87 protein-coding genes, 2 tRNA genes and 3 pseudogenes (2 of these 92 running past the window's edge) are annotated in these 115,343 nt (G+C 54.6%); 32 read left to right on the top strand and 60 right to left on the bottom strand.

The window, feature by feature from the left end; genetic code table 11:
• The 7 genes from ABVF61_RS19195 to ABVF61_RS19165 form a co-directional block, all read left to right on the top strand.
• On the top strand, positions 1-5,295 hold the 3' portion of the coding sequence (locus tag ABVF61_RS19195; RefSeq protein ID WP_353995134.1) for a pectate lyase-fold domain-containing protein. The gene continues 1,683 nt to the left of window position 1, outside the view; 5,295 of the gene's 6,978 nt are visible here — the last part of the coding sequence; its start codon lies off the left edge, out of view; it ends in the stop codon at positions 5,293-5,295.
• 38 nt (positions 5,296-5,333) lie between these two features.
• Positions 5,334-5,957, top strand: coding sequence for a hypothetical protein (locus ABVF61_RS19190; protein WP_353995133.1), 624 nt, complete (start codon positions 5,334-5,336; stop codon positions 5,955-5,957).
• A 616-nt stretch (positions 5,958-6,573) separates the two neighbouring features.
• Positions 6,574-7,074, top strand: coding sequence for a tyrosine-type recombinase/integrase (locus ABVF61_RS19185; protein ID WP_353995132.1), 501 nt, complete (start codon positions 6,574-6,576; stop codon positions 7,072-7,074).
• 170 nt (positions 7,075-7,244) lie between these two features.
• Positions 7,245-7,691 carry a hypothetical protein gene (locus ABVF61_RS19180; RefSeq protein ID WP_353995131.1) on the top strand — a complete coding sequence of 149 codons (447 nt, stop codon included), beginning with the start codon at positions 7,245-7,247 and terminating at the stop codon, positions 7,689-7,691.
• On the top strand, positions 7,688-10,219 hold the full coding sequence (gene traA, locus ABVF61_RS19175) for a Ti-type conjugative transfer relaxase TraA (RefSeq protein ID WP_353995130.1): 2,532 nt from the start codon (positions 7,688-7,690) through the stop codon (positions 10,217-10,219). Before ABVF61_RS19180 ends, traA begins: the two co-directional genes overlap by 4 nt.
• 79 nt (positions 10,220-10,298) lie before the next feature.
• Positions 10,299-10,676 (top strand): hypothetical protein, encoded by a 378-nt coding sequence (locus tag ABVF61_RS19170; RefSeq protein WP_353995129.1) that lies wholly within the window; start codon positions 10,299-10,301, stop codon positions 10,674-10,676.
• A gap of 43 nt (positions 10,677-10,719) precedes the next feature.
• The gene (locus ABVF61_RS19165) at positions 10,720-11,034 is read left to right on the top strand and encodes a hypothetical protein (protein ID WP_353995128.1); all 315 of its coding nucleotides are present in this window, start codon (positions 10,720-10,722) and stop codon (positions 11,032-11,034) included.
• Between the two features lie 12 nt (positions 11,035-11,046).
• On the opposite strand, the gene ABVF61_RS19160 is transcribed toward ABVF61_RS19165, so the two are convergent.
• From ABVF61_RS19160 to ABVF61_RS19105, 12 genes are all read right to left on the bottom strand, one after another.
• Positions 11,047-11,511 carry a hypothetical protein gene (locus ABVF61_RS19160; RefSeq protein WP_353995127.1) on the bottom strand — a complete coding sequence of 155 codons (465 nt, stop codon included), beginning with the start codon at positions 11,509-11,511 and terminating at the stop codon, positions 11,047-11,049.
• 49 nt (positions 11,512-11,560) lie between these two features.
• Entirely contained in the window at positions 11,561-14,299 is a 2,739-nt protein-coding gene (locus ABVF61_RS19155) for a helix-hairpin-helix domain-containing protein (protein WP_353995126.1), read from the bottom strand.
• Positions 14,196-15,044: a PP2C family serine/threonine-protein phosphatase gene (locus ABVF61_RS19150; RefSeq protein WP_353995125.1), complete on the bottom strand. Its 849-nt coding sequence runs from the start codon at positions 15,042-15,044 to the stop codon at positions 14,196-14,198. Before ABVF61_RS19150 ends, ABVF61_RS19155 begins: the two co-directional genes overlap by 104 nt.
• A 5-nt stretch (positions 15,045-15,049) precedes the next feature.
• The gene (locus ABVF61_RS19145) at positions 15,050-15,736 is read right to left on the bottom strand and encodes a vWA domain-containing protein (RefSeq protein ID WP_353995124.1); all 687 of its coding nucleotides are present in this window, start codon (positions 15,734-15,736) and stop codon (positions 15,050-15,052) included.
• A 23-nt stretch (positions 15,737-15,759) separates the two neighbouring features.
• Positions 15,760-17,670, bottom strand: coding sequence for a type IV secretory system conjugative DNA transfer family protein (locus tag ABVF61_RS19140; RefSeq protein ID WP_353995123.1), 1,911 nt, complete (start codon positions 17,668-17,670; stop codon positions 15,760-15,762).
• A 142-nt stretch (positions 17,671-17,812) separates the two neighbouring features.
• Positions 17,813-18,385 carry a hypothetical protein gene (locus ABVF61_RS19135; protein WP_353995122.1) on the bottom strand — a complete coding sequence of 191 codons (573 nt, stop codon included), beginning with the start codon at positions 18,383-18,385 and terminating at the stop codon, positions 17,813-17,815.
• Positions 18,378-18,872 (bottom strand): J domain-containing protein, encoded by a 495-nt coding sequence (locus ABVF61_RS19130; RefSeq protein WP_353995121.1) that lies wholly within the window; start codon positions 18,870-18,872, stop codon positions 18,378-18,380. Before ABVF61_RS19130 ends, ABVF61_RS19135 begins: the two co-directional genes overlap by 8 nt.
• A 503-nt stretch (positions 18,873-19,375) precedes the next feature.
• On the bottom strand, positions 19,376-21,070 hold the full coding sequence (locus ABVF61_RS19125) for a hypothetical protein (protein WP_353995120.1): 1,695 nt from the start codon (positions 21,068-21,070) through the stop codon (positions 19,376-19,378).
• 78 nt (positions 21,071-21,148) lie between these two features.
• Positions 21,149-22,402, bottom strand: a complete 1,254-nt coding sequence (locus tag ABVF61_RS19120) for a type II restriction endonuclease (RefSeq protein WP_353995119.1) — start codon at positions 22,400-22,402, stop codon at positions 21,149-21,151.
• Positions 22,359-22,829: a very short patch repair endonuclease gene (locus ABVF61_RS19115; RefSeq protein ID WP_353995118.1), complete on the bottom strand. Its 471-nt coding sequence runs from the start codon at positions 22,827-22,829 to the stop codon at positions 22,359-22,361. The genes ABVF61_RS19120 and ABVF61_RS19115 overlap by 44 nt, the downstream gene beginning before the upstream one ends.
• Before the next feature lie 6 nt (positions 22,830-22,835).
• On the bottom strand, positions 22,836-23,912 hold the full coding sequence (dcm, locus tag ABVF61_RS19110; RefSeq protein WP_353995117.1) for a DNA (cytosine-5-)-methyltransferase: 1,077 nt from the start codon (positions 23,910-23,912) through the stop codon (positions 22,836-22,838).
• A gap of 1,538 nt (positions 23,913-25,450) precedes the next feature.
• Positions 25,451-25,762, bottom strand: a complete 312-nt coding sequence (locus ABVF61_RS19105; protein WP_353995116.1) for a hypothetical protein — start codon at positions 25,760-25,762, stop codon at positions 25,451-25,453.
• A 595-nt stretch (positions 25,763-26,357) separates the two neighbouring features.
• Here ABVF61_RS19105 and ABVF61_RS32130 point away from each other — a divergent pair.
• A complete protein-coding gene (locus ABVF61_RS32130) occupies positions 26,358-28,724 on the top strand; it encodes a caspase family protein (protein WP_502949981.1) in 2,367 nt (788 codons plus the stop codon).
• Positions 28,725-28,772: 48 nt separating this feature from the next.
• A pseudogene (locus ABVF61_RS19095) lies at positions 28,773-29,347 on the top strand (integrase core domain-containing protein); the annotation flags it as partial.
• A gap of 738 nt (positions 29,348-30,085) precedes the next feature.
• Here the strand turns inward: ABVF61_RS19095 and ABVF61_RS19090 are convergent.
• Complete coding sequence (locus ABVF61_RS19090) at positions 30,086-30,658, bottom strand: recombinase family protein (protein WP_353995115.1); 573 nt, start codon at positions 30,656-30,658, stop codon at positions 30,086-30,088.
• 215 nt (positions 30,659-30,873) lie between these two features.
• Between ABVF61_RS19090 and ABVF61_RS19085 the strand changes: the two genes are divergently transcribed.
• A complete protein-coding gene (locus ABVF61_RS19085; protein WP_353995114.1) occupies positions 30,874-31,203 on the top strand; it encodes a hypothetical protein in 330 nt (109 codons plus the stop codon).
• Here ABVF61_RS19085 and ABVF61_RS19080 read toward each other — a convergent pair.
• Positions 31,196-32,014, bottom strand: coding sequence for a hypothetical protein (locus ABVF61_RS19080; protein ID WP_353995113.1), 819 nt, complete (start codon positions 32,012-32,014; stop codon positions 31,196-31,198). The two genes, ABVF61_RS19085 and ABVF61_RS19080, sit on opposite strands and share 8 nt — an antisense overlap.
• Positions 32,015-32,327: 313 nt before the next feature.
• Here ABVF61_RS19080 and ABVF61_RS19075 point away from each other — a divergent pair, with 313 nt between their 5' ends.
• The 3 genes and pseudogenes from ABVF61_RS19075 to ABVF61_RS19065 form a co-directional block, all read left to right on the top strand.
• Positions 32,328-32,681: a hypothetical protein gene (locus ABVF61_RS19075; protein ID WP_353995112.1), complete on the top strand. Its 354-nt coding sequence runs from the start codon at positions 32,328-32,330 to the stop codon at positions 32,679-32,681.
• A 140-nt stretch (positions 32,682-32,821) separates the two neighbouring features.
• Positions 32,822-33,124 (top strand): hypothetical protein, encoded by a 303-nt coding sequence (locus ABVF61_RS19070; RefSeq protein ID WP_353995111.1) that lies wholly within the window; start codon positions 32,822-32,824, stop codon positions 33,122-33,124.
• Positions 33,121-34,179, top strand: a pseudogene (locus tag ABVF61_RS19065) (recombinase family protein); the annotation flags it as partial. The gene ABVF61_RS19070 and the pseudogene ABVF61_RS19065, both read left to right, overlap by 4 nt.
• Before the next feature lie 502 nt (positions 34,180-34,681).
• Here the strand turns inward: ABVF61_RS19065 and ABVF61_RS19060 are convergent.
• From ABVF61_RS19060 to ABVF61_RS19010, 11 genes are all read right to left on the bottom strand, one after another.
• Positions 34,682-34,757, bottom strand: a tRNA-Phe gene (locus tag ABVF61_RS19060).
• Between the two features lie 445 nt (positions 34,758-35,202).
• Positions 35,203-36,810, bottom strand: coding sequence for a bifunctional metallophosphatase/5'-nucleotidase (locus tag ABVF61_RS19055; protein WP_353996460.1), 1,608 nt, complete (start codon positions 36,808-36,810; stop codon positions 35,203-35,205).
• A 317-nt stretch (positions 36,811-37,127) separates the two neighbouring features.
• Positions 37,128-37,328 carry a DNA gyrase inhibitor YacG gene (yacG, locus tag ABVF61_RS19050; protein ID WP_353995110.1) on the bottom strand — a complete coding sequence of 67 codons (201 nt, stop codon included), beginning with the start codon at positions 37,326-37,328 and terminating at the stop codon, positions 37,128-37,130.
• Between the two features lie 39 nt (positions 37,329-37,367).
• Positions 37,368-37,994 carry a Maf-like protein gene (locus ABVF61_RS19045; RefSeq protein ID WP_299479277.1) on the bottom strand — a complete coding sequence of 209 codons (627 nt, stop codon included), beginning with the start codon at positions 37,992-37,994 and terminating at the stop codon, positions 37,368-37,370.
• Between the two features lie 43 nt (positions 37,995-38,037).
• Positions 38,038-38,256 (bottom strand): translation initiation factor IF-1, encoded by a 219-nt coding sequence (gene infA / locus ABVF61_RS19040; protein ID WP_006939340.1) that lies wholly within the window; start codon positions 38,254-38,256, stop codon positions 38,038-38,040.
• 104 nt (positions 38,257-38,360) lie between these two features.
• Positions 38,361-38,813 (bottom strand): arsenate-mycothiol transferase ArsC, encoded by a 453-nt coding sequence (locus tag ABVF61_RS19035; protein WP_353995109.1) that lies wholly within the window; start codon positions 38,811-38,813, stop codon positions 38,361-38,363.
• Positions 38,814-38,818: 5 nt separating this feature from the next.
• Positions 38,819-39,322, bottom strand: coding sequence for a UPF0262 family protein (locus tag ABVF61_RS19030; RefSeq protein ID WP_353995108.1), 504 nt, complete (start codon positions 39,320-39,322; stop codon positions 38,819-38,821).
• Positions 39,323-39,347: 25 nt separating this feature from the next.
• A complete protein-coding gene (gene hisD / locus ABVF61_RS19025) occupies positions 39,348-40,643 on the bottom strand; it encodes a histidinol dehydrogenase (protein WP_502949980.1) in 1,296 nt (431 codons plus the stop codon).
• A gap of 54 nt (positions 40,644-40,697) precedes the next feature.
• Positions 40,698-41,135, bottom strand: a complete 438-nt coding sequence (locus tag ABVF61_RS19020) for a DUF2948 family protein (RefSeq protein ID WP_353995106.1) — start codon at positions 41,133-41,135, stop codon at positions 40,698-40,700.
• A 185-nt stretch (positions 41,136-41,320) separates the two neighbouring features.
• Entirely contained in the window at positions 41,321-43,369 is a 2,049-nt protein-coding gene (locus tag ABVF61_RS19015) for a methyl-accepting chemotaxis protein (protein WP_353995105.1), read from the bottom strand.
• Positions 43,370-43,662: 293 nt separating this feature from the next.
• Positions 43,663-43,839 (bottom strand): hypothetical protein, encoded by a 177-nt coding sequence (locus ABVF61_RS19010; RefSeq protein ID WP_353995104.1) that lies wholly within the window; start codon positions 43,837-43,839, stop codon positions 43,663-43,665.
• 121 nt (positions 43,840-43,960) lie between these two features.
• Here ABVF61_RS19010 and ABVF61_RS19005 point away from each other — a divergent pair, with 121 nt between their 5' ends.
• The gene (locus tag ABVF61_RS19005) at positions 43,961-44,434 is read left to right on the top strand and encodes a DUF3124 domain-containing protein (protein WP_353995103.1); all 474 of its coding nucleotides are present in this window, start codon (positions 43,961-43,963) and stop codon (positions 44,432-44,434) included.
• An 85-nt stretch (positions 44,435-44,519) separates the two neighbouring features.
• Here ABVF61_RS19005 and murA read toward each other — a convergent pair whose 3' ends face one another.
• Positions 44,520-45,809, bottom strand: coding sequence for a UDP-N-acetylglucosamine 1-carboxyvinyltransferase (gene murA, locus ABVF61_RS19000; RefSeq protein WP_353995102.1), 1,290 nt, complete (start codon positions 45,807-45,809; stop codon positions 44,520-44,522).
• 167 nt (positions 45,810-45,976) lie between these two features.
• Positions 45,977-46,156: a hypothetical protein gene (locus tag ABVF61_RS18995; protein ID WP_353995101.1), complete on the bottom strand. Its 180-nt coding sequence runs from the start codon at positions 46,154-46,156 to the stop codon at positions 45,977-45,979.
• Positions 46,157-46,589: 433 nt separating this feature from the next.
• Here ABVF61_RS18995 and ABVF61_RS18990 point away from each other — a divergent pair.
• Positions 46,590-46,664 (top strand) — tRNA-Thr (locus ABVF61_RS18990).
• A 125-nt stretch (positions 46,665-46,789) separates the two neighbouring features.
• Here the strand turns inward: ABVF61_RS18990 and ABVF61_RS18985 are convergent.
• The 6 genes from ABVF61_RS18985 to ABVF61_RS18960 all read right to left on the bottom strand — a co-directional run bounded on the left by ABVF61_RS18985 (position 46,790) and on the right by ABVF61_RS18960 (position 55,670).
• Positions 46,790-47,362, bottom strand: coding sequence for a recombinase family protein (locus ABVF61_RS18985; RefSeq protein ID WP_353995100.1), 573 nt, complete (start codon positions 47,360-47,362; stop codon positions 46,790-46,792).
• A 97-nt stretch (positions 47,363-47,459) separates the two neighbouring features.
• Complete coding sequence (locus tag ABVF61_RS18980; RefSeq protein WP_353995099.1) at positions 47,460-50,024, bottom strand: toll/interleukin-1 receptor domain-containing protein; 2,565 nt, start codon at positions 50,022-50,024, stop codon at positions 47,460-47,462.
• 401 nt (positions 50,025-50,425) lie between these two features.
• The gene (locus tag ABVF61_RS18975) at positions 50,426-51,283 is read right to left on the bottom strand and encodes a DNA adenine methylase (RefSeq protein WP_353995098.1); all 858 of its coding nucleotides are present in this window, start codon (positions 51,281-51,283) and stop codon (positions 50,426-50,428) included.
• Positions 51,284-52,651 (bottom strand): hypothetical protein, encoded by a 1,368-nt coding sequence (locus ABVF61_RS18970; protein WP_353995097.1) that lies wholly within the window; start codon positions 52,649-52,651, stop codon positions 51,284-51,286.
• 536 nt (positions 52,652-53,187) lie between these two features.
• Positions 53,188-54,609, bottom strand: a complete 1,422-nt coding sequence (locus ABVF61_RS18965; RefSeq protein ID WP_353995096.1) for an amidase family protein — start codon at positions 54,607-54,609, stop codon at positions 53,188-53,190.
• A gap of 206 nt (positions 54,610-54,815) precedes the next feature.
• Positions 54,816-55,670: a carbohydrate kinase family protein gene (locus ABVF61_RS18960; RefSeq protein WP_353995095.1), complete on the bottom strand. Its 855-nt coding sequence runs from the start codon at positions 55,668-55,670 to the stop codon at positions 54,816-54,818.
• Between the two features lie 90 nt (positions 55,671-55,760).
• Here ABVF61_RS18960 and ABVF61_RS18955 point away from each other — a divergent pair, with 90 nt between their 5' ends.
• From ABVF61_RS18955 to ABVF61_RS18925, 7 genes are all read left to right on the top strand, one after another.
• Positions 55,761-56,627 carry a dihydrodipicolinate synthase family protein gene (locus tag ABVF61_RS18955; protein WP_353995094.1) on the top strand — a complete coding sequence of 289 codons (867 nt, stop codon included), beginning with the start codon at positions 55,761-55,763 and terminating at the stop codon, positions 56,625-56,627.
• Positions 56,624-57,277 (top strand): GntR family transcriptional regulator, encoded by a 654-nt coding sequence (locus ABVF61_RS18950; RefSeq protein ID WP_353995093.1) that lies wholly within the window; start codon positions 56,624-56,626, stop codon positions 57,275-57,277. The genes ABVF61_RS18955 and ABVF61_RS18950 overlap by 4 nt, the downstream gene beginning before the upstream one ends.
• Before the next feature lie 44 nt (positions 57,278-57,321).
• Positions 57,322-58,317, top strand: coding sequence for a TRAP transporter substrate-binding protein DctP (gene dctP, locus ABVF61_RS18945; RefSeq protein WP_353995092.1), 996 nt, complete (start codon positions 57,322-57,324; stop codon positions 58,315-58,317).
• Between the two features lie 54 nt (positions 58,318-58,371).
• On the top strand, positions 58,372-58,935 hold the full coding sequence (locus ABVF61_RS18940) for a TRAP transporter small permease subunit (protein ID WP_353995091.1): 564 nt from the start codon (positions 58,372-58,374) through the stop codon (positions 58,933-58,935).
• The gene (locus ABVF61_RS18935; RefSeq protein WP_353995090.1) at positions 58,932-60,227 is read left to right on the top strand and encodes a TRAP transporter large permease; all 1,296 of its coding nucleotides are present in this window, start codon (positions 58,932-58,934) and stop codon (positions 60,225-60,227) included. The genes ABVF61_RS18940 and ABVF61_RS18935 overlap by 4 nt, the downstream gene beginning before the upstream one ends.
• 231 nt (positions 60,228-60,458) lie before the next feature.
• Complete coding sequence (locus ABVF61_RS18930; protein WP_353995089.1) at positions 60,459-60,872, top strand: hypothetical protein; 414 nt, start codon at positions 60,459-60,461, stop codon at positions 60,870-60,872.
• A gap of 308 nt (positions 60,873-61,180) precedes the next feature.
• Positions 61,181-61,675 (top strand): VPLPA-CTERM sorting domain-containing protein, encoded by a 495-nt coding sequence (locus tag ABVF61_RS18925; protein ID WP_353995088.1) that lies wholly within the window; start codon positions 61,181-61,183, stop codon positions 61,673-61,675.
• A gap of 51 nt (positions 61,676-61,726) precedes the next feature.
• Here ABVF61_RS18925 and ABVF61_RS18920 read toward each other — a convergent pair whose 3' ends face one another.
• Entirely contained in the window at positions 61,727-62,695 is a 969-nt protein-coding gene (locus ABVF61_RS18920) for a murein L,D-transpeptidase catalytic domain-containing protein (RefSeq protein ID WP_502949979.1), read from the bottom strand.
• 366 nt (positions 62,696-63,061) lie between these two features.
• Positions 63,062-64,672, bottom strand: coding sequence for an FAD-dependent oxidoreductase (locus ABVF61_RS18915; RefSeq protein WP_353995087.1), 1,611 nt, complete (start codon positions 64,670-64,672; stop codon positions 63,062-63,064).
• Between the two features lie 332 nt (positions 64,673-65,004).
• Between ABVF61_RS18915 and ABVF61_RS18910 the strand changes: the two genes are divergently transcribed.
• The 3 genes from ABVF61_RS18910 to ABVF61_RS18900 all read left to right on the top strand — a co-directional run bounded on the left by ABVF61_RS18910 (position 65,005) and on the right by ABVF61_RS18900 (position 70,448).
• On the top strand, positions 65,005-65,916 hold the full coding sequence (locus tag ABVF61_RS18910) for a LysR family transcriptional regulator (protein WP_353995086.1): 912 nt from the start codon (positions 65,005-65,007) through the stop codon (positions 65,914-65,916).
• 138 nt (positions 65,917-66,054) lie between these two features.
• Positions 66,055-67,251 carry an efflux RND transporter periplasmic adaptor subunit gene (locus tag ABVF61_RS18905; RefSeq protein WP_353995085.1) on the top strand — a complete coding sequence of 399 codons (1,197 nt, stop codon included), beginning with the start codon at positions 66,055-66,057 and terminating at the stop codon, positions 67,249-67,251.
• Between the two features lie 32 nt (positions 67,252-67,283).
• A complete protein-coding gene (locus tag ABVF61_RS18900; protein WP_353995084.1) occupies positions 67,284-70,448 on the top strand; it encodes an efflux RND transporter permease subunit in 3,165 nt (1,054 codons plus the stop codon).
• 352 nt (positions 70,449-70,800) lie between these two features.
• Here the strand turns inward: ABVF61_RS18900 and ABVF61_RS18895 are convergent, their stop codons facing one another.
• Complete coding sequence (locus ABVF61_RS18895; protein WP_353995083.1) at positions 70,801-72,210, bottom strand: nucleotide sugar dehydrogenase; 1,410 nt, start codon at positions 72,208-72,210, stop codon at positions 70,801-70,803.
• 461 nt (positions 72,211-72,671) lie between these two features.
• On the opposite strand from ABVF61_RS18895, the gene ABVF61_RS18890 reads away from it, so the two are divergent.
• Both ABVF61_RS18890 and ABVF61_RS18885 read left to right on the top strand, forming a co-directional pair.
• Entirely contained in the window at positions 72,672-73,514 is an 843-nt protein-coding gene (locus tag ABVF61_RS18890; RefSeq protein ID WP_353995082.1) for a hypothetical protein, read from the top strand.
• Between the two features lies 1 nt (position 73,515).
• On the top strand, positions 73,516-74,094 hold the full coding sequence (locus ABVF61_RS18885; protein WP_353995081.1) for an NUDIX hydrolase: 579 nt from the start codon (positions 73,516-73,518) through the stop codon (positions 74,092-74,094).
• 30 nt (positions 74,095-74,124) lie between these two features.
• Here the strand turns inward: ABVF61_RS18885 and ABVF61_RS18880 are convergent, their stop codons facing one another.
• The 17 genes and pseudogenes from ABVF61_RS18880 to ABVF61_RS18795 all read right to left on the bottom strand — a co-directional run bounded on the left by ABVF61_RS18880 (position 74,125) and on the right by ABVF61_RS18795 (position 98,602).
• Entirely contained in the window at positions 74,125-75,597 is a 1,473-nt protein-coding gene (locus tag ABVF61_RS18880; RefSeq protein WP_353995080.1) for a sigma-54-dependent transcriptional regulator, read from the bottom strand.
• Between the two features lie 31 nt (positions 75,598-75,628).
• Entirely contained in the window at positions 75,629-79,129 is a 3,501-nt protein-coding gene (locus tag ABVF61_RS18875; RefSeq protein WP_353995079.1) for a PAS domain S-box protein, read from the bottom strand.
• 68 nt (positions 79,130-79,197) lie between these two features.
• Positions 79,198-81,162 carry a hypothetical protein gene (locus ABVF61_RS18870; protein WP_353995078.1) on the bottom strand — a complete coding sequence of 655 codons (1,965 nt, stop codon included), beginning with the start codon at positions 81,160-81,162 and terminating at the stop codon, positions 79,198-79,200.
• A 13-nt stretch (positions 81,163-81,175) separates the two neighbouring features.
• Positions 81,176-82,684, bottom strand: a complete 1,509-nt coding sequence (locus ABVF61_RS18865; RefSeq protein ID WP_353995077.1) for an MBOAT family O-acyltransferase — start codon at positions 82,682-82,684, stop codon at positions 81,176-81,178.
• Positions 82,685-82,687: 3 nt separating this feature from the next.
• Positions 82,688-83,914: an SEL1-like repeat protein gene (locus tag ABVF61_RS18860; RefSeq protein WP_353995076.1), complete on the bottom strand. Its 1,227-nt coding sequence runs from the start codon at positions 83,912-83,914 to the stop codon at positions 82,688-82,690.
• Positions 83,911-84,126 (bottom strand): hypothetical protein, encoded by a 216-nt coding sequence (locus ABVF61_RS18855; protein WP_353995075.1) that lies wholly within the window; start codon positions 84,124-84,126, stop codon positions 83,911-83,913. Before ABVF61_RS18855 ends, ABVF61_RS18860 begins: the two co-directional genes overlap by 4 nt.
• Positions 84,119-85,387, bottom strand: a complete 1,269-nt coding sequence (locus ABVF61_RS18850; protein ID WP_353995074.1) for a hypothetical protein — start codon at positions 85,385-85,387, stop codon at positions 84,119-84,121. Before ABVF61_RS18850 ends, ABVF61_RS18855 begins: the two co-directional genes overlap by 8 nt.
• Positions 85,388-85,563: 176 nt before the next feature.
• On the bottom strand, positions 85,564-87,165 hold the full coding sequence (locus ABVF61_RS18845; protein WP_353995073.1) for a glycosyltransferase: 1,602 nt from the start codon (positions 87,163-87,165) through the stop codon (positions 85,564-85,566).
• Positions 87,165-88,739, bottom strand: a complete 1,575-nt coding sequence (locus ABVF61_RS18840) for an HlyD family secretion protein (protein WP_353995072.1) — start codon at positions 88,737-88,739, stop codon at positions 87,165-87,167. Before ABVF61_RS18840 ends, ABVF61_RS18845 begins: the two co-directional genes overlap by 1 nt.
• A 280-nt stretch (positions 88,740-89,019) precedes the next feature.
• Positions 89,020-91,023 carry a DUF4114 domain-containing protein gene (locus ABVF61_RS18835; RefSeq protein WP_353995071.1) on the bottom strand — a complete coding sequence of 668 codons (2,004 nt, stop codon included), beginning with the start codon at positions 91,021-91,023 and terminating at the stop codon, positions 89,020-89,022.
• 361 nt (positions 91,024-91,384) lie between these two features.
• A pseudogene (locus ABVF61_RS18825) lies at positions 91,385-92,783 on the bottom strand (FGGY-family carbohydrate kinase).
• 3 nt (positions 92,784-92,786) lie between these two features.
• A complete protein-coding gene (gene rhaM, locus ABVF61_RS18820) occupies positions 92,787-93,101 on the bottom strand; it encodes an L-rhamnose mutarotase (protein ID WP_353995068.1) in 315 nt (104 codons plus the stop codon).
• A gap of 4 nt (positions 93,102-93,105) precedes the next feature.
• Positions 93,106-94,122, bottom strand: a complete 1,017-nt coding sequence (locus ABVF61_RS18815; RefSeq protein ID WP_353995067.1) for an ABC transporter permease — start codon at positions 94,120-94,122, stop codon at positions 93,106-93,108.
• Positions 94,119-95,102: an ABC transporter permease gene (locus ABVF61_RS18810; RefSeq protein ID WP_353995066.1), complete on the bottom strand. Its 984-nt coding sequence runs from the start codon at positions 95,100-95,102 to the stop codon at positions 94,119-94,121. Before ABVF61_RS18810 ends, ABVF61_RS18815 begins: the two co-directional genes overlap by 4 nt.
• Positions 95,099-96,652, bottom strand: coding sequence for a sugar ABC transporter ATP-binding protein (locus tag ABVF61_RS18805; protein WP_353995065.1), 1,554 nt, complete (start codon positions 96,650-96,652; stop codon positions 95,099-95,101). Before ABVF61_RS18805 ends, ABVF61_RS18810 begins: the two co-directional genes overlap by 4 nt.
• A gap of 98 nt (positions 96,653-96,750) precedes the next feature.
• The gene (rhaS, locus tag ABVF61_RS18800; RefSeq protein WP_353995064.1) at positions 96,751-97,743 is read right to left on the bottom strand and encodes a rhamnose ABC transporter substrate-binding protein; all 993 of its coding nucleotides are present in this window, start codon (positions 97,741-97,743) and stop codon (positions 96,751-96,753) included.
• A gap of 52 nt (positions 97,744-97,795) precedes the next feature.
• Positions 97,796-98,602: a DeoR/GlpR family DNA-binding transcription regulator gene (locus tag ABVF61_RS18795; RefSeq protein WP_353995063.1), complete on the bottom strand. Its 807-nt coding sequence runs from the start codon at positions 98,600-98,602 to the stop codon at positions 97,796-97,798.
• Between the two features lie 184 nt (positions 98,603-98,786).
• Here ABVF61_RS18795 and ABVF61_RS18790 point away from each other — a divergent pair, with 184 nt between their 5' ends.
• From ABVF61_RS18790 to ABVF61_RS18770, 5 genes are all read left to right on the top strand, one after another.
• Positions 98,787-100,889 (top strand): bifunctional rhamnulose-1-phosphate aldolase/short-chain dehydrogenase, encoded by a 2,103-nt coding sequence (locus tag ABVF61_RS18790; RefSeq protein WP_353995062.1) that lies wholly within the window; start codon positions 98,787-98,789, stop codon positions 100,887-100,889.
• Positions 100,890-100,898: 9 nt separating this feature from the next.
• Positions 100,899-102,137, top strand: coding sequence for an L-rhamnose isomerase (locus ABVF61_RS18785; RefSeq protein WP_353995061.1), 1,239 nt, complete (start codon positions 100,899-100,901; stop codon positions 102,135-102,137).
• A gap of 333 nt (positions 102,138-102,470) precedes the next feature.
• Positions 102,471-103,847, top strand: coding sequence for a peptidoglycan-binding domain-containing protein (locus tag ABVF61_RS18780; protein ID WP_353995060.1), 1,377 nt, complete (start codon positions 102,471-102,473; stop codon positions 103,845-103,847).
• A gap of 198 nt (positions 103,848-104,045) precedes the next feature.
• A complete protein-coding gene (locus ABVF61_RS18775; protein WP_353995059.1) occupies positions 104,046-104,660 on the top strand; it encodes a glutathione S-transferase family protein in 615 nt (204 codons plus the stop codon).
• Between the two features lie 345 nt (positions 104,661-105,005).
• Entirely contained in the window at positions 105,006-108,983 is a 3,978-nt protein-coding gene (locus tag ABVF61_RS18770) for a G8 domain-containing protein (protein ID WP_353995058.1), read from the top strand.
• Between the two features lie 150 nt (positions 108,984-109,133).
• On the opposite strand, the gene ABVF61_RS18765 is transcribed toward ABVF61_RS18770, so the two are convergent.
• The 7 genes in view from ABVF61_RS18765 to ABVF61_RS18735 are tightly spaced (at most 57 nt apart) and all read right to left on the bottom strand, a layout consistent with a single transcriptional unit that may run on beyond the window.
• A complete protein-coding gene (locus ABVF61_RS18765; protein WP_353995057.1) occupies positions 109,134-109,856 on the bottom strand; it encodes an SDR family NAD(P)-dependent oxidoreductase in 723 nt (240 codons plus the stop codon).
• 13 nt (positions 109,857-109,869) lie between these two features.
• Positions 109,870-111,477: an isochorismatase family protein gene (locus tag ABVF61_RS18760; RefSeq protein ID WP_502949978.1), complete on the bottom strand. Its 1,608-nt coding sequence runs from the start codon at positions 111,475-111,477 to the stop codon at positions 109,870-109,872.
• A gap of 57 nt (positions 111,478-111,534) precedes the next feature.
• Positions 111,535-112,383, bottom strand: coding sequence for an N-acyl homoserine lactonase family protein (locus ABVF61_RS18755; protein WP_353995056.1), 849 nt, complete (start codon positions 112,381-112,383; stop codon positions 111,535-111,537).
• Between the two features lie 31 nt (positions 112,384-112,414).
• Complete coding sequence (locus tag ABVF61_RS18750; protein WP_353995055.1) at positions 112,415-113,290, bottom strand: amidohydrolase family protein; 876 nt, start codon at positions 113,288-113,290, stop codon at positions 112,415-112,417.
• A complete protein-coding gene (locus ABVF61_RS18745) occupies positions 113,287-114,390 on the bottom strand; it encodes a vWA domain-containing protein (protein ID WP_353995054.1) in 1,104 nt (367 codons plus the stop codon). The genes ABVF61_RS18750 and ABVF61_RS18745 overlap by 4 nt, the downstream gene beginning before the upstream one ends.
• Complete coding sequence (locus ABVF61_RS18740; RefSeq protein ID WP_353995053.1) at positions 114,387-115,268, bottom strand: AAA family ATPase; 882 nt, start codon at positions 115,266-115,268, stop codon at positions 114,387-114,389. Before ABVF61_RS18740 ends, ABVF61_RS18745 begins: the two co-directional genes overlap by 4 nt.
• Positions 115,269-115,271: 3 nt before the next feature.
• A protein-coding gene (locus tag ABVF61_RS18735) for a xanthine dehydrogenase family protein molybdopterin-binding subunit (protein WP_353995052.1) crosses the window boundary here: on the bottom strand, positions 115,272-115,343 show its 3' end. 951 nt of this gene lie beyond the right edge of the window; the window shows 72 of its 1,023 coding nt (coding positions 952-1,023); its start codon lies off the right edge, out of view — the gene reads right to left on this strand; its stop codon occupies positions 115,272-115,274.

Here is a 115,343-nt window from a genome sequence, read left to right as displayed (position 1 = left end):
AGCGTCATCCCGTTTGGCGGCACACCCGTCTTCACGTCGGATGAGTACTTCTCCTTTCCCAACCCGCCCAGACCTGCGGTGATTTTGTATGAACAAGATATCGGGCTCGGCGCGACGGTGCTACGCGGCGGAAGCTTTCAGATTACCAGCGGTTTCTCGTTCAGCGGGTTCGCCGCCACCGGTGTGTTTGCCAACGGGTCGAACACGATCGAAAACGCCTCTACAATCAACATCGATGGCGCGTTCAGTGTCGGCGTCTTCATCGCAGGCCCGGGTGAGGCGCACAACGCGGGGACCATCAACGGAACCGGCCTGGAAACAGGCGGCCTCGGCATCTCTGGCAACGCGGTTCTTTCGAACGAAGGGCTGATCACCATCTCGGGGCGCGAGGCCGCCGGGCTGTTCTTCGACGGCTCGGGGACGGCGATCAACGTCGCCGGTGGCGTGATCGAAGTCGAAGGCGAAGAAGCGGCGGGCATCTTTGGCGACGGTTCGGGCATCCTCGTCAACGAAGGGCTCATTGTTGTTGGCGGCGACGCGCCCGCCGCAACCGGGATCAGCGGTGATGGCGACTTTTCGGCGCGCAACAGCGGGCAGATCGACGTGCTTGCCCCGGCCAGCGTCGCCGTCGCGCTTGGCGGGGATAACCCCACGGTGCTCAACGAAGGTGAGATCACCACGTCCGGCTCCTTCGGCATCGGCGTCGCGGCCATTGGCAACAACATGGAGGTTGCGAACACCGGCACCATCATTGGCTCCGGCCCCGGGTCCGTGGGCATGGTCGCCTCGGGCTTCAACGAGCAGTCACTGTCGCTCGCCATCGGCAACGTCGCGAGCGTGTTGCAGGATGGCGGGGTGCGCCAGAACGGGCCGGAATCCTTCGGCATCGTGACCGTCGCAAACGCCACCGAGGTCGCCGTCAACGGAAACCTCGAAATCAACGGCCCAGACAGCTATGCCATAGCCTCTTTCGGCGATGGCATCCGCGTGGACGTGAACCAGGCGGTCGAGGCGCGCGGCCTTGGCACGACGATTTTCAAGTTCGGCGACGCAGGCATGCCCGCCTCCGAAGGCGGGATCAGTGACGCGGGCGGCCCAGTACTCCGCGACCTCGGCGGGTTGCAGGCTCGCGACGTTGTGCTGACACTGGATGCGGGCGTGAACCCGAACGTGGCGGATTTCTCGGAAGGCAGCATTCTATATGACGCCTTTGGTGGCGGGCACAGCGTCGTGAACCGGGGCCAGACCATAGCCGGGCTGGAAAGCGGCTTCATCGTCGAAGACGTCATCAACGCGCCCTTCAACTTCTCGAACGACACCGGCGGCGACATGTCGTTCTCCGGCACGGTGTTCCGGATCGAAAGCGCGGGCGGCGAAGTCGGCATCGGCAACCAGGCCAACGCGTCAATCCGGGGCCTCGACCTGGGCGAGGTGACCGGCGTCTCGCGCTTCACCATGGTCAACGACGGCGAAATAACCGCCGCCCGCGCCGACGACAACTCCGACATTCTGGCCAGCGGCCTCTTCGTCCAGTCCGATGAGGCGAACGCCGTGATTGAGTTCGAGAACACTGGCAACGTGGCGGTTGCCGATGCCGCCGCGCTGGACCTTGAGGGGAACGGAGACGGAACCGGGATCGCGGTCGATAACTCCGGCGCGATTGCCGCAACCATGAAGACCCCCGATCAGGTGTTGGAAACCGATGCCATCGCGGGCCTCCGGGCGCTCGCGAATGGCGAAAATGGGACGCTTGACGTCACGAATACCGGCACAATTGACGGCAGCGACTATGGCCTGCAACTCGGCGGCGGCTCGGGCACGACGATCACCGTCGTCAACGGCGCCGGCGCACGCATCAGCGCGACGCGGGAGACGGTGGCCGATATCCGGCCCGACGACGACCAGACAGAGCTGCGCGGCACTGTGCGCGAGGCAACGGGGGTCGCCATCGACTCTGACGGAGAGGTCACGCTCAACAACAGCGGACGCATCGAGGGTCCGAACCACGCCGTGGACATCCGCGCCGACGACGTGACGCTGAACAACCTGTCGGGTGGTGAGATCGTCGGGGCCAGCTTCCCCTTCGCCGATGCGGACGGGATCGAAGACAATCAGGACCAGAACGCGTTCCCCCGCGCGACCTCCGGTTTTCCTCCCTCCGCTGTGACGATCCGTGGCGAGGGCGCGCGGCTAGCCAACAGTGGACTGATCGAGGCCGCCACCGAAGGCGCGGAAGGCAGATCGATTCATGCCGTGCTTCTTCTCGGCCCTGATGCTCAATTGCTCAACGGTGCCACCGCGAAAATCACCGGCAATATCAGCTTCGCGGAAACCGGCCTGGGCGGCACCGTCAGTCTCCTTCAGAACGCAGGCACAATCGAAGGCTCGATCGTCCATGGCATCCCGACACAGCAGATCTTGGGCCTTTCGAACAACGCCGATCCCGACACCGAGACGTTCGAACTCCGCAACCTCGCCGATGCCGAGATCAAGTCGGCAAGCCAACTGATCGAAAGCATCGGTGGCCAACTCAACATCGTGAACGCCGGGCTGATGGAGACGAGCTTCGACGGGTCCGCCATTGTCTTGGGCGGCGACGACCTGCGGCTGTTCAACCAGGCGGGCGGGGTCATCAAGGCCGAAAACGGCAGCGGCATTGACGTTGAGGATATCCTCGCCCTCGAAAAAGTGACGCTGCTGAACGCGGGTGAAATAACGACCCTCGGTACAGCCATGGCCGTTGATCTTGTCCTCAGCGACAACGCGGCGCCCGAGCTGTTGATGGCCAACGGCGGCACGATCAGCGTCAGCGGCAACGACGCGGCGGGTATGAACCTGACCTTCGGGCAAGGTTTCAACGGCGCTCAACTGAAAGCGCCGACGCGAGATGGCGATACCATTGCCGCTCTGCCGATCCCTGGACAGACGGGGGTGATCCAGAACACCGGGCAAATAAATCTGGGCGGCACCCACGCCATCGGCGTGAAGGTCGTCGGCACGAACGCCTCGCTCATCTCGAACGAGGGCGATATTCAGGGCATCGGTGACGGGCAAAAAGGCATGTCAGTACTCAGCGGCGACTTCGCTGTGGGGGCGGAGTTCTCTGGTTCGAACTACGTCCTGAACGCCGGGGATATCGAGTTGTCCGGGCGCGGCGTCATCGGGATGGAGGTTGGCGATCACGGCGAAGCGAATGTGCGCGTCGGTCAGGGCGAACTGGTTTATGCCATCGGTGACAATGTCTTCCGCGTTGAATCACTTGAGATTTTTCAGGAAACCACCAACAACGACATTCAAAGATTCCCTCGCGGCCGGATCGAGGTTACTGGCGAAAACGCTGTCGGGGTTTCGACCGATGGCTCGGGGGTCCGCCTCGGCCTCGCATCCGCCAACCCGGTCCTGAACTCGCCTGACATCGGTGAAATCATCGCCACAGGCAGCGGCGCCGTGGGCGTCAAGCTGGGCGGAAGCGACAGCCTGTTCATCAACAACGGCTACGTCTTCGGCACCGCCGCGGCCATTTCCGGTGACGGACTTGGCCAAAGCGTCTTCAATCTCGCCTTTATCGAAGGCCTAGTCGATCTTGCGGGGGGCAACGACACGTTCCGCCAAAGCTTTGGCGCCGAAGTCTCGGGTACTATTCAGGGCGGCGATGGCGTTGACCGGTTCGAACTGTTCTCGGCCGTCGTGTTCGACAATAACGTGAACCCGAACACCGTCGCCGCCTTCGACCTCGGTAAAGCTCAGGGGTTTGAGACTATCCAACTCGCGGGCGGCGGTGGATTTTCCGCAACCGGCACGTATTTCGGCCCCGAGATCCTGGTCAGCAACGGCGTGCTTTTCCTCGACAGCGCCGCAGAGGTGGGCGCAACCGACTTCAGGGTCGGTGAACAGGGCGCACTTGAAGTAGCGGGGGTCGTCGAAGGCGACCTGACTGTGGAAGACGGCGGCGCGTTGTTCGGCTCCGGCACGGTGACCGGCAACGTGAACGCCGCCCCTCTCGCAACCATTGGCCCGGGGTTCAGCCCGGGCACGTTGACCATCGGTGGGGACCTTGTCCTTGAGGGCCTCCTTGAGCTCGAAGTCGGCGGAAGCGATACGGCACTGAACGACGCTTTGGTCGTTCTCGGGCAGGCCGATCTGTCCAACTCTACGATCCGGATCGTGTTTGTCGATGGATACACCCCGCAATCGGGGGAGACGTTCGACCTAATACAGTCCTCCTCCCCGCTAATCGGGCTGAGTTCAGCACAGATCGAGGTTGTCGGCGCCCCAAGCTCCTTCGGACTCACCGAAGACGGGAGGTTCATGGAAGACGGCCCAGCGATGCTCGACGCACTTGATGACGGCGGGATCGGCTTTGCGACGGATGAAGACGCTGCCTTCACAACTGACAGCGTTCTGGCAAACGACACGGGCGCTCTGGGCGTCTCTGGGCTCGACACGACGGGCACGCTGGGCCTCATAACGCTCAACGGGGACGGCACGGTCAACTACAACCCGAACGGCGCGTTCGACGGCCTGGACACTGGCGAAACCGCCACCGACACGTTCCTCTACACCGTGTCGGGCGATGGCGGCACAAGCGACACGGCTGAAGTCACCGTGACCATCACGGGCGTCAACGACGCCCCGACAGTCGGCACTCTGTCACGCACGGCATCGGAGGACGACGCACCTGTCACCCTCGATCTTCTGAGCCTCGGCTCAGATGCCGAGGGCGACGCCCTTAGCCTGTCCGTCCTCTCCGTCACGTCCTCCGATGGCCGCGCAGTCAGCTTCGACGCCGACGCAAACGGGATCACCATCGACCCCTCCCAATTCGGCGACCTCAACACGGGCGAGAGCCTTGACCTGTCCATCGGCTTCGACATCGGCGATGGCGACCTTTCGACAGGCGGGCAAGCGACCCTCCGCATCGACGGCGCCGACGACACGGTTGCCCGCAACGAGGTCAGAGGAACCGAAGGGTCAGACCGCCTTTCGGGCACAGAGGCGGACGAGTTCATCTTCTCATTCGGCGGTCGCCTCGACCGTATGGAGGGCGGCGGCGGTGCCGACACCTTCGTCTTCGGCGACGAGTTGACGAACGGTGCGCGTGAGCGTGACGTGATCACCGATTTCGGCCTGGATGACCTGATCCTCCTCGCCAGCGACACGTTCCACTTCCGCGATCTTCCGGGCGGTGTGCTGATCACGCACGGCGGGGATCAGGATCGAATCTACGTGATTGGAGACGATCTCGACACGGACAATATCCAGATCGAAATCGGTTCGCCGGATTTCTTCATCTAGACTGGCGCAAGTAGTTGGTGACAAAAGGAAACTATGACATGAAACAGCTTTTCTTGACTCTGGCCCTTGGTGCAGCGCTGGCTTTCAGCGCAAGCACGGCCACGTCCGCCACCCTAAGCGAGGTGACCATCGGCGCCTCGCTTTTCTCTGCCGACGGGCTTGAAGTGATCGCAGACAACACCTCGATTGAAGCAGCAGACTTCTTCGGCGACGTCTTCGTCTTCGCCCCAATTGATGGCGGCGACGTGGACGCGTCGGCCGCGGCCAGCACCGACCTATCCCTCTTCGATACAACCTTCACCGAGATCCTCGGCGGCACCGCGCTTGATATCGGCGTGACGGACGACAAGATCTCCATCCTTTATGAACTGGTCATAAATGAGGAAAGCAGCGACCCTTTCGCGGTGGCGACCCTGTCGTTCGGGTTTAGCCTGCCCGACAACGTCCTCAGCTTCCTGGGCGACGTGGACGGTGAAATCGTCGATCTCGAAGTCTTCGGTGTCACGCCGAATTCGCCAGTGGCGGTGATACCCCTCCCAGGCGGTGCGACCCTGTTGCTCGGGGCGTTGTGCGCGCTGGCCATTGCCCGCAGACGCACGGCCTGCATCGACTGGCGCGTACTCCCGCAGGTCCGGCAACGGGCGGATCAGGACGTTGCCTAGCACCTGTTCCAGGCACTGGGTGATCCAGCCGCAACGAAGCTATCATCAAAGGACTCATAGGCCTCCTCGAAGTAAGTTTTCATACAGCCCCGCTCAACCCGCCGGTCGCGCAAGCGGGTCATGGACGACATAACGGCAGAAGACGTCGAAGATCTACGAGGTAATTCTTTAAGTCGGAGACCAAGTTTTTTTCCAATCAACGTCAGGTTTGACCCGCCGACTGTGAGTTCGATCATCTCCAAGCCTTGCACGTGCAGCGAAAGTCCGGTCTGTCGGGCCGCGCCGCAGCATTGCCCGGAAAGGGTCAAGGTCCGCAATGGGCCGTTAATGTCCGCATCCGGGCGCAGCTGACCTGGCACGCTTCACATCACCTTTTGTCGTGAAACTGCGCGACAAGGCCGAGAAGCAGAAATATTCCCGTTTCGCCACCTATGTGAAACAGGTCCTGTCGGCAGTCTTCTCATGAGGCAAAGAACGCGGTTATGTAACGGACAATCCAGCAAAGGGCGTACGACACGTACGCCGCAAACGTGGCACAACTGATGCCAATCGTCCATGGAGTGACAAAGAGCGGGAAACCGTGCTTGATGCCCTGCCAGCGCACATGATCCCCGCCATGACCCTGATGATATACACCGGGCTCGGACCTTTAGACGCTTTGACGCTGCCTAAGGCTTTTTTTAAGGATAGCGCCATAGCAACGGTTCGGTCCAAGACCGGCACGCCTGTTTACTGGCGTGTAATTGAACCTCTCAAGTCCATTCTAGACGCTGCACAGGCACACGAGGCTATGACGCTTTGTGCAAACTCTCGCGGCAGACCTTGGACCGTATCGGGTTTTCGCGCTTCTTGGCGCAAGGTGCGTGTGGAGTTGGAAAACAAAGACCAGGTTCAATCTGGTCTAACGCTTTATGGCCTCCGGCATACCGTTGCGACGATCCTCCGCGAGGCTGGGTTGGATGAGCGCACGATCGCAGACGCACTTGGTCAAAAGACCGAAGCCATTGTACGCCACTACTCAAGAACCGCAAATCTCAAGCGCAAAATGATCGGCGTCGGGACCGTTTTCGAGAGCGAAGTGAACAACCGGCGCACAAGAACTGTCAAACCCGGCTAGAAAAACCGTCAAACCAAAAGGCACGACTGATGCGGACAAAAAAATTCAATAATTTCAAAAAGATGAGTGGTGCCCCTCGATAGAGAAACCTCGAACAAATTGTTCGAGGTTTTCGAGGAATGGGAACACCTTCTCAAACAAGCTCATATTGATCTGGAGGAGCCAAAATCATGACTCCTCTTTCAAGCAAGTCGGTTCCTGAATTAGGACCCGACTTTAAAATTGCAGTTTCCAGCCGAAAGCAAAAAAAGAAACGCATCGCTCCCCTCTCCGTCCGTCTGTCAAAAGAGCAGCGGGCACAATTGGAACAGGAAGCGGCAGGCATTGCATTGAATGCCTATGTGCTGAGTAAGCTGTTTGACGATGCAAAGCCCAAACGCAGACGCAGACGCAAGAAGGCAACGAAACAGGATAAGGCGATTGCACGCGCTTTGCGGCGGCTCGGTCATTGCGGGATTGCTACTTATCTCGTTAGTCAAATAGTTGCCGTTGAAGAAGGCCGTTTGTTGCTGACGGACAAAGAAGAGAAAGACCTTCGCGCTGCGCATGCGGAACTTGACCGTATTCGCCGTGATCTGGTTGAGGCCATGGGATTGGAGAGTGAAGAACGCTCATGATCCTTGTCGGCAATCAGCGCGGCAACAGTAAGGACATGGCCAATCACCTTCTGAAAGCCGATAACGAAAAGGTCATCATTCATGAGCTTAGGGGCTTTTTGGGCAATGATCTGCATACTGCGTTTCAGGAATCCTATGCGATCAGCCGCGCGACGGATTGCAAGCAACATCTCTATTCATTGAGCCTGAACCCGCCTAAAGGCGCGGATGTTGATGCTGCGCAATTTGAGGAAACGATAGAACGTGCTGAAAAACGTCTCGGCCTTACAGGGCAACCCCGCGCGATAGTCTTTCATCATAAGCGTGGGCGGGATGGCGAAATGCGGGTACATGCCCATGCTGTCTGGTGCCGCATCGATACTGACAAGATGAAGGCCATTCATCATTCCTATGACCATAAGAAACTCGAAAAACTCAGCCTTGAGATATTTCAGCAGAACGGCTGGGAAATCCCGCGCGGCTTCTTCAATAAGGCTGAGCGCGACCCGCTGAACTATACCCACGCTGAACACCAGCAAGCCCGCCGCAGGAACAAGTACGCCGATGATATCAAGCGAAGCTTCCAAAGTGCTTGGGTAGCATCGGACTCTAAAGAAGCGTTTGCCGCTGCTCTCAAAGATCAAGGGTACATTCTTGCGCGTGGTGATCGTCGTGATTTTGTAGCGGTTGATGCCAATGGAGAGGTTTATTCCATCGCTCGCGCAACAGGTATTTACACAAAAGACCTAAGGGCGAAGCTTGGTGAAGCTGAAGGATTGCCGTTCGTGGGACAAGCCACGCAGCTTGCAGAGCAGTTACCGCGTCAGCAATCAATTTCACAAGACGCGGCGCAACAGCCTCAAAACTCGCGCATTGAAAGTCCGATTGAAAGACAGGTTCGCCATGATCCTGAGCATATTCTTTCGATGATGACTGAGCGTGAAAGTGTGTTTAGCCGCCACGATATTGCAAAGGCGCTCAACACTTACATTCACGATCCTGACGAGTATCAAGCAGCCTATCAAAAAGTCATGACCTGCGAAGAATTGAAGCCTCTCAATGCTGATCCATCAACGCCGGACAAAGATATTCGCTTTTCTACCAGCAATATTATCAGGGTTGAAAAAGACCTGATGCAAAACGCTCGGCAAATGGCAGCACGGTCAACGCATAAAATTCCTGACATTAAAGTTGAGGCGGCAATATGGAACCACGACGCCGCGCTCAAAAATGAGATTGGTGTCGGTCTGAGCGCTGAGCAAAAGCGAGCGATCCAGCACATGACGGATGATAGGCAGCTATCCTGCGTTGTCGGCGCTGCGGGAACTGGCAAAAGCACAATCCTTGCCGCCGCGCGTGAAGCCTGGGAAGCCTCGGGACATCGCGTATTTGGTGCGGCACTGGCTGGCAAGGCTGCGAAAGGGCTTGAGCAGTGTTCTGGTATTCAATCGCGCACGCTCGCCTCGTTCGAGCTTTCTTGGGAGAATGACCGCAACCAATTGCAGCGCGGTGACGTGCTGGTGATTGATGAAGCGGGTATGATCGGCTCAAAGCAAATGTCACGCTTTATCAATGAAGCCAAAGACAAAGGCGTTAAGGTGGTGCTGGTCGGTGATGCGGAACAGTTACAGCCTATTGAAGCTGGTGCGCCATTCCGAGTCATGACAGAGAGACTGGACAAAGCCGAACTCCAAAACGTCCATAGACAGCGGCAGGATTGGCAAAAGTCAGCCTCTCAGAGTTTTGCGCTCGGTAAAACACAAGCTGCAATCAATGCCTATCAGGAAAACAATCGGATAGAATTTGCTGAGTCACAGGATGAAGCGGTACAAGGTTTGGTCGCTGACTACCTCAATGATTATTGGTCGAGCAACAGTAAGCCTTCTCAACTGGCTCTTGCACATCGAAAAAAGGACGTGAAGGCAATTAATGAAACCATCCGTGAAGCCCGAAAAGAGGCTGGTGAATTACAGGATAACATAACCTTCCAAACTTCGCATGGTCGCCGTGAATTTGCGTCTGGTGATCGACTTCTCTTTACGCGCAATGATCGAGAAGTTGGCGTTCAAAACGGGATGCTTGGAACGGTCATTCAAACAAACGATGACAGCCTGACAATCGAACTCGATGACAAAGCCGAAGATGGCACACCAAATCTGCTCACAATATCAGCGAGCAAATACAATGATATCGAGCATGGTTATGCCACGACCATACATAAGTCACAGGGGGCAACTGTTGATCGCTCTTATGTGCTTGCCTCTCACACCATGGACAGGCATTTGACCTACGTCGCTATGACGCGGCACAAGTACGAAACCAAGCTCTATGCGAGCAACGAGGAAATTGGAAATTTTGATCGCTTGATTAGCAAGCTAAGTCGCGCAAGGCCAAAACAATCGACGCTTGATCTGACACAGCCTGTTTCTCTCGATAGAGAGCAAAACAACCAAGTGCCTCTGACAAAACATTTCAGAAAATCAGCGGAAAACAGCATGCCGGATTTTGAACACTTCAATCGCGATTGGGATAACACCCCAGAGATATAGCGCCTGCCACTGTAGCGATTGTTGTGAAACCAACATATATTACGAAAATTATTTGATTTCGCACTTTGAGGTTTTGCCAATGCCTTTAGACGATCAAAATCCAGCTTCGCCCGAATTTAAAAAGAGCGCTCAAGAGTGGACTGCAAAGCAAACTCCAGACAAATGGCAAGTCAAAGAGCAAGATTACGGGTTTGAAAAAGACAACTACCCCAACATCACGACCCAAGCGGAAATGGAGAACCTTCAAAAATCCCGCGAAGCTCCAAAGTTCGCAGAAGAATACACAATCGGCGGAACTATCCAAAATAAAGTTCATTCCGATTTGTCCGAACAAAACGAGCAGCGCATTGAATATCTACATGACAGCCTAGAAGCTGCTGCTAAAGAGTTTGAGGACAGTTTTGAAAAATCGGCTTTCGAAGGTTTTTCACGGAACGATAACGAGCCAGAGCTCTGACGTAAATTTGCGCCGAAGAAACCAAAAGTGGTAGTCTTCACATATGCAACTTTATCACGATAGAGAAGAAGCAGAAAAACAACTCGCCATGGAAATGCGCGTTATCACTCCACCATGCGGTGAAGAACGTGCAATTCGGCTCGAAAAATACGTTTGGGACGAATACGACTTTATTACTGGACGCATTTACGGTCACCCATACAGAACCGATGCGGGCATGATCGAGTGGGCTGAACAAAGTGCGGCTGAAATTAACATGCCGTTTGATTACGCATTGGATCAGCTTGTGAAATACAGCATTTTTATACTAACAGGAAAACGCTTGCCGAAAGAAACTGGTTTGTTTGCAGAGGCTTGATAGGCCAATTGGTCAACTCATGGGTGGTTTACAAACATGTTCTATGACTGGCTTTATCTCTATATTGTTTAGTTGGCTTACTTCACCCGGACTGTGCTGCATGTAAAACTTGTTGGCTCTTTCAGAGAGCAGTTCAAGTGCTTGCTGACTCTGTCGTAAGTTGTCAATTTCCAACTCGAGCATGGAAACCAGACTGTCCGGTTTAATCACATCGGTCGATCTAAATCGATAAGAGCCTGAGGGAGTGTTTCTGAAACTGAACTCCTGAGTCGTGCCAATTTCCCCGCTTGTGTTAAAGTCCGCTAACGGTTCGATGGCGGCTTTGTAAACGGCAAGCACCATCTCTTTTGCTACCATCGCATCTTCGGTGGATAGGTTGTGAGGCACAGAAAGGATTGTGCCGTTCGGCTTGTCAGTCTCTCCATCAAACAATGTCGTCGCAGCAATATTGCAACGCAGATCAGAAAGTATTTCCATAATTTCCGATGTATTACTCCAATTAAAAGCCATAAATTATTATAACACATTACCTGAATTTCGAAAAATGCTCTTTCAGCGTAGTGTTGATGTCATTGTTGCCTTCGAACTTAAGTACTTGAATAATTTGATTGGAGCCATATCTAAGGTGTTCTACGGCCCAGAACCCACGGCTGGATGAATACGTAGACGGTTCTTTGCTGAAATCCGTAGAACCAAGCCTTTTGAATGAAAAGTCAAGCGGGTTGAAAATCCAAGAGGTTGGGTTCCGGCGTTCATCATGAAAGCTTGGAATAAATGTTTCTACGTAATAGTTTGGGAAACTCTCCGCTACCCGAAATAACCGTCGTCCCTGACGCTCATGGCTTCCGGGCGTATTCTGAGCCTTACCGAAATATTTTACGCGAGCTGCAGGAATGCTCTCGGATAAGTCCACCTTTGCATAGAACATTTGGTCAAGAATGTTTCCTTTATCGCCATATGATCTCGTTCCAAAAACTTCGACATCGCCATCGACGTTCACGAATATTTTGCTTGGCAATATGGCTTCGTTCTTTTTGTTTTCACCAACCAATTTGATCGTGTCTGATATTTTACCGTCATGATCGAAAAGTATGAGTGAATACTCACCAAATCCTTGCGTAAGTTCTACAAATCTTGAGCCGTTTGTAGGGACAATTGCTACAAATTTCCCATTTTGGAGCTGCTTGGACTCGATATATGGAGAACCTTTTCCATCCTGAGGTCGCCGCCACACCACCGTTTTTTTACTAGACAGTATTTTTCCAGTATCGACGTCGTGTTCTTGCAGAATAACGCCGTACGCTGTACCGACATTTTTCGAAAGTCCTTCTGAAATTTCTATTCTTTTGCTGTCTACGTGCAGTCCTGAACTCACTATTTTTTTTGCGTTTTTGTCCAAAATATAATTTAACCGCCGCAAATTTCCCTCAAGCTTAACCGCCTCCCCGTTCCTGTAATTGTAAATATAGCTTTGCTGCAGCCCACCGGGCGCAGTAATGTTTATTAAATATAAATAAGTATTTAGTTTCGAACAGCTATAAATCAAACCTTTCAAGTCGGGAAATTCCATCTCCCAAGCAAAGGTTCCGTCCTCTCGATACTTAGACAAAGAGAGGCTAACTGCTTGGCTTGTATACAAGCCGTTTTCATCTTCAGCTTGGTATTCGTATGCGTCTGAGCAGAACAGCATTTCGCCTTGATTGGTGACAGACATTCTTGTTCTCGCGTTCGAGAAAAATTCTCTGGCCGTCACGTTTCCTATTTTTCGGGATTTCCCACGTGCCAACCTCACATGATGCCATGTCTCATTTAATTGTTTTGTTCGTTCTAATCTCGCTTCTTCGAGCCGTTGGTTTTCAGTTCTAATCCTATCCAATTCGATTTGTTCAGGTGTTTTTCGCTTTGGTTCTGTGGTCTTAGATTCCACCGTTGTTTTTGCTTTCGGACCAGTACTAGCCTGCGGTGTGGATGATGAGGCAGTTTCGCTGCTTGAAAACTTATCGAACTGGAGAAGCAGATATCCGCCAACTGCAACAACCGCAATTCCTGCCATGGCGGTTCCGAACAATCGTGCAAGAACTCCTCGCCGCCCGGTGTTACTCTGAGAATTTGGAATTTGTGTTGCGTATGATCCTGGATTTGGATGGGGTTGAGGTTGCTGAGCGTGACGGGGCTGATGGTTATAGGCAGACTGAGGCGCAAAAAATTGGGTACTCAGCTTATTCTCAAGCCCACAAAGCGGACATGTCGAAAAAATCGAAAGATACTGATGAGAAGGATTGATCGTGCAACCCACTAGGTCGTGATCAAAACTTTGCAGCATTGCGGACCAATCTGCTGCAGTTGGTCTACCGTTTGGCCCCTGACCACCAAATGCTGTTTCGAATGCGGAAATAATCGGGTCAGGAAGGGTATTGATGTCCAGTGCATGCGGTGGGGGCGCGTAGTTCTTTCCTTTGAGGTTTCTCTCGTAAACATACTCGAAGTTTTTTATTCGGGAGCCGACTGTTGGGGCATCACCAGTCCCTTTGTACTGAGCTGTAAATGGATGCTGCCCAAGCATGAGCAACCTGAATATCATCACCGCTAGAGCAAAGTTGTCGTGATTGGGTGTGCGCTTTATTTTGGAAAGCTGCACCCCATGGAGTTCGGCGGGTGTGTACTGGGGAACTTTGACAAGACAAGGGTAAGACTTGTTGCCAAGTTCTGCTTGGAAAGAGTCGCAGTCAATCAGCTTCACCCAGCCGCCGGTTGAATAAAAAATACCGCTTTCATTCACATCACCGACCATGAGGTTTTCGTAGTGAAGATGCATAAAAGCTTGTGCTAGATTGTGCGCGGCCCGAACCATGAACCGATAGTCGGCGTCGGGGAAATACTGGACGCGATTATCACGATTGTAGAGCTGGTGGATTGGAAATGCTTGCTGCACGCGTTGCATCGTAAACCCGGCGAACTGGCCATTATCGTCGACAACCAGTTGCTGTGGCATTGCCGCGAAACTCAGTTTTGAGTGAAGCCCAGATGCAACCATCGCAGCGACTTTTTCGTGCCGATCCGCTGCTTTGCCAGAGTGATAAATCTTAACAAGCGTCTGGGGGTCGCCGATAATTTGAAAGGCGGCCCCCTCTCCTCCTTTGGTGCCGACCTGACTTCCTATGTCAATCTTTCGGCTTTGCTTCAGAGGATTTCGAGTCAACGTTAGAAACTGCTGGTCGAAGTTTCCTGTCGCTTCGCTGAGCCAATATGAGTGATTTGTCATCATCTGTTCTCTCGCAAATCGCTTCTGAAGCGAGCCAACTCCTTAGAAACTTTGAAAATTCCCTATTTCTTCCGTTTGACTGAAAGTTTTCAAAAGGCTGGAAGAGCGAATGAAAGAATTCTTCATCTGCGCTCATGCGGTCTGGTAAGATGGCGAGTTTTTCAATTCCATCCGTTAACACTGCAATTTGCTGAACCGCTTCATTCACAATTACCCGTTCAAACCGCACCGTATTCATATCTGTGATGAAGTAGGTGCTCGAAGCATATTCTCCATGCATGGGAACTATCGGGACACCGAAATGACCATTGCATTTGGTCTTAAAGACACACGCGCCATCTCCAATTTGGATAAAGCAGGTATCGTTTTCACCAACGATTGCCATGACAAGAGTCGCAGCAAACTCGCGCATTTTACTTTCACGTGTTTTTGCGGCCTTAGAAATTCGGTACCGCGTAACCTCAACCCACTCTTTTACTAACTCATCTGAAAGTGAAGAGATTGTTTGTCCGCTTAAGAGATAGTCTTTGGCAAGCCGAGCAAATGTTCTGCAGGTTATCGCGGAACCGATGCCGCCAAATTTTGTACTGCCCGCTCCATCAGAAACAATCGCTATAAAGGCGGAGTCGTCATCAGATATCCGAACTTCAAACGCAGTCGCACTGTCCTGACATGCTTCATTCTTCTTCAAATGACGAATGCCGGTCGAAGTTGCTCCAACCCACATCCATGTTTGGTTGGGTGTCATATCTTTTAGTCGCGTCCCGGCGCCTCGCCCCAAGCAGAATAATCCTCAAGAACAACGCTGTCCCCTGGTTGTGATCCAGAAATTGACGCCATAGAAACAGAGAGCCATTTGAATAACTCGCGAAACATCAAGCCTTTCAATTTCAATGGTGGAGTAACACACAACTCTTTCAGTGGCCTGAATTCAGCATCGTCAACACCAACGGCAAAAAAAGAAAAGGCTTTTTTGCTTTCGCCTTCTCGAACCCGATCAACTGCTTCATTCCATGTGTCCGTCCCATAGTCTGTCGGCCCCCCATCGGTAATGAGGAAAATCCATGGGCGGAAATATTCCACTCCATTTTGTTTGTATACTTCCTTCCGATCCTTGAGCATATCCGTAGCGGTAAGAACCGCTTGCCCCATTTGCGTGTTTCCGCGCTCTTTAAGCTCAAGAGGCCTAAAATCGCGTGCCTGTGTAAAATCCGCCTCGACCCTGACGTCACTACCGAACGACACGATGGCAGCTTCAACGCGTTTTGCGGACAATGGGTCGGAAGCCACTTCGGTTGCAAATATCTTTAGGGCACGGTTAAGACTCTCGAGTCTCTCTCCTTTCATCGAAAAAGAAACGTCAAGCAGCAAAATACAGGCGCAACGTGGTTCCTCTGGATCTCTCAGAGGAGCGAGGGCAAACGGGTTAGTATCAGTCATTCTTTTTGGTGCTCCAGACTAGACTAGGTTGTGGCTTTTGACTTCAGTAAGTCGTAAGCATCACTAATGTGATGGCTTCCAGCATTGCTTGATTTCGCGGTGCTCATCAGCATCGCTTTACGCTTGTCTAATTCGAAAATAGTGAAAGGCTCAACGAGGCCGAAAATGTTCAGGGCGTCATTGTAGGCAATAGAGGTGGCTTGTGCTGTATTCGATTGATGTCCCTTTTGTTGAGGAGCATGCGGTACCGCGCCTTTATGTTGCTTCTTAGACCGAGAGGATGAATACGCGATCAGCCTAGAGCGTGTGGCTGCCCGACCAGAAGTTTCTCTGTGGTCTGTGTCATGTTCGTAGAAAGCAACTGGCAACTCTCGATAGTATGGCATAGTTCCTACGCGCAAAGCCCGTTTGCCAAATCGAGTTACAATCATCATTTGCTTACGAGGATCAAGAAAACGCCGAACTTGGTCGGGTGTCAGAACATTCTCGGTTTTGGTGCCGACTTTCTTTTTGAAAAACGGAATCCAGCCGGATTTCTCAGTTCGTGTTTTTTCACCGATTTTGTTCGCGAGATAGGTCGCTGTGTCATTTTCATTTGTCGCCATCCAGTAAACAGCGTCTGCATTGCCGATGAAGCCTTTCCAGCCTTGCGGGTAAGCCTTTTGCATTTTTTCCAAATCCTGCGAAATTGCGAGCAACCGGACACCATATGAACGCATGACTGGTGCCGATGTTTCTATGGCTTCGATATAGCCAAGGCTTGGCATTTCATCGACAGCGAACAGACAAGCATGTTCGAGATTGCCTGGTATCTTTTCAAAGAGATCAAGGCTTGTGACGGTCAGAAGTCTGAACCAGTTTGACAGTTCTTCACGGATTGCATTTGTTGGAGCGCAGACAAAGAGGTTCAGGTCACCGAGCTTCAAATCTTCAAGCGAAAAATCTGAATGGCGCGATATATCCCTCACTTCTGGAATATCCAAAAATTTTAGGGCCGCACGCATTGTGGAGAGAACGTCCCCCAAGGACTTACCAGTTCCCGCGAGCGTAGCAGCAGCATTGGAAATCGTCCCGTCATAGGCGTTATTTTGCTGCATTTGGTGTACCAAAAAAGCGAAAGGATCGGCTTTATTGGGATCAATGTGTTCGTGATAGCCGCGCGTAGCCAATTCCCGAACACGGACAAGATTGCGCTTTATGGGCGGTTCTGTGGTGTAAACATGTAGTATCAATGACTGTAAAAATTGACGGGCAGTCTGCGGGAAATATGGCTTTGAACCTTCCATCGGCACAATGGCTTCAGCCATTTTCATAGAGTATTTGACGACTGCGTGTTTACCCTCGCGCCTCTCTACGCGCATTAGCTCATCAAGGGCATTCCATGATGCCGTTTTATGGTTTGGGACTGTGTTGTATGGGTCAAGCACCGCAACTTGCTTTCCCAGTCCACGAATGCCGTTTCCGCCTAATCCTCGTCGGTTGGCAATAACTTTTGTGATCTGTCCTTTGGGATCAATAACAAATGCATTGCCTTTGTGAAGGCCGAGTATTGTTATGAGAAAGGTGGTTTTGCCTGCGCCTGTTCCGGCAATCATCGCAAGATGGCGTTCGGCCTTAAACCCCAATGGTTGCAGCAAATTGAAGCCGAGAAAACGCAAACGGCCTAGGAGCGCATAGTCGGGTTTGAAGACGAAGGTTACGCGAGCCAAAAAACCCGCAAAGCCAGCCGTCGCACCGCTGCCAGTCCGAAAAACTTCTTCCTGCCATTCGGTAAAGCGCACCCAACCTTGCAACAGTTGCCGCCACGGGAACCAAATAAGACGGTGAAAATAATCAGGATTCCAAACGCCATATTTGCGAGCGATAACAATCCCGATGGTTCTCAAAAATGTAATAGCAGCTATCAGAGTGACAGCCCAAAGAATAAACGCCACGATTGCTCCAACCCGCACTCATGAACTTATCAGTGTAAAAAGTTGTTAACAAAATTAAACCGAGTTTGCAGCTAAAATTGTCCAACTGGTGCACTACAATTCAGGCATGCCTAGAATTTACCCGAGGATGTAACTTTCTGCTTCAACACTCGTCCACCTGAGCAGGGCTGAGAAACAATGCCGCCAAAATGCTGATACCTTGTTCAGCACTTAATGAATGGAGTGTCAGGTTGATGCATTGACCCGCTGTTACTTCCGCGCTGCCGCCTAAAAAATGAACCATTCGGCGGCTTGTGCAGCAATGATGACCGCTTTCATGACCGCCTGTCACCTTCATGATTGCATCAGCAATGATCTTGAGTTCAGAATCGGACGCACATTCCTCACTCTTGGCTTGTTTGGACTGCTCAAATCTTTCGAGGTATGTCGGAAGAAACCGCCGCTTGATATCGACGGCGATGTCTTTGGCGGGGCGCTCTGGATTGAAACCAATTGATTTACAGGCGCGGTGGTAACGGCTGGTCAGCCTGTCAGGAAATTGACCAATGACCTTGAAGCGAGGCTTGTTCCAATCTCTGACAATAGACAAGCCGCGCCCTGAACCGTCTATGATTTCATAGCGTTCGATACAAGACTGCTCCTTAAGGCGGCTGAGTTTCCAAGGCACGCACAAATAGAGCGCAGCTTGTTCGATACGGGCTTGATACTCAAGCATGATTTGTGCCCCCAAGCCTTGTGAAACCCGGTCCTTGAGGGCGTTTTGAGCCGTATTTTTCTCGGATTTCTTCCAGTGTCGCATTGCCGCGTGAAAAGCTTCGGAACTGTTCGGGGCGGAAATACCAAGCCTTTTTGTTTTTCGACCATTTGAAGCCGGATTTTTTCAAGGTTTCCTTATGGGTGCGCGTATCACCAGTAATCCAAATCCAGGCTCCGCATACTTCAACAATTACCCCGTGGATAGGTAAAACGGCTTTCAGCGCATTGTTGAACAGTTCCCCATAATTGGATTGTTCGTCTTTAATTGTCCCTGAAAAGTTCTTGAGAGCGTCATAGGCTGTATTGATGACTTTCATCATCTCTTCACCTGCGGAGTTAATGTCAGGATGGTACGTGCGGCACGCTGCACGATAGGCAGCTTTGAATTGGTCGGGGGTGACATCACCGGAAAGGCCAAGAATTTTGGATGCATCATAGATATTCATAGGGAACACTCACTTTTCAGGGTTTCGACATCGGAGAAACCTCTTCCCCCTGTCGCTTGAACCCTTGCCAAGCGGCGAGCGCCCCAAATCATGAAAAACAAAAAAGCCGGCATCGAATTTCGATGCCGACCTTCAAGGGCGTTCGTTCAAGTTCTGCGGATTTAAAAGGGACCGGAATGTTAGCTCTGCCCGCCAGCTTTACTGGCGTTGGCAGCGCTTATGTTTCGAAGCCCTTCTTAAATTCTCAGGTTTTGAAACAAGCTGGACTTGGGGTTCCGAGCACAGATTTCCTGTGCGCCCACTGAATTTTTATACTTCTATCGTGTCTTTCCTATCATCGGTCAAATGCGACAGAAACTGAACTATGCGAGAATTTGACGGAGTTTGGCGCAAGCAACGGATGGACGCTCACCGCTCAACGGCATCGACTTGTGAAGATGACCACGTCGCGGTTACTGACAAAAATCAAGTCATCCGTTTTGATTTGAAACTATGAATTAAATTTAATTTGTATTTTTATTGCATTTTAGAGATAGCTCATTGTTGAGCGACGTCTCAAATAATGGCTCAAAAATCCTTTTATCAATATAGTAATACTTATCGGGATCTTCGATTATTTTCCTGTATTCGTTCTTTATTTCCACAACGGTTTCGTCATAAAGTTCACAAACCTTGTGCACTCGCAGCGCTCTTGCAATACTAATTTTTTCTAAAAAGTGCAGTGATTCCATTTTTTGAATAATGATCCTATACAAGTCACTCGCGCTCTCGACGCCTTCTGCATAGAGAGAATAGAGTGCCTCCCGAGTCTTGTATTCTCTTACGGACTCGCTCCAATTTTTGCGTTCAACTTTTTGAAGTAATTCTCTTTGCTTCTTTAACGCTTTTTCAAATTTTCCTTGCCTGTAGTATAGTAATGCAACCGTATCCATCGTACCATTATTATTGGAATCAAGAAAAGGTTGTAAAGCACTATTTGCAAGTCGTATGTCACCCGTCGTAGGTTTATCCCAAAGAAGTCGCCACGCAAGGTCGTTAGCTATTCGTTCTTGTCCTGGTGCTAAATCGTAAATTGTTCGAAGTATCGTCTCTTGCTGCCTATAGAGTCCGGCTCTTCCGAACTGACTGGCAATCGAATAGCAAACGTCAACTCTGTTGATCGCCGCTGGCTCGAGCCTAATCGCGCTGTAGTCGACACCTGGTCCACAGGCTAGAGACAAGAAACTATTTTGCTCTCCTACTTCCTGCGCTAAAACCGCAGCGCGAATACAGGCAGAAGAAGGCGCAGCTTGACAAAGCGCCTGATCCCAACGGCGTATTTCACCTACTACGCCTTGTGCAAGCCATTGGACCGGCCACAGTAAAAGAAGCGATAAAGCAAATACAAAAGTTGAAAGAAACCTACCAGGTCTCTCATCAGGATCAAATAACCAATAAATAAATTTGTTGGAGAACATGCTCACAACTGAAGAAGTCGAGACAAAGAGCCAAATCCAAACACTAGTGAAAAATGTTGTTACAAAAACAATGGAAAAATAGGAATAAAATCCAAACGCTTCAAAAAAGATGTCCCACCAAGAAACATATACGTGCTCTCGCATAGATTTCTGGAGGTTGTACCAAAAACCATTTCCCTCCAAGAAATTAATAGCGCCTTGCCAAGTAACAAACTCAAGTTCACGCACAGGGGTGTTTCGAAAAACCCAAATCACAGTTATTACTATCAATGCTGATAATAAAAAGTCACCAACGATAACAAAAAACTGACCTAGAGGCGTTTTTGGCATGTACATTATACAATATCTCGATTCTGCCAAAGAGATGTAATCGGCAATTATGTTGATCGCAGCAACTATTATCATAAACCGCCAAAACGAAATCTCCATTGACATTCGCCCAGAAAGAACGCCGTACGAGTGAAGAAAGAAGTAAATTAACGCTGCCCCAAAAACTGAGACAAATGAGGAACTCAGAAAACAACGGAGTGACAAGTGGTGTTTTCCAAACGCTGCACAAAACAAAGCATAAAATTGTTTACGCCAGTCAGAATGCTTGACAGCGCCAACCATCCAAAGCCCCAAATCATCTCTGCGCTCTTGCCGAATATATGAAATGGTCGAATAAGTGATAACAGAGAATATACTGGCAATAGTCAAAGACCATCCTACGTATTCGGCAAAGATCTTTTCAAAAGACATCTGATTACCTTATTTTCTTGCAGAAGGATGCAATTCAAACAATTCATATTGCCGCTTCAAAATCATTGATATTTTGAATTAGATATTTTCGTTACTAGAATATTTTTGTCTATGCAGAATAACATCGATAAATTTGGCAATTGTCCAAATATTTTCCTGTTGCAGATTTGAATAGCTGCCTCTGATACTGTCCGGAACGATGAGTTGAACTCCAGATTCTTGCATCAAGCTTGTTTGGGGTAGCGAAATAGCGGGTTCAAGGGTGATAAGATGTTTCGTCTCGATTCGCTCTGCCTCTGGCAATATCTGGGGCCAGCGATCTTTGCAGGTAGATTTCGCAGCAAGCATTGTCAGACGAGATGTGTTGAACTCAGGATCAAAATACTCGTCCTTGCCGGGGAAAATGAAATCAGGCTTTTTTCCCTTTTCCGTTATGACTTGCGAGTCATAACGCAGCTTAAATGCATCGAACACCGCCTTGAGCTGGTTCTCAAATGAGTGTCCCATACGAGATTTTCTGCGATTTTGAACACTGAGAGAATACTTGATGAAGCCGTCAACATCCACATCGTCTTCATTGACAAATCCTTCCTGAATTCGCTCCGCAACAACCTTCTTCTCCAACCTTCGAAACAGAGCCTCTTCGTGATCCAGCCAAGCGGTGAGTGCAAAATCGGGATCGTCGAGGGCATTGACCTCCGGCAAGGTCAATCTGGCCAACTCCGATAACTCGGCCGTTTTCGGGAACTCAAGGCCAAACCGATCAATAATCGTATCAAGAGAGTTCGCATCCGGGTCTTCAAACTCGATACCAATCTCGTCGAGTATGAACCTCGATATAAAATCGACCTTGCTATCGTCGCCTGAAAACTCTGCAAACTTGAATTTCTTCTGTGGTTCATCGTCTAGTCCAAAGAGCCAGAGTAACTGGCTTTGGATGGTGCTGTCCGACGGCACAACAATAAAAAGGATTGTTTCGTCAGGCCGGATCGCGAGGAAAAGGGTATCGCCCGCAGACATAATATCTGTCACTGCGTTTGACGTATAGTAGAGTCTATATTCGGGTGGACGCGGTTTACCTTCACGACAGTTATAGTGTGTCGCAAACCCGTGATCGGTTATGGTTTCCTGCTCGTCGTTAAGCCAGATATATGTGACATCAAACTCGGACTTGTCAGTACCGAGAAACTTTCTCATCGGCACCGTGGTGCCGATTTCGTGCTGATTGGAACTCTTGGGTTCGGCATCTACTGGCGACAGTATCTTTACGCCTGCGCCGTCAAAATATTCAGATAGATGCCCCTGATTCATTGCCCCTGACTTCCAGTTCATTCGCTCCATTCCTCAACCAGAAAGAGCATAAATCAATAACTGAATCCAGTTCTAGTCGAGCTTTTCCCTTCAATGCACATTCCCAAACAACAGCGACGCGCCAACCAGCATTCTTTATGGTGGCTATATTGGTTATATCGCGAGCTTTATTGGAAGAAATCTTGTTCTTCCAGAAGTCTTCTCTGGTCTTGGGCCATTTGAACAAATGACAATCATGACCATGCCAGAAGCAGCCATTCACAAATATCACTGCACCGTGTCGCGGGAATACCAGATCGGGTTTGCCGGGCAATTTCCTGTCATGCAAACGGAAACGAAAACCCTTCTTGTGCAGGCCCGAACGAATAACAATCTCCGGCTTTGTGTTTCCGGACTTTATGCCAGCCATCATCCGGCTACGGGTTTTTGGTGATACGATATCTGCCATTGAAGATTACAAAGGCATTTCCTTTTGCACGGGACGCCCGGTCTGTTTGGCAACGGCTTCCAGGATATGAGGTTTCATCAACTCGGCTACTACGCGAACAACCGGAACAACAACGGCATTCCCGAATTGCCGATAAGCTTGAGTATCTGAAACAGGGATAATGAAGTTGCTCTCACCCGGTTTATCAAATCCCATAAGCCGGGAGCATTCTCGTGGCGTGAGGCGTCTTGGGCGATCATCTTTTTGCGCGACAAGAATTTCCGAGCCGTCTTTGTAATATCTGGCGGACAGAGTGCGCGCGACGTCCTCAGGACCGAACAGCGAATAACCAAATCCGTTACCGGCTTTCCGGTGTTTTTCCTTATACCCCTGGAGATAGTCCCAAAGCTTTGGGGTCAGTGTGTATTTGGATTCAACACTGTCATCCAGAATTGTGCCAAGTCCTGGCTGTGCATCTGGTATTTTGAGGTCATCAAAACTGAATTCTTTAGTCTCATCCCGAAACCCGACAATGAATATGCGCTCACGCTTCTGGGGCACCCATGGGTCTGAACTGATAACCTTAGTCTGAACTTGGTAACCCAGCTCTTTTTGCAACACGTGCATGATGGTCGCAAATGTCTTGCCACCGTCATGCCGCTCAAGGTTCTTGACGTTTTCAAGCAGGAATACCGACGGACGATGGTGCTTGATGATTTTGGCCAGATCATAGAACAGCGTGCCTTGTGTATCGCACAAGAAACCATGCGGTCTTCCAAGGGAGTTCTTTTTGGAAACGCCTGCAATCGAGAATGGCTGGCATGGGAACCCTGCCAGCAAGACATCATGGTGCGGGATCAATTCCGGCTCGTCTGCATATGGTCTTATATCACCTGCAAATTCATGATCCTCATCGTCCGGAAAATTGGCTGCGTAGGTTTGACGGGAAAATCGGTCCCACTCTGCTGTGAAAACACACTTTCCGTTCAGTTCTTCAAATGGAATTCTGAGGCCACCTACACCAGCAAACAGGTCGATAAATCGAAAAGCCTTACCGTCTTTTGCAGAACTTTCGCATCGCTTGTGTACATGCTGTTTCAACACATCGATGACAAGAGCTGGCGGTGTAATTGCAGCCTTGCCTTTTGCCTCGTACCGCCTGACAGTCCTGTCAGACTTGCCAACCAGAGCAGCGACTTCCGGAATTGAAAGTCCGGCTTTTTCTCTCAGAGCTCCAAAATCTTCGGCAAAGGATGCTTCTGTCATACTGTAATTTCCGGGTTAAATTTTGACATTGTGTCATTATTTTTCCCAGCGCATCACAGTCAGTCGCGAACATAAAGTGAACAATTTTGCGATTGCGCATTCATCGACGTTCCGGAGTCAACGAAACGATGGCGAACCGAGCCTCCAGCAAGGAATTCAGCGTTAAATCAGATAACCTCAGCTGAGGACAATAAAATGGGGACAAAACTTCTGGTCGGGTATCGAACACGGAACGATGTGAACATCACGACAGGGCAAGGGGATGCAACGGGGGCTATGCCCCCTTGCCGAACGAAGTGAGCACGCAGCGTGGTAGTACCACGCACATCTTGCGTATATTGCGTATATTGAAACGCAACGCTTGCGAGTGACGTGGAACGCATCCTAAACTTTGGGAATCTAATTCAATATATCGAAGAATGTTTACATAAGCATATTAAGCATATAATGAATCTGCAAGCGAGTGGGGCTTGAGTGTGAGGGGATGAGTGGGCTTCGCATCTCACCCTATGTAGAGACGGGCTACTGCGAGATGTGGCTGCACGTTTTCAGTGCATATGGGGCGCATTTCGCACTGCAATTTTTCACTATTCAAAAGTTATGAATTTTGCTCTGATTTCTATGTATCCGAGCATATGAAAAGTGGCGCATGTGCATATTGTTGCGTGCGCTCGTCTATATTGAGCCCATAAATCTATTTGTTCTTTTTAAGTCAAACATCTTACGATTTCGTTCGAGCTTTATTTAAACGCGAGAAGCACTTTGGGTTAGAGGACATAAACTCGTTCAATTTAATTCGAATAACTTCGGACTGCGAACGGTTGATATCTTTAGATGCATGTTGGACCCACACAGCCACATCTTCATCTTAAGTCACGGTGACCCTCTTATTCATCGCTTCCGCCTCTCCACAAATGAATGATTGTTGAAGTGGCAACTGCAAAACCAAGGACTATCCCCATCTGGGAGATCGAGCTTCCACCTATCGACAAAAACCACATAAGTTGGGGTATTGCAGCTTCCGCGACAGTCAAAAGTGTTAGGACGGCACCACCAAGCAGCACGAGTGCATATGAGCCTCCTATTTTAGGACGCCCTTGGTGATAGCTGGATTTGATTAACAGCCGTTTGAGGCTGCATCACATCAAACTTAAGTCTTGCATATCTCCAAGACCAAATCTCCGCGCAACACGAATTCTAATTGTGTTAAATAGTCTTGACGGCTACGACTTCGAACACAACTCTAAGCGCCGCCCGACTGTAGTGATGTTAAATTCCAGTATCGTATTTTTCGGAAATCTCTTTTCCTTTTCCAATTACTCAAATGCCTCAAACAGCAAACAAAGGCTAACCAAATTCGCTGCAACCAAAGGCGTTTATTTGCAGCATATCAATTGCTCTATGAAATCGACAATAAGCTTAGTGTCTTCAGGGTTATTAATTGTTGCAAGAGTGACTGTATCTCTATTCTCGAAAGAAAGTTTTATCTGATATTCAGATCTTGCTTTACCAAAAGCATTTTTGTCTTGATGGATTGATACACCGTTGACTGAGTGGAGCGGATAAACCTCTCTAGTATTGACAACCAGATGCTTCGACACTGTAAGCCCGTGGCCCGAATAGACAATGTCTTTTTCTGGTATTTGGTCTCCGACCAGCTGTTCCCAACCGATAGGCTTATGATCCATCGAATTTCTCCTTTGGATAAAGCATAGCCCTTCGGCGTCATCAATCAAGTTTTGCGCTTTAGTTCCATTAAACCCACTAACAAATTTTGCAGTATGGAAAATCAGCTATAGCCGACACTCTAGAAACCACAGCACGTCACATTGAGCACGATCACTTAACCATTTTTCAAGCCTCCCGTTGCAAAAAAGCTGATTTCTCTATCGCTGACGTCTCTTGGAGTCACTCATGGGGATTAGGATGCTGCAGCTCTGAGCTCAATCAAGTAGGATGGGTCGCAAATACATTCCTACCGTCAGGTATGAAAATCCGATCAACACTTGACTTACTGCCCCAACATGAGACATTTTTAGCGAGAAATAGTTGGCGGGAGGAAGTTGTGACTATTCGATCACAAGTATTTCTAGGCTTTGGATTTATTTTTTTCGGCGTAATTCTCGTTGTATTCTGGACAAATTTTGTCCCTTCTTTGTTTAGCGATGTCGTTGAAAAGAGCCCATCCGAAGTAACAGAATGGATTAAACTCGCTGTTGCGATTGTTAGTTTGATATTAGGAATTGTAAACCTCAGAATTGCACTTACAAAGAAAGAGAAGTCATGAGGAACGACTTTTCGATTTACCTGTCTTTATTACTGTACTTCTGCCTAATTAGCGCTCCGTATTCGCAATCTGTATCGTGCCCTGACAACATCTCACCTAGTGAGCCGCTAAATTGCCTCTACGAGAAGCCTGGATCACAGAAAACTTGGGGGGAACAGTTTTTCGATTTTATCGGCGTAGCTGGCGCTAAACGCAGGCACGCTTTTCTCGTCGGAGTTAGCGATTACAGCGCAGGAGGCGGATGGCTTGAAGATTTGGAAGTAACCCAAGGTGACGTAGCGCGCGTAGCAAACTTCCTCATTCACAGGCACGGATTTGATAGTGTTAGAATCCTCACCGAGGATCATGTGACGTATATGAGTGTACGAACTGTATTCCTCAATGAACTAAGGAATAGAGTCAACGAGGATGACGAGTTTCTTTTTTATTGGTCTGGTCACGGTATAGATGTCCCAGATACAGACGGTTTTTCAACTGGATACTTGCCCGTTTCAATTGCTACTAACGCTAATGATATCAACAACATGGTTGAAATGAGCGAGCTAACCGGGTGGCAAAAGAAGCTAAAGGCGAAAAAGGTTTTGTATCTTCTTGATGCATGCTTTTCAGGGTTGGCGATTTCTACTAAATCCGACGTGCTTAGGCTTAATTCTGATCAAGCGCGAGAAGTAAACTTGAGACAGCTTGCAGGCAAGAGCGCACATATTTTAACTGCGGGCCGGTGGAAAGAAAAAGCTATAGCGAGTGAAAGATGGGGCGGCTCGTTGTTTACTTGGGCTGTATTGCAGGGCCTGAGCGGACGCGCAGACTCTAAGAACCATGATTTCCCAAAGGATGGACTAGTGCACCTGAGTGAGTTGACGTCTTATGTTTCAATTTTGATGGGAAACGAGGCGACTAATGCAGGGTACAATGGAAGTACTACACCTTCATTGGACGACATAGGATCCAATGACGGCGAATTTTATTTCGTGACATCGAACGAAAAATTACAAGTCGCAACGCAGGGCGTGGGAGCGGCAGAAGCTGAATTCCGCTTTGGTGAAGTCATTATCAAGAGCGCTACGAGCTTTAGTGCACCTGAGTCAATTAACCGTGAACAAGCAGAGCGCCTTGAGGCAGTGGCTGTACTTGCAGAGCTTGGTTACAAGGTAGGATATGACAACGATAAACTTTCGATAACAACAAGAGCTAGTGTAATTGCCTTTCAAGATGCTGCCGGGTTACCGAAAACGGGTAATTTGGATACTGAGACGATCACCGCACTTGCATTCGCGTTAGCGGGCTCATTTTCGGAAACGAGAAATAAACGAAGCGCAAGCGTAGATGACGTCATAACTGACTTTGCTGCGCGCGGAGATGCAACACTTCTCGCAAGAGCACTTATTAACGTTTTGCGACAGGAAAAAGATCCAATTCCATTAGAAATGGACGAGCTTGACAAGAACACGCGCCAGGAACTAATCGAGCAATTTGCAAAAAACGCCAAAACACTCGTAGATCAGCTAGGAGGAGACGCGCTCAGGTTTTTTGCTCGTTCGGACCTCCAAATAACATCTGGCATGTTAACTCGCGTCTACGACGACTACGTAAATAGCTATTTGTCAGAAGTAGTGCAAACTTCAGATACGGAAAGACCGGTTGTTTTCCAACCACCGCGGCTAAAGTATATTGATGTCGGACAAGAAGTTAATGAAGAATCAAATACTAATCTATGTAGACACGAAGGAAAAACCGTTAGGTACCTGCGAACTAAAGCTGAAGTGAATCTACTATATCAATCTCTATGGCAATTTGCTCAAGGTGAACGCGGCAGATGGCTAAGTTCCAATTGGGTGTCGTTAGACTTGTCTGAAACAACTCAATACAGTGTTGGTCTTGATGGTGACACTGGTTTAGGCATTGACTATATTGCGAACATAGGCGGCCTAGACCTAGCCTACCCTTGGATTGAGAAATTTATCTTAAGTACTGACGAGCGTTGGAGAAACAGGATTTCTGAGTATTCAGGAGTTATGCTGGATTCGCTAAAGGAATATGAGCGTATTTCCGTAGACAAAAAGAATTCGCTTTCAGATACTGTCGATTACATCGAGAAAGCGATCCAAACAAACGAATTGACTCCGCCGCTGTCCAATAAATGCTTAAAAATACGTTGGGCGGCAGTGAATTTTGAGAATTCGACAGAAGAGATTAATAATAATTTCGTGTCTTTGCATGGTGAACCCTTGGCTTTCTGGGCTCGTAGAGACTTTGGAGGATCTATCCCAGAACTCTCGTCTTTCTTTGCATCAATAGAAGCGCTCGGAAATAAAAATTTCGATTTTGGAGATGCAGAACTTGACTTAATTAAAACGCATTAGGGGAAGCGCTATTTGACGATGACACTCCGGTCAAGCTTCAAGCGCTAGGTGAAGGCAAAGCTATGCGAAGACCGGCAGGAAGCGGTCGGTCCGAACGATGTCTGGGCTATGCGCTGCCCAGGAGGCGAATGCTTGCTTTCGCTGAAAGGGATTTTGTACATGACCAGCTCGCAACCGGTAGGACGATCCGCATTCTGACGGTGATCGACACGTTCTCCCGCTATGTGCCGGCGCTTGATCCGCGCTTCAGCTACCGGGGCGAGGATGTGGTGAGAACCCTGGAAACCGTCTGCGCCCGTATCGGCTATCCGAAGACGATCCGGGTTGATCAGGGCTCCGAGTTCATCTCCCGAGACCTCGATCTATGGGCTTACCAGAAAGGCGTCACGCTTGACCTTTCCCGCCCGGGGAAGCCGACCGACAACGCCTTCATCGAGGCATTCAATGCGCGGTTCAGGGCGGAATGCCAGAACGCGCATTGGTTCCTGAGCCTTGCAGATGCTGCTGAAAAGTTGGAGGATTGGCGCGAGGACTACAACGAACACAGACCTCATGGCGCCATCGGCAACAAGGTGCCGATGGACTTGATGAAATCAGAACACGCAGCCAGCCTGTGTTGCTGATTTGGTCCGGAAAACTCTAGCCCGTCCCGGGGGCACGTTGGGTAGCACTCCAGCAGCAAGGTGCCGGTGGACCTGATGAAATCAGAACACCCAGCCAGCCCGTGTTCCTGATTTGGTCCGGAAAACTCTAGCCCACCCCGAAGGCGCGTTGGGTAGCACCTCACTACACTGCGAGATGACCTGCAAAACACAAGTTTTTGGGTTTCAAGTTATTACGTTGCGAGACAAGCGACGCTGAGACAGTTTGTACTGACCTCGCAGCTAGTTGAAAATACTCGTGTCTGTGGTTTGATTCCGCCCCTGGCGCTAACCGCTCTCACTAACCACTGTTCGATACAGGTCATTTGCAACGCAAAGTGTTCTTTTGCATCTATTATATCTGTCGTTCATGCGTCTTGTAGTATCGATCAAAATGGGTTTAATCCAGACCTCTCACATTTTCTATGACTTCACTTAGCACACCGATTGGAAACACTTAACACGATTACGTTCAGAGCAAAGTGTTGCTTACTCCTTCCTCCCAAAAAAAGTAAAAAAGTGGGACATTCAAATTCTTTGCAATCAATTTCAATTCACACCGGATAATAGACTATTAACACTTTCTAAATTACGGTACTTCTTTATTGAAATATTGCAATTAGTTTCTATTTTATTTTTAAAATATAAGTAAATTTGGGCAAATTTCTAACCTCTTTACGATTTGCCTCTCCGTCAATGTGAGCAGGGTCTTCATAAGCCTTAGTTTGCCTCCAACCCGAAACGCTCAAACGCGCGCTTTAAGGTGATAGGCGCAACGCTGTAGGTCTTGGCCACTTTATCAATGTCACAGCCTTTTTCTGTCACAAGCATGTGGGCGCGGTGGATAAGGCGCTCACTGAGCTTGAAGGGTCGCCCCAAGTGCTGCCCTCGCGCTTTCGCCGCTGCCATCTTTTCCTTTGTGCGGCGGGAGATAACGGCCAGTTCGTATTCGGCGTCAGCCAGTTGATAGGCAAACCATTTGCGGCCTTCGGGTGTTCCAGTGTCAATCTGCTGGTAGATCGAATGAAAGGTAATGCCTTCCTCGTCCAGCCCTTCGAGGAACTTTAACCCCTCAAGTGATGAGCGGAATGCGCGGTCAATCGCGGCAACCACAAACACGTCACCTTGTCTGAGCGCTGCTCTTGCCTTCAAAAGCCCTTCACGTTTCTTTGCCGTGGCCTTGGTGGCATCGTCGTAGTAGATATCCCGCTCTTTGCATCCGGCTCGTCTCAACGCGTCATGATATTGGTAGAGTGTTTGTTCATCGGTCGAGACGCGGGCATAGCCAACCATGCGGCGTTTTGCCGAAAATTGTGATGAGGTCATATGTGATCCCTCCTTGTTTCGACATAAGGGAACCCATCTGCAAGCACCTCTTTTGGTTGTGTCTGAACGATTTGAATCCACAAAAAACGGCAGAATTCTGCCGTTTTTTTATTCCATAATTTACAGGATTTTAGTGTTCTGTATCTCTTCATAACGGTTCCCTTATGATAGCCGGAAACCGGATGGGGATTTCAACGATCTTGTTGATTTTTATGCTATTTTATCCACATGCGACGTATGCTGAAACATTCAAAAGTGCTGAATTCCTGAAATGGAAACGAGAGTCACAAAACTTCTATATCGACGCAAATATCGGTATGGCGGGGCTCATTGCAGCGCAAAATGACAAGAAACATGCCGAATGTTTGGAGGGCTGGTACTGGGACGACAAGGTGAAGTCCATTGACTTTATCCTGAAATCAATGCGCGATTTCCCAGACTATCATCCACGCGGGGTCATTCTAGGCGTCTTGGAAGCGCAGTGCGGTAAATTCGAATACCGGATCAATTAGACGAACCAATCTTGGGAACAGAAACGCTTGCCGTGTTCGTCGCATCGATTGCTTTAACATCCGAACTTGCTGGCTCGGGTGTTATGTCTTGCGGCTTGCGCTCTTCAATCTCACGCTCAATTTCGCCCAGCCTTTTCTTGGATGGTGGGTTGTCCTGATCTTCAAGCTCGTTGCGGAAATCACCTAATGTGACTTGGTAATTGTACCATTCTTCAAGGCGGCTTATCGCAGCATCCATTTTCTGTCTCGCGGCAACATAGTCCGCAAAGATCGGCTCATTGCCTGTAAATTCGATTTGCGACGCGGCAGCTTCATCAAGAACTTCTCCGTCCTCGGTAAAGACCTGTCTCGTTTGTGGATCAAAATACACTCGCCGTCCGTCTGGCAATTCTTTTGCTTTGGATTGAAGTTCCTCAAGTTCGGCAGTTGAAGCGGCAAGAGCTTCCTTGGCGAATTCAATCTGCGTCTCCGCATCCGTTTCCGCATCGCCAAGTGCTTTGCTGGCTGACTGGTAAGCAGCGGCGTATTCAGGATCGAGGAGTAATTCATCGAGCAGCGTTTGAAATCTGCGCCTGGCTTCCTTCTTTTCTTTGCTGCCGCCACGAGCCGAATTCTCTAATGAAAGAAAGCGGTGAGCGCGCCCGATATCTACGTTGGCTATCTTATGGTTGAGGTCGGCAGCGTCCTCTAGTGCCTTTTTCGCTGCAGCTGCGTTCGAGATTTCATTAAACTGGTCGAAATACCGTTCCACCGTACACACCATTCTTCTTGTTTTTCTTGTCGGCATTTTTAGCCGAACAACGCCGTCCATACGCGTTCAAAATCCGCGCACTTATTGGGATTGACGATCTTTTCAGACGAAATTCCATCTGAATCTCAACTGCTTACATTATAACACAAAATCGAAGTTGAATACAAAATCAAGAACCGTCGACGTCTTCTCGCGGCTGTTTTTTGTTTTCTGGTCAGAAAATACAACCGCCGCCATAAATTCGTCACAGCGGCTTTTGTATAATTATATATATAATTATTTTTTCAAAATCTTCCGAAAAATCAGTGCGTTGCACTTCACAACTGCGATGGCGTCGCACGCCTAAAATCCAGCCAGAGAAGGGAAATAGAAGATGAACGGAGAACCGCCCGCGAGTGTCATAAGAGACGGTGATTTGAAAGCCAGCATTTGGGAGAATGAAGGCAGGAACGGCACGTACTTCACAACAACATTTGCCAAAACGTATCGAGACTCGAACGATAAGCCGCGCGATACGAGTGTCTTCAACAACTCCGATTTGCTGCGCGTCTCAGAGCTAGCCCGCCAGGCATACGGCAAAACAAATGAATTACGGCAGGAAATGCTCAACACACAGCGGCAAGACCACTCAATCAAAGACATCACGCAAGAAGCGGCTGAGTGGGAAAAGCAGCACTCAAATTCGCTTTCAAATGTTCACGCTCAAGACAACACAACAGACGTTTGACCTTTACTCATTCGGGTACTGAATCTTCTTGAACAAGATCAAAATAAGAGTTATGTTCTTTTTTTGTTCTTTTTTTGTTCTTGTTTCAGGAAGAGGAGAAACAAATGAATTCAACCTAATTGATTGTAAGGAAAAACCGCGTGGAAAAGGAAGATAAGACTGCTGGCAGCGAATACAAGACACTGACACTAGATGTCGATTACTACCAATCGTTTTTAGACGATGTGGATATCTCAGACGCGCAAAAGCGTGAATTGATTGAAACGCTTTGGAACATTGTGGTTCAATTTGTTGATCTGGGTTTTGGAATACACCCCTTGCAACAGGCAAACCCTACAAAGGGTAGTGAGAGCCAAGAGGCTTTAGCGAAATTCATCAAGGACTTTGCCGATGAAGAATTATCAGCCGAAAAGGAGAGCATTTTAGAAGGAGTAGACGAATGAATTTTTCGAACAAAGATATTGATTTTACAGACACCACCATAACTTACATGTCCGTCCTTTACACACGCGTGTCAGACCGCAGTCAGGTGGATGGAGCTAGTGGTTTGGACTCTCAGGAAACCAGAGGCAGGGAGTATTCCCGTTATCTCGGAATTCCCGTAGCCAAGGTGTTTTCCGATGAAGCTATCTCGGGGAGCATAATGGATAGAGATGGCATCACAGACCTTCTAGCCTTTCTTAAACAATGCCCTGATGGCGTTCGATATGTGGTGATTGTTGATGATATCAGCCGACTTGCCCGAGACGTTCGGATATTTCTAGACCTGCGTGATGCTATCCATGAAACAGGGGCATTGCTTGAATCCCCGACCATGAAGTTTAAACACACCCGAGACGCTGACGGTAACTTCTTCGAGGGTATTCAGGCTCTTGGGGCACAGCACTACCGTGAGAAAGTTGCGGAAACTACGAAACATCGGTCATGGGCAAGGCTCATGAAAGGCTATTGGGTGTTCCACGCGCCCATTGGTTACAAATATATTCGCTCCAAGACCGAGGGCGGTATTCTTGTTAAAGATGAACCCGTGGACTCCATTGTAACGGAAGCACTTGAAGGATACGCAACGGGTCGTTTTTCCAGTCAAGCGGAAGTTCAACGTTTTCTTGAGAGTCAGCCCGATTTCAGACGACGAAAACCGAATGGTAAAGTCCGGCCTCAAGTCGTGTCCGACCTCTTGTCCCAACCACTTTATGCTGGATACCTTGAGTCAAGAATCCGGGACGTGCCCTTTAGGAAAGCGTTGCACGAACCACTAATTTCTTTGGCCACATTTCAGAAAATCAAAAAACGCCGTCAGAGTGCTGCCTATGCGCCTGCACGAAAAGATATCCATGCCGACTTCCCCCTGCGGGGCTTTGTCACTTGTGGTGATTGCGAAAAACCTCTTAGGGGGAGTTGGTCAAAAAGCGGATCAGGCAAGAAATACGGCTATTACGCCTGCCACACAAAAGGTTGCAGCAGCTACGGCAAATCAATCCCGAAGGCCAAAGTCGAAGATGAGTTTGCTGCAATTGTGAAAGACATGCGTCCATCATCTTCACTGTTCATTTTGCTCAAAGAAATGCTAACGACTGCATGGAGCCTTCGAGCTTCACAAGCAGATGAGCTTCGAAAAAGCCTTCGTCACAACGTTCTCGGTTTGGAAAAGCAGATTGATTCTTTGCTAGATCGCTTGGCAGACACTTCCAGCAAGACAGCGGAAAAAGCATTTGAACGGAAAATTGAAAGACTTGAAAAAGAAAGGTTGCTTGCTGCCGACCAGCTTGAGAATTTGGCGCAAACTAAGGTGACCTCAGAGCAAACCATAGAACTGGGCATGCTTTTTTTGTCAAACCCTTGCAAACTCTGGGACTCTGGCGACATCACCCTTCAAAGACTACTGCTGAGAATGGCGTTTTTGGAGCCTTTGCCATACGACAGACAAAACGGGTATAGAACAGCAAAAACCACTTTACCATTCAGTACTTTAGCGGAAATTTCGACCAAAAAGTGTAAAATGGTGCCCAGAGGCGGAATCGAACCACCGACACGCGGATTTTCAATCCGCTGCTCTACCAACTGAGCTATCTGGGCGTGCTGTTCAAACCACGAGGTCGGAGCCCCGTTCGCTGAAAGCCCGGTTCTTATAGAGGCTCACTCAGACCTTGTCCAGCATTCCGGCAAAGTTTTTTGCAATCTGGTGGCACGGCACTTGGGGAAAACTCGAGCCCGCCTCAACGCGCTGATAAACATACGTTTTTAACCAGGATGAGGCTCTTGCAGCGGAAGGCAAATTAGGGCGTGTGCGGCGGAGGGAAATCAGCCCAGTCGTGCCGACTTACCACCCCGGCTTCGATACGGGTACGAGATCCAATGAGACCGCTGCACCAGGCTCAAATCGGGTCCGGGATGGCGGATGACAAGCAGTTGTTTATCGTTTTCTCTCAGGGAGAACTGCTGTTTTTGGATCCACTTTTTTTATGAAAAAAAAAGCGCGCCAATGACCGGCGCGCTTTCATTGTGCTGGAAAAGCCTGGCCCTACTGCTCGGTGATCCTACCGTCTGTGTAAGGTGCGTAAGCCCCTTTTTCGGCAAGGTAATCAGCTACGACCGCTTCCAGGCCCGGCCCGTAGTCATAGGCATTCATGCCGCTGTCGGCAAAGACCTTGTAGCCGTCTCCACCGCCACGCATGTAGTTGTTGGAGACAACGCCGTAGATCTTCTCCGGATCGATGGCGACCCAGGCACCGTCTTCCATGACTTCCACCAGCGTGATGCGGCTACCCGGATCCTTCTTGGGGGTCCAGCTGTATTTCAGTCCGGCGACCTGTGGGAACCGGCCAGCACCTTCCTCAACCTGAGAGACACCGTTTTCCAGTGCCGCGATCACATCCGCACCCTTGAGCTGGAAGGTGGACAAGGTGTTCTGGAAGGGCAGAACCGTCAGCACCTCGCCCATCGTGACTTCGCCGCCATCGATCGAAGACCGCAGCCCACCGCCATTCTGGATTGCGATCTGGACGCCCTGGTCCTTGACGCGGTCAAGCATCGCGTCAGCGACAAGATTGCCCATCTGGCATTCTCCGGCCCGGCACGATGCCCGGTCGCCGTCGATGGCCGCTTCGCTGGAGCCGATTACCTTCGCCTTGAGTTCCTCGATTGGCGCAGCAAGTTCGGCAACACGCGCTGCATAGCCTTCGTCGGGTGTCACGGACGCATCCAGCAGAATAGGCTCGCCTTCGGCTTTCAGTAGGTTGCCGTCGTCATCCCAGGTGACATCGAGTTCGCCCAGAAACTTGCCGTAAGCGTAGGCCTGAACGATCGGGACGTCCTTGCCTTCGGGGTTGGTCACCAGAACCGGATAAGGGCCGGACGCGCCTTCCTGCGTGTTTGACAGGAGCGTGTGGGAGTGGCCGCCGACAATGACATCAATTCCAGAGACAGATGCCGCGATTTCCATGTCGCGTGACAGGCCCATATGGGTAACGGCGATGATCTTGTTGACACCGGCCGCTTCAAGACCGTCAACGGCGCCTTTCAGATAGTCTTCCGCCTGAATGAAACGCACACTGTCGCCGGGCGACGACGTCTCGCTGGTGTCTTCCGCCAAGGCCGACACGATACCAACTTTTTCACCGCCCTTTTCCAAGATCATGATGCCCGGTACCTTGCCCTTCAGTGCAGGGTCGGTACTCACGTCGATATTTCCGGAAATGATCGGGAACTCTGTCTTGCCGATAAAATTCGCAAGCGCTTCAGGGCCATCGTCAAATTCATGATTGCCGACCGCCATGACATCAATGCCGATCCCGTTCAAAAATTCTGCAGCCGCGTCGCCCTTGTAGGTGGTGTAGAAAAGCGAGCCTTGAAACTGGTCCCCGGCATCAACAACGATCACATTTCTGCCTTCCGCCTCAAGCTCGGAGCGGCGCTGGTCGATCATCGTCTTCATGCGCGCAATACCGCCGAAACACTTGCCTTCTGCCTCGTCTTCGGCATCACACGTGGAATCGTACTTGTTGATCGACTCGATACGTGAATGCAGGTCGTTCAAATGCAAAATCGACAATGAATAATCAGCGTAGACGACCGTCGGCAGCGCAACTGTGACAGACACCACCGCAGCGGTCAGAAAACGTTTTCTCATCGGACCCTCGCCCTTGATTCTGGTTTTGATTGAGGGCTGCCGCATCGGCGCATAGCCCTTGCCGTCAACCGGTTTCAGCTGGAAATGCTCCATGCCTTTAGCCCAGGCGGGCAGGCAAGGACGCTTCTCCAGACAGCCAACGGCCCAAAATCTTTGAACAGAAATCCTTCAACCGCAAGTGATATCAGGGAAATAAAGAATAATTAATTTAGCCGGTAAACTTCAGCCAGAACCAGCCTTCTCTAAAGCTGATCGAGCCCTGGTTATGAGAGGTGCAGAACAACCCTCTTCGCGGCCTCTGATTGCAAGCCAGTCCGCTAGTCTTCCGGAAAGTTGCTTTCGTCGATGTCGTCGGTCTCGACGACCGGGATCGTGTAGCCTTCGGAAAACCAGCGATTCAGGTCGATTTTGGCACAACGATCCGAGCAGAACGGATAGTCTTCCCGGGTCGAAAGTTTCGAGCAGATAGGACAGGGCCGCATGCGCCTGCCTGAACTATTTTTGTTCGTATCAGTCATGTCACCTCACGCGTTGATCCGGCTCGCGATGCGCCGTCATCAGGCTGCTGCGGTCGCCCAACCCTGGTGCACCGGGTACCCTGCTGCACTGAGGAGGTTGACCGTCTCGGCAAGCGGAAGCCCGACAACGGAGGGATACGAGCCGACAAGCTTGACGACGAAACTCCCCGCCAGTCCTTGAATCGCGTAGCCGCCCGCCTTCCCGCGCCACTCACCTGAGGCAATATAGTCGTCGACATCCTTACGGGACAGGCGCTTGAAGCGAACCCGTGTCTCGACCAGCTTGGAGCGCACCTTGCCGTTCGCTTCCGCGACCGCGATTCCTGTGAAAACGCGATGCCCCCGTCCGGAGAGCATCGAGAGGCACATTAGCGCCTGCTCGGTTAGCTCGGCCTTGGGCAGAGCCCGGCGCCCGACAGCCACTACGGTGTCCGCAGCCAGAACAAGGCCGCCCTGCATTTCTTGCAGAGCATCAGCCGATTGTCGAACAGCTTCCGCCTTGGTGCGGGCCAGCCGCAGCGCAAGGCTGCGCGGCGTTTCATGCTTTTTGGGCGTCTCGTCGATATCTGCCGGCATAAGATGATCAGGGTCGAGCCCGATCTGCTGCAGCAGTGCGAGACGTCGCGGCGAAGCGGAAGCCAGAATGAGGTGGGGAGCGTCGGTCATGAGGGAAAGAGCCTTGCAGCCGGCATCACCATGGAAGGTACCGCTATTTGAAGCGGTAGGTGATCCGCCCCTTGGTGAGATCATAAGGGGTCATTTCAACGAGAACCTTGTCGCCCGCCAGAACGCGGATACGGTTCTTACGCATACGCCCAGCCGTGTGCGCGATAATTTCGTGATCATTTTCCAGTTTTACGCGGAACGTCGCATTCGGCAACAGTTCTGTTACGACGCCCGGAAACTCCAGAGCTTCTTCTTTGGCCATTTGATATCCTGAATGAAGCGGGCCCTGCCCGCGGGTGCCGGGGAAACTAACGGATAAGCGCGAGAAAGTGAACCTTTCTTTCCATTCCTTACAAAAAAGAAAAGTCAGTCTGCCGCGGTCGGCGTCCAGTCAAAGCGCTTCTTGATGCGCATCAGCAGCAAATCGCGAACGGTGCGGTATTCGTTCAGGATCTGTTCACGGCTGCCAGTGGCAATCGTCGGATCCAGGGTGGGCCAGTATTCCACGTCAACCGCGTCCGTTCGCGTCATCTCCAGCGCCTTGTGGTGCGCTTCCGGCGCCAGCGTCACGATCAGGTCGAACCCGGATTCCTCCAAGTCTTCGAATGTCTTTGGCTGGTGCCTGCTCATGTCTATGCCCATTTCGGACATTACCGCGTCCACGAAGGGATCGATCTTGCCGTGGCGGACACCGGCCGAGCGCACGTAGATGCGTCCGGGAAACAGCTTGTGGGTCAGGGCTTCAGCCATCGGCGAGCGCACGGAGTTCATTCCGCAGGCAAACAGAACCGCAGTCGGACGAAGGCCCGGCCCGGACATACCGGTCAGCCCTTCCAGTGCAAGGCATAAACAAGGGTAAACAGACGCCTGGCCGTCTGCATGTCGACCTCGATCTTCCCTTCCAGGCGTTCCATCAGGATCGTCGACCCTTCATTGTGTACACCACGGCGGCCCATATCGATTGCCTCGATCTGGCTGGGCGTCGCATGGCGTATCGCCTCATAGTAGCTTTCGCAGATGAGATCGTAGTCCTTGACGATCCTGCGCAGCGGCGACAGCGACAGAACATGAGTTACCACTTCCTGATCACTATCGGTCCTGATCCGAAAAACCAGTCTCTTTTCAACAACGGCGAGGTTGAGAACATAGTTCACCGGGGGATGGCCGACCGGCTGAAAACTGTTTTCCTCGATCAGATCGTAGATGGCAACGGCACGGTCATGCTCCACTTCCGGCGTGGAGCGCGCGATAGAGGCTTCATCAAGGACGACGTCCACAAGGCGTCCGCCTGAGGATTGTGCACTAGGGTCCGGTTGCGTTTCGCTCATCTGCGAAAACCTCTTTGAGCCTCTGTTACATGTTCAACCTGATGGAAACAGAGCGCGCGTGCGCCGACAACCCCTCAGATTCACCCAGTGCGATGGCGGCCGGACCGAGCGCCCGCAGATTATCCGCATTGCACTTCAGGATCGAGGTGCGCTTTACGAATTCCAAAACGGACAAACCCGACGAAAACCGAGCCGAGCGTGCGGTCGGCAGAACGTGGTTAGAGCCGCCGACATAGTCTCCGATCGCCTCAGGCGTGTAGTGACCAAGGAATACGGCGCCGGCGTTTCGAACCTTCGTCAAGAGGGCTTCAGGGTCGGCGACGGCCAGTTCAAGGTGCTCCGGTGCGATTCGGTTTGCCAGCGGCATGGCCGCATCCAGATCGTCCACCAGGATGATAGCCCCAAAATCCTGCCAGCTTGCCCTTGCGACATCTTCTCTTGGAAGGGTTTTGAGTTGACTTTCGACGGCGATTTCCACCTGGTCGGCAAGATCCTCACTGTCGGTGATCAACAAGGACTGTGCCGCCGTATCGTGCTCAGCCTGGGCCAGTAGATCGGCGGCAACCCAGTCCGCGTTGTTGTCTCCATCGGCAATGACAAGGACTTCGGAGGGTCCGGCAATCATGTCGATACCGACCGTGCCGAAAACGCGGCGCTTTGCAGCTGCGACATAGGCATTGCCCGGACCGACAATTTTGGCCACCGGCGCAATTGTCTCGGTCCCGTAGGCAAGCGCAGCGACCGCCTGTGCTCCGCCGATCCGGTAGATTTCGGTCACACCAGCGACCTTGGCCGCTGCGAGCACCAAAGGGTTGAGGACGCCGTCCGGGCTCGGAACGACCATGACAATACGCTCAACACCGGCGACCTTGGCCGGCACCACATTCATGAGAACGGAGCTCGGATAGCTCGCAAGTCCACCCGGCACATAAACGCCAACGGCTTCAACCGCGGTCCACAGAGACCCGAGTTCCACACCAATCTCGTCGGTATAGCGGTCGTTTTGAGGCTTCTGACGCCGGTGGTGCGCAGCAATGCGGTCATGGGCGAGCTTCAGAGCCTCCAGAGTATCGGCCGGCACGGAGTTGAGCGCGGTATCAATCTCCGCCTCCGTTACAGACAGCTCCGCCATGCTTGCCGCATCAAGGCGATCAAATCTGGACGTATATTCCAGAACCGCTTCATCGCCCTTCAGGCGCACATTGTCGATGATGTCGCGGACAACCTGGTCAACGTCTTCCGACACTTCCCGCTTGGATGCCAGGAGTTCTTCGAACTGAGCTTCAAACCCTTTGCCGGTGCTGTTCAGGCGCAAAACCACGCGCGTCTCCATCGTGTTCGGTGCGATGCACCTGAAGAATTCTCAAGTCGCTCGTCAGCTGAGATCGTGTTGTGGCAGGTTCGGGGTCGCCCATGCAGCTCCGAGGTCCGCGAGTTGCGCCTCGATGCATTCCACTGTCAGCGCAACACTTGCGCCACCCGCAAAGGCAAGCTGAATTGTCCCGGAGGGTTCCTCGCCCGCCTCGAATGTGACAGCCAGAAGCTCCAGCACCATTCCCTTTGCATTTTGGCGAATGCCCTGTGCCTTCATGTTCAACACCCGGCCAATAGCAAGTGCGGACCTGCGGCGCTCATGCTCTTTGGTGCGTTTGTCCGCCTCCTTGTCCCAGACGAAGCGGTTGACCACGAACACTGCCTTTTGCTCTTTCGGCAAGTATCGAATGTCGGCGACCGTCATCACGGCATCTTGAAGATGTGCAGACAATACCTGGAGATCTTCCTGGTCAAGGGCGGCAAGTTTCAGCTGATCCATAGCGGTCAAATTCTGATCCGTGTTTTCATTTTCTGACAGGCAGCAGGGAACGGGGCCTTTAGGGGCCTCGAGAATGTTGACCTAATGCGGATTGAACCAATTTGCAACGCGCGAATGGAAACAGCCGCCCTCGCGGGCGGCTGTGGGGCTGTAAGCGGTTTCTTGCTTGCAAGCAGCGTTGTGCCTCAGCCGGCGCGCAGCCTGCCCATGAAAGCATCGATTTCCTTTTGCAAGACGCCGGCACGATCGTTCAGATTGTTCGCGACCAGCATGACCTGCGCACTGGTTTCATCTGTCTTCGTGCTTGCGTTGCTGACCGCCTCGGCGCTGCCGCTGACATCCTGCGTGGCGGATGACGCCATCGTCGCGTTTTCGGCGATTTCCTGCGTCGCGATCCGCTGCTGCGATGCCGCAGCCGCAATCGCCGACGCATTGTCACTGATCTCCTGCACCTGTGCCGTCATTTTCTCGACCGCATCGACGGACACTTTGGAGGCGTTCTGGATGCTTTCGATCTGCGTGTTGATTTCCTCCGTGGCGCGCGACGTCTGCTCGGCAAGCTGCTTGACTTCCGAAGCAACAACCGCGAAACCGCGCCCGGCGTCTCCCGCTCGTGCGGCTTCAATCGTCGCGTTGAGCGCCAGCAGGTTGGTCTGTTCGGCGATTGCCTGAATGAGGCTTGTGACTTCAGCAACCTTGGAGACAACGTCGCTGAGTTCTCGCGCCGATTCGGCTGCCTTGCCCGCTTCGTTGACGGTTGCCTGGGTCAGGTCGGATGTTCCGGCAATCTGCTCGGCAACATCGGCAATGCTGGAGGACAGTTCTTCGACCGCTGCGGCAACGGTCTGCACATTGGTGTTGGCGTTGCCCGCCGACTGCTTTACGCCGTCCGCCTGACCATTGGTCTCCTGAGCCAGCACCTTCATGTCGGATGCATTGGTTTTCAGGTTCTGCGCTTCTGAAAGAACATTATCAACGATACCGACGACGCTTTTTTCAAAATCCTCGACGACGCGTTTCAGGTCTTCTTCCCGCTGCTGCCGGTTCTCGCGTTCAGACGCCAGGTTCTGTTCCTCAAGGGCGCGATTGTCGATCAGGTTGGACTTGAAAATATCCACGGCCCTGGCAACCGAGCCCAATTCATCGGTGCGCTCGCGGAACGGAACATCAACTTCCTCGTTTCCGGCCGCCAGATCGGTCATCACGTCCGTAAGCCTGGAAAGCGGTCTCAAGATCCGGAAGAAAACCACATACGCCACAGCAGAGCCGATCAGGACCAGCAGGACGAACATGGTGGCGCCGAAGACAGGTCCCTGGTCAGCCAGTTCCCCTACGTCGTCCAAAATCTGGCGCTGGCTGGCGTAAGCCGCTTCACCGAAACTGGTTAGCATATGTTGCAGACCGGCCAACGCAGGACCGTCGCTGATCTTGACGATCTTGTCGATTTCGGTTGCGCTCTTTCCTTCACTTGCGAGACGCTCGACGGTTTTGGTTGCCTCGGTGTAGCTGTCTATCATGTCTTCAATGTCGTTCAGCGCGGCCATCTGCTCACCTGACAGAGGCTGCTTTCGAAACGAGGCAATCGCTTCTCTTGAGGCATCCGCTGCGCTGAAGATCTTTTCCTGCCTGGCGTGGTCCTTTCGCAGGACATAATTCTTGAACTGATGGATCATGCCGCCGTAGCCGAGATGATCGCGCAGGGCGACGAGGCTGGTCGCCGCATCATCGCCCGTCCTGTTTTCGCGCAGCGCCGTGAAGAGCACATCAATGGCGGCGAGAGCCGGGCCGTCGTCGATCTTCACCTGCTTGTCTATCTCTTCCGGCGTCAGCCCGGACCTGTGAAGAGCCACGGCCTGCTCGGTCGCGTCACTATACTGGTCGATCACACGCTCGAGATCGCTGAGCGCAGTGATTTCGCGCGGCGAAAGACTGGTCTCGCGAATGACGTCGAGTGCCAGCTTAGCGCCGCCGACTGCGATCCGGATCTTGGCGACCCGTTGATCGTCTCCCCGCAGGACATAGTTCTTGAAGTGGTGGATAACCCCGCCGTAGCCAAGCTTCACGACGGCAAGTTCAAGCCCCCGCGCACGCCTTGAATTTTGCTCCGTCGACGTAATCCACGCCTGTTCAATCTGCTTCAGCTGCGTTGACCCTGTGAACAGGATCCCAACCAGCAACGCACTTAGCAGAAAGACCGCCCCGACGAGGATCACAGCGATGTTTTTCAAGGACATTTGTCTCACCCAACAATTACAGGTTTAAAGTGGGTCCAAATTTCCGGCAAAGACATAACAAAAACTAAACAAATTCCACGATTTAACCATTCAAAAGCCAAATAGGTAGCATCCCTTACATGACTTCTTGTAGTTTTGATTTAACGAATTGTAGTTAATTTCAAGAGCAGTCAGTATTATTTACAAGAAACGGAATATTACCACTTAATTACTGTCCGGCACGGCCAATCTGACGGGACTGGATCCAGCACTCTCCCCCCCCCCAAGATCGCCACCGCGCTGTACCGGCCCGATCAAAAACGGTCCCGGCTCTCCAGCCGCAGAAACACGCGGCGGCCCATCCAAAGTCCGAAAACGAGAAGGAAAAACGCCAAGGTCGGCCCGAAAGGTGCAGCGACAAAAGCGACTGCGAGAATACCGGCAATGGCGAATGATGCCTGGATGAGAAAGCGGATCATATGTGCCCGCATTGCGTGTTTCCCTGGTCAGCGTTCCCAACGGCCCGGACATGCCGTGGACATGTCCTTGCAATACCGCAGTGTATTTAGGACAGTGCCCGTAGTTCAACATGTCACCTTATGCGAGATGATCATGCTTCTGAAACCATCCGGTCTTTTCCTGCTCGTGTGTGCGCTTCTGGCACCATCCGCCTTTGCACAGGATGCTATTCAGAAAGGATTGGGTGAGACAATCTACGTTCCGGCCTATTCACGGATCTTTTCGCATCCCAACCGCTCTGATCTGCTTGCCGCAACGCTCGCCGTTCACAATGTCGATCCGGAGGCGCCGCTCACACTCACACAGGTCGACTATCACGACGAGAACGGAACACTTCTGCGCAGCCTTCTGGAAAGTCCGCTGGAACTCGCCCCGTTGCAATCCAAAACCGTTCTTATTCCAATCAACGACACAACCGGCGGCGTCGGAGCCAATTTTATCGTGGTCTGGACAGCAAATGCACCGGTCCTGAGCCCGATCGCGGAAGCGATCATGACCAGCGGCAGCGGCGGCCCGGGCCCGTCCTTTGTCTCAAGGGGCCGGGTGATCAAGCGGCAATCGCTGTAAACGCTGGTAGCATTCAGCCGAGGCTGGGCACTTCATCACCCTCGTCTGCGCCCACTCAAAAAGACACAAGCACTGCCAGACCGTCTTAGCTTGAAATGCGTTCGATATTCGCGCCGCAGCGTGTCAGCTTGTCTTCCAGCCGTTCGAACCCGCGGTCGAGGTGATAGACCCTGTTGACCGTCGTCTCGCCCTCGGCAACCAGGCCGGCAATCACCAGAGAAACAGACGCCCTGAGGTCTGTCGCCATGACAGGTGCGCCGCGCAGTGTCGGGACGCCCTCGATTGTCGCGGTCCGGCCATCCACCTGGATCTGCGCCCCGAGCCGGGCCAGTTCCTGGACGTGCATGAAGCGGTTTTCAAAAATCGTCTCGGTGATCCGGCTTGTCCCGCTGGCCTTGGTCATCAGCGCCATGAACTGGGCCTGAAGATCGGTCGGGAAACCGGGAAACGGTTCTGTAGAAACATCCACAGCCTGAATGCCATTGCCGTTTCGGTAAACCTTCAGTCCTTCGGCAGTCTGGGTGATATCCGCCCCTGTCTGGCGGAGCGTATCCAGCGCTGTTTCCAGGAGGTCCGAACGTCCGCCCTGCAAGAGGACGTCACCGCCCGTCATGGCAACGGCCATCGCGTAGGTGCCGGTCTCGATCCGGTCCGGAACAACGGCATGGTGTGCACCGTGCAGCCGCGGCACGCCCTGGATCCGGATGGTCGAGGTGCCCTCGCCTTCGATCCTGGCGCCCATGGCCTTGAGGCAAAGGGCAAGATCCACCACTTCGGGTTCACGCGCGGCGTTGACAAGCTCCGTTTCACCGTCTGCAAGCGTGGCTGCCATCATGATCGTGTGTGTTGCGCCGACCGACACCTTCGGGAATTCGACACGTGCGCCCTTCAGACCACCAGGAGCCCTGACCACAACGTAACCGCCCTCGATTTCGATATCGGCGCCGAGCGCCGCAAGCCCGTCGATGAAGAAATCGACCGGACGCGTGCCGATGGCGCAGCCACCTGGCAGAGACACGCGGGCTTCGTGCATGCGTGCGACCAGAGGCCCGATGACCCAGAAACTGGCACGCATCTTGGACACCAGCTCATAGGGCGCTGTCGTATCGACAATTTCCCGTGCGGTGAGGTTCAGCGTCTGGCCGGCAAGCTGATCCTGACCGTTGCGTTTGCCGTTCACGGAATAATCAACGCCATGGTTGGACAGGATCTGCATCAGCTGCGCAACGTCGCGCAGGCGCGGGACATTCGAGAGCGTCAGGGTCTCATCGGTCAGCAGCGAGGCAATCATCAGCGGGAGAGTCGCGTTCTTAGCGCCCGAAATCGGAATGACACCCTTGAGTTCGGCGCCGCCGACGACCTTGATACTGTCCATATGTAAACCCCAAACCCGGGGCCGCGTCCTTGCGGCCGTCCCATCGAAGAAATGCACATCAAACTTGCGGTCTACACACAAGTTGTGACCCATGCAAGGCAAGGCGATGCCACTCAGACGGCGATTTCAGGGCACCGCGCTTGCCCGCGAAGCCTGTCCCTGCTTTCTCAGTCCTTCTGACGGGTCTTCGCAGCACTCTTGCGGCGGCGCAGATTTGCCCTCAAGGCCTCGGCCAGCCGGTCTTCCCTTGACGGCGCCGATGCCTTTTGACCGCCATTGCGCTGATTGTTGTCCGCGCACTCGTCATCCTTGCGAAGCTCCTGGCTTTTATGTTCTTTTTCGCTCATCATCGCGCCGTAGGCCTTGTCGAAAGTCTCGCCGTTTTACCAAGCACGTGCCCGGCTGAAAAGCCGGTCGTGCCTCGTTGCGCAAGAAACCGGTGCCGGCCGCGATGCCGGCCCTGAAACCTGACACTAGCAAACGCGCACCGCCGCCGTTTCTGCGCCACTGGTTCCCGCAACCGAGACACGCTATCCACAGCCCCCTTTTTTCCGGGAAATGCCCGCTAAAATCGTGCCCGATCATGCGACGAAAATTCCACGTCCCGTTCATGGGGAAGCATGCCAAAAAAACCGATTCACCGCTTGCGTCCCAATGGCTCTTGTGGCACAAGCCCCCTCATTCCGGTCGGCGACGCTGATCGGCACCGCGCACACGTCTCAAAAACAGCTTGTAAAATAGCCGGTTCGACGTCAGATGCGCCTCGGGTAACACCCGCTCGCTGCCGTAGCTCAGGGGTAGAGCACTCCCTTGGTAAGGGAGAGGTCGAGAGTTCAAATCTCTCCGGCAGCACCATCGTTTCCCAGTGGAAGCAACAAAAAAATAGTCTCTCCGCTCATCAAAAGAAGAGCTAACCATCGTCGGCGAGCACGACTCTTTGGCGATTGACCTGATGAGCCAAACACCTCTCCACGGGATCCCTATGAGTCCCTGTGGGCCTCCCGTGTTGCGAGCGCTCGATAGACTGTCGCTTTGGATAACCCGGTCTTGGTCATAATCTCTGGCACCGTGCGCTCATCCTTCTCACGCATCGCTCTGATGTCAGCGATCACCTCGGGTGTAAGCGCGGCCTTCCGTCCAAACTTTGTCCCTTTGGCCTTAGCCTTGGCGATGCCGTCCATCTGACGTTCCTTGCGGATGTTGCTCTCGAACTCCGCAAACACAGCCAACATACCGAGGAAGGCCTTCCCGGCTGCATCCCGAGTGTCGATTGACTGATCGAGCACTCTGATGGACACTCCCTTGTCCTCAAGCTCCCTGACAATCCTCAGGAGGTCTTCAGCACTACGTGCAAGCCGGTCGATCCGCGAATTCACCATGGTGTCGCCCTCACGCAGGTACTCAAGGCACTGCTTTAGTGCAAGACGGTTCGCATCGACACCCGAACGCTTCTCCTCGAAAAGCTTGTCGACGCCGATACACTCAAGCTTCTCCTTCTGTACATCCAATGACTGGCCCAGAGTGGAAACTCGTGCATACCCTACCAACGCCATTCTCATAACTCTTCAGATAAATCGAGAATATCTTTATGAGACATGTCAATAGTTAGTCTCAGAACCTATCCTTTGTGAGTATGTTTGAGAGTGCGTTTTACGCGTCTCGAAAGCCCTCAGGCGAGGTAGCACTTTGCACTGCAACTTCGTCAAGTCTTCTCTTGCACTCATCCAACGCTGCAGCATCTCTCACGATAGTTACATCTGCCATTTTTTGTTCTAGACAGCGTTTCTCAATTTGCAGATCGAAATAGTCTTTGCGCTCAATCTTCGCCAAGAATTTTTCTGCGTCCGCCCATCGACCTTGGACAACTGCGTGTCTGGCTTGTAGTTGTAGAGCGTCGTAGCCTCGGCTTACTGAGTTTGCATACTCGACGGTTGCGGGTAAAAGAGAAGGGTCGCCATCTTCAATTCGTATGGCGCATTCCATAAGCTGGCAGCTAAATAAGTTTACTTTAGGCGCCTTTTTCGCGTCAGCCACTTGTTCCATAGCTAGTGTTAATCTCATTTCTCGAAGAAATTTTCCTGCATTGAACAAAGGTATTTCACCGTATTCATCTTTGCGGGATTCCAACATCTCTTCAATCGCGGAAGCTTCATCAAAAAGCCGCAGCCCTCTTAGTGCCCGGATTTTCAGAATGAGAAGGCCACTTTCTCGTTGTAACTGATGGCTTGTTAAATCACCTAGTACATCCAGTGCATAAGAAAACTTCCGTTCTCTGATGTAAGCTCGAACCAACAACCTTGTATTGCGGAGTTTGAAATGTTTAGAGGAAAGGGCAGTTTTCAGGTTTTGGATAGCCTTTTCATTGTTCTTTTCTACGTGGAATGCGTAACTGCCTTTCAGGTAGTAAACTGCAGGTAAAGCATTGCTTTCCATGTATGCAATTATGTCTTCTGGGTAGATTCCTGCGCGTATCGCGCTATCCCCGCCTGTAAACAGAATTTGCTCGACTGCGTCGTCCGAAACACGCATCTCCATAGCCAACTTGGCCATTTTGTATATTGCCTCAAACCCTTCACGATTTTTCTGTAAATTAGATCTCAGTCTGTCAAACTGAGTAGCAACGATGGCTAAGAGCGATGAGCTAGTTAGCAGTACGATTAATTCATTTGGGATTTCACCTGCCTCTTCGACAGTAGCAATCAACAGAGCTGTGATGAGTTGAGAGTCCGCTTCACCTGCCTCGATGTCTTCCTCAATTTGCCTTTTCACTTTACTTAACAATGGTGCACTCACTGATTGGAGGTCACGGCGAGAGTGCGTTCCAACAATATCGGGACAACCAAAAAATTCTGCATCGACTGTTTGAACCAAAGAGAAATCAATTAGTTCCATAACTTCTTGCGAGAGTGTTTTCTTATCTACTTTCAAGACACTCTCAAGTGTTCTAAAAGACAGCTTTGGGAAGACCCCAAGTAGTGCGAGTACTTGAAGCTGCGTTTCGCTTACTAATGACCCACTGAAAATGTTGCGAAGAGCTCTGCTTTGGAACGCAACTATTGGGTCCGGATTAGCGACTAATAGATCTGTATTTCTGCCTGAATTAATCAGAAAAGCTGTGTAGTGCGCGGTTGCGGCATGCCCATTAATCAAAGATGAGACACCCGAGGCTTTCTGCGCATCGTAGTATCTTGACTCGATAAGCTCATGCAGAATTATCTGTACATCCGTCTCACTAAGCTCTTCGACCTGAAATTGTTCGACATTCGGTCGAGATGCGATCTCTTCATCAGGCAGCCGGCGATTTGAAACAAAAACTGTGCGGAGACCCGATTGCTTTTTCGTAAATTCGAAGAAGTGGTCAAGCCACGGCTTTAGATGCCTGCTCCTATCTCTGAGACCCCAACGTGTTTTAAATACAATAGGTTGGTTCAATTCAGACCAGTGAGCAACTTGATTTGCGATTATCTCTGCTTGCTCATTTGGACTGAGAGGTGAGAATGCTTCAATTTGTCTTGATAGTTCGCCTTTGTCCATCAAGCCATCAATGTCTTGCTTCAATGCGATATAGAAATCTACCGCCTCCGCCATGTCGGGAAGATCAAAAATGGGTCCTGCACTCCGCATGTTTGAGAAGGACTTTTTGATAATTTCTTTGGCAATTGTCGTCCTTCCCATCCCAACGATACCCGACAGGACAATGTGCTGTATTGGGTGGCCAGTTTTGGGAATAGCTTGGATAGTTGCGAGATGTACTTTGTTGAGTATCTCTTCCCGACCAACTACTTTTGTTTTCAGTTTTAGAGAAGAGTCAACAGCGTTTTGCTGCAAGTAAATGATGGTTCGCGCAATATCTGACGCACTGTGTGCTTCAGATGTCGTCATGAATGATTTCAACCAATCGGGCAATGAGTGATAGGTTGCTCCACCGATAGGGCACACTAGAACTCTGCTGTTATAAGTAGATGCGTTGTGGAATTCGGCTAGTTTTGTCTCAAATTCGACCCAAGTGTTTCTTGTATTGGGGGAATGGAATAGTACAAACAAGCTGCTTAAGCCCACGCCTGATTTCATTGCGTCAATAAAATCTTGACCTGGGTTTATCGTTTTGATGTCGTAAAATGCACTTGATGCATCAAGTTTCTTGTAAATTGTTTCAACAAAGGCCTTATCTGCGCTGGCATGAGATAAGAATATGGTCCCGGAGAAATTTGACATGTTTTTACTGCTCAATTCGTGGGTGCCGAGTATTGACAACAACGAATAGTTGCTGGGAAATCAGGCAACTGCAACACAAAAAGGTGCTACAGTCCAATGACTGCAAACACTGAACACAGTTTGTAGATTTCATTGCCAAGGCTTCCCAAGCTATGTCCTCGAACCTTAGTTGTCTATCAAATTCAGTTTCAGCTTTTCTAGCCAAGTTTTCCAGAATGAAACTTCGAAAGCGGCAGGGAGTTGAAGGTGGCAGCCGAAGTACAAGATCGCTTCATCAAGAGGTCACAAATTACGATCAGCGCCTTGAGAAACCTGAGCAGTAGGGAAGACGCCTTTGTATCCCCAGCTGTAACAGAGAGCCTACGAAGCCCCTCGCGACAGGGATCAGATTTGGAAGCGTTTCATGCGGCTAGGGTTGGCTCGAAACCCTCCACCAATGGCGGAACTAGTTTATCACTGAAATATATGATCTCTCGACCAGTAGTTTTCTTGCCTGCGCTGTAGTGCAGTGAATAGCTAACTGGGCTAAATTCTCCGTAAATTTCACGAATCTGCGGAACGTCATCATATGAAACGACCCACAATCCGTTTCGGGAATTAAGAAGCATATCATGTATGTTCTCATGATCCTGATGATTGTAGAAATTCCTGTATAATTTACTACCTTTTACATAGTATGGAGGATCTAAATACAAAAAAGTATCCTTAGATTCCAGTTTCTTCTTTGTGAAGTTCAAAGCATCAGAATTTGTTACATCAATCTTATAACTAAAACACTTTAAATTCTCGATATTTTTTATCTGCTGGTCCTTATTCAACCTTACATCTAGTTTCCAAGCCCCGGCTTGCTCATATCCACCGATTGGACCTGCACCCTCAATTATTCCTGATCTGTTCGTACGATTCAAAAAAAACGCAGCAAAACCAAGCGACAATGGACATGAGAGATCTCGCGACTCCCAAACTGACTTTTGGCGATACCACTCTTCAATTGTTATAGGTGTCCGTTGGATTAATTCACAAAAGTCGTCTGGACGACGAAGAACCGAGTGCCAAAAAGCAAAAATGCTTTCGTCGATATCATTGAGTGCGACACTGTCGATGAAACCTGAGGATAGCAGTTTTAGCGCCAGCCCAGCGCCTCCTGCATAGGGTTCACAATAAGTCTTTGAAAACAACGAATTACACTTAATCGTCTCTGTGAAGAAATGAAAAAGTTTCGCCTTCCCACCTGGATACCTTAGTGGAGAGGTAAGCATTCAAATGTTCCTCATTACAAACTGGTCAACACAATCGCGAGCGGCCATTAAACGCAACGCATTTGGCACCACTGTAGCGTGGGCACCCAGATTAACATAGTCGAGATGATTCTTCTTGAATTCCTTCAATATCTTTCGGTCATCTACACCAAGCTGCACAGTATTACCCAAGCAAATATCCAGAGCCGTCTCGAGACTTAGAAGATTTCTCTTTGGATTAGCCCCTTGATCCTCGATGATTGTTTTCAATATCGCCTCAATAGTGCTTCGCAATAATGCGGTTGCGGAAGCTGGAAGCTTGTTAGCATTGATTGCCTTACACTCTTTCATCAGTTGTTTTAGTAGAAGATTATTCGCTGTGACGGGATAGTTGAAAAGGGCACCTGCTGTCAGCTTTGGTGCTTTTGGCTTTTCTGAACTTTTGTCACCCGGTTTTTGGTTGTTTTCCGATTGGCTCTTATCGTCCGCGCCAGGACTTCCATTAGACCCGTCAGCACCGCTCTGAGCTGTATCGTCGGATTCCGGTTTGGCACCCGGATAGTCAGAAAACACATCCTTATAAGACGAAGTAGCTCCAAAACCTTTTTCAGAGCTAATTACAAGCTTTTTCACTAGATGCCTGAACTTCGCCTTTGCTTCTTCGTCTTCAAAATTAATCGCATGATTCACACGGTCCAGTTCTATCCCTATTGCCGATCTGTGACCGGTGCCTTGGAGGAATCGGACGGGTGGGTTAAACTCGACTGCAGGATCAGTGAGGATTTGCTTTTCCGCCGGCGTCCAGTCGAACTTGAGAGCTGCAAGGTAGAGCTTGTATTCAAGAATGAGATCGTTTATTTGACCCTTCTTTCGATCAAATGCAGTTGCGAGCTGCGCGATGCTCTTTCCTCCCTTCCATTCGTCATAGACCGCTTTTCTGCTACCCAAATAACCCCACTTACTCTTATCCCCCAGACCAAAATGCGCAGCAGCCATTATCGGGAGAAGAGCATCGCGCGAGGGCGCTATGGTGCAATCAACGCTTAGCAATTCGTCCCGTATCGGCCCGGGTAAATGCGGCACCGCGCTAGCATAATGCTCAGGTGGCTTCAGTTGTCCGGTTAGGAGCTTGTATGCTGCGATCCGCGTATTACCCTCGACAACCACATACTCTTTGCCAGATTTTACAATGTAAGGCCGCTCTGCTCCTTGGTTCCTACCTTCGGTAGCAATTTTTTTGAGGAATGCGGAAAGCGCCTCATGCTCAAACAAATATTCGACAATTGCTTCTTGGGACTTCAAGTGCTCAAGAGTGACAATTCTGGGGTTCTTCTCGTCCAATTTGATAAGTGATAGAGCTATACGCTCATATTTGAACTTTGCGAACAACTTGCGCCTCCCGAACCTTACGCTCGTCACTAGACATCAAAAGACATTTAGTTGCAAGACGGTTGCATTCATGCGCAGTGCGCCTTCTGGTTAATTTGGGTTTTGAAATAGTACTCCAAGCGGCAAAGCTCTTGCGAACAGCATTGGCATGATTGAAAGGCGAAACTGCTAGCTTCACATCGACATACAAATCTGCAAGACTAAGTGACTTAGCTGGTCCCCAGTGGTGGTACACAGGGCAATCAGGACAAAGAAAAAAACTGTTTGAAATCAAGTCGGTATGACTGCCAAATCCTGAGTTCAAATCTCTCCGGCCGCACCATAAAATCCCGCATGAATTTCTTTCTTGGGCGCGCGCAATGAATTTGCGCTTCTTTCAAGAGTTGCGAGGAAACCGCTCCCCCAAGCGACAATTTCTTTGAATGTCGCAGACAGGTTCATCGCGGCTTAATCCAAGCACTTGAACCGGGATGCAAATTCGGAAGCGTTCGTCATCTCCTCCGGATTATTCAACGGAGCTTTGGCTTCGCGGAAGCTTACAGTGTTTCCCGCTCGAACAGCTTTTGAGCCATGACGCCAACGCGGGTCTCCACGGCTTCCAGCGCGTCGAGGATCAGGTCTTCGCGGAAGCGGCGTCCGACGATCTGGACGGCGACCGGGAGTCCGTCGTGTATGCGGGGGGAGACGATGCCTGCCGGAAGGCCCATGTAGTTCATGGCGAAGGACCAGATCCCGCATCCGAGCACTTCCATGATGCCGTCCTTTCCTTCCGCATCCCGGTTCCAGGAGTAGGTCGGAGATGGCAGAAACGGGGTCAAAACAATCGGATAGTGTTCCAGGAGAAGGTTCCACTGGCGTATGAAAAAGGACCGCCTTGCCATCTGGCGCAGCAGTTCCTCTTTCTCAAAGGGCGGAAAGAGTTCAAAATACTCGTCGAACATCCGATTGATTTCGCTGCTGCCATGCCTGCGAATATCGTCCAGCATCAGGACGCTGACCTCACCCATCAAGGCGCGGTAGCCCGTTTCGCCAATCTCGCTGATGTCGGGCGTCTCGACTTCAACGACCTCATATCCGGCATCCACCAGGCAATCGCGTGCTGTTTCAAGGGCCTGAACAATCGCCGGATGGACATCAAACTGATAGGTGTTTTTGGTGAAGCCGACCCTTATCGGTTTTTCCAATGCAGGGCCCTCAAACAGCACCGGGGCCTGCCAGGGATCGTTCGGGTCATAGGCTATCACGGACTTCATCGCGAGACGGACGTCGCGCACCTCGCGGCAAATGACGCCCTGTACCGACATCAGCTGTGCGAGCAGGCCGCGCTCCGCACTCTGCGAAGGGTTCCATGCAGGCGTACGTCCAAGCCCCGGCTTGACGGTGACCGCACCTGTTGCCGCAGAGGGAAAGCGCAAGGATCCGCCAATGTCATTGCCATGTGCGATCGGGCCCATCCCGCTCATTACGGCGGTCGACGCGCCTCCGGACGAACCGCCGGAGGAAGCCCAGTCATTCCAGGGATTGAAGGTGCGCCCGTGCAATTCGTTGGTCGTCGTCGCACGGAAGGAGAATTCGGGTGTGTTCGTCCGGCCGATGACCACGGCACCGGCGTCGGTCAGGTTTTTGACAAACGGCGCATCTGCAGGCGCGACAATGTCGTTGAATGCCTTGACGCCGTTCGAGGTTGATTTGCCCTTCTGGTCGACATTGATCTTGATGGTAACCGGCACACCGTGGAGTGGTCCGACCGGACCGGATTCCTTGAGCACAGCGTCAAGACCGCTTGCACGCTCAATCGCCTCGTCCCCCAGATCGTCGACCACGGCGTTGAGATGCCCGTTCACCTCACGCATGCGGGCCACCGTCGCGGTCACGGCGACCTCGGCCGTGACATCGTGATTTGCAACCCGATCCGCGAGTTCGCTCGCGCTCCATTGCCAGATTGGTTTTTCTGCCATGTGTCAGGGGTCCTTTTGCATGCAAACAGCATGCTCAGTGGTCAGCGAGAAATCATGAACGCTATCCTTTTGGTCTTATAGCAGTCGACCGGCAACAACAATGCGGATGGTGCTGTGGTGCATCACTCCTGCCGCGAACGGCAGCGTCTTTCCTTTGAATTTTCCCTTTTCGTCAAAGCGAATCCAGACCGGTCGCGCCTCCGCTTTCATCTCTGTGTTTGCAACACATCTTCAACTTCTCGGCTGGTCGGAAATCGCGCGTCCCCGGTTCGTGACACGAACAGTGCCGCGGCCGCGTTTGAAAACTCAACGGCCTCCGGCTCGTTGAGCCCCTTCGCCAATGCAAAGGCAAAGGCACCGTGCCAGACATCCCCGGCTCCCAACGTATCCAGGGGTGTCACGCGCGGTGGGGTAAACCGGCTTCCATCGTGAAGCTCCACGTCTTCCGCCCCGCGTGTCACGCACACCCAGAATTGGTTTTGCGCTGCAATCTCGGCCAGCGATGTGCCCTCAAAATCAGCCAACCCCTGCTCGGAAAGTGCAAGATGGCTGACCAACGGCAACAGATCGCGCGGCACGGGAGCCTCGCCGTCCAGGACCGAGGGCTTCCCCTCCCTTTGCGCCTGCTGAAAGAGCCTTCTCACCAGATTTTGGCAGCGGGTGTCCACCAGGACCGCGTCATAATCCGGGAGATCGGCCATCAACTCTATTTCGAGCAATCGATCCGACCTTTGATTGACGATGGTGCGCTCTCCGTCCGCGGTGACGAACACCGCTGAGTGAGCTGTGGTCTCTCCCTTAAGAGTTTGAACAAGCGTGTCATCAATCCCACGAAGTGCCATTTGGCCGCGAAGAAACTGACCAAACAGATCGTCTCCAATCGCTCCTGCCAAACGTGCCGTGCCGCCCAGTTTTGAAACTGTCGTTGCTGCCAGCAATGCGCCGCCACCGGGCTGGAGCCGTGCGGTGCGCGCCCTCACTTTGCTGCCTTCCTCCGGAAAGGCCTCCAGGTCGTATACCGCGTCCACAGTTATCAATCCCGCACAGATGACGGCTGGCATCAAGGATCCTCCAAGTCCAATCTGTAACATGTTAGTCTATACATAATTAAAATGTCATGTATTATAGGAAAATTCACGCTAGGGAAACCAATGACACAATTCGGCATTCTGACAGCCTTGCTGACTCCGTTCGCGGCTGATGGCTCGATCGACGGGGACCGGCTTGCCGCCCATGCTGCTTCGGTCATCGACCGGGGCGTGTCCGGCGTAACCTTGTTTGGCACGACGGGTGAAGGTGCTTCGATTTCCCTCCGTGAGCGGCCTGCCGGTATCAGCGCCCTTGTCGAGACCGGCGTCTCCGGCAGCCGTATCGTGTTGGGGGTCTATGGATCGGCAACAGCGGATGTTGCCGCTCAAATCGATGAAGGGCTCCGCGCGGGCATCACCCGTTTTCTGGTGCCTCCACCCTACTATTTCAGCGATGCCGAGGAAGATGGCGTCTTTCAATGGTTTTCCGAGCTTCTCGCCATGAGCGATCCGAAAGCCGGGATCATTCTCTACAATATTCCGCAGGTTACAGGCGTCGGCGTTTCTCCATCCCTCGCCTGGCGTCTCAAGGAAACCCATCCTGAACGGATCATTGCCATCAAGGACAGTTCCGGGGACTGGGCAAACGCGGAAAAGCTGTTGGCCGGAAAGTCCGTGCCGGTTTTGGTTGGCGACGAGCGCTTGTTGCACAAGGCCGTTGCCATGGGCTGTGTCGGATCCATAACGGGCGTTGCCAATCTCTATCCGGAAAGGCTTTGCAACGTCGTTGACACGGCCACCGAAGACACGACGCTTTCACAATCAGTCGAGCGTATCGTCGCCCTGCCGATCATCCCGACACTGAAGGTGCTGCTGGCTTACGCATTGGACGATCCGGTCTGGGAAAACATGCGAGCGCCCTTGACCCGGCTAACGGCGGAACAGAAATCCAAAATCCTATCAGCGGCCGGAAGGGGCTTGGCCGCATGAGCAGGTCCGAACGCCGCCTCCGCGATGATGCTTACTCCAGCTTCACCGAAAAGCTCCTTTCGCGTGACATTCAGCCCGGTCAGATCGTGTCCCAACGCGAACTTGTCGAATTGACGGGCATGCCTCTGGGCGCAATACGCGAAATGATCCCCCGGCTTGAGGCCGATGGTCTGATCCGCACTGTGCCCAAACGGGGTCTTCAGGTTCTCAATATCGATCTTGAACTGATCCGCAACGCTTTCCAGTTGCGCAGGATTATCGAAAGCGAGGCTTTCGCGGTTTTTTGTAGAAATGCGCCCGACGCCGAGATCGCGCGTATCGCGAGCGAACATCGCAAGACATTGAGGGAAGCCGAGCGGGGTGTGACGCCGGAGCTGCTGGCGCGCGCTCAGCACATGGACTGGGCCTTCCATGATTTTGTCATCGATTTTCTGGGCAACCGGATCATCTCCGACATTCACCGCGTGAACGCAATCAAGATACGCCTGATCAGAAACTCCGACACGCGCATGCTGCCGGAGCTGGTGGGCTCGGTGATGAGCGAGCACCTGGTGATCATCAACGCGCTTGAAAATCGCGACGTGGAGAAAACGGTTGAAGCTGTTCATGCACATGTGGACAGCGCAAAACGCCGGGCCCTTGGGGTTTGACGAAGAATGCGGGAAACACCGCAAATGACTGAGGAGGAAGTAAAATGAAATCGTCTTTTCTACTAAATGGCTTAGCTGCATTGACGGCTTTGGCATTGACTGCATCCGCGGTTGCTGACGACAAGGTTACGCTGCGCATGTCGACGCCGGCATCGGAAACCGACCAGCGTTCCGTGGCCCTGGCTGAAGTCTTCGCACCGGAAGTCGCAGAGTTTGCGACATACGAACCGCACTACAACGCGTCGCTGATCAAGCAGAACTCGGAGCTTGAAGCCATCGCTTCAGGTGATCTGGAAATGTCGATCGCGTCCGCCCAGGAGCTCGCACAGTACTTCCCCGAATTCTCGATTTTCGCGACCGGCTATGTGCATCAGGATGCCGACCATCAGGTGCGAGTCTTCAACGATCCGCTGATGGACCCGTTCAAGCAGAAGGTGGAAGACGAACTGGGCATCAAGCTGCTCGCCGTCATGTATCTGGGCCGCCGTCACGTCAACCTGCGGCAGAGCAAGGATGAGCTGACGGTCATGACGCCGGCTGACCTGGCGGGTGTGAACCTGCGCATGCCGGGCACGGATGCCTGGCAGTTCCTGGGTAAGGCTTTGGGCGCAAACCCGACTCCCATGGCCTTCACAGAGGTTTATACCGCCTTGCAAACCGGTTCCGTCGACGGACAGGACAACCCGCTTCCAACCGTGGTGGATGCCAAGTTTTTCGAAGTCACCAACCAGATTGCGCTGACGTCGCATCTGGTGGACCTGAACTATGTGGCCTTCTCAAAGGCCGTCTGGGATGGTCTCACCCCTGAACAGCAGGCGAAAGTTCAGGCTGCTGCAGAAGCTGCCGCTGATAGTGGCCGCAATGCCCAGCTGCAAAAAGAAGCCGAGCTGGTATCGTTCCTGGAAGAAAAGGGTCTTGCGATCTATGAGCCGGATCTGAAAGCCTTCCGAGACCACGTGCAGTCTCAATACGTCGGTTCGGAATTCGCGGCGTCCTGGCCCGACGGCGTTCTGGAACAGATCAACGCACTCGGCAAATGATCCATGAAGGGCAAGGGTGGATTTCACCCTTGCCCAAGTTGGCGAACAGCACACATGAAGCAGTTTGTAAACGGTCTCAAACATACGGCCCAGGCCGTCGCGGCTGCCATGATGGCGGTCATGTTCCTGACTTTCGTCCTACAGATTTTCATCCGTTATTCGGCGCGCCTGGAATGGCTTCCTGACTATCTTCCGTTTTTGGAACCGACACGCTTCGGCTGGACCCTGGAACTTTGCCTGGTCTTATGGCTTTGGCTGGTTTTCTGGGGCAATGCCTTTGTGGTCCGCGAAAGCGACCATGTGCGCTTCGATATCCTCTACAGCCGGGTGAGCCGGCAGACACGTCGGCTCTTCGTGATTGTCTTCGGTTTGTGCATTGCCATTGGCCTTGCTGTTTCGATCGAGCCCACCTGGGCCAAGTTCTACATCTTAAGGCTCAAGAAGACTGCGACGCTGTCCTCACTGTTCGGCGATTGGATCAGGATGCGCGACCTTTATGTGGTCTACATGCTGTTTCTTGCCGCTGTTTCGGCGCGTTACTTCTGGCTTGTCTGGCAAGCCTTCCGCCATGGCGTACCGGAAACCCCCGACCCGGATGGCGAAAGGCAGAGCGAATGAGTTTTCAGTTTCTGCTGTGCCTTGCGACGCTGTTTCTGCTGGCAGGCATCGGCGCACCGATCGCCTATGCCATTCTGGTGTCCTCGCTTGTCTATCTGTTTGCGGCAGGACAGGACATTGGTCTTGCCGGAAAAGTGCTCATGGACGGGCTTTATTCCAGCTTTGTCTTGCTGGCTGTTCCCTTGTTCATCGTCGCCGCGAACATCATGAATGCAGGGACGATCAGCGATCGGCTTCTGCAGTTTTGTATCGCCCTTGTCGGCCGCTTCCGCGGCGGGCTCGGCCACGTCAACATCGTTGCATCTCTTATCTTTTCCGGAATGTCGGGATCCGCCGTGGCTGATGCGGCGGGGATTGGCAAGATCATTATCGAGATGATGACCAAAAGCGGTCATTACACCCGAGGCTATGCCGCAGCGATTACCGCTGCTTCCGCCACCATCGGACCCATTATTCCCCCTTCGATCCCGATGGTGCTCTACGCGCTCGTTTCCAACACCTCGATCGGCTATCTGTTTCTTGGAGGCATTGTTCCGGGCCTCCTGATGGGCGCTGTTCTCATGGCGCTCAATATCTGGCTCTCGCATCGCAGAGGTTTCGCGCTGGAACCTGCGGTGCCCCTTGTCGAGCTGCCGCGGCTGACGGTCAACGCGTTCCCTGCCCTGCTGATGCCCGCGATCCTCCTCTATGGCATATACGGCGGGGTCACGACGCCGACCGAAGCGGCCGCGGTTGCCGCTTTTTACGCGCTTCTCCTCGCAGGGCTGTTCTATCGAGCCCTGTCGCTGCGAAAGCTCTACGAGATCCTGGTGGAGAGTGCACGTTCCTCCGCGGCGGTGGGCATCGTGATCGGTGGCGCGCTGATCCTGAACTATGTCGTTGCTTCTGAGAACATTCCGACACTCCTGGCGGCGCAGCTGGTGGGTTTGGACATCCACCCGCTGATGTTCCTGGTCATGGTCAACATCCTGCTTCTGCTTCTGGGATGCGTCCTGGATGCGACGACGATCATCCTCGTGATCATTCCGCTGTTCATACCGACATGCCGTGAGCTCGGCATCGACCTGGTTCATTTCGGTGTGGTGGCGGTCGTCAACTGCATGATCGGATTGATCACACCGCCCTATGGGATCCTGTTGTTCGTCATCAACGCGGTGACCCGCATCCCGCTCAACGAAATCATCCGGGAAATCTGGCCATTCCTGGCAGTTTTGCTGGCGGCGCTCTCCGCGCTGATCCTGTTTCCGGGACTTGTGCTTTGGCTACCGCGAACATTTGGGTATGCGGGCTGAAACGTGTTTCATATTGAAAGTCTCGGCTGCAAAAAACCGAAACGCCCCCGTCACATCGGGGTTCTTTCGCACGCTGTACACGTCAGGAGACAGCCCAAGGCAGGCCTCGATACAAATTAATTTCCGATTGATACAAGGCGGACACGTTCCGCACAAACTGCCGAAAAGAACACCTCCTAAACACAGCACTCAAGGAAGGAGAAATTTGCCCTTTCGATTTAGGAGTAACGGATGGCGGATGCAGACCTCAGAGTACTAAGTATTCATAGTTGGAACCGTGCGAGCATTGGTGAAAAGGATATTTTCAGCGAAGCCAGTCAAAATTCAAAAGTTTATGCAGGTATCGAAACAGGCGTTATCCAAACCGGCGCAGGTCGCGACTTTGATGCAGACCCTGGATTTGATTTCATTTTTGACACTCGCCTGAACGACAATATTGCCGATATTGAAACGGATCTATTTCATTTAGCGTACGCTTCGTCGGGACACTCTGCCTCAATGTTCGAGGGGCTGGAAGATGAGCAACCCGCTTTGCTGGCGATGCCTGCTTCAGACGACTTTGAAACCGAGGCCGACCCGGATCCCGTTTCATCCAATCATTTTTCCGGCTCGGCCACTGTTACAGATTTCGACTTCCTGATGTGAGCCTGCCAGGCGCTCCTGTTCAATAGGCAAAAGCGGCCCATTGAACCCGGAACACCAAAGATATCCAGAGGGCGCGTGACACATCAAAACTCCGGACCGGAATACTGCCGGTACGTGTTCTCGTTCTAACCCAGCACCGTCGCCCGACGCTTGGTTGCACATGCATTTCCGTCTTTCTGCTCGACTGAACCGATGGAGATCCAACACGCGTCCTCATTGTGCTGAGACGAGGCCGGCGCTTCGCAAACTTCGCTTCTGCGGTGCGCATTGAATTCGACAAAAACAGCAAACCTGAAGGGGTTCTTCGCATGAAAATCGTAAAGCTTTACCTGATCGCCGCGCTCGCGAGCTTTCTTTCCATCACCGTGTCGTCGGCCGCACCTGTCGACTTCTCGTTTTCATTTTCGAATGATTTTTTTGATGTATCCGGCGTGATCTACGGGTTGGAAGACGACACCATTGACCAGGCCGCCCAAAGCGTCATTGTTGAGAGCAATACCCGCGGCTTCGGGCTCGGCGACTATGTGAACGACGCGGCCGCATTAGTAATCGACAATCGTTTCAGTGTTTCTGGCGGCGAGATTATTTTTGCCGACTTTGCATCGGCTCTGTTGCCGGACTCATTGCTTGTGTTTTCGACAGTTGACGACACAGCATTTCTTATGGGGTTGCCTGGGGCCGTCGACGGTTCCCCGGAGTTCAACAAGCTGCCGACACCGGTCCCGTTGCCTTACTCATTTCCGCTTCTTGCGGCAGGAATGTTTGGCCTGGCCTGTTTGAAGCGTCGCCGCAGTTTCAAGTGAATTTGACTCAACGCGCCCAAGTCTTCCCTGCCATCAGGCGTGCAAGAAAGCCTATTTGCAGATCGGCAACACCAGCGGCTTCTGTTTTGGCAGGGAACGGCGCCATTCGTTGATGATTGGCTGTAATTGTCTTTTCGGCCAGAACTTCGGAGCACCAATCGACTTCAAACAGGTGGCGTTCCAGTAGAGCCCGGCTTTGGAGAGCGACTTTCCGCTCTTGACTGCCTTCGCAACCGCATTGATGTCACGTCCTTCGGGATAAATATAAAGCGTTGTCGGGTTGCCTTTCACCAGCGACAGGATGTCCCGAGAAGCTGAAGGCGACCAGGTTGTACATCCGTTGCTGCGCCCACCTGTGTAGTTCACCAGCTTGCCGTAAGGAACATAGCCATCCTTGTCGGCATGAGGGCTTTTGGGATTTTTGAAGCGGCACTGCCACTTCAGATAAACCGCCTGGTGTCCGCCGATCGCGCGCTCTCTGGCATTGGACGTATCGCCCTCCCCGTCAAACAGCAGGAACGTGCGATGAAAAGGCTTCCTTTTGCCGGACTGGCGATAATAGCCTTTGAAGGACGTTCTTGTTTCGGCCGTCACGTAGGATCCGCCTGCGGTCAGTTTCGAGCCTTCTGCGTTACTGAAATTCCTGGCGCACTGGCGTCCGTTGGAAAAGTTCGCGCGCTGAAGTTTTCGTCCGTTGCCATAGCCCGATGAAATCGCCCGGAACAGCTTTCTTTGCTCACAGATGACGTAAAACCGGCGCCCCGGCTTGCCGCTGCGGGACGTGCTCGGACGCGTTGCGTCCATGGCAAGATAACAAGGATTTCTGACTTTGCCCTGACGCCGTTTGCGTTCGTAATGCGCTCGCGCGCGCTGCAGAACGATGGGTGCAATTTGTCCATCTTTGGTTCCGACATGTTTTTGCAGCCAGGCGGGAATTTTGGTGCTTTGCTGCGCCATCGCTCCCGGTGCTGTAAATACGAGGGCGATCGCAATCGCCAGATGCGTCCAAAATCTGGGCAACGGTCACTTCTCCCCAGAACCACGTCCAGCAAATGCCGGACTGAAAGGTTTAGGCGATATTGGCGCTGCTCTTCAGACACACAGCGCCAGGTTCAAAAAACAAACCCTAATTCAGAACCGGCAGATCAACACCAAATGAGCAAAAATGCTCTCAAGCGGCATCGCAACGCAAATCTTCACCGGCCACGTTTCAAGAAGAACAGTTTTGAGGCCCTAGTGCAAGTTGGGAAGCAATAGCAACGATGGTCGGTTGCCGAGGAGCGTCAGAAATGGCGGTCCCGGTCTTGCACCAGATCGCAACATGCGTTGAGAGTTCAGGCTTCTGGATCTCAAAAATCCCGCACCACCCCATCGATAAGCCACCCTTTATCCTTGAAGATGATCCCAGACCTGGGAGATCACCACAGAGCCCTCGCCCACCGCTGAAGCGACGCGTTTAACCGACCCGGCACGGACATCGCCGACTGCAAACAGCCCCGGACATGTGGTCGCAAACGGAGACGTCTTGCGGGCATCGTTGCCCGTCAAGACGAAGCCCCTTGGATCCAGCTCGCAGGACTTGCTCAACCAGGCCGTATTGGGCGCTGCACCAACCATGACGAACGCTGCCGGACAATCCAGATGCCAATCCATGCCATCACGATCGATAATGACGCTTGCCAAAGCGGCGCCGCCTTCCAGCGCCCGGATTTGAGACTTGTAATGAATCGTAATGGACTGATCGGCTTCCAGTCGCGACAGCAGATAGTCGGACATTGAAGCAGCAAGGCTTCCCCCTCGTACCAGAACATGCACATGGCGGGCCGTGCGCGACAGATACATCGCCGCCTGCCCCGCAGAATTACCGCCACCGACGACAACGACGTCCGCACCGCGGCAATAGCGCGCCTCCATGTCCGTCGCGGCATAGTAGACGCCAGCACCCTCGAAATCAGCAAGGCGGTCCAGAGGCAGGCGGCGGTATTGAACGCCCGTGGCAACGACAACCGCCCTGGCGCAAATCTCCTTGTTGTTGTCAAGCGTTACACAGAAGATCCCGTCTGATCGATGTTCCAGACTGGTTGCGCGGCGCGGTCTCAGGAAACGTGTTCCGAACTTCATCGCCTGGATTTCGCCGCGCCATACAAGATCGGCACCGGAGATCCCCGTTGGAAAACCCATGTAGTTTTCAATGCGGCTGGAGGTTCCCGCCTGTCCGCCGACCGCCAGATCTTCAACCAACACCGCGGACAGGCCCTCCGCGCCTGCATAAACGGCAGCTGAGACCCCTGCCGGCCCGCCCCCGACGATGAGAACATCGACCGTCTCGTTGCATTCGAAATTTTGCGCCAAACCCAACAGGTGAGCGACTTTTGCAGGTGTCGGCTCGTCGACGACACGGTTGCTGCCAAACACGACTGCGGGTTTGCGTCCACTCAGCCTGCAGCTCTGCCTGATTTCCTCAGCGTCCTCAGACCCCAGGTCGATCAGTTGAAAAGGGATCTTGTTCCGCGCCGCGAATTCGGCAATCCGTCTGACGTTGCGATCCTGGTCGACACCAATCAGTTTCAGCGAGGAATCGTTTTCTTCTATCTGGCGCCGCCTGCGCGCGGCAAACACGGAAATCACGATGTCGGACATTTCCGGAATGCGCGCCATTGCATCGAGCATCTTTTCCCGTGGAACCGCGATCGCAACGGTCTCTTCCCTGGCGCGCAGCGGCAGCGTGAAAGCGCCCCTGTTCAAAAACGCGATCTCGCCGAGGAACTGCGTCGGACCGAGCGAGGCAGGCAAATAGGCTTCACGTGTATCGGGATCGATGACTTCGACGCGGCCTTCGAGGATGTAATAAAATACATCCATCGGATCACCGATCTCCGCGATGATTTCACCCTGGTCAAAGCGCACCAGATCGCCAATTGCTTTCAGTTCCTCAACGTGGCTTTCATGCAAAGGTGTTCTTGTCATTTCCCGCAAGTTGGCAGCGAAACTTTCCATTGCGAACATCCTCGTTGTAGTTGAGAGCCGGATTGAAACTGGCGTACGCGCTTTCGATTTGAACCCGGACCTCTCCACCCGGGCTGCTTTATTGTTGTGGTGCGCTGCAGCCATTTGGGAAGATGCAAATAGAGCGATCATTTGCTCCGTTCGCAAAGACCGGCCACGCCAGCACAAGCTTCGGTCGTGGACGTTTCGGCAATGTCTTTGAGGACCATGGCTGCGCCCAAGCCGTATTGGGCTTGCCTCCCACTTCAAACAGCTGACCATTGCAACGAACAGGGTCTTCACTAAAGTCATTGCGACGTCGCAAAAATCCACCAAGGGCCTCGATGAACAATCTCAACGAACTGCGTGTCTTTATCCAGGTTGCACAAACAGAAAACTTCGCCGGAGCAGCCAGAGTGCTTGGCATGACGACATCGGCGGTTTCAAAGGCGGTCCAGCGGCTGGAAACGGAGATTGGTGCCAAGCTCTTCACCAGGACCACAAGATCGGTCTCGCTGACCGTTGAAGGCACACGTTTTCTCGACGGTGCGCGGCGCTTGTTGAGCGATGCCGATGCGCTCAAGGAAGAATTTGCGGACAGCATTTCTGAGCCAAGGGGCAGACTGGTGATCTCCGCGCCTGCGGTGTTCGGCCGGGTCTGGCTGACTGAGCGCGTGCTTGCCTTCATGTGCCGCTATGAGGAAGTCGACGTCGAACTCAAGTTCGAAGACCGGCAGGTCGATCTCGGCACGGAGGGCATCGACATCGCCATCCGGATCGGCGCACTTGGCGACAGCGCCAACCTGATGGCGCGAAAACTTTTTGACGATCGCGCCTATTCCTGTGTTTCACCCGCCTATATCGAGCGCTATGGCAAACCGGAAACGCTCGATGACCTTGAGCACCATCGCGGCATCCACTACCGGGTTCAAAACACCGGGCTTTTGTTTCCATTCCTCTTTGAAGAGAAAGGAGAGGTCGTGCGCCGAACCTTGAATCCGGTCCTTATAGGAAACAGTGTCGACGCCTTGCGCCAGGCGGCCGAAAAGGGGATCGGCATTGCCCAACTGCCAAGCTTTCTTGCGCATGAAGCTTTCGAGGCAGGGCGTCTTGTCGAGGTTTTAGAGGACAAGAGACTGAATAATTTCCCTTATTCGATAATCTATCTGAACCGGCAGCTTGTTGCGCCCCGCGTTCGGGCGTTCGTTGATTTTCTGGTCGCGGACCCGCCCAGCTTTGTTCAGACGGTGTCCTGATACGCGATCACGCGCTCGATTGATTACGTCCTGTCAGGAAACACTGAGCGTCCCGCCGTCCCGCTAATCAGGACGCCGGTCCATTCCCATTTCCTTCTCCATGCGTGGGGCATCGCCCCGCAACGAAAGGAGATCGGAATGCCAAAGTCCAGCAAACTCTTCGCAGGTGTCGCGTTGGCCGTCTTTTACGGCGCCGGTGCCTGGTACGCAGGAGAACGCATCAGCGACATGCAATTCGTCGCGTCCGTCGAAGCGTCAGCTCCGGCGCAAGAAGCCCCGCTTCCGGTCGTGGATGTGGTGGCGGCAAAGGTACGTTCCATCACGGAATGGGATGAATTCACCGGACGGTTCGAGGCAGTCGACGAAGTGTCGATCAGGGCGCGTGTGTCGGGTTATCTCGATGAGGTTCACTTCGAACCGGGCGATGTCGTCGAAAAGGGCGACCTCCTGTTCACGATTGACGCACGTCCGTTCGAGACGGCGCTCGCAGAAGCCGAAGCCCGGCTGAGCGAAGCAAGGGCTGCGGCACGCCTTGCTGAAAAGGAACTGGAACGTGCCGAGCAACTCATCGAAAACGGGCATACAAGCCGCTCCGTTCTGGACGAGCGTATCCACGAGGCGGAAATAGCAGCGGCAAGCATTGCAGCAGCCGAAGCCGCCGTATCAAGAGCAAAACTCGACCTCGGGTTCACGAAGATCCACGCACCGGTCACCGGACGGATCTCGGACGATTTCGTCAGCCCGGGCAACCTGATAGCCGCAGGTGCCGGATCCGTTGCACTGACGACGATCGTCTCCCTCGATCCGATCCATTTTGTTTTCGACGCCAGCGAACAGCAATATCTTGAATATATGCGGGCTTCTGCATCTTCGGGGCTCAGGGAAACCGCCGGAAAGACGCCGGTTGACGTGCGTCTCATCGACGAAGGCGACTTCGCCCATGCCGGCACCATCGACTTCATCGACAACCGAATCGACCGTTCGACCGGAACCATTCGCGGCCGTGCCGTCTTTGAAAACACGGACGGTGTTCTGACACCCGGCATGTTCGGCCGTCTGCGCCTTGCAACGGCTGAGGACGCAAGCCGGGTTCTGATCCCGGAGCGTGCCATCGGCTCCGACCAGACCACGAAGTTCGTCTGGGTTGTCGACGAAACCGGTGCCGTCGCGCGCAGGACGGTCACGCTCGGCGACCAATACGCAGACGAGCGGGTCGTTGAAGGGCTTTCGGAAGGCGAACAGGTGGTTGTCACCGGTCTGCACATGGTTGGACCGGGCGCACAAGTGACCGCCCGTTTGATTGACGCGCCGACTGTGCGGCTGGCGAAGCGCTAGGCACGCTTCGCATCCAAGGTGAGGACAAGACGATGAAACTTCCGCAATTTTTCATAGACAGACCTATTTTCGCAGTCGTGCTTTCGGCGTTTATCACGATCGTCGGCGCGCTCAGCTATTTCACGCTGCCAATCGCGCAGTATCCTGAGGTGGCACCACCGACCGTCCAGGTCCGGGCACAGTATCCGGGCGCTTCCGCCGAAACGATCGCGCAGACAGTGGCAACCCCGCTCGAACAACAGATCAATGGTGTCGAAGGCATGCTGTATCTGTCTTCGCAGGCAACCGGCGACGGTAACCTGACTGTCACCGTGACGTTTGAACTCGGTACCGATCTCGATGCGGCTCAGGTCCTGGTGCAAAACCGGGTCGCCATTGCCGAACCGCGCCTGCCGGAGGAAGTTCAGCGGCTTGGTGTAATTACCCAGAAGGCATCGCCGGATCTGTTGCTGGTGGTACACATGTTCTCGCCGGACGGCTCCAAAGACGACCTTTACATCACCAACGCCGCTCAGCGCGTGCGCGATGAACTGACACGTCTTGGCGGCGTTGGCGACATCACCATCTTTGGGGCGCGCGATTACGCCATGCGGATCTGGCTCGATCCGGAGCGCATCGCAGCGCTTGAGATGACACCGGGCGAGGTCCTCTCAGCCCTTCGCAGCCAGAACGCGCAGATTGCCTCCGGACTGTTGAACCAGCAGCCGACCCCGACCGCCTCTGCCTTCGAGCTTTCCGTTCAAACGGCAGGCCGCCTGGCGTCACCCGAGGAGTTCGAACGGGTCATCGTCAAAAGGGGCGATGACGGGCGTATTGTTCGATTGAGCGATGTCGGCCGCGTCGAACTTGGTGCTGCCGACTACACGACGCGCGCCTATCTTGACCGCAATCCTGCCGTCGCGATGGTCGTGAACCAACGTCCGGGAACCAATGCGCTTGCAACCGCTGAAGAGGTTCTGAGCACGGTTGAACGGCTGAGCCAAGACTTCCCCGAAGGTCTGGCCTACGACGTCATCTACAATCCGACCGAGTTCATTCAGGCTTCGATTGACGCAGTCGTTGCCACAATGATCGAGGCAGTGCTGCTGGTCGTTGCCGTGGTCCTGTTGTTCCTCGGCACATGGCGTGCCGCCGTGACGCCCATTCTCGCGATCCCGGTCTCCCTCGTCGGTACGTTCGCAGTGATGTCCGCGCTCGGATACTCGATCAATAACCTGTCCCTGTTCGGACTCGTGCTGGCCGTCGGCATCGTGGTCGATGATGCAATCATCGTCGTGGAAGGCATCGAAAAGCACATTCGCGATGGCCTGAAGCCGCGCGAAGCGGCCCGCAAGACAATGACAGAGGTTTCGGGTGCATTGATCGCAACGTCACTGGTGCTGGCGGCAGTCTTCATCCCGACGGCGGCAGTTGCCGGTATCTCGGGAGAATTCTATCGCCAGTTCGCGGTGACCATCACAGTTGCAACGGCTATCTCGCTGTTCGTCTCCCTGACCCTGTCGCCAGCATTGGCAAGCCTGCTGCTCAGGCCGCATGGCACTCAGAAACCCGGTCTTGTGATGAGACCGGTGGTCTGGGCCCTGGCGAAGTTTGACAGCGGTTTTGACCGTCTTTCGTCCGGCTACGCGACAACGACCAAGCGTCTGGTTCGTGCGCCGCTGATCATGCTGAGCCTCTTTGGCGGGCTGCTGCTCCTGACGGACCATCAGTTCTCCAAGGTTCCGTCCGGCTTTATCCCGGAGCAGGACCAAGGCTACTACATCACCGTCGTGCAGTTGCCCCCTGGCGCCTCGCTTGATCGCACAGACGCTGTTGTCCGCACTGCTGTCGATGAACTGCTGGACATCGAAGGTGTCGAACATGCGGCTGTGTTTGCAGGCTTCAATGGTGCCACCTTTACAACGGAATCGAATACAGGCGTGATCTTCTTCACCACGACGCCCTTCGCCGAACGTGAAGAGAAAGGTATCGTGGCCGAAGCGGTTCTGTCTGAAGCGCGCCAGCGGATGGCCGCACTCAACGAGGCTGCAATCTTCGTCATCGCACCTCCGCCCGTGCGCGGCATCGGCACCGGTGGCGGCTTCAAGATGATGCTCCAGGACACGGGCAATGTGGGTCCGGCCGCGCTGGAACAGGCCGCAAGAGCGCTGTCGGCCGAAGCCAACGCTGATCCTGGTCTTGTTGCGGTCTTCTCGCTCTATTCGACCGGTACGCCGCGCGTCTGGGCCGAGATAGACCGTGAGCGTGCCGAGATGCTGAACGTGCCCGTGGCTGCCGTCAACGAAGCGCTGGAGGTCTATCTCGGATCGGCCTACGTCAACGACTTCAACCTGTTCGGCCGCACGTACCGCGTGATCGCACAAGCTGACGCTTCGTTCCGTGAAACCGCCGAGGACGTTGCCCGGCTGCGGACACGCTCCGATGACGGTGCAATGGTTCCGCTGGGGGCCGTTGCGACGTTCGAAAACACCACGGGCCCCTTGCGGCAGCCGCGATACAATCTTTATCCGGCTGCGGCAGTCCAGGGTCAGACAATGCCCGGAGTATCTTCGGCAGAAGCCCTGGACAAGATGGAAGCCATCGCCGAACGGGTGCTTCCGGCAGGCGTCTCCTACGAGTGGACGGAACTGAGTTATCAGGAAAAGAACACTGACGACACAGCACTTCTGGTGTTCGGCTTCGCTGTCCTGTTCGTCTTCCTGGTGCTCGCCGCCCAGTATGAGAGCCTGGCCTTGCCGCTGGCGGTCATCCTGATCGTACCGATGGTGCTCCTGTCTGCGATCACCGGCATCTGGCTTGCCGGCCTCGACAACAACATCCTGGTCCAGATCGGGTTTGTCGTTCTCGTCGCCCTTGCCTCGAAAAACGCGATCCTGATCGTGGAGTTCGCACGGCAGGCGGAAACAGAAGGTCTGAACCGTTGGGATGCGGCGGTGCGCGCCGCGCGGACCCGGCTGCGGCCCATCGTTATGACCTCGCTCGCGTTCATCCTCGGGGTCGTTCCGCTGATGCTGGCGACGGGTGCGGGAGCTGAAATGCGGCAAGCGCTCGGCACTTCGGTCTTCTCCGGAATGCTCGGCGTGACGCTCTTCGGCCTCCTGTTCACACCGGTGTTTTATGTGGTGGTGCGCGCAGTGGAAGACCGGATTGCGGGAATGCGGAGCCCGGCCTCTGAAGCAGACATACAAGAAGCTTAGATCTACGGCGCCTGACATCCTCACCTAAGGCGTCCCGGAAGAGCGCGGTCCAAAGGCCGCGCTCTTCATTTTTTTGGCGGCAGATTTCCGTCCTGCCTATTGCGACACCGAGAACCTCACCGGTCTTCATCTCGGTCGATGAACATCATTTCAACGCGTTCGCGTGAGCGCATAGCTGACGCGACCTGGTCAATGCCCGCGCTTCCCTCAAAGCGCTCTCTCGGACTGAAAAGAAGAGAACCCACGCCTGGAAGAAACGTCGGCATGAGTTCACGGCATAACGCCATTTGAGATGTCCGCTCCCTCCCATAGGTACGATGGGGCAGAGAGGGAGCGGACGGGAGTGTGGGTCCTACCAGCCGATGCCAGTGTAGCGGGGCGAGATGGGGGCTTCAGCCGAAATGCGGACAAGATCCACGATCACCGACTCCTCCCGTTTGGACCTGAGCACACTCCGAAGCTCCGGCAGTTTTTGCGTTACGACAATGACATCGGCCTCACGAATGGCCTCATCAGGTGTTTCCTTCATGAACTGCCCCAGGCCATCGACCACCTTTTTCAGGTGTGGCGCCGCGTGCTGCATGTATTCGAACTGCTTTGAGATATGCGGGCCGGGCTGAATGGCCGGGTCGTAGGCAATCACTTCCGTGCCGTCTTCCTGAAGTTCGGCGATCAGCTCCAAGGCCGGGCTCTCGCGCAGGTCATCCGTGCCGGGCTTGAAGGCCACGCCGAGAACGGCGACTTTCTTTGCATCGGTCTTGCGCACCAGATCCACGGCCTGTTCGATCTGCTTCTGATTGGACGGTGTCAGTGCGTCGATCATCGGCGTCGCAACGCCCAGCTTTTCCGCCAGGTGCGTCACGGCACGCACTTCCTTCGGCAGGCAGGACCCGCCAAAGGCAAAGCCCGGCTTCAGGTAGTAAGGCGAGAGATTGAGCTTCGTATCCTGGACAAAGATGTCCATCACCGCGTGACTGTCGATGCCCATCGGCTTGCACAAGCGTCCGACTTCATTGGCAAAGCAGACTTTGGCCGCGTGCCAGACATTGTCGACATATTTCACCAGTTCCGCGACTTCAACGCTCGTGACGATCGGGTTTTCGTCCACCGGGGCGTAGATTTCCGCAAGCACGTCTGCGGTCGTCTGATCGGTCACACCGATGACCGTCTTTGGCGGCGCGTGGAAATCGGCAATTGCGGTGCCCTCGCGCAGGAATTCCGGGTTGAAGCAGATCCCGAAATCCTTTCCGGCGATCTTGTTCGAGTAGCGTTCAAGGACGGGTTGCATGATGTCGAGCGTTGTTCCCGGGGGGACGGAACAACGCAGAACAACAATGTGAAACCCGTCCTTGTTGGCCAGGGCTTCGCCGATGCCGCGTGCAACGGCTTCAATCGCCCTGGTATCGCATCCGCCGTCTTCGCTGGTCGGTGTACCAACGGAGACGAAGGTCACGTCGGTTTCCAGAACGGCGCGCTCCAGATTGGTTGTTGCGTGAAGAAGGTCTTCTGAAACGCCCTTGGTCAGAAGCTCACCGAGGCGATCCTCGTGAATGGGGCTCTGTCCCCAGGCAATGGATTCGACCTTGTCCTGATCGATATCTGTGCCGACAACCCGATGACCAAGGTCGCTCAGGCACGCCAGCGACACGGCACCGACATAGCCCAGGCCAACAACGCTGATTGCTTTTTTCTGTTCGGCAAGCTTCAGTTCAACGCCGTCGATTTTACGGGCGGTTTCGATGTTGCTGACGATCATGTTCATATCTGTGCACTCCCAGTAGGATCATTCTGGGAACTACAGGAACAAGACGCGTGCCAGATGCGCTGAATTCAAATTTATTTATAAATTTCATATACTTATGTTTTTCACTGCTTTCGAGACCGCTTACCGGTTTTCAAAATTGAAAAACGAAACTTCCGTTTTTGCGGGTTTCCGATTGCAAATCGGCAAACACTCATTCTTCTCGGCACACAGGGCCAAAATTCACTCGCGTGTATGCCGTCCTATTAATAAAGCCTCATGGGTATGCCGCGCGCACTTCGACAGCCTTCCCGATTTCAGAATTCTCGCTTTCCATTTCGCAAAGATCCTGGGTTTTCGAGAACTGACCTCAAGTCTAAAAATCATATAAAATATTGATTTATTTAATTTTTTCTATCTTCAACAAAACTGGCCAGTGACTTGCTGAGGTTTGGGAAAGCCGCTTCAGCGAGGAGACAAAAATGTATTCCAACGAACAATTCAATTCCGTCGGTCAGGTTACCGGACTTGTCGGAGAGTCGTCCACGCCATCAAAGAAGGACGTTTTCATTTTCGACCTGAGTGCGCTTTTCGACCCGCATCAAACCGAAATGAGCCCGGCCTTTGCAGACTATTTGGTTGAATTCGCCAGCCGCCGTCCGTGTTATCTGCTGGCCAACCTGAACTATGCTGAAATCTCATATTTCGTCCCCTCGCGCGTCTGCCGCGCATTCGAGGGCATTTTTGCCTCGGCAGGGACGGAAATGTGGAGCCAGAACGAAATGCTCATTCGGCATGAACATACATTTTCCGACGACCTGTATGAATGCGTCGCCGGACTTGTCCAGCAGAGCGCTTATCCGGACAAAAGTGCGCCTCTGATTAACTGTGGTTCTGCGACCCTTCGTGTCTGCCTGGCGGGGACGCGGGTGGGCCGGACAGCAAAGCAGGCCTATCTTTCCTGGGAACGCGAACACAGGGAAATCGACAGGATTGTCGAGATCCTCCAAAACCGCTTTCCGGATTATAAGGTCTGCAAGGACACCGACGTCAGTTTGCTGGTGATGCCACGCACGTTCTCCACGGCAAGGGTTCAGGATCACGTCCTGCAGCGGCACAAATCAGCCCGACTGGTCACCTATCTGACACCCGCAGCGTCGGACGGTTTCGCAAAGCCGATGTGCGATGCGTTTCTGGAAACCAACATTGTCGCCACCGTTGCCGGCGCGAGCGACGTTAGCCAGCTGCTGAGCTACGAAATGCGCCGGACCCCGGCGCAACCAGCTTTGGGTGCAGTCCAATTGCGGCTTGTGCGGGAGGCTTAGGATGGTTGCCATTTCAAAAGACGAGGATGAACAGGTTTGCTGGTCGGTGCTCAAAAGCGACACGGTCTATGACACCGGCCAGCATTTGCGGATCGTTCGCCAGACCGTCGGTCTTCCGGAAGGGCAAATTGTCGATGATTATTATCGGATCGATTTGCCATCCTTCACTGCGGTCTACGCATTTACGGAAAAAGATGAGGTTCTCCTTCTTCGCCAGTACAAGCACGGGGTTGGAAAGGTTTGCCTGACCTTGCCGGGAGGCCAGATCGACGCCGGCGAAGACCCGGAGTTTTCCGCTAGGCGAGAGTTACTGGAGGAGACCGGCTACGGAGGCGGTCGCTGGACGACAGGTCCTGCGCTTGTCGTGCATGGCAATCAGCGCATTGCCCGGGCGCATATCTTCCTTGCGCGCCACGTCTTCCAGCTTTCACAGGCCAATTCCGGCGACCTGGAAGACGCAAATGTCGTCACGATGCGCCACGAAGATGTTCGCCGGTCGATCCTGGCAGGAGAGCTTCCCGTGTCGTCACATATGGCAGCCTTCGGTGTTGCGGAAGCGTTGTTTGCCGAAGGCACCTGAACGGGCGTTTGAGCGAATGCCCTTTCCGGATCAGGCGCTTTCCGAGGGAATCTCATCCGCGTTATCGGGCTCCCCGTCCTGCTCTGCCCAGATTTCCTTTTTCCTGTAGAGCGTCGAGGGGCTGACCTCAAGGACGCGCGCAGTTTTGGGCAAACTGCCGCCACAAGCGTCTATCGTCGCCTCGATGATTTTCCGCTCCAGGGTATCGAATGACTGTCCGAGCGGCAGTGTCAGTGCAGGCCAGTTCCCAGAACCAACCGGTGCGGCGGCACCCTCAGTTTCCCGCACGTTCGCCTCCAACCGGGCGACCGGAGCCCCTTCGCTTCTCGGTGCTGCCGGCACGCGTCCCTGCAATGTCGTCAGCATGTCCGACCCGACGATGGGTCCTTCGTTCAGAACGACAAGATTGCGGATGGTGTTTTGCATTTCACGTACGTTGCCTGGCCAGGAGTGTGCCAGCAATGCTTCTTCCGCCTCGACGGAGAACTCTTTGAAATCCTTACCCTCTTCGCCTGAAAACTGACTGAGGAAGTGTCTTGCCAATTCCAGAACATCGGTGCCGCGAGCTCGAAGCGGTGGCAAGCCGATCGGCAAGACATGAAGGCGGTAATAAAGATCCTCGCGGAACCTCCCTGCCTCCACTTCTTCCAGGGGATCCCTGTTGGTTGCACAGACAATCCGCGCGTCGACTTTCTTCAGTGAATCGCTGCCTACCTTCTGAATTGTTCCGCTTTGCAGGAACCGAAGCAGTTTGGCCTGGAGGTTCAACTCCAGTTCGCAGATTTCATCCAGAAACAGTGTCCCGCCATCCGCGCGTGCGGCCGCGCCGTCCCTGTCCGATGTCGCACCCGTAAAGGCGCCCTTGATGTGACCGAAAATTTCGGATTCGATCAGATCCTTCGGAATTGCGGCACAGTTGAGCGGGACAAACGGTTTTTTGGCACGCGGGCTTGACCGATGGATCGCCTCGGCGCAGACCTCCTTGCCGGTGCCGCTTTCACCGGTAATGAACACAGACGCGTTGGAGCGGGCGACGCTCTCGATCATCTTGTATACGGCGGTCATTGGCAGAGAAGAGCCCACGAAACCGTGCTGAACCTTGCCCTGCGCCGGTTTGCGAACCTCCTCAACCACTTCGGTCAGGGTTTCGCGTTCAAGCGCGTTGCGCGTCGTCGTAACAAGCCTTTCCTCGGCAACCGGCTTGACGATAAAGTCATAGGCTCCGGCCTGCATCGCATCGACCGCGGTCTTGATAGACCCGGAACTGGTGACGACAACAACTGTAACGGGAAGCCTTTCTTCGCGAATGGAAGCCAGAACGTCCATACCGCTCATATCCGGCAGTTGCAGGTCGAGCAGGACCACGCTGATCCCGCCCTTCCGCAAGCGGCTCATCGCATCTGAGCCGGTTTCCACGTGAACCGATTCCAGACCCGCACGGGAAAGCTGATGACCATAGACTGTCGCAAGGGGCAATGCGTCTTCAACAATCAGAACCTTCAACGTGTGTTCCTTCCGCGTACAGGGTCGGCTGTCAGTCTTCCGACACAACCTTTACACCTATTTCGTCAGCCAAAGCTTTAACTTCCGTTAGGGTGCGGTCGCAAACCTCTGCAAGTTCATCCGACTTGCCGATGGCAGCGGTCATCTTGTCGTCCCGCACAAGTGTGTTGACCGTGGTCGCGATCGTTGCCAGCTCGACGGCACCAAACGTACCCGCGACACTCTTCAGCGCATGCGTTGCCCGTTCCAGCTGGTTCGGATCACCCGCTTCAATGGCTTCCAGGGCCGCCTGGCGCCGTTTGACAGTGTCATCCATAAACTGTTGAAGCAGTTTTTGTTTCAACTCGTCCGGCATGGTGTGGAGAATGTCGCGCGCCGCCGCGAGACTCGCGGTTTTTACGTCCACCTTCTCCCCGCTCGAAACGGTGGCATGCCGGTGGACATTTTTGGCAATGCAGGCCAACAGGTCTTCTTTTTCGACCGGCTTTGCAAGGAAGTCCGTCATTCCGGACTCCAGGAAACGTTCCTTGTCACCACGCAGCGAATAGGCCGTCAGGGCGACAATCGGCGTCTCGACATTTCTTTGTCCGCGCCGAATACGCTGCGTTGCTTCGATCCCGTCCATCTCCGGCATCGAAATATCCATCAAGATACAGTCGTAGTCGCGTTTCGAAGCCGCCTGGACCGCCTCCTTGCCGTTGTTTGCGATATCAATATCGCACCCTGAACTCTGCAAGGCATGGCTGACGACGATCTGATTTGTCGCATTGTCCTCGGCAAGCAGAATGATCAGATCGTTTGGCAGTTCGGCAACCGTGTCATCGCGTTCTTCATCAAGAAGACTCGATTGGTCTTCAGACAGCTTTATAGGTACGACAAAGACGAACGTGCTGCCGACGTCCTGCTCGCTTTCAACAAGCACCTCGCCGTCCATCAAATGCGCGATCTGCCTGCAGATTGCCAGCCCGAGACCTGTCCCGCCCTGCTTTTTGGTATAGCTGGTATCGACAGTGACGAAGTCGCCAAAAAGTGCCTCGTGCTTGTCTTCCGGAATGCCGATGCCAGAATCCTTAACGGAGAAACGGAAGGTCGGTTCGAGCGGATCATCCTTTTCGATATCGACCGAAATTTCGACAAAGCCAATCTCCGTGAATTTGACCGCATTGGAGACAAGATTGAGGATCACCTGTCTCAGTCGGCCGGCATCGCCGATCACGTTTTGCGGCAGACTGGAGGGATACTTCATCAGGAGCTGAAGCCCCTGGTCCTGGGCAATCGGCATGAACAGGTCGACAACGCTCTTCACCAATGATTTCAGCCGGAATGGCGCCGGATCAAGTTCCATGCGACCTGCTTCAAGCTTCGAAAAGTCCAGGATGTCGTTGATCAGCTCAAGCAGGGAGCGTCCGGATTCGCGTGCGGTCTTGACGTAGTCCGCCTGCGCCGGGTTCAGCTCGGTGTCCCGCAGCAGGCTGAGAATTCCCAGAACACCATTCATGGGCGTTCTGATCTCGTGGCTCATCATCGCCAGGAATTTCGCTTTCGCCTCGTTGGCAGCTTCCGCCTTTTCCTTCGCGTCCCGCAGTGCAGCGTCGGCCGCTTTGCGTTCGGTGATGTCGCGCACATATCCAAGGAACAGCGGTCCCTCCGCCCCCTTGGTATGCCGGATGGCCAGTTCGACGATGATTTCGTGACCGTCCTTGTGCTGTCCCTCGATCTCGATCCTCTTTCCAAGGACCGGTCCTTCACCGGTCTTCAGGAACTTGGCGAGCCCGTCGTCATGGGCCTTGCGGTATTTGTCTGGAATAATGTAGTCGGACATTTTTTCGCCGACAATTTCGCTCGCGTCCCAACCAAAGACATCGACCGCGGCCGGGCTGAAATCAAGCACGATACCGTCCCCGTTCATGACGATCACGCCATCGAACGAGGCATCGACAACGTTTCGCAGCAAGTCCTCGTTCCGGCGTAGCTCCGCTTCACGATTTTTAAGCTCTGTGATGTCGACCCGGAAACCGACAAGGCCGCCTTCGCTGGTACGCGTTTCAATCACGCGCAGCCAGCGCCCGTCATCGAGATGCTGCTCCATCGGCGCACCCGGATTTTGGTGATGCTCCATGCGCAGCGCGACCCAATCTTCCAGAATGCCCTCAGGCACCTGATACTGGCCTCGCATCGCGCCGTTACGAATGATGTCCTCGAACTTGACGCCCGGCTGAATGAGGTCAGCGCTTGAGCTGTAGAACTCCTTGTATTTGCTATTGCACAGAACCAGCCGGTCATCGGCGTCATAAAGTACAAATCCGTCCGGCAGCGATTCAATGGCATCGACCAGGCGGGTTTCTGCCTGCTTCACTTTCGCGGCGGCGGCTTTTTCGTCCGTCAGATCTCTGAAAATTGCCGTGTAGGACGCAGATCCGTCAACGACGACTTCCGACAGGGACATCTCCACGGGGTATTCCTCCCCGTTCAGTCTTACGCCGACCACTTCCAGCCGTTTTCCAGCTGTTTCAATCGCGTTCGTGGTGCCAGGAAAACACTCAAACGGCAGGTTTTCGTTTCCGGTTTCAGTCAGAAAATCAGAAATGAGACATCCGACCAGATCCTCTGCGCGTTCGGCACCGAACATCATCTGCGCCGTCCTGGTGGCGCTCAGAATTTCACCTTTGGGAGAGATGGTCAGAACACCATCGAGCATCGTGTCCAGGATCGCGCTGACCTGCGCCTCTCCCGCCTCCGCGCGCGTTGTCGCCTTCACCAACGCGTCGTTCTTTTCACGCTCGGCCTCGGCCAGTCCTGCAAGCCGCATCATCGCGCGCTGGCGCTGCAGGGAAAGAACGAAGGTCAGTGCCAGCGCGGCGGCGAATGCGACCGCAAGCATGAAGATCAGATTGTTGATCGAGGTAAAGCCTGTGCCGTAAAGGGCGCTGGCCGGAATGACGACTTCCTGTATTCCCCTGATGTCACCCACTTCCCAGACCGTCTTCGGCGACTCGGGATGCGTGTTGTGGCAGGCAACGCAGCTTTCCTCCATACGAACGGCTGTTGCGCTTCGGAAGAAAGTCCCCTCATCCCGGTGCTCCAGGCGTTGATAGGGAACGTCAGGCGTCTTTTCGAGCGCCGCCAGCGCCTCCTGTTCGAATTCATCGAGCTCCCTGTCCTTGCGCCAGGGCCATGGGTGGTTCGACAGCATCCGGATTGCGCTGCTGGCGCCTTGTGCTTTGAGCTCGTCCTCGAGAGCAAGTGTCATGGACACCGGCGCCGGAATGGTCAGCTCCTTGCCGTGGTAGTCGTGACTGACAGAGACGTCCTGCGACGAATAGAGTTTATCGATCACTTCGCGGGAATAGAAGGATCGCGCAGCAGTCAACAGCTCCGACTGCGCGCGCGCTGCCGCGGCCAGGTCTGCGGTTCGTGCCTTTTGCCCGAAGTCAACGGCGAGCACGTAGGCTGCAATGGCAGAAGCCGAAATAAAGACCAGGACCAGCCAGAACGTGGCATCGTAGGTGAGTTCCCGGATCCACTTGCGCATTTTTCTGTCCCCTCGGTTCTGCTGCCCAGACCCGTGTCCCTTGCGTAAGTCGTCAGAGTGATGCTCGCTCATGGGTTATGAATTTTCGATTGATTGTTGTGCACTTCCCGGTTTCGTTCACGCGAAACTCCGAACTTTGTCGCTGAAACTTGGAAAAACGGGTTGCCAGACAGGAACGACTGCCAACTCGAATACGCATGCCGCTTTTCCAAAACGCAGGTGGTCGTGCATGTGTGAAACTCGAGCGAGAGACGGAATTCCGCCGACGGATCAAACAGCGATGCATAGGCGTAGAGGGTGTCCGCAGAAAACCGGCCCGGTACGGGCGCTTGATAGGCCTCTCTGAATTTACCGGTCGCAAAGTGGCTCCATCCTCCGGCCGGAAACCACCGATCTCCTTGCGGACCGTCCCCATTGAGATCCCTTGGCGTTTCGGTGCCGAAGGAGAGCAGATAGTCAAGACGCCTGCGGACAAGATCTTCCGTTTCAGGAGAACCGCCAGCCATAAGGTCACTCAAGGTGAGGAGTGTTATCCCCGCGTGGCCGGTGTCCTCGAACCGCTGATCTTCAAGCAGAGGGGGCGTCATGCCTTTTTCGGAATAGTAGGCATGTGGCCAATAGCGCCAGAGGCCGCCATTCTCATCGACCTGCCATTCGTTCAGGAACGTCCGGACAATCTGTTGGGCACGTTGTCTGCTGGCGGCATCCGGTTGCTCTGCCAACACTGCGGCGAACGAAATTTGCCAGTTCCACGGGGCATAGTGGCCGGCGAACCGAAAACCCGCCTCACTACTGATCCGGTAGATTCCGGCCGTCTCATCGAAATCCGCATCGAAGGCGCGCACGAGGCACAGGTTGGAAGCCCTAATTTCCTGCGCCATTGAATGGGGGCATAGCGGACCGAGCTTCCTGCATGAACTGGCAAGGGCATTGGCAATCATCGCCTGATTGATCATCAGGCTGAGTCGTTCTCTCGGATTTTGCCCGTAAATTGTCGAACTCCAACCGCATGCGGGTGTGGATGGTCCGGCTCGTCCGTGCTTTCCATCCTGCGCTGCCAGGGTCAATCGCATGGATTTGAGGGCAAGGGCCGCAAACAGCTCCGATCCGGTTCTTTCAAAAAGCGTTGCGAGCGACTGCAACCGGTAGCTCTGGTTCCAGCTTTGGGAACCTTCCGCATCGGATGCACATGCGCGTACCTCGCCTGACTGAGACAGGAGAAGCCCAGTTGCGGCGTAGTAAAACTGTAGCGCTGCCGGTGTTCCTGAGACAACGGCGACGGTCTGACCGTTCGCTGTACGATCTGCTTTTGGAACCACAGCGAACTCTGCGGTCGGAGACACCAGGAGCGGGTCGCCTATGTCGCCGGTCTCCAGATTGATCCTGTAAACGCCGTTTTGCCGCCCTTTGCCGCAGTCCAATTGTGCCCACAGGACGTTCCCAGCAATCCTGAGCCGTCCCGGTTGGCAATTTCCGAAATCGACCAGCGTCTTTGATTGCGCTTCGATTTGGCCATCCGGACGTCTTGGATAGAGATTGAGATGCCAGGAATGATCGCTCTGGCTTTCCAAAATCAATGCCGCGTCTTCGGTGAACTTCAGCAGTTTCGGTGAACTGCCGCGCTTCCACTGGTGGACGATCCGTCCGTCTTGCAGCAATTCCGTCTGTTTTTCACCGGTTTTCCAGGTGCGCAGCAGCACCAGTGACCCGTCCCGGGCGATCCGGAGAGCACCAAGCCTCGCAGATCCGGCGACGTCGGTAACCCAGTTTTGCCTGATGCCGTTGACGGTAACGACAGGGACGTCGTCTCCGGCCTCTCTGCTTACAATCAACCGGAACGGCCCTGCCTTTGACACCGTCTCCAGACACTGTCCGGACACTTTCCTGCGGGTTACGACACCTGATTTCAGATCAACGCCGACATCTTGTGCCGGCAGGATCAGATAGCCTGGTTTCCGGGCGGGTTCCGCTGCCACGGAGCATGGCGCAACCGTGACAGCGAAAAGAGCAAGCGCAATTAGACGAGACTTCATTTCGGCGCGCTTTCTAAAAGTTGAAGTAGATGAACTCGGTCATCTCGGCCAGGCGGTAGGTCTGGATGAGAGCAACCGCAAAGAGCACCGAAACAGCTGCGGCCCAACCGGCACTCGGCTTCCAGCGCACGGGCAGGAACCCTTCCGATTTTCTTTGAGCCACGAACTTCCTGAGACCGAGGATCGGATTGTAGTTTTCCGTGAATTCGATCGAGTTCGGCAGCAGGAAGACAATGGCCGCAAGGCAGATCATCGCTGCCCAGACCGGCGCAGTGCTGGTGACCATGGTGTCCCACAGCTTTGGCTCATAGACCGTCGAAAGACCCGTCATTCCGGCCAGGATGTTGTTGGCGCCGTCGAAGCTCTCCGCACGGAAATAGACCCAGGCCACCACGACCGCCACCAGCGTTATGCCACGGCTCAGAACTTTGCCAACGGACTTCGGCAGAAGTGACGGGATGTAACCGGCACTCACCAGGGCGGACCAGCCATGGTTGATCGCAAGGTAAGCGCCGTGAAGGCCGCCCCAAAATACAAAGGTCCAGCTGGCACCGTGCCACAAACCGCCGAGCAGCATCGTGATCATCAGGTTGCCGTAGCGCCGCACAGGGCCACTCCGATTGCCGCCAAGCGGAATGTAGAGGTAGTCCCGCAGGAAATGCGACAGCGTGATGTGCCAGCGGCGCCAGAAGTCGGAGATGCTGGTTGCTTTGTAAGGTGAATTGAAATTCACGGGCAGGCGAATTCCGAACATGCGCGCAAGGCCGAGGGCCATGTCGCAGTAACCGGAAAAGTCGAAATAGAGCTGGAACGTATAGGCAAGTGCACCGATCCAGGCCGCTTCGAACGGCACGCCGGATGTGGTTTCCGCAAGGTTGAAAACGGAGTTCGCGTAAGGCGCAATGCCGTCCGCCAGCACGATCTTCTTGAAAAGGCCAATGGCAAACAGGGTGCTGCCGACGGCCAGGTTGAGGACGAGCTTGTTCTTGAAGACCGGCAGCTTGAACTGCGGAATGGTTTCCTTCTGCATCACGATCGGTCCTGCGATCAGCTGCGGAAAGAAGACAACGAACAGCATGTAGCGCGGGAAATCGCATTCGGTGACATCACCTTTATAGGTGTCGACGAGAAACGAGATCTGCTGGAACGTGAAGAAGGAGATCGCCAGCGGCAGAACAAGATGCAGCAGCGGGATATCCGCACCGGCGATCAGGTTCGCGTTGCCGATAAAGAAGTCGGCATATTTGAAAACCGCGATCAGTCCGAGATTGAAGACGATGCCGCAGATCAGGATGAACCTGTCCCTGACGGCCCGCAGGACACGGTGGAAGCCGTAGTTGATGACGACCGATCCGAGCAGCAAAGGCAGATAGATCGGGGTCCACCAGCCGTAGAAGGCGAGCGAGGCAATGATGAGCCACCAGATGATGCCGTTTTCCCAGCCGTAGTGGCGCAGGATCAGGTAACCCAGCAAAACCGGGGGCATGAACAGGTAGATGAATTCCAGTGAACTGAAGACCATGACTCAGCCCTCCTTCTTGGACGAAACGTGCGACGTGGATTTTTCGATTACGGTGAGGTTTGCCTCATCTTCCTGCAGCAGCTCCTGCAACAGGCTTGTGCTGCCCTGGTGACCGCGGTCAGCGCCCTTGCGGGCAAGCTCAACGGCTTTTGAGCGGTCTTGCGGCACGTAGGTGCCATTCGCGAACAGGCGTCCGAGCTCCTCCATCGCGCCGGGATGGCCGACGGTCACGCCGCGCTCGAGCAGTTCAACGGCGCTTTCAGGTTCGAGGCCGTATTTTTCCTTGAGGTGCAGGCGCGCGAGGGCCGTCAGCGCTCCGCCATGTTCGGCGGTCGCTGCGATCCGCAGCCATTTCAAGGCTTCTTCCGCATTTGCGTTGTTGGAGGAAGCGGCAATCAGCATTTGCGCCAGATCGTGCATCGCTCCGGCGTCGCCAAGGTTTGCCGAGCGCAGGAACCAGTCCCGTGCAAGCCCTTGATCCGTGGCCACGAACTCGCCGTCACGGTAGATCCGTCCGAGGGTTTTCGCTGAACTCGCCGATCCGTCCCGGGCTTTTTGTTCAAGACCGGCTATCGCGCGCTGCGCCCAGAACCTGGCGCGCTCCGGATCTGGCGTGACGCCGTAGCGCCCCGTCAGCAAGATCCGGGCATAGTTGATGGTCGACGACGGGTAACCCGCGATGGCGGCCTGCTCATAATGGTGAAAGGCGGCATCGAGATCACGTTCCGTGCCGATGCCCCGCTCGTAGTGCTTGGCAAGTTGTACATGAGCTTTCGGATAGTCCCAGGCGAGCGCCTTCATGAACCACTGAAGCGCGATTTCGGCGCACTTGTCGCCGGACGACCTTTGGAAAAGACGGCCAAGTTCGTAGGCTGTTTCACCGCGAAAAGCGAACGAGTAACGTGCGGCCTCCATGAAGATCAGGCGGGACTTTTCGAGGTCCGCGTCGACGCCCCAACCGTTCTTGTAAGCTCTTCCCAGGTGGAAAAGGGCAACCGGATGTCCGTCGCTGGCGAGTTGCGTCAGGATGTCGGCGGCAGCTTCCCAGCGTCCGACTTTCTGGAGGCCCCTGGCCTGCTTGATCATTTCCTCGATCGTCGGATCGATCCGCTCAGACTTGAGCTTTGCCGGTGTCGTTTCAGAGGACAGGGCAACAGCTCCGGCCACACTGAATACGGCACCGAGAAGAAAGCCTTTCCAAAGCAGCGATTTCTTGTTTGTCCGGGTCATAACAGCACCTCCAGGGTGAATTCCGCATCCAGGCGGCCAGAGTCAAAATTGTTCAGACGCTGACGATTTTCATTGCAGGAGCATTCAAGCTCTGCAGGTTTCTCGAGGGCGCGGTTCCGCGTCTCCTGGACCCCTGCCGCAGCGATGGCGCCGATAATCAATCCGGTTGCGCCAATGATGGTTTCCTCGAACGGAAAGAACGGCTTAGCCATCGGTCTGCCTCCAGATCCTGCAGGACACACCTTCCAGCAGCTGCAACGTGCCTTCCTTGTGGGACTTCGCGGTTTCGGCCGGGGTTACAGGACAAACCAGGTCTTTCCGGCGCTGAACTGCCTTGGCAACGTGCTCCGGATCGCGATCGATCAGCATCAGCAATTCGCCGACGATCCGCCGCGCGGGATCCGAGCCGAAGTGATAGGCATCGGTGAAGTTCTCAAGATCGCGCGCGAAAGGCGTGTCGAAGTCCAGATCAACGACAGGTGCCAGGGTTGAAAGACGTTCTCTGAACTTGTGATTTGCCGCCGTCAGGCCGAAATCAGAGATCCGGCGCTGCATCTCGGAAATGGTCGGCGGGATCAGGAATATGAGTTCCACATCGTTTTCAGCAGACCAGGACGCGATCTCCTCGATCATGGCCCAAAGGTCTTCCGACTGCTTGAACCGGCGCCAGTCAGCCGCGCCATTGGTTCCGACCTGCTTGGCAAAGAGCTGCGGCAGGTCTCGGTCGATCGTGATTTCAGGCCAATAGCCCGCCCAGCGTCCAAGACCGAACCCGTGGCCGTGATAGACGGCAGGCAGTCTCAAGGCCGCCACCGATGTGCTCAGTGCGCACTCGTCACACAAAGATGGGTCAAGCAGCGTTTCGACAGAGAGGCTTCTGACCGCTGTAAAGTCTGCCGCATGGGCCTTTTGCACTGGCGACAGGGAGAAACCTTCAAGGCTCGCCACCAGTGCAGGATAGCGGTCCTGCAGCAAGCGCCAACCGGTCTTCGTCACAAACCAGTTGGTGTAATAGGCAAATGGGTTGTCCGCGAGCGCGATCGCTTCGGGAACCCTGTTCATGCCCCCCTTGAAGCGCGCATCCATGCTGCGCAGGGGAAGGCTTACGATCAGTGTTTCAAGTTCGGCGCTCGCCTGAAGATATTTGAACGTGTCGTAGATCTCGTAGACCGTCGCGCCGCCATAGGCAAAGTTATAGACATCGTCGCGGCCAAGTTCCTGCCAGTACCTGTCCTGCAGCGCGCGGGCACGGCTGTCGCCAAGGATCACCGTCGGTGCCTTGATGCGCGGATACTCGATCATTTTGTAGAGGGGGTAATGGGCCTTGACGCTGACCTCTTTCTTGTCGAGGTCAAGATCGACGATACGGTTATGATCGAAGGCGTCGACAACAAAGTTGAAGGCAACCGGTGCAAGTGCGGCAATCGCCGTAACCGCCATCGCAGTGGCATAAAGTTTCGAGATCAGTCTCATGGCATGGCCCCTGAAATTGTTTCTGGAACAACAGAAACAAGAACCGGGCCACACCACTAATTTTCACAAAAATACAATAAATACATTCACTTAGATCTATATTTCGATTTTGCGAAACCGGATCGTATTCGATATTGAAAAGAACGAGTTTGCAAAATGGGAAGCCGGACAAATGCTCAGGCGGAGGCGGTCAATCCCAGAAGATAAGTAATCATCCGGCCACTGGGGGGCTCTATCAGGCCCGCCATCAGGCACACACCCAGGAACAGTATCGTCACGTATAGCAGCGTCAGATAGCTTGCCATCCAGTTCTGCAAGGTGGCGATCAACCCGTCACCTTCCCCTGCGCGCTGATCGCCCCGGTTTGACCAGCGCTGCTTGGACAAGCGGAAGATACAATAGACCTTCACCGACGCGTTGATGAGCTGGTTGAAGTAGAGAATGAAGGGATAGCTGAGGTCGACCTTGCGCGCATACTGAAACAGAAACAGCGACAGCAGCATTCGCGTGATGCAGATAAAGACCACATATCCGAATATATAGAACGGGTCATAAAGAACCGAGGTACATACCGCCAGAACCGGGCTCACCAGCATGGTCCACATGGATATTCTCTGATCCAGCAGGCACCACCAGATAAAAAACGGCATACGGTGCGGACCGAGCGCGAGCGCCCTGGTGCCATTACGAAGCATGTTGCCGGACCAGCGGCGGAAATTCTGCACCATCCGGTCCATGCCCGATCCTTCGATCACCTCGACCGTGTAGCCCATGGCATCGGGAACGTAGAGCATCCGGCAGCCAGATTGCAGCATGTAGTACCAGGTGCTCTTGTCGTCACCGGACAGGAACCGGAACTTGCCCCAGAGCCAGTGTTCCAGGTGATCAGCCTCAAGCAGGCGGATAAACTTCAATTTCACCAGATGGTTCGCGCGGAACACCGACATGCGGCCGGTCAGTGTCAGGACCCTGCCGGACAGAGAATGCGACTGCATGGCAAGCCGGCGCTGTGCAAAGCGCATGGTCAGCCAGTTTGCGATCCAACGCGGCCCTATGCACAGGACTTCCTCGTCCGTCGTGCAAGCCTGAAGGTCGGGATAAAGCTTGAAGAGCGGCAGGCAGGCACCGACCGCATTCGGAGCGAGAATGAAGTCGCCATCCATGAAGATAATGAGGTCGTCATCCTCAACATTGCCGCGGCTCATGGCCCGCAAGACCAGGCCGATCGCGAGCCGTTTGCCCGGTTGGTTCTGCCGCACCACGTGAAGGGTGATATCCAGGTCAGACCATTCGCGAACAAGAAGGTTGGAAATCAGCTCTTCGTCGTACCGGTCACCGGATCCCAGCCAGATCGTGCCGGGAACGCCAGCGTCCCTGATTTCGCGGCAGATCGAACGCACCACCTTTTCGGTGATGTCCCGGTGTTCCTTGTACGTCGTCATCATGAAATGAAGGTGCCGGGGACGCCAGCCATCGTCCCAGACTTTCTTACCAGCGTCGCGCATCGATGGATAAACGAACTTGCCATAGATCCACGCGCGGACCGCATGCGTGAACCACCAGCCGTAGCGCCAGATGCCCAGGATGCCGATGACGAAGGTGATTTCTTTCGTGGACGGGCTGAAGAACACATTTTCGAAGATCGTGAGCCCGATGAAACAGCAACCGAAATACAGCATGATCTGAAACAGCGCCCAAGGAGTCCATTTCGCCCAGCCCTTCGGCTGGTGCATGATCTCGTCCACCTTATAGGGGAGTGTCGGCCTGTCCTGATCCATCACACGCCCCCGGTCAGTTGCTGCAGCGTCCTGAACACCAGATTGTTCCGGTGGCGTTCGAAATAGACCGTAACAGGCGTGCCGCTGGAGGGCATTTCTTCGGCAACCGGCCGCAGCTTGACCAGTGCGGAACGGCCGTCGGGAGACCGGAACCGGTGCGTTTCCGTCACTTCGTCGACAAAACCAGCCGTCCTGTCGATTTCCGTTACTTCTGCCGACATCCAGCGGTTTTCGGTCGGCACGAACAGGGAAGCCATGCTGCCCCTGCGCACCTGAAGCACTTCTTCCTGGGTCAGGAATGCCTTGATTTCCTCGGCACCGGTTTCCTCAAGAACCAGCATCGGTGCGCCCTGCTTGATCGCATTTCCCTCGGTAATCTGGAGCGACACCAAGCGACCGTCGGTCGGTGCATGGACACCCTGTTCGGTCTCTTTTGCGGCGAGCTCTACAACCAGCTGCTGCTGATGGTCCTCTTCCGTCTTGAGCCGGGCGACCCGTGCTTCCATTTCCGCGAGCCGTCCGGCAAACGCGTTGCCTGTGAACAGGCGAATGCTGTCGCCACCATCGATGAGCTGCTTCAGTTCCTGAATGTGGATCTGCTTGCGAGCCAGATCGGAAACCACGGATTTGAGGGAAAGTTCTGCTGTTTCGACCTCATCTGCGAGTATGAGGCCCTTGTCCGCCAACACACGCACACGCTCGAGCTTGAGCCGCGCGTTTTCCTTTGCAAGTTCAAGCCCCTCAAGCTGGGACTCTGCTTGCCGGACATTGTTTTTTGCAACAAGCGCATAGCCTTCTGCCCGCCTTTTCTCCTCTTCGACCAGTGCCTGCCTTTCGGCCAGTTCGGCGCGGGTTGACGCAAGTTGCGCCCTTGCACGGCGCAGGGCGTCTTCCCGGTCGGTGTTTTCCATGATCGCCATCAGACTGCCGGCAGTTACCAGGTCGCCTGCGCGTTGTGTCAACCTGGTCACGCGGCCTGCAAAGGGCGCAGTCAGCGTGGAGCGTTCAGCCGATACGACTGCCGTTTCGACTTCCAGGCGGAAGAGTGTTGCGAAGACATAGACGCCGACATAACCAAAGACGGCTGCACCCAGCACAAGATAGAAAAGCGTCATGACGATCTGTTTGATCGGCCACCGGCGCACCGGCATCGCTTCGGTCGGGTTCGGGTCAGGCTTTGTCGGAACAGGAGTGACGGGTGTATCGATCCGCACGATCGTGTCGGCGACATCGGTCATCTTGCCGCGAACGAGATCTTCCACGAAGTGCTGCATCAGGGCGGTTTCGCGTTCGCCAAGTTGAACGAAGCTGAAAGCGACCTCGCCTTTTTCCGCGTCGAGACGAACCACTTCCGCTTCAGCTTGAAGCGTTATATTGAACCCCTGGAAGGGAAGCGTGCAAAGGAGCTTCCGACTGGCACCCACTTCCGGAAGTTCACGAAAGACACCCGAGATCCGGCAGCCGCCAAGACCCCAGTCGACAGCGTCGAAAGACTGCTCTCCCATGGCAACGCGCATGGACGCCGTTACCCTGTAGTGCAGCCTTTGGCTGGGTCTTTCGTGAATGATTTCCAAGTTGCGCTTCCTGCTGTTGCGTTGACGCCAAGGCTTTGCAACGCCGGTGCCAACTCGGCAGCGCGAAAAAACAGAAGCGCCGAGCTCAGAGAAAAAACTTCAAGATATTGAAAATAAATAGATTTATTTAATTTCAGACGCGATCTCTGACCTACGGCTTTGCAAAATGCAAAGTGCTCCGAACCGTCGGAGCACTTAGGCGTTTTCGATTTTGCAAAGATCTTCGTGTCTGAGACCCAGGAAAACGGGCCGCATTTCAGGTGCGGCCCGGTTCTTATTCTCAGAAGACGAAACAGTCACTTTCGTAAAGCGACTGGAGTGTCTGATCCGCGATCCCGGTGAGACTGCAGATGCTTTCATAAGTGCCGTTGCCCGTCAGATCGACGGAAAGCTGAGTGTTGCCGTCTGCCACGGACGCCTCAAGTCTGGACAGGAACGTCTGATCATCATCGCTCCCGGCAAGATGACTGAAATCCAGCAAGTCGGTTCCAATCACAAAGTCGGTTATGACATCCAGACCGTTCAGGTCGTAGCTCCGGAAAATGAACGTATCGACCCCGGCACCACCAGTCAGCGTGTCGCTGCCACCGAGGCTCCGGATCGAATCGTCCCCTGCCCCGCCATCGATGACGTTGTCACCAGACGTACCTTTCAGGATGTCGTTTCCAGAGCCCGACTTGATGTTGTCGATGAAATGAAGCGTGTCCGTGCCGATTTCCAGGCCGTGCGCTTTCTTGTTGTGAAGCAGGATCGACAGATCAACGTCAAAGGCCGTGTAGTCAACCGTGTCGTTGCCCCGGCCGCCATGCATGTAGTCGTTCCCGGCGTCGCCGTAGAACGTATCGTCATCATGACCGCCATAGAGCTTGTCGTTGTTGTGACCACCACGCAGTTCGTCGTTGCCGGCCCCGCCCTTCAGGACGTCTTCGCCGTAACCGCCCTGCATGATGTCGTTGCCGGAGCCACCGATGAGCGTGTCGACGCCATTGCCGCCATCCATTGTGTCGTCGCCGGTACCGCCATTCATCGTGTCGTTGCCATAGCCGCCCAGCATGGTGTCGTTGCCGGAACCGCCGTTGAGCGTGTCATTCTCGTTTCCGCCGTCCAGCGTGTCGTTGCCGGTGCCACCATTGAGCGTGTCCTCGCCGGCTTCGCCGTAAAGCGCGTCATCGCCACTGTTACCGTTCAGCTCATCATTCTGGTTGCCTCCGTAAAGGGAATCGTTTCCGGAGTTGCCGTAAAGCCGGTCTTCACCGGCATTTCCGAACAACTGATCGTCACCGCTCCCGCCGTGCAGATCGTCATTGCCGTTGTTGCCGTAGAGCCAGTCATCGCCTGAGCGGCCATGTAGTTCGTCGGCACCGGCACCTCCGTGAAGGTAGTCATTGTCGGAGCGTTCGATCACCGGGGTGTTCTCGCCGCTCCCGCCGTCAGGATCACTACCACCTTCTTCCGACGCATAATGCGCGTTCAGAACCAGCGCGTTGGCAAGACCGATATCGACGGTGAAGACACTGTCGTCAAAGTCGCGATCCCCGCCGTTGAACAGGTCCTCAAACCCCAGCGTCAGCGTTCCTGCATCCGTTTTCAAAACGCCTGTCGTGTGCAGGATGTTGTCTGGATTGAGGTTCAACGTGTCTCCGTATGCGGAGGTGTGATAGGCATCGTATTGGATCAATGTCTGGGTCTGGTCCGGCGCGATGTGATAGAGACGCGGACTGTCGCTGTTCAGCGTCGCGATATCGCCATTGGCATCGAGGAACTGCAGCGTTCCGTTTTCCAGATCCAGGTTCGAGTAACCGCCGTTGCGGCCGTAACCGTTCGACACGATGAAAAAGGCGATCCTGTCACCGGCACTCACATCGAGGAATTCACGGGACTGTCCCTGGATAAGATCGCCACCGCTGCCCTGCAACGATGCGTTCGGCCAGATAAACTCAACATCGGTGATGGTGCCGTCATCGGCGATCTTGTAGTAGCCGAATGTGTTTCTGTAGCCGGCGGTTTCACCTTCAAATACCACCGAAACCGGGTAGTCATCTGTGATTTCAACGGACGTCACCTGAACCAGGCTCGGACCGCCGGACCCATATAATATGTCGTTGCCGTTGTTGCCGTAGAGCGTGTCGTCACCTGTTCCGCCCCAGATTTCGTCATTGCCATTCTGACCGGTCAACAGGTCGTCGCCGAAACGGCCCGACATAACGTCGGAGTGTCTCGAACCGTTGAGAACATCATTTTCGTTCGTCCCGATCACGGGACGGGTTGCGGGTAAGCTAGCCATTGCATTGCACTCCTTTAGCTGATGCGCCTATGCGCGAATCAGCCAGGAGGTGCAGCTAACGGGCCATTAACCAAAAAATGGAGCGACTTCCAAAAACTCATATTTTTCAATGCTTTGAAAATCAACAATTCGCTGCCGGCCACCTTCCTTTCCAAGAAAGCAACGGAAGTTTCCGATTTTGCAATGGGGCGTTTCGGATATGCGATCTCGATCTTTCACTGGTGCAGACGATCAAGAGTACCAGCTGATCGAGGTTTTCCGTGGTCCCTAAATGGCCAGAACAGAGTCCGGGCAATAGACGGTTGCCAACCCAAACCGAACATTGATTTAGCGGACCTTCATTAAACCAATCGAAACGCCCTCACCTTGAAACCGTGCGCACGGTGTCGCGCCACGAACCGGCGTAAGACCGGAGTTCGGGCTTTGTGTCGATGCTTGTTTCTTCAGCGACTGTCGTTTGCCCCGTTGAAACGTTGTGCTCATCAAGGAGCAGCGCAGCGCCGATGCTTGTGCCGGTCGCGATCCCTTCAGGTGTATGTACCGACCTTTGTGTGGCGGCTTCCAGCATCTTCAGATAAAGCGCGTTTTTTGCGAACGGCCCTTCGACAATGACCGGGCCCCGGGCACCTGTCATCAGCAGACATTCCGACGTCATCATCGCCAGGTAAAATGAAACTGCTGCATATCTCTCCCCGACGGTCAGGTCCTCCTCAGCTACGCTCCACCGGGCCAATTGTCCCTGAAAAGGCCCGGAGCGAGGCTCAACAGCAGGAAACAGCATGATCCGGTCACGCAGAACACGTGTGGTGCCGGCTTGGTCTTGAACAGCGTTTCTACCCTTCATAACCAGATCGAATTCGCGCCCCCCCCATGAAACGCGCCGATGGAACAGGGTCACCGAAGGCGTTCACATTGATGAGCGTGTCGCGCTGCGGGTCTGGAACGACATCGTCTCCGCCGACCGCCAGCGCGATAACCCAGGTGCCGGTGGAGACCACGGAGAAAGGCGGGTTTCTTCTGAGAAGGTGGGGGTAAAGCGATGCGTTGGAATCGTGAATTCCGCAGATAGCAGGCGTATTTTCCGCAAGTCCGGTACATTCGGCGACCTGAGGCAGAAGCTTACCGACTTGATCGCCAGCCTTTTTGACGGGCGCCATCTTCTCTGTCAGGCCGAGATTCGTCACCAGCGAGGAGTACCGGTTTCCCGCCGGGGACCAAAGGTCGGTGTGACATCCGAGCGAAGTGACCTCGTTGGCAAGAACGCCGGTGAGCCTGTAGGTCCAGTATTGCGGATAGGTCAGGACGGTCGCGATCCGGTCAAGAAGGTCCGGATCAGACTTCAGCTGCCAATGAAGCTGCGCCCCGAGATTGAGCCCCATGGAAAGGCGTGGTGAGCCAGTCTCATCAAAGTCTGGCCGGATTAGATCGTATTCAGCTGCAAGAGTGTCAGGTCCGTCAAATTCATAGTCGAGCATCGGCGCGGCGAGATCACCGTCCCGATTGAGCAAAACGACGCTCGCGCCGTGGGTCGTCACCGACAGCGCTTCGATGCCGTGCTCTTCGTTCAACGCGCGAAGTGCATCGCAGACAAAATCCCAGTGACCAGCGAGATCGAAATACGGGTAAGGCGGGCCAGGCAAGACGCGGTTGGGCCGGGTCACGACGCCAATTTCCGTTTCGCACGCCAGATCGACGACTGCGACCTTGAGATTGGTCTTGCCGATATCGATCACACCGACATGACGGATTTGCCTCGTCATCTCTCAGTCCAGGTGAAAGACGGTTTCAAGTTCCGTGACCACAGGCTTGTTGTCAGGTTCAGAGGCCATGATGTCGGCCATGTAGGCCCACCATTTCTGCATCACCGGATGGGCAGGTAACTCGTCCATCTTGTGATCGCTATCGCGCCAGAGCACACCAAACAGGGTGTTGGTTTCCCGGTCGAGATGGATCGAATAATCCTTAATGCCGGCGTCTTTCAGGAGCGCGACCAGTTCGGGCCAGATCTCATCATGACGCTTTTTGTATTCGGCTTCCATACCAGGGTTAAGCTGCATCTTGAAGGCGAATTTCTCCATCCTGTCAGGCCTTTCGCTTAGCAAGAACCTGGCGCGCGAGGCGCGGCAGCGCGATGACCCCGATCAGCAGCAGGCCGATGAAGATCGACATGACAATGCCGGGCACATTTAAAAGCCCGAAGCCGAACGTCACCATCCCCATCACAAAGGCGGCGATCACGACACCCGGGATGGAGCCCGAGCCGCCTAGGATGCTGACACCGCCAAGAACGACCATTGTGACGACCTCCAGCTCCCAGCCAAAGGCAATCGAGGGCCGGGTCGCGCCAAGCCGCGAAGTCAGGCAAATGGCGGCAACACCGGACATCAGGCCGGTCAGGAGAAACAGAATGAATTTCACCCGCGTCACGCGGATGCCGGAAAAGAGCGCGCCGAGCGGGTTGTTGCCGACGACATAGACGACCCGGCCGAAGTTGGTCTTGTGGAGAATAATCGCGAAGATAACCGCGAACAGCGCGAACAGTACGAACTCAAACGAGATCACCCACCAGACATAGCCCTGTCCGAAAAAGGCGAAGCCGGACGGATAGCCGGTATACGCCTTGTCGCCGAGAACGATGTAGGAAATGCCGCGAAACAGGCTCATCGTGCCGATGGTCACCACGATGGACGGCAGGCCAAGGCCGGTGACCAGCATGCCGTTGAACGCTCCACAGGCCAGCCCGACACTGAGACCCACCAGCACCAGAACCGGTACATCCGCGCCAAGCTGAACCGCAAACCCCATGGCGGTAGAGGCAAGCGCAATGATCGAGGCAACGGAAAGATCGATCTCACCTGAAATAATGAGCAGCGCCATGGCAAAGGCGATCATCGCCTTTTCGGTGAAATTGAAGGTTGCGTCGGAGAGGTTCCACGGATCGAGAAAGTAGGGAGACGCAAAGCTGTTGAGGATGAAAACGGCAATCGCAACGCCGAGCAGGAGCAGTTCCCAACTCCCCAGGAACCGTTGCGTCGGTGATTTCAGCCGATCCGGAATCCGGCGCTTTGGGGCCGTCGTGTCTGTTGCGGTGACGCTCATGATGCATGTTCCGCTTTTTTCAGGATGACCCTGCCCTTCGTCCGGTTGGACGTGGCGTTGAAGGCGACCGCGATGATGATGGCACAGCCTGAAATGGCGAGCTGCCAGAACGGCGAGATGTTGACCACCGGCAAGGCATTCTTGACGATGCCCAAAAACAGAGCGCCCAGCAGTGCACCACCGACCGAGCCGATACCGCCGGCTATCGAGATGCCGCCAATGACACAGGCCGCGACGACTCCCAGCTCAAATCCACCGGCAATGTCGACATAGGCGACCGCGTAGCGCGCCACCCAGAGGTAACCGGTCAGCCCAGCCAGCGCGCCGGAAATCACATAGGCCGCGCACTGGGTTAGGCCGACGTTGATGCCGGTATAGACGGCGGCGTGTGGATTGCCGCCAACGGCGAAGAAGGCACGCCCGAGCGCTGTACGGCCGATCAGGACAACAAAACCCAGGACGACGAAGATCGCGATCCAGGAGAGAACCGGCAGGCCGAGAATGACCTCTCGCGGGAAGGCCTTGAAGGCATCGCTCATTTCGTGCGCGTTTATCCACTCGCCGCCTGAAATGACAAAGATGATCCCGCGATAGATCGTCATCGTGCCGAGCGTTACCACGATCGGAGGAATGTCGAGTTTCCAGACGAGCACACCATTGAACAGGCCCATCAGAGCGCCAAGGCTGAGCGCGATCACAAGGATCACAGGCACGGGCAAGCCGGGCATTGCGGTGTTGAGCATCGCCACCACCATCCCTGTCAGAGCAAGATTGGCAGCCACCGACAGATCAATGCATCGAGTCAGGATTACCACCATCTGGCCGAGCGCCAGGATTATCAGCGGTGCCGTGTCATTGAAGACGTTGGCGAGATTGGCAGGCGCGACAAAGGCCGGAAAGCGCGAGGCAATTGCGCCGACAAGAACAAGAATGGCGGCACCGAGGATCGCTTCGCGGGATCTCAGGAAAGTCGGCGTCATACCCGGACCTCCGAAATACCGGCTGCAGCACGCACAAGATTTTCCGGTGTCAGCTCATCCCCCTCGAATTCTGCCGCTATGCGCCCCTCTCGCATGACGATTGCCCTGTGGGACATGCCGAGTATTTCGGGTATCTCGGAGGACACCATGATCACGGCCAGGCCTTGTGCTGCGAGTTCCGCCATGAATTCATGGACGGCGGCCTTGGAACCGATATCGATGCCCTTTGTGGGCTCATCAAGGATGATGACCCGGGGCTTCGTCGCCAGCCACTTGGCGATGACCACCTTTTGCTGATTGCCACCCGAGAGTTCGCCGATGTCCTGATCGAGCGCCGCCGCGCGCAGGTCCAGCCGCTGTGTGTACTCGCGTGCGAGTTTGAATTCTGCTGCCAGTCTGAGGAAACCGTTACGCGACGTTTCCTTAAGCGACGGCAGCGAGACATTCTGGAAGATCGGCAACCCCTTGATGGCCCCCTGCCTGCCGCGATCTTCCGGCACATAGACGATGCCACGGCGGATCGCTTCGTTCGGGTCGCGAATGACGGCAACCTGACCGTCAATGCGGATCGCGCCTTTGGAGGGTTTCGTCACGCCGAAGAGGGCCTGCATGAATTCGCTGCGACCCGCACCGACCAGACCGTAGAAACCGAGTATTTCACCGGCGCGCAGCTCAAATCCGATGTCCTCGAATTCGGTTGGATGTGAATAGCCGACCACTTTCAGGACTTCCTCGCCGATTTGCGGTGTTCGTTTCGGGAACACCTGATCGACCGAACGGCCGACCATCAGCTTGACCAGTTCCGGCTCGGACACCTCCGCAATCCTGCCGGCACCCACCATCTGACCGTCGCGGAACACCGTGTAGCGGTCGGCGATGCGGAAGATCTCGTCGAACTTGTGGCTGATGAACAGGATCGCCTTGCCCTCGGCCTTAAGCCGCTCGACCAGCTCGTAAGTCTCTTCGATTTCCTTGTGCGACAGGGACGCCGTCGGCTCATCCATGATGACGATGCTGGCGTCGATGGAGAGCGCTCTTGCGATCGCGACAAGGTGTTTGTTGGCTATTCCAAGGTCCTTGAGCGTGACCGTCGCTTCTATCCGGGCCCCGATCCGCTCAAGCAGCTCCCGCGCCTGTTCGACCATGGCCTTGCGGTCGATCAGACCAAGCCGGGTTTTCGGTGCGTGCCCGATGAAAATGTTCTCTGCAACCGAAAGCTCGTCAAAGAGGACGGTTTCCTGGTGAATTGCGGTGACGCCTGCCCGCCCGGCATCCTGTGCCGTCGGGAAAGTCATCGGCGTGCCCGCAATCGAAATCTCGCCTTCATCCGGCTGGTAGATCCCGGTCAGGATTTTGACGATGGTGGATTTTCCGGCGCCGTTCTCACCAACGAGGGCGGTCACTTCTCCCGGGAATAGCTCCAGCGAGATATCGTCGAGCGCCTTGACGCCCGGAAACGACTTGGAAATGCCCGCAAGGGAAAGAACGGGACCGACCGTAGCATCCGAACGCGGATGCGCGTCTGCTATGCCCTGCGTGTTCGCAAGCATCACCATTTCCCGGCGCCTGGAGTTAACACTTCGTCTTAAAGAACCCGGAGCAAACGCACCGGGTTCCGGACAGTTTCCATAAGGTCGTTGCGACCAGCTTAGAAGATGTCCTTAAAGTCGTCGATGTTGGAGCTGTCATAGACAAACGGATCCGCCATCGCGCCTTCATTGCCATCATCGAGCGTCAGCGAGCCCATGCGGCCCATCGGGATTTCAGCGCCTGGCGCTGCTTCGGCCTTGCCGGTGGCAAGGTTGTAAGCAAGCATGGTGGCGGAGTAGCCGAGATCGATCGGGTTCCAGATCGCGAAGGACTTGGACGCGCCGGATTCAATATGTCCGGCCATTTCAGATGGCAGACCCAGCCCGGTCACATTGATTTCCCCCGCCTTTTCCGCATCGGAGACAGCCTGCGCAGCGGCAACAATGCCGACGGATGTCGGAGCGATGATCGCCTTCAGGTCCGGATAGGTCTGCATCAGACCCTGCGCTTCGCGGTAGGACTTGTCCGCAAGGTCGTCGCCGTAAACGGTCGCCACTACGTTGATGCCCGGATAGTTGTCCTTCACCTTGTTCATCTCTTCGATCCAGGTGTTCTGGTTCGTTGCGGTCGCAGAGGCGGACAAGACGGCGACATCACCGCCATCCGGCAGATGATCGGCAGCCAGTTTGATAATCATGTTGCCGATCAGCGGATTGGACGACGGGTTCAGGTGCAACTGGCGGCCCTCCGCCGCAACGCCCGAATCCCAGGAGATGACCGTGATACCGCGGTCCATGGCCTTTTTCAGGGCCGGCACGAGCGCGTCCTGATCATTGGCGGAGATTGCGATGGCATCGACTTTCTGGGCAATCAGTGCGTTGATCACCTCGATCTGACCTTCGGCCGTGGTATCCGTCGGCCCTGTATAGATGATCTCGACATCGCCAAGCTCCTTGGCGGCTTCTTCAGCGCCTTTTGCAGCTGCTTCAAAGAAGCCGATGCCGAGCGCCTTGACGACAAGGGCGATGCGCTTGTCCTCGGCCTGGGCCGGGCCGGTCATGGACACGGCGGCAATAGCGGTTGCGGCCAGAAGTGATTTCCAGAGTTTCATTGCTTCCTCCCTAAAAAACTGCCGCCCCTCCTCCAGGTCCGGCAGAAACCGGCTACCCGCTCGAGGTCGCCTTTCTTTGTGCAGCGCTCACCGGCGCCACTATCAGTTCGATATCTGCCTGTTCCAGCATCTTGGCAGCGCTGTCCGGAATGCCGTCATCGGTGATAACGGTCGAGATCCGCTCCAGCGGACACAGGATCAGGCTGGACCTTGCGTTGAACTTTGACGAATCCACCAGCACCACCAGCTCGTCCGCCTGACCGATCAGCTTCTGTTCGGCCTGGATCAAGAGCGGATCGGCTTCCATCAGACCAAGCGGACCGAGGCCCTGTGCACCCATGAACATGCGCTTGGCGTAGAAGTTCCGGGTCACGTCATTGTCGAAAGGGCTCAGGATGATGTTCTGCTCGCGGTAGATCACACCGCCGGACAACATGATCGTGTTTTTGGAGTTCTTCAGAAGATGCTCCGCGATCGGAAACGAGTTGGTGAAAACCTGGCATCGTTTCGTCGCCAGCGGATGCACCATCTGAAACGTCGTCGTGCCGCCGTTGATGATGATCGCGTCGCCGTCCTCGCAGAGCTCGACGGCTTTTTGCGCAATTGCGCGTTTTTGCGCGATATTGATCGTTTCGTTTACGCTAAACGGGCGACCGGCCAGACCCACGAATTGCGGCGGATGAGTGGACTCTGCTCCGCCACGAACCCTCCGCAGTTTTTTCTGCACATGGAGCTGTGCAATATCCCTGCGGATTGTCGCCTCCGAGGAATCTGTCAACGCCACCAGTTCCTGCACCGTCACAACCGGACGATCCTGAACTGCGGACAAAATGATCCTGTGACGTTCTTTCTCGTGCATCTGGTCCTCCCATCAATCGAACGTTTCCACCTACACCAGTCAATGTCAATCAAAAAATGTCAAAAATGATCATTTTGCAGTGCAATATGATTGTTTTTGCGCGTTTTTGATTGACATTCCGGTATGATCAAGCGAATTTCTAGACAAAGAGGCGCAAGCTGTCAGGCGTTCAAGGGAGGAAAAGATGTTGAATTCCGCGGCCGGGTCCCGGCTGGCAGATCTTTGGGACGACCAGAAAGCCTCCAGCATGAACGAGGCCGAACTGCTGCTCTATCGCTCAAACCTCCTCGGCTCCGACAAGCGCATCACCAATTATGGCGGCGGCAATACCTCCGCCAAGGTCCTTGAGAAAGACCCGCTCACCGGAGAGGCGGCCGAAGTTCTCTGGGTAAAAGGCTCTGGCGGCGATGTCGGCACGATCAAGATGGACGGTTTCGCAACGCTTTACATGGACAAGCTCAGGGCGCTGAAGGGGCTTTATCGCGGCGTCGACTTCGAAGATGAGATGGTTGGCTATCTGCCCCATTGCACCTTCAACCTCAATCCGCGCGCTGCCTCCATCGACACGCCGTTGCATGCCTATGTGCCGAAAAAACACGTCGATCACATGCATCCCGATGCAATCATCGCGATTGCAGCTTCCAGCGACAGCAAGGCGATCACGCGCGAGATCTTCGGCGACGATATCGGCTGGTTGCCCTGGAAACGTCCCGGATACGAACTCGGCCTGTGGCTGGAAAAGTTCTGTCTGGAAAATCCGGACGCGCGCGGAGTCGTGTTGGAGAGCCACGGCCTCTTCACCTGGGCCGATGACGCAAGGACCTGTTACCAAACCACGCTCGAAAACATCAACAAGGCCATTGCCTGGTTTGAGGACAAAACAAGTGGCAAGGACGCGTTTGGCGGTTCAAAGCATCGCGCCATTGCTCCGGCCGAACGCCGAGCCGTTGCCTCGAGGCTGATGCCCGCCATCCGCGGCATGGTCTCGGGAAAGCAGCATATGGTCGGTCACTTTGACGATAGCGACGCTGTCCTGGAATTCGTCTGCTCCAGGGACATGGAACAGCTTGCCCGTCTCGGCACGAGCTGCCCGGACCATTTCCTGCGCACCAAGATCCGGCCACTGGTGGTCGACTTTGACCCCGAGAACCCGGCTATCAGTGAAACACTGTCCGGCCTTGGTGTGGCTGTCGAGGCATACCGCGACGACTACGCCGCCTATTACGCCCGTTGCAAGCACGACGACAGCCCTGCCCTGCGCGATCCGAATGCGGTGGTTTACCTTGTCCCCGGCGTCGGCATGATCACCTTTGCCAAGGACAAGGCGACGGCACGCATTTCCGGCGAGTTCTATACCAACGCGATCAACGTCATGCGCGGAGCATCAAGCGTTTCGACCTATTGCGGTTTGCCGGAGCAGGAGGCTTTCGACATCGAGTACTGGCTGCTGGAGGAAGCAAAGCTCCAGCGCATGCCGAAACCCAAAAGCCTTGCCGGCAAGATCGCTCTTGTAACAGGCGGTGCCGGCGGCATCGGTTCGGCGACCGCCGAGCGGTTCCTGCGCGAAGGTGCCTGTGTCGTCCTCGCCGATATTGACGGTGAAGCCTTGGCCGCAGTCGCTGAAAACCTGTCCGGCCGCTTCTCCAGCGATGTCGTCCGCACAGTGACCATGGATGTCACCAGCGAAGATGCCGTTGCCGACAGTTTTGCGCGCGCGGCGCTCGAATTCGGCGGCGTCGACATATTGCTCTCCAATGCGGGCATCGCCTCGTCCGCTCCTGTCGAAGAGACAACTCTGGACCTCTGGAACCGCAACATGTCGATCCTATCCACCGGCTATTTCCTGGTCTCGCGCGCGGCCTTTCAAACAATGAAGACACAAGGCATCGGTGGATCAATTGTCTTTATCGGCTCCAAGAACGGCCTCGCTGCCTCGCCTGGCGCCAGTGCCTATTGCACGGCCAAGGCTTCGGAGCTGCATCTCGCCCGCTGTCTTGCTCTTGAAGGCGCACCGGACGGCATCCGCGTCAATGTCGTCAATCCGGACGCCGTGCTGCGCGGTTCCAAGATCTGGTCCGGAAGCTGGCTCAAGGAACGCGCGCAAGCCTATGGCAAGGATACGTCGGAACTGGAGGAGCATTACCGCCAGCGCTCGCTCCTGAAACGCTCCGTACTACCGGAAGACATTGCCGAGGCGAGCTACTTTTTCGCGTCAGAGGCCTCGGCGAAGTCGACCGGCAACATCCTCAATGTCGATGCCGGCAACGTTCAGGCCTTCACGCGGTAGAGTAGTGCCATGACTTATGAAACTGCGAAATCCCGGTTCACCGAATGGAACGTGGACACTGAGGCAGCCCTTCGCCGGCTGGCCGAGATACCGATCTCGATGCATTGCTGGCAGGGTGACGACGTGGTCGGCTTTGAACAGAAATCAGGGTCATCCGGCGGCGGCATCCAGGCGACCGGCAATCATCCGGGCCGGGCGCGGACACCGGACGAGTTGCGCGCGGACCTAGAGTTCGCTTATTCGATGATCCCGGGAAAGCATCGTCTCAATCTGCACGCCATGTATATGGATACGGACGAAAGCCCGGATCGTGACGCGATCGAATACCACCACTTTGCAGCATGGGTCGATTGGGCCAAAAGCCAGGAGCTCGGGCTCGATTTCAACCCGACATTTTTTGCCCACGCAAAGGCCGACGACAACCTCACACTCGCCCATCCGGACGCCGGTATTCGTGACTTCTGGATCGAACACGGACGGCGAACGCGCGAAATTGCAGCTGCAATCGGTGCTGAGCTTGGCTCGCCTGCCATAAACAACATCTGGGTGCCCGACGGCATGAAGGATTTGCCGGTGGATCGGTTGGCACCGCGTGCGCGGCTCGAGGCATCGCTTGATGACATGCTTGCCGAGCGTCACGACCCGGCGCACATGCGCGACGCGGTTGAAAGCAAGCTTTTCGGCATCGGAGTTGAAGCCTACACTGTCGGCAGTCATGAATTCTATCTTGGTTATGCAATCCGCAAGGGCGTGCTGCTTTGCCTCGATATGGGCCATTTCCACCCGACCGAGAACATTGCCGACAAGCTGAGCGCGGTGGCGCTTTCCGTCGACGAACTGCTGCTGCACGTCTCCCGGCCGATGCGATGGGACAGTGACCATGTGATCCTGCTGAACGACGACATCCTCGCAATGGGTCAGGCGCTGGTCAGCGAAGACCTTCTGAAGAAAACCCATATCGGACTGGATTTCTTCGACGCCACGATCAGCCGGACGGCGGCCTGGGTAATCGGTACGCGGAACATGCAGAAGTCCCTCTTAAGGGCCCTGCTCTCGCCGCTTGACCGCCTGAAAGAAGCCGAAACAGCGCTCGACTTCACGACGCGCCTTGTCCTGACCGAAGAGCTCAAGGATCTGCCGTTTGGTGCGGTTTGGGAAGAGTTCTGCAAACGCCACAACCGCCCGACCGGCACACAGTTGATCGGTGCGCTTGACGATTATCAGAGGCGTGTCGAGGTCCGAGGATAGCATTGAACCCCCAGGTGCAAATGATCCTGAATGGAAGCTCTTTGCGCCTTCGTAACGCTGCATGACTGGCTAACCAATCACCATTTTGCCTATCCCTGCATGAGGCTTATGCATTTTTGCAGGTTCTCTTGGCACCCGTCGCTGCCTATCTCGGCTCCGATGGCACCGCTGAACCATGTTCCAGCCGGAACTTCAGCCTTTCAGGTGCTCACCCTGGTGAGGTGAAATAGATGCTGAGAACAAGTGCAAACGCGTTGATGTCATGAGCGAACGCCGGTTCACAGCCTTCGCTTCACCTGCCTCACGGTTTGTTTGCGCAGACGAGATACATTCATGTTGCAAAGAATTCAGATTGACCGATCTGTGGGCGAGATGGCCCGCAACAACATTGCCGATGTCCGTAAAGTGCAGGAGCGCTTGAACGAGCTGCTCGACCCCGATCGGCCACAGTTGGTGCCAGACGGGATCAATGGGCCCAATACCAAAGATCTCATTGGCGATTTTCAGAAAAAAGTCGTTGGTTTTGCAAACCCGGACCGCCGGGTTGACCCGGTCGGTCGAACAATATCCGCGCTCAACGACATCGCTTCGCGGGAAAAATGGAAGAATGACCCAGACGGACCGGGAACGTGGGAGCCTGATTGGCCCGAACCTTCCAAATCCATCGATTTCGACAAACTCCCAAAGATACCGGTCATCGGACCGCTCGATCACAAGAGCGGCTTCGACAGCTTTCCACCGCCAGCACAGATACTCGGGCCGGATGATTTCTCTGCTACAGCTGCACGCGATGGTGCCTGGATCATGGTTCCTCTCGATGCTGAACGCGAGGTTCAACTCGGCGTCGACCCGAGCCAGCCCGTGCAAATCCTCAACAACGGCATTGATGAAAACGGGATTGTCAGCTCCTTCACAAAGGAGCCCTTGCTGCGTGCGACGTTCAAGGAAGATCGCCTGAAACTGAAAGGCTTGTCACCATGCAAATGTTGCAGGCTGGATATTCTTCAGAACGACAGGCACCTGAGAATTTATGTCTCGGTCAAGCCGCGCCGCGTTATTCCGATCTTTGTTTTTCATGTGCAGCACGGCCCGGCAATGAAATCACGCGTTTCCTCTTCGGAGTTGCGAACAATCCTGAAAATCGCAAACAGCGAAATTCTCACACCTCAGTGCAATATTGAGATCGATCTCAAAGGCGAAAAAGACTTGTCTCACAAAGACACCGGCAAGCATCTGGGCCGAGTTGTGACCAGAGACAGTCTCGACCCGGAAAATGATGAGTGGAAGTATCTTGCGCCCTTCCTGATTGACAGGTCCTTTCCCCAGCCGCATGGCGCCAAAGAAGTAAAGACGGTCAACATATTCATCGTCCGTGAGATGGACACGATTGTGGAGGGTCAGAAAAAACCCTTTGGAGTGAGAGGCGCCATGAATGCGCATCAGCATGCCGTTCCCATGTGCCTTCTGGATGACAGATCCATTGGCCGGCTGACGAAAGTGGACGCGGTCGCACGGACACTTGCACATGAGCTGGGCCATTTGCTCATTGGAGCCCTCTATACGCACGATCATGACATCCATCAGCCTGCCAGCCACAATCACTATTCCGACGCACTGATGCTTGGCGGCGGTAGCGGTAAAAAGATCTATCGGGTTGAGATCGAAGTCATGAACCCGACGAAGCACAAGCCACCACCGCTCAAGATCTGATGGAAGGTCGTTGCCAGAAGTAAGAACACATCAAGGCATGTGCAAAAGACACGGCAATCGCCTCCTGCTCGCGGATGCTTTGAAACCACCCTCACCCGTGTCGCGGAGCAATCAGGCACCCTGCCGGTTTTCGCACCTTCCAGGTCGCGGCCCACACCGTCCGAAACACTTCTCGCCACTGCATCGGAAGGCTGAGGCATGAAACTCCTTTCACAAACGCATTCTCCCTTTGCGCGCAAGGTTGTCGTTCTGATCCATGAACTGGGGCGAAGTGACATCTCAATCGAACATCAGGAAACCAGCCCGACAAATCCCAATCCGGCGGTATCTTCCTTAAACCCTCTTGGGAAAGTACCTGTTCTGATTATGGACGACGAGACACCGCTCTACGATTCCGCGGTGATCTGCGAATATCTTTGTTCTCAGGAAGACAAGACACCCCTGCTTCCTGTGTCCCCGGCAAAGCGCATGCGCGCGCTGAGACAACAGGCCCTGGCCTCGGGCATGTGCGAGACAGGTATCGCCATCCGATGGGAAATCGAAAGAAGACCCGAGCACCTTCGCTATGAAACGCTGCGCGATGGCTTGATCGCCAAACTCGCGGCAAGTTACGCCCATCTCGAACAAGATGTACCGCGCGAAGACGAGGTGACGGTTGGCACAATAGCGCTCGCCTGCGCCCTGGACTGGGCGGCGTTTCGCGAACTCGACCAGTTCATGCCCGGACACGAAAACCTCAAAAAGTGGATGGAGGTGTTTTCACAAAGGTCTTCCATGAGGGCGAGCGCCTACGCAGGGCAAACGCATGATTGACCGATCCGGGAGGTTTCGCACTTTTTTTGAACACATTTCCCGTGCCCAAGCGGGGGGAAAAAAAATCTTTTTTTGAGCAAAAAATCGTTTGCTGTGTGCAGTTCCGATGGCCAGGCGAGATCGACAACGCGGTGTTTTCGGGAAGCGCGATCCGAAAAAATTCAGCAAACCCGCCACTATCCGCCTCGGTTCCAACGGACGTAAACAAACCGTAAAACCCGATAATTCAATCTCATGCGAACGCGCAATTTGATTGTGCGCCAATGCCCGTATCCCTGCTTGCCCGCTTTGATACGGTTTTCAGGTCGACGCCGTCTCATGCCGCTAACACCTGGAGTTTGAGCTATGCATCACGATCACATCGGATCCCAAGCCCCTGTCGCACCACCTGGCGCGAACGCCACCGACGCTGAAATCGAGGCGTACGTCGCGCAGATAATGGCGCTGCCTGAAGTCCACCCACATGGCCATGACATGGACCAGATGTCCGAACACGGGCAGCTAATGGACCTGGTGCCACGCGGTGATGCCACGCATGTTGCGGTTCGCGACGGCGATTGGTCAGATCCTGCCACCTGGTTCGAGGGACGCGTCCCGGATGAAGGTGCAAGGGTTCTGGTGCCGGAAGGCATTGCAGTACGCTACGACGCTGAGAGCGACACCTCGCTCTTTACGGTTCGCGTCGACGGTGACCTGTCCTTCGCGACGAACTCCGACACGCGCATGGTTGTCGACACACTTGTTGTTGCACATTCCGGACATCTCGAGATCGGGTCCGAGCACAATCCGATCGATGCCAATGTCAGTGCCGATATCGTCTTTGCCAACAATGGCGACATAGACGTCTCCTGGGACCAGAGCCTGCTGTCCCGCGGTCTGATCGCAACAGGCGAAGTCGACATCCATGGAGCGGAAAAAACGGCATATCTTACCGTCGAAGCTGCCCCCATGGCCGGCGATACCACACTCCATTTGGAATCTGTTCCGGACGGTTGGACCGTCGGTGACAAGCTGGTTCTGACCGGAACACACAAGGAAGGCTGGCAGAATTACGGCAGTGGTCCCACCTGGACAGGGACGCAGGACGAAGAGATCGTCATTGCCGATATCAGTGGCAACGTCATCACGTTCGAACCGCCGCTCAACTTTGACCACGATGCGCCGTCCGGGGATCTTTCCGCCTACGTCTCCAACATGACGAGAAACGTTACCTTCTCGAGTGAAGACGGCGCTGCCATACATGAGCGTGGACATGTCATGTTCATGCATAACAACGAAGTCGACGTCCGGTATGTCGCCTTTGAAGATCTGGGACGCACGGACAAGTCGGAACGCGCTGTTGATGCCTCCAGTGTTGACGACATTCAGCCGGATACGAATGTAAAAGGGAGATATTCGGCGCATTTCCATGTGGCGGGCACTGAAGACCAGGACAGTCCGGCACTTGCGATCGGCACGGTCGTTTCGGGGTCTCCCGGCTGGGGTCTCGTGCACCATTCCAGCCATGCCAACTTCTACGACAACGTTGCGTATGACGTATTTGGTGCGGCCTTTGTTGCGGAAGCCGGCGACGAGACGGGAACCTGGAGCCGGAACCTTGCGATCAAGTCGGAAGGTATCGGGTACGGAAACTGGACGATCAAGGACCAGCAGGATGTCTTTGCCGCCGACCTTGGCCGCACGGGCGACGGCTTCTTTCTTGCCAGCCGCCTGGTGGAAGTCAGTGACAGTGTTGCCGCAAACACGACGAACGGCTTCGTGTGGATGCATCGCGGGATGTCCGGCGAACCGCTTGCCGAAAATCTCGACCAGCCGGAGATCGCCTTCGGTGATGACCAACTGGCCTACAACAAGCCGCCCATCCAGGGGTTCCGTGACAATGAAGCCTTTGGAACCCACACCGGCATCCATGTGCTGAAGGCTAATCCGGAACAGGGACACGATGTTCGTTCGGTGCTGGATGGATTTACGGCCTGGGAGGTTTCTCAGGGCGCAAACCTTTCCTATACCGGGCACTACACCCTGAATGATTTCCGTCTTGTCGGCACGGACAGCACCAACGGTCTTGGATCGGCAGAATACGGCGTCAGGCTTGGGACCAATGCGCGGGACATGGTCTTCAACGGCCTGGAAATCGAGGGTTTTGAAAACGGCTTCGATTTCTCCAGAAACGTGACGACGTTTCCTGCCGAAGACTTTGATAACATCCTGATAGATCCCGTTTTCATCAACAATGGCCAGGACGTCTTCGGCTACGATCCGGCGAAGCACTTTTTCATGTCTTCCGACGAGCTTGTTGCGGACCGCCTATCATTTGACGGCGCTCTGTACCACGTTGTCGGATATCAGGACGGCCTTGACCTGAACGGTATCAAGACCGACAGCATCGGTTCCCGCGAACGCTACTTCGACAATGACGGCGGTCCCCTCCCTTTCTGGGAGGTGCGCGAACTGGTTGCCAAAAACGGGTACTACGAGACCGGTGACGGCCGGAACGTCATGCTCGTGGAGGACTTCATCGCTGACCGGGCAACTGGCGAATTGATCAAGTTCACGCATGTCGTGGAACTGCTTTATCCCAGCTACGTTTTGGCAAACACCACCAATCACGGGCTGATTGAGCTTGATGGCCAGGCAGCACAGACGATGGATGATGTTGCTGAAACACTTGCCGGCGAAGCGGTTGTGATTGACGTGCTCGCAAATGACAGTGACCCGGAAGGCGACACGCTCGTCGTGGACGGATTTATGCAGCCGGACCACGGCAAAGTTGCTCTGAACGCCTCAGGACAAGTTGTCTACACCCCGGACTTCGGCTTTACAGGCGACGATAGCTTTCTCTACTGGGCCCGTGATGAAAACGGCAACTTCACGCCTGCGGAAGTCAGGGTTTCTGTCGGATCCGCGCTGCCTGAACCTGACCCTGAACCCTTGCCGGATCCAGAGCCTGAGCCCGTGCCAGATCCTGAGCCGGAGCCGGAGCCGGAGCCCGAACCAGAGCCAGAGCCGGAGCCCGAGCCGGAGCCAGAGCCGGAGCCAGAGCCGGAGCCGGAGCCAGATCCTGAGCCCGAACCAGAGCCTGAGCCCCAACCGGAGCCCGTCGGCATCGGTCTTGGCAGAACAGAGGCTGAAACCCTTGGACTGTCAGGAGATTATACCGTGGAGGCAGTGCAAGGTGCTTCCGGCAACGCGGTCGCCAGCCTCAGAAACCCGAACGACCCGGGTGGAGCGTTAAGCGATGCTGCGGGTGAGCTCTCTGCTGTTTTTGAAGGTGCGAAAGGCACCTATGACATCGTGCTCGGCGTCTATGACGAGAGCGATGGCGTGGGACAGCTTACCGTTACCATCTCTGGAAATGAGCCGGTCGTCTTTCAACTGGACGACAATACGGGCGATGTTCTTCCGGGTCCCAACAGTTTCAGGGAGTTGCACCTGGAAGGCGTTCATCTGGAAAAAGGTGCACAGATCACGATCGAAGGCGCGCAGGACCAGTATGAATTCGCACGCGTTGACTTTCTGGATGTCATCGAAGCGAACCAACCTGTCGGTACGATCCAGTTCGGATCTGAAAAGATCATGCAGCCCGACGGTGATACCTGGCACAGCGTCAGTTTCGACACAAAGATCGAAGACGCGATTGTCGTGATGGCACCGCTCACGGCCAACGGCCCCCACGCCGCAATGACGCGTGTTCGAAACGTCACCGACGAGGGCTTTGAGTACCAGATTGACGAGTGGGACTATCTGGACGGCTGGCACATGAACGAGCAGATCACATGGCTTGCCGCAAGCGCAGGTGAATACACACTCGAAGATGGTCGAAAGATCGCCTTCGGTGAAACGACTGCCTCCGACGAGACACCGACAAAGGTCTGTTTTTCCGGTATGGACGACGCGCTGGTCTTTTCGCAGGTTGCGAGCGCCAACGACACAGCTGCCGTGACAACACGCCTAAGCAACGTGGACGGCAATGGTTTCAAGGTGCGTCTGCAAGAAGAAGAAAAGGCCGATGGCATTCACGCGGAAGAAGAGGTGCACTGGTTCGCGGTCGAAGGCGGCGAGAGCGACTTGCTGACGGCAAGCAGCGTCACCGGCGTGGGAGACGGCTGGACACAACTGGACGCGGACGCAGACGCATTTCTGTTCGCAGACATGCAGACGTTCAATGGGAACAACACCGCCGCGCTACGCAAGTTGCTTGAAGATGACGGTACGGTTTCTCTTCGGGTCGAAGAAGAACAGTCGCTGGATAGCGAGACTTATCACGTCGGTGAAAAGGTCGCGGTGTTTTCGACCGACTTTGAGGTGATCGATCTGTATTGATAGATGAAACAGCAGATTGCGCCGCGGCAGCACGCTGCGGCGCATGGCCGGTGCGCCACTTGGCCGGTGCACCGCATTTCCTGTCATGACGCGCCTTGCCGCAAGAACTGCTTTCCAGCAGCAAATAATCCAAGTTTCACTAAATTTGCTCTAGTAAGTTGCCCGGCCACCCGAGAGATCAAAGACCGCTCCGGTCGTGAAACTGTTTTCCGGGCTGCACAGGAAGCTGACCATGTTGGCGGCTTCGTGCACTTCCAGGAACCGGTTTCTCGGGATCTTGGAGAGCATGTAGTCGATGTGTTCTTCGCTCATCTGGTCAAAGATGCGGGTGCGGGCCGCAGCCGGCGTGATTGCGTTGATGGCAATATCAAAACCGGCGCATTCCTTGCCGGCGCTTTTGGCGAGCGCCATCACGGCCGCCTTGGAGGCGCTATAGGCGGATGCGTTGGGATTGCCCTCTTTGCCGGCAACCGAGGAAATCAGGACCACACGGCCGTAATTGTCGGCTTTCATGCCGGGCAGCACGGCTTTCAAGAGGTAAAATGAACCGTTCGCGTTGATCTCCATGATCCGGTTCCAGTCCGCGACCGGATAGTCTTCCACCGGGGCATTCGGACCTGCGATACCGGCTGAATTCACCACGATGGACGGGCTTCCTGCCTGCGATCTTGTCTGCTCATAGGCCTTTTCAACTGCGTCCCAGTCCGACAGGTCGACCTTGACCGTTGTCGCACCGAGTTCGGACGCCGCCGTTGCAAGGGCCTCTTCGTCCATGTCCCAAAGAACCAACTGTGCCCCGTCGGCCTTCAGTTTCTGCGCGCAGGCAAAGCCGATCCCCTGTGCTCCCCCGGTTACGATCGCCGTCCTGCTCATTTAGTTGTTTCTCCTACCGCAATACGGACATCACCGAGGCCACAGATGTAACGCTCGCCACGTTCTGCATGGCGTAGTTGATCGAAGCCCGGTGCCAATCGGCATTCATTGTAGAGCAGGCATCTTCCGGCACAACCACCCGGAAGCCTTTGTCAGCCGCTGTTCGCGCGGTGTGCTCAACACTCATGTTGGTCCACGATCCGGTGTTGATGATCGTGTCGATACCGGCATGACGCAGATAGCTTTCCAGGCGGGAGGTTTCCCAGGCGCTCATGGACATCTTTTCGCACACGAGATCTCCCGGTTTGGGCTCCAGACCGGGAACGGGAGCAACACCCCAGGTTCCACGCACCAGTGCGTTTTCGCCCTTCAGCCCCTGAAAGAGCGGCGCATACTGGGAAAGGAGCGGATGGCCGGGTTCGCAAACCATCCAGATGTGAATGACCGGCATGCCGAGCCGCCGTGCGGTGTCGGCAAGGGCAATGGCGTTGGCGACCACATTCTGCTCGCGCGCATGCTGCGGAGATCCCGTGCCTTCAAACGCGCCGCCGTCGATCATGACATCGTTCTGCAGATCCTGGATGAGAAGCGCGGTCTTTTTCGGATCAAGCGGCGGGCACGCCGCAAGCTCCAGCCCCTTGGACGGGGCGATGAGCGATTCATTATCCGCAGGGCTCGCTGCGGCTTGCGCTGGTACCGGTTTCGCCGTCATGAATGGTTCCGAGCGCGGCCGGACCTTGGTTTTGACCGCATAGACCGACGTGCACGCGCACATGAACAGCGTCTGCCAGTCCTCGCCGCCCCAATGCAGATTGGCAACCATTTCGGGAACCTCGACCTTCCCGATCAGCATGCCCTCGAATGAATAGACCCAAACCCCTCCGGGAGCGGTGACCCAGACGTTGCCGTTTGCGTCGGCCTTCATGCCGTCCGGAACGCCCGCCTTGACCGCGTCCTTGATGCCGGACGCAAAGATGCGTCCGTTCCTGAGCCTGCCATCCTCGCCAACGTCGAACATGCGGATATTGGCCTGTTCCGTGTCGTTGACCCACATCCAGCGCTCACAGGGTGAAAAGCACAGACCGTTGGGCTGCGTGAACATGTAGCGGTCGGAGACAAGGATAGCCTCATCACCGGGTTTGTGACCCGGTGGGAGCATGTAGACGCCCTGAAAGCCCAACTGCAGCGGACGCGGGACGCCGAAATGCTCCATGCGGCCATAGGTCGGATCGGTAAAGAAAATCGCACCATCGGAGCGCATCACGATGTCGTTCGGGGAATTGAGCTCCTGGCCTTCAAAATGGGATGCGAGCAACTCGCGCGTTCCATCCGGGCGGAACCGGGCGACCGAGCTTGTTGCATGCTCGCAGACGAGGAGATTGAGCTCCGCGTCATAGGTCATGCCATTGCCCTTGTTGGACGGGCGCAGATATTCGCTTACACCGGCCTGGCGGGTCCACTTGCGCCGGACATCTCCGGGCATATCGGAGAACAGGAGATACTGTTCGCCCGGATGCCAGATGGGGCCTTCGGTAAACACAAATCCGGTCCCGATCCGCTCCACGGCGGCATGCTGGTCCATCAGCTCCAGAAACTTCTGGTCAACAAAAGTATGGCCCACAGGTCCCTCCCTGTTCTTCTTTTGGCGGGAAGCAGGTGCTTGCCCAGATCAGTCGCGTTACATCGGGAACCACTGCCGTTCCGGAACGGTTTCTGTCATCGGACCCGGAACAGTCATGGACAGCCGCCCGACAACCTGCTGGTTCTGGATTTTCGCGGGCCGGTCATGGACCGGCAGCAGGAAGGTGTAGTTGTTGAGCAGTTTCTTGATCGCGCCCTTCTCCTCACGCTTGGAGCCGGCATGATTGCCCGTCACGCGAGGTTCCATCCAGTTGTTGGTATAGACGTGATTGACGATCTGGTCGTTGAAATCGTAGATGACGTCGCCGCAGATACAGGCAAGCCCTTCCGCCGTTTCGACAATGACATTCATTGAGCCTTCTGTGTGGGCGCCTGCGGCCTCGCACCAGACGCCCGGAATGATTTCCTCCGCTCCGGTAATTTCGAGATCCAGGAAGCGCATGGCTTCCGGCTCGTAGATCCGCTCGACCAGATGCATGATGTCCGGTTTCGGGTATTGCGGATACATGATGCCGGATACCGAGAACTCCATCTCCTTGCGGTTCAGGACGACCGTCGTGTTCATCGGGAACTTGTCGTCCTTGCCGGCATGATCAATGTGAAGATGCGTGTGCAGGATGTAGCGGATATCGCCCAGTTTCAGGCCGTGTTTGGCAAGCTGGTTTTCGATCATGTTGTCATGAAATTGCAGCCCCCGCATGCCGAGGCTTTCCATGATCGCATTGTCGCGATAGCCCGTGTCGACCAGAACCGGATAAGTGCCACCGAGGATCAGGAAACCGTAAACCGGCACCCTGCGGATCCGGCCGCATTCGTGGCCGAGCACGAGAAACGATGTCTCGAGCTCGATATCTCCGTAATCCAGAACGTGGATGGTAAGGGCCATTTTATTTCTCCCATAGATGAAAGGCAGGCGGCTACAACCGGTAGATCCGTGCAGCCGTGTCGTGAAAAATCGCTTGTCTTTTGCTCTTCGGCAGGCCCTTCGCCCCTTCCTGGAAGGCAGCGAAGAGGTCCGCGTAACTGGTCCAGAGTTTTTCGATCGGAAAATTCGAGCCAAACATGCAGCGTTCAGCGCCGAAGAGCTGCAGGCTCTGCTTGATCATGAACGCAATGAAATCCGGGTCGTTGCGATGGATGAACGTTCCGAAGGCCGACAGCTTGGTTGCGACATTCGGACATTCGGCCAGACGTTTCATGCCCTTGCGCCAGATCTTGACGCCTTCCGGGCTGGTGTCTTCCAGCATGCCCGCATGCATCAGGACGAATTGAACGTCCGGGCAGCTTTCGGCCAGTCCGGCGGCATCTTCCATTTGCGACGCGAACACCTGCAGGTCGAACGACCAGCCGTATTCTGCCAGACGGGCAATGTTCTGCCGGACGGTCGGGTCCGCCGGCAGACCCGGGTGCGGCGCGAAGCGGTAAAGCGGGTTTTCATGCCAGTGCAGCTGCTGCCGGATGCCGCGCATCAGGGGATATTTCTGCAGCCGGTCGAGCTGCGGCCGGACGTCTTCCACCGTGAAATCGGCAAAGCCGACGATGCCGTGCGGCCAGCCGCTCTCATCCGCCACTGACTGAACCCAGGCAACCTCGTCCTCGAACCAGTTCGGCGCCCAGTTTGCCTGGACGTAGACCGATTTTTCGATGCCGGTGCCCTCAAGGTCCTTCAGGAATTCTTCAATAAGATAATCGCGCTTGATCGCCGCATAGGGGCCGAAGATGCGCGGTTGTTCAGGTCCCAGGAGCCAGGGCAGATCCTTTTGCAGCCAGATGTGATGATGGGCGTCGATCATGCCGGCCTCGCAAGGTTCAGGACGTGGTTACACAGGGCCTCGACCCGGTCGCCGGGAACAAGCGTGTCGAGATAGGGCAAACAGGCGGAAAGCGCTTCTGTGCGCGGCTCATAAAGAGGATCGGCAGCGAGCGGGGACAGCCAGTCGAGACGCCAGGAGACGCGCGACAGCTTCCTGACCGCGTCAATCAATGCTTCCGGCGAGCCACGTTCCAGTCCGTCGGAGAGAAAAAGCGTTGCCGCACCGCGCGCATAGGCAGAAAAGCGCGGCACAGCGAGGAAAGCTGCCAGCGCCTCGCCAATGCGCGTCCCCCCGTCAAAGTCGGCAACCGACGCTCCTACCGCATCGAGCGCCTGTTCGGTGTTCCTGATTTTCATCGGAACGGTGATGCGCGTCAGTCGGGTTCCGAGACTGAACACTTCGACGCTGTCGGCGGACTGAACCAGCGTGTGAGCAAATCGAAGCGAGGCTTCGCTCTGCTCCTTCATCGACCCGGAGACGTCGATCAGCAGCAGAATTCGGCGCTGTTTGGTTTTTCGTTGTGTCCGCGGCAGATCGAACACTTCGCCATCGCGTCTGAGGGCCTGGCGCAATGCCCGGCGCAGGTCGATTCGACTGCCCCGATTGTCGAACGACCGCCGGTAAGATTGACGGCGCGGCAGAACCTTCGGCGCATGCCGCGCCAGCAGCCTCAGGGCATCCGCGTCATCTGCCGCTGCAAACTGGCGGCGCCCAAGCAGCTCCGCAGAGGTTGCGAGCTCACCGGGTTCTTCGTCACCCTCTTCCTGATCGATGTCGATCCTGTCTGAAGACGGCTCATAGGCTTCGACACCGTCGTCTCCGTCTTCGTCCTCGATCGGTGCCGCAAGGCTTTGCCCTAGGAAGTACGCCTGAAACAAGGCATCGAATTCGGCATGCCGCTCCCTCGGAATGGCCAGAGTTGCCAGGGCGGCGCGCCGTATATCAATCACATCGCGCGGTCCCAGAAGGCCGATCGCCTCCAGAAAGGCTATGGTCTGATCCGTCGACACGGCAAATCCATGTGCTCGAAGGATCGCGGGAAATTCGACGAAGGGTCTGCTGGCGCGCGGAAGGGTCATGCGGCCTCCTGCGGCATGAAACTGTCGATCCGTCCTTCGAGGAAGGTCAGATCGTCGTGATCCTTGAGCGCAACACCGATCGCCCTTCTGAAGGCTTCCGGCCAGGTGGCTCCCTGACCATGCAGCAATGTCGCTGCTTCCGCCCATTCTACCGCCTCGGCAACACCCGGCGGTTTGGCGAGCGGTTCGGTCCTCAGTTTCGCGACCGCACTGGCCACGGCATGTGCTGTTGCCTCTGCAACCGAACTCGCCCGTGCCATGACGATCCTGGCCTCCAGATGAATGTCCGGGTAGTCGATCCAGTGATAGACACAGCGGCGGCGCAAGGCTTCATGAAGGTCGCGCGTCCTGTTGGATGTCAGGACGACAACGGGCGGGCGGGCGGCCCGCACGGTACCGGTTTCCGGGATGGAGATGGCAAAATCGGATAGAAACTCCAGCAGGAAAGCCTCGAATTCCTGGTCCGAGCGGTCGATCTCATCGATCAGAAGCACGCAGTCATCGGGAGACCGCAACGCCTCCAGCATGGGGCGCTGGAGGAGGAACTGGTCCTCGTAGATATTGACGTAGTCATCCCCGGCCTGGCGGATTGCCAACATCTGGCGGGTGTAGTTCCACTCATAAAGGGCTGAGGCAGCATCGATGCCTTCAAAGCACTGCAGGCGCACGACGCGCCGCCCGAGCACAGACGAGATTGCTTTCGCTGCCTCCGTCTTGCCGACGCCGGGCGCGCCTTCGAGAAGCAGGGGTTTGCCAAGCGCAAGAGCCAGATACGCCGCCGTCGACAGATCGTCACCGGCAATATACTGCGCGGCGTTGAGCGCATCGCGCAGCCTGTCCGGGCTGTCTATTCCAACGATGGACGGCTTGACGGGCATGGGTTAGCGGCTCCCCTGCGGCCGCGCGCCGCCATTGGCAAGAATGCCGCGCAGAACCTTTTCCGGCGTAATGGG

It is taken from the genome of Roseibium sp. HPY-6, from assembly GCF_040530035.1.
Classification (GTDB): Bacteria; Pseudomonadota; Alphaproteobacteria; order Rhizobiales; family Stappiaceae; genus Roseibium.
This window is presented reverse-complemented; position numbering and strand designations above follow the sequence as displayed.

Coding starts and splice junctions, on each gene's coding strand:
- ABVF61_RS19190 (WP_353995133.1), top strand. CDS start 5,334: ATGAAACAGCTTTTCTTGACTCTGGCCCTTGGTGCAGCGCTGGCTTTC.
- ABVF61_RS19185 (WP_353995132.1), top strand. CDS start 6,574: ATGACCCTGATGATATACACCGGGCTCGGACCTTTAGACGCTTTGACG.
- ABVF61_RS19180 (WP_353995131.1), top strand. CDS start 7,245: ATGACTCCTCTTTCAAGCAAGTCGGTTCCTGAATTAGGACCCGACTTT.
- traA (WP_353995130.1), top strand. CDS start 7,688: ATGATCCTTGTCGGCAATCAGCGCGGCAACAGTAAGGACATGGCCAAT.
- ABVF61_RS19170 (WP_353995129.1), top strand. CDS start 10,299: ATGCCTTTAGACGATCAAAATCCAGCTTCGCCCGAATTTAAAAAGAGC.
- ABVF61_RS19165 (WP_353995128.1), top strand. CDS start 10,720: ATGCAACTTTATCACGATAGAGAAGAAGCAGAAAAACAACTCGCCATG.
- ABVF61_RS19160 (WP_353995127.1), bottom strand. CDS start 11,511: ATGGAAATACTTTCTGATCTGCGTTGCAATATTGCTGCGACGACATTG.
- ABVF61_RS19155 (WP_353995126.1), bottom strand. CDS start 14,299: ATGATGACAAATCACTCATATTGGCTCAGCGAAGCGACAGGAAACTTC.
- ABVF61_RS19150 (WP_353995125.1), bottom strand. CDS start 15,044: ATGACACCCAACCAAACATGGATGTGGGTTGGAGCAACTTCGACCGGC.
- ABVF61_RS19145 (WP_353995124.1), bottom strand. CDS start 15,736: ATGACTGATACTAACCCGTTTGCCCTCGCTCCTCTGAGAGATCCAGAG.
- ABVF61_RS19135 (WP_353995122.1), bottom strand. CDS start 18,385: ATGCTTGAGTATCAAGCCCGTATCGAACAAGCTGCGCTCTATTTGTGC.
- ABVF61_RS19130 (WP_353995121.1), bottom strand. CDS start 18,872: ATGAATATCTATGATGCATCCAAAATTCTTGGCCTTTCCGGTGATGTC.
- ABVF61_RS19125 (WP_353995120.1), bottom strand. CDS start 21,070: ATGTCTTTTGAAAAGATCTTTGCCGAATACGTAGGATGGTCTTTGACT.
- ABVF61_RS19120 (WP_353995119.1), bottom strand. CDS start 22,402: ATGAACTGGAAGTCAGGGGCAATGAATCAGGGGCATCTATCTGAATAT.
- ABVF61_RS19115 (WP_353995118.1), bottom strand. CDS start 22,829: ATGGCAGATATCGTATCACCAAAAACCCGTAGCCGGATGATGGCTGGC.
- ABVF61_RS19105 (WP_353995116.1), bottom strand. CDS start 25,762: ATGGATCATAAGCCTATCGGTTGGGAACAGCTGGTCGGAGACCAAATA.
- ABVF61_RS32130 (WP_502949981.1), top strand. CDS start 26,358: ATGAGGAACGACTTTTCGATTTACCTGTCTTTATTACTGTACTTCTGC.
- ABVF61_RS19090 (WP_353995115.1), bottom strand. CDS start 30,658: ATGGTTGGCTATGCCCGCGTCTCGACCGATGAACAAACACTCTACCAA.
- ABVF61_RS19085 (WP_353995114.1), top strand. CDS start 30,874: ATGGGGATTTCAACGATCTTGTTGATTTTTATGCTATTTTATCCACAT.
- ABVF61_RS19080 (WP_353995113.1), bottom strand. CDS start 32,014: ATGGACGGCGTTGTTCGGCTAAAAATGCCGACAAGAAAAACAAGAAGA.
- ABVF61_RS19075 (WP_353995112.1), top strand. CDS start 32,328: ATGAACGGAGAACCGCCCGCGAGTGTCATAAGAGACGGTGATTTGAAA.
- ABVF61_RS19055 (WP_353996460.1), bottom strand. CDS start 36,810: ATGAGAAAACGTTTTCTGACCGCTGCGGTGGTGTCTGTCACAGTTGCG.
- yacG (WP_353995110.1), bottom strand. CDS start 37,328: ATGACTGATACGAACAAAAATAGTTCAGGCAGGCGCATGCGGCCCTGT.
- ABVF61_RS19045 (WP_299479277.1), bottom strand. CDS start 37,994: ATGACCGACGCTCCCCACCTCATTCTGGCTTCCGCTTCGCCGCGACGT.
- infA (WP_006939340.1), bottom strand. CDS start 38,256: ATGGCCAAAGAAGAAGCTCTGGAGTTTCCGGGCGTCGTAACAGAACTG.
- ABVF61_RS19035 (WP_353995109.1), bottom strand. CDS start 38,813: ATGTCCGGGCCGGGCCTTCGTCCGACTGCGGTTCTGTTTGCCTGCGGA.
- ABVF61_RS19030 (WP_353995108.1), bottom strand. CDS start 39,322: ATGAGCGAAACGCAACCGGACCCTAGTGCACAATCCTCAGGCGGACGC.
- ABVF61_RS19020 (WP_353995106.1), bottom strand. CDS start 41,135: ATGGATCAGCTGAAACTTGCCGCCCTTGACCAGGAAGATCTCCAGGTA.
- ABVF61_RS19015 (WP_353995105.1), bottom strand. CDS start 43,369: ATGTCCTTGAAAAACATCGCTGTGATCCTCGTCGGGGCGGTCTTTCTG.
- ABVF61_RS19010 (WP_353995104.1), bottom strand. CDS start 43,839: ATGCGGGCACATATGATCCGCTTTCTCATCCAGGCATCATTCGCCATT.
- ABVF61_RS19005 (WP_353995103.1), top strand. CDS start 43,961: ATGCTTCTGAAACCATCCGGTCTTTTCCTGCTCGTGTGTGCGCTTCTG.
- murA (WP_353995102.1), bottom strand. CDS start 45,809: ATGGACAGTATCAAGGTCGTCGGCGGCGCCGAACTCAAGGGTGTCATT.
- ABVF61_RS18995 (WP_353995101.1), bottom strand. CDS start 46,156: ATGAGCGAAAAAGAACATAAAAGCCAGGAGCTTCGCAAGGATGACGAG.
- ABVF61_RS18985 (WP_353995100.1), bottom strand. CDS start 47,362: ATGGCGTTGGTAGGGTATGCACGAGTTTCCACTCTGGGCCAGTCATTG.
- ABVF61_RS18980 (WP_353995099.1), bottom strand. CDS start 50,024: ATGTCAAATTTCTCCGGGACCATATTCTTATCTCATGCCAGCGCAGAT.
- ABVF61_RS18975 (WP_353995098.1), bottom strand. CDS start 51,283: ATGCTTACCTCTCCACTAAGGTATCCAGGTGGGAAGGCGAAACTTTTT.
- ABVF61_RS18965 (WP_353995096.1), bottom strand. CDS start 54,609: ATGGCAGAAAAACCAATCTGGCAATGGAGCGCGAGCGAACTCGCGGAT.
- ABVF61_RS18960 (WP_353995095.1), bottom strand. CDS start 55,670: ATGCCAGCCGTCATCTGTGCGGGATTGATAACTGTGGACGCGGTATAC.
- ABVF61_RS18955 (WP_353995094.1), top strand. CDS start 55,761: ATGACACAATTCGGCATTCTGACAGCCTTGCTGACTCCGTTCGCGGCT.
- ABVF61_RS18950 (WP_353995093.1), top strand. CDS start 56,624: ATGAGCAGGTCCGAACGCCGCCTCCGCGATGATGCTTACTCCAGCTTC.
- dctP (WP_353995092.1), top strand. CDS start 57,322: ATGAAATCGTCTTTTCTACTAAATGGCTTAGCTGCATTGACGGCTTTG.
- ABVF61_RS18940 (WP_353995091.1), top strand. CDS start 58,372: ATGAAGCAGTTTGTAAACGGTCTCAAACATACGGCCCAGGCCGTCGCG.
- ABVF61_RS18935 (WP_353995090.1), top strand. CDS start 58,932: ATGAGTTTTCAGTTTCTGCTGTGCCTTGCGACGCTGTTTCTGCTGGCA.
- ABVF61_RS18930 (WP_353995089.1), top strand. CDS start 60,459: ATGGCGGATGCAGACCTCAGAGTACTAAGTATTCATAGTTGGAACCGT.
- ABVF61_RS18925 (WP_353995088.1), top strand. CDS start 61,181: ATGAAAATCGTAAAGCTTTACCTGATCGCCGCGCTCGCGAGCTTTCTT.
- ABVF61_RS18915 (WP_353995087.1), bottom strand. CDS start 64,672: ATGGAAAGTTTCGCTGCCAACTTGCGGGAAATGACAAGAACACCTTTG.
- ABVF61_RS18910 (WP_353995086.1), top strand. CDS start 65,005: ATGAACAATCTCAACGAACTGCGTGTCTTTATCCAGGTTGCACAAACA.
- ABVF61_RS18905 (WP_353995085.1), top strand. CDS start 66,055: ATGCCAAAGTCCAGCAAACTCTTCGCAGGTGTCGCGTTGGCCGTCTTT.
- ABVF61_RS18900 (WP_353995084.1), top strand. CDS start 67,284: ATGAAACTTCCGCAATTTTTCATAGACAGACCTATTTTCGCAGTCGTG.
- ABVF61_RS18895 (WP_353995083.1), bottom strand. CDS start 72,210: ATGAACATGATCGTCAGCAACATCGAAACCGCCCGTAAAATCGACGGC.
- ABVF61_RS18890 (WP_353995082.1), top strand. CDS start 72,672: ATGTATTCCAACGAACAATTCAATTCCGTCGGTCAGGTTACCGGACTT.
- ABVF61_RS18885 (WP_353995081.1), top strand. CDS start 73,516: ATGGTTGCCATTTCAAAAGACGAGGATGAACAGGTTTGCTGGTCGGTG.
- ABVF61_RS18875 (WP_353995079.1), bottom strand. CDS start 79,129: ATGCGCAAGTGGATCCGGGAACTCACCTACGATGCCACGTTCTGGCTG.
- ABVF61_RS18870 (WP_353995078.1), bottom strand. CDS start 81,162: ATGAAGTCTCGTCTAATTGCGCTTGCTCTTTTCGCTGTCACGGTTGCG.
- ABVF61_RS18865 (WP_353995077.1), bottom strand. CDS start 82,684: ATGGTCTTCAGTTCACTGGAATTCATCTACCTGTTCATGCCCCCGGTT.
- ABVF61_RS18860 (WP_353995076.1), bottom strand. CDS start 83,914: ATGACCCGGACAAACAAGAAATCGCTGCTTTGGAAAGGCTTTCTTCTC.
- ABVF61_RS18855 (WP_353995075.1), bottom strand. CDS start 84,126: ATGGCTAAGCCGTTCTTTCCGTTCGAGGAAACCATCATTGGCGCAACC.
- ABVF61_RS18850 (WP_353995074.1), bottom strand. CDS start 85,387: ATGAGACTGATCTCGAAACTTTATGCCACTGCGATGGCGGTTACGGCG.
- ABVF61_RS18845 (WP_353995073.1), bottom strand. CDS start 87,165: ATGGATCAGGACAGGCCGACACTCCCCTATAAGGTGGACGAGATCATG.
- ABVF61_RS18835 (WP_353995071.1), bottom strand. CDS start 91,023: ATGGCTAGCTTACCCGCAACCCGTCCCGTGATCGGGACGAACGAAAAT.
- rhaM (WP_353995068.1), bottom strand. CDS start 93,101: ATGGAGAAATTCGCCTTCAAGATGCAGCTTAACCCTGGTATGGAAGCC.
- ABVF61_RS18815 (WP_353995067.1), bottom strand. CDS start 94,122: ATGAGCGTCACCGCAACAGACACGACGGCCCCAAAGCGCCGGATTCCG.
- ABVF61_RS18810 (WP_353995066.1), bottom strand. CDS start 95,102: ATGACGCCGACTTTCCTGAGATCCCGCGAAGCGATCCTCGGTGCCGCC.
- ABVF61_RS18805 (WP_353995065.1), bottom strand. CDS start 96,652: ATGCTTGCGAACACGCAGGGCATAGCAGACGCGCATCCGCGTTCGGAT.
- rhaS (WP_353995064.1), bottom strand. CDS start 97,743: ATGAAACTCTGGAAATCACTTCTGGCCGCAACCGCTATTGCCGCCGTG.
- ABVF61_RS18795 (WP_353995063.1), bottom strand. CDS start 98,602: ATGCACGAGAAAGAACGTCACAGGATCATTTTGTCCGCAGTTCAGGAT.
- ABVF61_RS18790 (WP_353995062.1), top strand. CDS start 98,787: ATGTTGAATTCCGCGGCCGGGTCCCGGCTGGCAGATCTTTGGGACGAC.
- ABVF61_RS18785 (WP_353995061.1), top strand. CDS start 100,899: ATGACTTATGAAACTGCGAAATCCCGGTTCACCGAATGGAACGTGGAC.
- ABVF61_RS18780 (WP_353995060.1), top strand. CDS start 102,471: ATGTTGCAAAGAATTCAGATTGACCGATCTGTGGGCGAGATGGCCCGC.
- ABVF61_RS18775 (WP_353995059.1), top strand. CDS start 104,046: ATGAAACTCCTTTCACAAACGCATTCTCCCTTTGCGCGCAAGGTTGTC.
- ABVF61_RS18770 (WP_353995058.1), top strand. CDS start 105,006: ATGCATCACGATCACATCGGATCCCAAGCCCCTGTCGCACCACCTGGC.
- ABVF61_RS18765 (WP_353995057.1), bottom strand. CDS start 109,856: ATGAGCAGGACGGCGATCGTAACCGGGGGAGCACAGGGGATCGGCTTT.
- ABVF61_RS18755 (WP_353995056.1), bottom strand. CDS start 112,383: ATGGCCCTTACCATCCACGTTCTGGATTACGGAGATATCGAGCTCGAG.
- ABVF61_RS18750 (WP_353995055.1), bottom strand. CDS start 113,290: ATGATCGACGCCCATCATCACATCTGGCTGCAAAAGGATCTGCCCTGG.
- ABVF61_RS18745 (WP_353995054.1), bottom strand. CDS start 114,390: ATGACCCTTCCGCGCGCCAGCAGACCCTTCGTCGAATTTCCCGCGATC.
- ABVF61_RS18740 (WP_353995053.1), bottom strand. CDS start 115,268: ATGCCCGTCAAGCCGTCCATCGTTGGAATAGACAGCCCGGACAGGCTG.